The sequence below is a fragment of the Hyphococcus sp. genome (assembly GCF_965228385.1).
In the GTDB taxonomy this organism is placed as follows: domain Bacteria; phylum Pseudomonadota; class Alphaproteobacteria; order Caulobacterales; family Parvularculaceae; genus Hyphococcus.
On record NZ_OZ245810.1, the window covers coordinates 284,891 to 400,233 of the forward strand.

Genomic DNA, 115,343 nt, shown 5'->3' on the forward strand with positions numbered 1-115,343 from the left:
CATAGAGACACTTGTCCGCGCGCTCCACCAGGGATTCCACGGAGTCGTTTCCATCGAACTGCGCAACGCCGATTGACATGGTGACGACGCCAAGATCTTCGTTCGTCCGGCGTTTTTTCAGACGCCGGGACTGCACAGCCTCGCGAATTCTGTTGGCGAGCATTTTTGCGTTCTGCAAAGACGTATCCGGCAGGATAACGGCAAACTCTTCGCCGCCATAGCGCGCAACCAGATCCTGACCCTTGACATTATTGTTCATCACGTCAGCGACAAGGCGCAACACCTGATCGCCGGTCTGGTGCCCCCAGGTGTCGTTGAACAATTTAAAGCGGTCGATATCGCCAAGAAGAAGCGTCAGCGGCGCATCCGACTCGATCGCTTCTTCGATGTGGTCCAAAAGCGAGCGGTCGAACGTAGCCCGGTTCGCAACGCCGGTCAGCGCGTCGCGCATGGCTTCGGCCTGTATCGCCTCCACATCCCGCTGCAAGGCGCTGACCTCGCTGGCGGACTCTGCAAGGCGCGTTTCCAGAAGTTCGTTTTCCGCGCGCATGGACTTGGCGATTGTGACAATATTTTCGAGCAGCATTCCCACCGCCGGAACATCCGGCTGTGAATCAGAAAGCTGGTCGGAAATATCCGTCAGCGTCTGGCTGTGGCCTTGTGCGTTTTCGCCGGTTTGTTCAACGATATCGTAAAGATCTGAGACTTCGGCGTGAAACCGGGCCACCAGATCCATGACGTCGTTTGAGACTTCTGCATGCTGAATAAATTCTTTATAAAGCCTGTCGGCCTTGTCCTGAGAAAGCTTGCCGCTTTTGTCCATTGCCTGCTGCATGGCGTTTGAAAGGGCGGAATTGCCGCCTTCCACATGCGCGTACCACAATTCATAATTACGCGGCCCGCATGCAAGACCCGATTGCTTCAACGCGCCGAGCGCTATTTCTGCAAAACGGTGGGATGCTTCGAATTCTGTATTCATGTCGCCCTGCTCATATACGCGGAGGCGTGGCGCCTCCCCCTTTCGAGGAAGGCTAGGCGATCGTGGTAAAAGTTTGGCTAAATCACATCCGGCAATGCAGGGTTAATGCAATGGAAACCCTGATTGCCGGCAGGTTAATACGTCAGCAGCGTTCAACGGCGCGGGTGATAAAGGCCGGCACATGATCGCCAAGGCCGACAACAGGGTCGGGCGCGGATTCGCGGCGCCGTGACGCTTTTTTCTTGCCGTCGCTGCGTTTGCGCCGAGCAGGCTGAGCGTTGTCGGCGTCAGGCTGTTTATCCCTGGCCTGGGCGACATCGGGCTGGGCGACATCGGGCTGTTCATCAGAGGAGCCTACCCGCTTCGCGGTCTTGTCGTCGTCACGCTTCTTTTTTCTGCGAGCGCCTTTGTTGTCTTTGCGCTCGTCGCCTTTTCGCCGGCGCGTGTCATTAACCGGATTGGCGTCAAAGAACTCTGTAAAATCGAGCGTTTCGATTTCGCTCGCGCCGATCGTTTTCAAAATGGCGTCGTAATATTTGCCGTCAGCGCCCGTCACTAGCATCATCGCTGCGCCTTTGCGGCCCGCCCGGCCGGTGCGGCCGATGCGGTGCACATAGTCATCCGCATGGATCGGCACGTCGTAGTTGAAAACATGGCTGACTGCCGGAATATCAAGACCGCGCGCGGCGACATCCGAGGCGACAAGAAACTGGATTTCGTCATTGCGGAACTTGTCGAGCGTTTCCATACGGAATGCCTGCGCCAGATCGCCATGAATCGGACGCGCGTTAAATCCATGCTTTTGCAGGGACTTGGCGACGATATCGACCGTGGACTTGCGATTACAGAAGATGATGCCGTTTTTGACGTCTTCGCCGCGCAGAAGTTCACGCAATGCGTTGCGTTTCAACTTGTCGTCTTTCGCCGGCATTTTGACGATGCGTTGCGTAATGGTGTCGGCCGTTGTCGCCGGCTTGGCGACTTCGACGCGCACGGGATTATGCAGGAACTGGTCGGTAATACGCTGAATTTCGGCGGGCATGGTCGCTGAGAAAAACAGGGTCTGGCGTGTAATGGGCGTCAGTTTGAAGATTTTCTCAATGTCCGGAATAAAGCCCATATCTAGCATGCGGTCGGCTTCATCGACGACCATGACTTCAATGCCGTTCAGCAAAAGCCGTCCGCGCTCAAAATGGTCCAGAAGCCGGCCTGGCGTCGCGATCAGCACATCGACGCCGCGCGTCAGTTTGGCGTCCTGATCGCCGAAGGAAACGCCGCCGATCAGCAGCGCCATGGAGAGCTTGTGATTGATCCCGTATTTTTCGAAATTCTCTGAGACTTGCGCGGCCAGCTCGCGCGTCGGCGCCAGAACGAGGCTGCGCGGCATGCGCGCCTTGGCGCGGCCCTTGGCCAGCCTGTCGATCATCGGCAGCGTGAAACCCGCCGTTTTGCCGGTGCCGGTCTGGGCGATGCCAAGAACGTCGCGCCCTTCCAGCGCAGGCGGAATGGCTTCTTTTTGAATTGGGGTCGGGTTTTCGTAGCCGGCTTTGGATATAGCTTCGAGTAATTTCGGCGATAGGCCGAGGTCAGCGAATGACATTGAGTCTCCGTTTGAGTGTTGTTAGCCGGTCGCCGCGGTGGGGTCGCCAGCTTATGTCGCATCGGCGGGGGTTATCTCAACGCGCCGCTCTTCCGCCGTTTGGAAGCGATGCGTCATCGGGGCAAATGCGTTCCGGAAGAGGGAACCAAGCGAATGCGATAGAGCGACGGCGTCTTATCGTGGGGCCTTTAAACCGGGCCGATTGCGCGCGCTGCATTGCAGCATTTGCTGATCGTGAATTAGGTCGCTTGCCGGGCTGTGTCAACGACAGGGCCCGATTATGCCCGGTGAGAAGGCTGGTCTCCTCCCCGATTGTTGCCTAAAATCACCACATGTCGGTTCGGCGGGCGCATATCAGCGCAATTATTGCGCTTTCATCAATTGCCCACGCTCCGGCGCAGGCCGACAGCGGTTTTGCCGCCGGCGCCTGCGCATTCGATGGGCTTTCGCTTTATGGCGACGTGCAGGTGGTGGACAGCTTTCCGGATATCAGAGTGCAGATTGTTGAAAGCTTTCCGGATCTCAATGTGCAGATTGTCGAAAGTTTCCCGGACGAATGCGGGAAATGGAAATTCGTAGAGAGTTTTCCGGACATTAAAATTCAGTATGTTGAGAGTTTTCCCGATCTGAAAATCAAGATGGTTACTAGCTTTCCGGGGATTCCGTAGCCGTTTTGCAGGATGTCCGCCGCCGGAACGAACCAAAAAAACCGGTGTTAACCATGTAATCAACATGGAGGATACCGATGCGACAGAATACGAAACTCAAACTTTTTGCTTCAACCGTTATTGCTGCGCCCATGCTGTTTACGGCGGCGTTTGCACAGAATGCGGATGATCTGAACGCGCAGCAGCTGGAAGAATTTCGCAGCGAGGCTGGCGCAAGCGTTAGTAATGGCGACGTCAATGCAAATGCGTCGATGAATTACGATTCAACAGATCTCGATCCGCGCGGCGAAGGCGATATCGACGCGGAAGCGGATATTGATGCCGGCGCGGAAGCCGATCCAGACATGGAAGAGGCGATGGAAGACGCTGGCGACGCAGGTGAAGACGCCTGGGATGAAGCCGAAGACACGGCTGAAGACGCCTGGGACGCAACAGAAGACGCCGCGGAAGACGCCTGGGATGAAACCAAGGACGCCGCAGATGAAACCGGCGACTGGATGGAAGATACGGCTGACGACACCGGCGACGCGCTTGATGAAACCGGCGAGGATGTCGATGATTGGGCCGATGACGCAGGCGACGATATGGAAGACGCCGCTGACGATGCAGCCGACGATCTTGAAGACGCCGCTGACGACATGGACGACCCGAACGAATAACGTAATATTTCTTGACGTAAATTAAAACGCCGCGAGCCATATCCGGTTCGCGGCGTTTCATTTGGAATGGATCAGCCTTTTCTATTGAAAAAGCTCCAATGCGCCGCGCGCTTGTCAGCCATCGCGCGCATAATGCTGGTCTCTGCGGCGATTGTTGCCTAGAATCACCTCATGAATGACCCGTCGTTTTGGCGCTATCGCGTTAACAGCATTGCCAGCCTTGCCGGCCGCAGCGGAAGAGGGATGCGAAAGAGAAGGCTTCGCGTTTAACCGCTTTTTGCAGTAGAGCGCGTTCGATGCGGTCAACAGCAACGAAAGAAAGTTCCAAATGAAAATTGCATATTGTGTTGTCACGGCGCTGCTTTTAGCCGCGTGTTCCGCCACCGAACCGGACACTGATGCGGCGGGGCCGGCGGAAGCTTTCATGGCGCGTATCGCTGCACACTGCGGCGAGGCTTTTGAAGGGCGCATGGTTTCAGATGATGACGCAGATACCGATTTCGCCAGGGAAAGACTGGTCATGCATGTCAGGAAGTGTACTGACAACCAGATTCGTATTCCGTTTCATGTTGGCGATGACCGCTCGCGAACGTGGGTGATCTCCCGTACTGAAGAAGGGTTGCGGCTGAAGCATGATCATCGTCACGAAGACGGTTCGGAAGACGCCGTGACCCAATATGGCGGCGACAGCGCGATAGTGACTGAACAGCGCGTGGAATTTCCAGTTGATGATTATTCCGTTGCGCTTTTCAAACGTGAAGGGCTTACAGCCTCTGTCACGAATGTTTGGGCGATGGAGATCACAGAAACTGTTTTTGCGTATGAACTGTCGAGGGAAAACAGGTTTTTTCGTGTCGAGTTCGATTTGACGGCGCCGGTTCCCGCGCCGCCCGCCCCGTGGGGAGCTGACGAGGGGCTATAACGCCCCTCTGGCGCTTGAGGACTCATCGCGCGCATATAGCGCTTCGCGTTCCGCCTCGGGCATGCGCATGGCGTCAATTATCTGACGCTGGATTTTGAAGCGGTCGAGATCGGCGCCCTTCAACTGTTTGCCGGTGGCGATTTTAAGTTTCTGCGGGTTCACCGCTGTGCCGTTGAGATGCACTTCGTAATGAAGGTGCGGCCCGGTGGAGCGTCCCGTCGTCCCAACATACCCGATGATATCACCCTGACGCACGCGTTTGCCGGCGCGCATGCCGCGCGCAAACCCATTCAGATGCGCATACGCCGTTTTGTAGCCATTGGCGTGACGGATGCGGACATAATTGCCGAAACTGCCGTAGCGGTTGGCGCGTTCGACGATGCCGTCGCCGGCGGCCTTGATCGGCGTGCCGCGACTGGCGGCGAAATCAAGACCCTTATGCGCGCGCCGGTAGCCAAGAATGGGATGCCGGCGCGTTCCAAATCCGGAAGACAGCCGGGCGCCGTCGATCGGTGTTTTCATCAGCAGGCGTTTTGCGCCTTGTCCGGTGGCGTCGTAAAAATCCACCTGCGCGTCGCCGTCATCGGCAAACCGGTAATATCCCTTTTCCCGGGAACGGCCGCGCCATTTCAGCCGCGCATAAAGAATGTCCCCGGCGGAAACGAGCTTGCCCTGATCGTCATACTTAACTTCAAAGATGGCTTCGAACTCATCGCCGCCGAAAATTTCGCGCTGGAAATCGACGTCATAGGCGAAAGCGTCGGCGAGGTTGGCGATAACTTCATCAGGCGCGCCAACGGACTTCGCCGACATATAAAGACTGCCATGAATCCGTCCGGCGACGGACAATACGCGCGTTGTCAGCGGCACAGATTTTTTCTCCGCCGTCATTTCACCGTTGGGGCTGCGCCGTACGATGACGCGGTTTTCAACATCGGCGCGGTATTCCAGCCGTAAAAGAGCGGCCTGCTGGATTGATTCCGCCTGCGCCTGCTGGAAAAGCGTCTGGTTTGGCCAGCCGAGCGTCAGGGCGAACTCCTGTCCGGGCAAAAGGCGACGCAAATTATGATGGTTTCCGAAAGCGTAAGCAGCTGTGTTGGCGTCCTGTGCGCTGACGCCGACGCGCTTTAACGTATCCACGAAATTTTCACCGCGTGCGATCCGCACACGAACCTCTTCCGGGTCCGACGCCATATCCTTGACCAGCGTAAGTTGCGGCGTGACGTGGGTTAGCACCCGCCGCTCCATGTCAGCGGCGAAAAAGAAGGGCGCGGGGCCGTCTTCCTCGTCGGCGAGAAACGCGCCGCCAAGTTTCATGGGCCGCGTCGGCGAAGGGAGCGGGGCTGTTGCTGCGGCAAGTATTGTTGTTTCGGGCTTCAGCCGCGGCAAAAGACCGGTATTTTCCTCTTGTGCGGGGTCTATTGCGGTGAGCGAAGCGTTCATGACGGCCGTTGGTTTCAGGCTCGGCGTCAGGCCGTCTGCGGCGACGCTTTCGCCATTAAGCGGTGCGCGGTCGAGGACGGGCGTTGCGCGCGCGGCGCGCGATTGCGCAATCGCCTCGGCGACCGCATCCGGATCGGTATTGCGGCTTGGCGCCGCCGCCGTTTCGCTTAAGGAGAGCGCGGGCGCAAGGGCGACGCTCAGGGGCGTTTCGACAACGCCTTGCGGCGTCGATGTCGCGGAAAGCGTCAGAAACCCCGCGCCAAGCACCAGAACGCTCAATGCCGCAGCAAGGGCCGCTGGGCCGCGGCGCTTGCGCTCGATCGGGCAGAAGGGATCGCCCCCGCGTGTAAATGCTTGACCTGTTTGAACAAACTCTTCCGTCATACGCTCCGGATCGCCGCCTTGTCGCAGTGCGAAATCCGCTGGCGCGGTTCGCTGTTCTCTATACTCGCACGCCTCGCCAAACGCTGCAATTTTAGGCATGCTGACCTGGCCGCTTCGCTCATTAAACGAAAACGTCATTAATCAATAGAGAAAAGCGGCTGTGGCGTTTGAGGGATTAAAGTAACGATATGCGGGCGGCGCGCTTTCTTATTATCCTGATTGCGTTAGCGGCGGCGGCGGCCGCTGCGATATACGTATTCCGATTGCCGCTGGCGGGGGCCGCCATACGCGCGGCCATGGCCGGGGCGGGACTTGAAAACCCTGAAGCGCAGGTCTCGGCGTTAACAATTGACGGAGTGCGCCTTGAAAAAGTTTCCGCCTCAGCGCAGGGCCGCGAAACTGTTTCGCTCGACGCCGTTGAAGCGGATTATCGTTGGCGCGAACTGATTCTTGAGCGCCGCGTAAAAGCCTTGCGCGCCGGCCCTGGCTTCGTACGGCTACAAATAAGTGAAGACGGAACAGTGTCTGTCCCCGGTTTGCCTTCCGGCGGAGGCGGCGGCGCGCGTGACGGATTGCCGTTTGACTCTTTAAGCGTCGAGCAGGTGGCGCTGTTTGTGGATGCGCCTGATGGCGCGGCCGAAGGCGTTCTCAGTGCAGATTACAGTGTTGCAAACGGGGGTAATATCGAGGCCGCACTCGCCGCTGAAAGCCTTGCATGGAAAAACATGCGCTTCCAATCCGCCGAGCTGCGGGCGGTGATCGGACTGTCCGCAGACGGACAAGCGGAGCTTGCCGGGGGCTTTGACGGCGACATAATCCTGCCGGATGTGACAGCGCGGGGGATATCGCTTCAATGGACCGGCGAAGGCGCGTCATGGCGCGACGCCGCAACCGGCGTCTACGATGGTGTCAACGCAAGCGCGCGGATTGAATTCGACGCGCCAACGATACGCTTTGCCGACGCAACAACACCCGGCGTGATGAACCTCGCGCCGGTCGTGGCGGCGTTTGGCGGACAGATTGACGAAGCCGCTTTGCAAGGCGCGCTTGATCTTGCGTTCTCACCGCAGGAAATAGGATTGTCCATCGCGGCGGACCGTCCGCTTGTCTTGTCCACGCCGGAGGGGGCGGCCCTCTCGCTGACCGGCGGCGGCGCGCCGCTTTACAATTCGAATGACGGTCGGGAAAGCGCGTCGTTTCAGTTCACGCTGATTGGCGAGGGGGTCAACGCATCCGGCGGCGTCAACGCATCGCGCGACGGCGATTTTTTGCGTATGGCCGCGCCGGTGCGGATTGAAGATTACGCCTATGAAGACTTTTCCATTTCGGGAACGGCGATTGATTTTGCCGCCACGATGGAGGGCGACGCCTTATCCGCCGATCTCGACGTAAGGTCAGGGGTGGATAGCGCGCGCATAGGACGGTTAACCCTCAGTGACGCGCCGTTCGCCTCGTCGTTCAGAATTGAAGCCGATGTCGCCGCCAAAACCGCAAATGTCTACAACAAGGAACAATGCATTACGCTCGATCGCGCTCGCGCGCGTCTCGACGAATATAATGCAGATGCAACGCTCGGGCGAACGCAACTGTGCAACAATGAAGGCCCGCTGGCGGTTTTCACATGGTCCGGCGATACGGTCTGCACCCTGAACGGAGAAATCACCGCCGCCAGCGGACGGTTTCGCATGGGAGAGACGAGAGCCGCAGGCGCGCCGCCCGTCATAAGGTTTGCAGCGGTCTATAATCCGGCGAATAATACAACGACCATTGACGGCGACGTCAGCGAGGGAAGCCTCACAATCAACGAGGCGATAACGCTGTCCGCAATACGCGGCCGCTTTGATTTTTCACTGGACCAGGAACGTATGCGCGCAAACGGCGTTGTTGATCGCGTGCGCGTGGCGCAGGCGGGCGAAACACAACTGGCGGCGCCGGTCATCGCCAATGGCGACGTATCGCTTGATCGCGATAAAGTGTCTTTCGACTATGCGTTAAAGACGCCTTCCAATATGGCGCTGGGCGCAGGCGAGGGCGTGCATGATCTTGCGAGCGCGCGCGGCGATACAACGTTTTCTTTCGACGGATTGCGCTTTACGCCGAACGGGGTTCAGCCAAACGCGCTTGTGCCCGGCCTGAAAGGCATTGTGACGACAGCCGAAGGCGGCGTTGACGGCGAAGTGCGTTTTGGCTGGTCAAAGGAAGGCGTGACTTCCGGCGCGGACATTTCTTTGAACACTATTTCCTTTGGCGGGCCCACGAGAGCTGTTACGCGCACGATCGGTCTGAATGGCGCGATCGCGCTTACCGATTTAATGCCGGTCACGACTGACGGCGCCCAACAGATTACCATTGACGCGGTCGACCTCGACGCGCTGCAACTTGAGGACGGCGCGCTTTCCTTTGAATTTCCGGGCGACGATACGATTTATCTGGCGCGCGGCGAGTTTCCCTGGTTCGGCGGGACGCTTGGCGTCTATGAAGCGACTGCCTCGCTCAGCGGTGAAGCGCGCATACCGCTGCGGGCGGAAAATATCGATCTGAAAAAAATACTCGATTATGTGGATGTCGACGGTCTTTCCGGCGAAGGACTGATGACCGGCTCATTGCCGCTCGTGTTTGAGAACGGAAAAGCCCGAATCGAAGACGGGGTGTTGCAGTCCGTCGGCCCGGGCGTCGTACGCTATGCGGGCGCCGCCGGCGAGCAGGCCGCGCAAGCCGGCGATCAGGCGGAAATTGCATTCGATATACTGCGCGACCTGCAATATTCGGATTTGCAGGTGACAGTAAACGGCGCCCTCGACGGACGGCTTGAGTTCAACATGGTGTTTGAGGGCACCGGCGAAGTGTCGCTGGAAAACGCCGCCGGCCGTGTTCCCGTTAAATACCGTATCAATCTCGACGCGGCGCTCCTGGAATTGCTTCGGCAGGCAAATTTGACTACGGATATTCGCCTGCAGCTGGAACGCGCCCAATCAACCCGGGAATAAGGCGAAATTGGCGTATTCCCTTCGAAATTTCGCCTGTTTTTCGCCGCAAGCTTTGGCTAAAGTAAATTCAGTTCAGCGTATTTGTGTGATCATAGATATTGGAGGGGCGCCCCCATGCTCATCGACAATAAGATCAGGCTTGCCGCCCTCGCGCCTTTCGTCGCGGCGTCGCTAATGGCCTGCACGACTGTTAAGCTTGAAGGCGGCGAGAAGCCTATTGAGGTGAATCTCAATGTAAAAATCGATCAGGAAGTGCGCGTGAAACTCGACCGTGAAATCGAAGACCTGATCGCCGACAATCCGGATATCTTTTAACGGGGGAATGCGATGGAACATGTCATGAAAAAACAACTGCTTTGTGCTGCAGCCTTTATGCTGTCAGCGGCGGCTATGCCCGCCAGCGCCGCCAGCGCCGCCGTGGAGCGCGCAAAAGACCAGTGCGTGGTCGGCGAACAGGCGGACGGCTATATCGGCGTTGTTTCCGGCAAGTCCGCGGATAACGCGCTGCGCCGCGAAATCGCCGACATCAACCAGCAGCGCAAATCGGTTTACGCCGATCTGGCGCGCCGCAATGGCGTTACCATCGAGGTGACCGCCGCGCTGACAGCGGAGAAACTGATGAATCAGGCGACGTCCGGCCAGTGCATCCGCGATCAGTCCGGGACCTGGCGGCAAATTTAAATTTTTTTCTACCGCGCAAAAGAGGCGCGAATCGGAGATAAGAAACTCTATCGCAGCATAGAGTTTCTTTTTCCATGTCCGAAGCGCTTGATCTTACTCCTCCCGATAATGAAGACCCGGATGCGTTGACCCTGTCGGCGCTATTGTCGTCGCGTGTCTGCCACGATCTTATCAACCCGGTAGGCGCGCTCAGCTCCGGCCTCGAAGTGCTGGACGATCCGGCCATGGAAGGCGCCATGCGCGAGGCGGCGATGGATCTCGTCCGCTCCGGCGCGCAAAAAGCGGTGGCGCTTTTATCATATGCGCGTCTGGCTTACGGAGCGGCAGGCGGGTTCGGCGCCCAGATCAGCATCGATGACGCCAAGAAAGCGCTGACGGATTTATTCGCAATCACTAAGGCCGATTTGACGTGGAAAATCGGCGACGGTCTGGCTGCGAAAGAAAAGGTCAAGGTGCTTATGGTGCTGGCCTATGCGGCGGCGGATTGCGTGCCGCGCGGCGGCGAGGTTGTGATCGAAGGAGATATCGACAATTTCACGATTACCGCTTCCGGCAAGAAACTATTGCTCAATGACGACCTGGTGCGCGCCCTTGGCGGCGATACTACCGATCTGACCCCGAAAATGACGCCGGCGCATATCGCCTCGCAGCTGGTCAAACTGGCCGGCGGCGTCTTGCGCGTCAAACGGTCGGATGAAGCCGTGACGTTCAAGGCCTCGTTTTCCGAATGAACGCAAAAATCTTGGCGCTCGCGTTAACCAACAACTAACGCCCTGCATTGCACAATGTCCGCCTGTTGAAACATAGGACGGACTTCCATGACGGCCAGAAAATATTGCCTCGTTGTTGACGATTCAGAAGTGATCCGCGAGATCGCGGCGCGCATCGTGACCGAACTTGGGCTTGGCGCGGAAAGCGTTGAAGATGCAGCCTCGGCCATCGAACATTGCAGCGACAACCGGACGGACGTTGTGTTGCTGGACTGGGATCTGCCGGCAATGGGGGCGCTTGATTTCCTGCGCGGCGCGGCCGAGTTGAAAGAAGAGATGCGGCCCGAAATTATTCTGTGTGCAACGGAAAACGATCCGCAACAGTTTACCCTCGCTAAGGCCGCCGGCGCGCGTCATCACATTCTCAAGCCGTTCGACAAACAGTCGATCGCCGCCAAACTTTCGGAAATCGGTGTCGTTGAGGGCCATGCGCCCGACAGCGCCAAAGCCGCAGCCGGCGGCCGTCAAAGCTGAATACAGTCTGTAAAACTCCCTATCGGCGCCGCATTATCGCCAGTGCGCGCCCGGCAAAATAACGGGTAGCGAGCATAGCGCAAATCCGTCTAAGAGCAGGCTATGGGTCTTATTCAGCTTATCGTCCTGGCGATCATTCAGGGGATCACGGAATTCCTGCCGATTTCATCCTCAGCGCATCTGATTTTAGCGCCGCTGGCGGTGAAGGACTGGCAGGATCAGGGCCCGCTTATCGACATTGCCGCTCATGTCGGATCGCTCGGCGCGGTGCTGTTATATTTCCGAACCGAGACCGCGATGCTTTTTCGCGGCGGGATCGATACGCTGCGTTTCCACGCCAGCGAAGATCGCAAACTGTTCCTGTTCATTGCGGCGGCGACCATTCCGACACTAGCGCTGGCGGCTGTCTTTGTTCTTCTGGATTTAACCTCGGCGTTGCGCTCGCCTGTGGTGATTGGCTGGGTCAGCATTATTTTTGGCGGATTTTTGTGGCATGCGGACCGGGCGCCGGAACGTAAAGAAGGCCTCGACCTGATGACATGGCGCGACGCCATGACCATCGGCGTGGCGCAAATGTGCGCGCTTGTGCCGGGCGTCTCGCGCTCCGGCGTGACCATTACCATGGCGCGCTATCTGGGTTGGACGCGCCCCGAGGCGGCGCGGTTTTCCATGCTGCTGGCGATCCCCACAATCCTGGCGCTCGGCGGTTTCGCCGGCATCGAAATCGCCAGAGAGGGGGCTGACGCCAGTCCTGCTAGCGCCGCCATCGTGGCTGTGCTGTCATTCTTGTGCGCTTACGCCGCGATAGCCTTGCTGATGCGCTTGACCCGTAAAATCAGTTTTACCCCCTTTGTCATTTACCGTGTGATATTCGGCGTCTTGCTGCTGGTTTTCGGCGGCTCGCTGACGGCGTAATAAAGGCGGCGGTAATCGGATCGCCGCCGCAATGCCGCAAACTCGCCTTGGACTTTCCCCGGTTTGGCGGTATGCCGCGCCGGCAATGACCGGGATATGACCCATGACCGATTCACACTCGGAAACACTTGGTATCAGCGCTGAAGGCGTGCGCGCCGCCGCGGCGCGTTTACAAGGAAAAGCGGTCAGAACGCCGCTTCTGGAAAACGAGATTTTGAACCAGCGCGCCGGCGGGAGGATACTGATCAAGCCTGAAACGCTTCAGCGCTACGGGTCTTTCAAATTTCGCGGCGCCTATAACCGGATTTCGCAGTTGAGCGACGAAGAGCGGCGCAATGGCGTTCTCGCCTGGTCGTCGGGCAATCATGCGCAGGGCGTGGCGCTCGCGTCGAAACTGCTGGGCGCCAAAGCGACGATCATCATGCCTGAAGACGCGCCAGCGATTAAGGCGCAAAATGTTCGCGCTCTCGGCGCTGATATCATCACCTATGATCGCTATACGGAGGACCGTGAAGACATTGCGGCGAAAATCCTTCGCGATCGCGACATGGCTCTCGCGCCGTCATTCGACCACCCCCATATTGTGGAGGGACAGGGCACGCTGGCGCTGGAAGTCCATGAAGACGCTTCGGCGATGGATGTGTCGCTTGACGCTTTTGTCATCTGTTGCGGCGGCGGCGGGTTGACATCCGGCTGCGCCACGATTTTGGAATCGGTATCGCCCGGCACATCCGTCTGGATCGCGGAACCGGAAGGTTATGACGAAGCCTGGGCGTCGATCAAAGCCGGCGAGCGCCTGAAGGCGGATGTCTCAAAACCGACCATTTGCGACGCCATTGCGACGGCAAGCCCCGGCTGGCTGACTTTCCCGATTATGCAGCGTCTGGTGCGCGGCGGCGTCACCATCACGGAACAGGAAGTGCGCGAGGCGATGGTCTTCGCTTATCAACATTTAAAGCTGGTGGTAGAGCCCGGCGGCGCTGTGGCGCTGGCGGCGATCTTATCACAAAAATTTGATGCCGCGGGCAAGGTCACGGCCATCACCCTGTCTGGCGGTAATGTCGATCCGGCGCTGTTCGCCAAAATACTGCAAAATTGAATTAAACAGTAAATAAAACAATATCTTAGTGAAATCTGGCCAGCGTCGGCAGACTGGCGGGCGGACCCGCTCGATCTTGAAACGTTATAATATAGCAATATATGCTGTGTATAAGAAAATAAGGCTGATTTGTCATCAAACAGGCGGAAATCCGCCTCTACGTGTTTGTAAAGATAGATAGTCAGAAATCGTTCCGGCCGTTCACGCTTTGATAGCCAGTTTCCCTGCACAATTGTCTGAATGGCCGCGGACAAAAAATAAGGACAAGACTGAGAAATGACACTGATGAAAAATGGCGCGATAGCGATTGAAAACGGTCAGAAGCCGTTATCAGCGCGCGATTTTGCGGAGCTGGGCGGGCGCAAGCTTGTTTATATCCGGACAGTGGAAGCGCGCGATGTCATTGACGATCTTATCGACGATGACGGCGAACTTGCGATCGAAATTGATGACGGCGATATCTTGTATTCAGTCCACTCATCAAATGGAGAGCGGCTGGCGCTTGTCGGCGACCGTGAACTTGCGTTTGCAGCAGCGCGCCAGCATGAAATGAATCCCGTCAGCGTGCATTAGCAACGCAGGCTGATCGGTAAACTTTCAACAAGTGAAAATTCAGAGGCGGCGGTTTACGCCGCGTGATGTTTCTGATCCGCTGTAGCAATGGCGAAAAGCGCTTCGGATGAATCCGCGCCGCGCAAGGCTTCCCGTGCGTCTGCATCGCGAAACAGCCGGGACACTTTGGCCAAGGCTTTCAGATGTGCGGCTGTAGCATTCGCCGGCGCCAGCAACATGAACACCAGATCAACAGGCTGATCGTCCACCGCGTCAAACGTGACGGGCGTTTCAAGGCGCGCAAGCACGCCCACGATTTTCTGAAGGCCGTCGATCTTGCCGTGGGGCAGGGCGACGCCGTCGCCGACGCCCGTGGAGCCAAGCTGTTCACGTTCAAGAAGCGTCTGCAAGATGCCAGACGCCGAATGGTCGACAAGATCACTCGCTTTGTCCGCCAGCGCCTGTAACGCTTCGCGCTTGCACGTGACTCGCAAATTATGAATGACGCCTTTGTGGCTCAGGAGATCATTTAGTCCCATCATACTCACACAAACTCATTTCACCGGTAATTGTTCAATTCTAGAGCGCTGAACGTAAGATTACCTTAAATTGCCGTTCTGGCCCTGGTTTCAGTAATTTTGCGCGACCGAAGACCGGGCCCTGTAGCCTTAAGAGGCCGTGGGATCAACCCACCCAATATTGCCGTCCCGCCGGCGATAAACAATATTAATCCGGCCATGCGCGGCGTTTTTAAATACAATTGCAGGTTGTTCAGCCAGATCGAGCTGCATGACAGCGGCCCCTACAGTCATTTCGCGCAGCGTCGTCTGGGATTCGGCGACCACGACCGGGTTTGGCTCCTCGTCGGACCCATTGGCCTCTTCTTCCTCGCCATAGGGCTCAAGAAGGTAGTAGGAGGCGTTTTCGGCGGGCAATGGCTCTTTTGCCGAGGCGTGGTGGTTCTTCAGCCGGCGCTTGTAGCGGCGAATGCGCTTTTCAAGCTTTGCAAGGCATTCCTCAAAAGCCCCATAGGCGTCTCCTCCTTCGCCGTGGGCGGCCAGAAATACGCCCGAGGCCAGATGAGCGGTGACGTCGCATTCGATCAGGTGGCGCTCTTTTGAGAAGGTGACGGTGGCTTCCGCGCCCCTGTCGAAATATTTCTCGACGCTGTCGCTGATTTTATCCGTCACGTGGACCTGAAGCGCATCGCCGAGATCCATATTCTTGCCGCTGACCTGTATGTCCAATCGAACCTCCTGAAGATGGCGGCCGTCAAAGATCGCGCCGCTCTTATAGCCGATATTGGCGTTGGCCCGGGCGGAGTAAAGGGTTAGATCGCCGTTTGCAACATTGCCCTGCGACGTTGCACCGAAGACGGGATATTCAGCGTTTCCCGATATTTGGCGACCGTTCTGCGGGCGATATCGACGCCGTCCGAGCGCAAGATTTCCACAATTTTATCGTCCGAAAGGACACTGTCCTTGGTCTCTGTCTCGATAAGTTCGCGAATCCGGTGGCGCACCGCTTCGGCGGAATGCGCCTCTCCGCCCTGGGATGAGGCGATCGCCGCGGTGAAAAAATACTTCAGTTCGAAAAGGCCGCGCGGGGTCGCGATATATTTATTCGATGTAACGCGCGAGACGGTCGATTCGTGCATCTCGATCGCGTCGGCGACGACCTTGAGATTTAAGGGACGAAGATGTTTAACGCCGTAAGCCAGAAATGCGTCCTGCTGGCGAACGATTTCGCTCGACACTTTTAAGATTGTCTGCGCGCGCTGATGCAGGCTCTTCGCCAGCCAGTTGGCGCTGGCGAATTGTTCGCTGATATAGGTCTTATCTTTTTCATCTGCGCCGTTTACGGATGATATTTCGGCGTAATATCGCTGATTGACCAGAATGCGCGGCAGGGTTTCGCTGTTCAATTCGACTTTCCAGCCGCCGTCGGCTGATTTGGCGACAAAGACATCCGGCGCGATCGCCTGCACCGCGCCGCCGCCATAGGCGTAGCCCGGCTTGGGCGTAAGCGCGCGCACTTCGGCGATCATGTCGCGGACGTCTTCTTCATCGGCCCCGGTCGCCTTGAGCAGACCTTTAAGATCGTTTCTGGCGACCATTTCGATATTTTCAACGAAAGCCTGCATGGCGGGGTCAAAACGATCTGAGTCGATTAGTTGCAGTCTCAAACATTCCTTCAGATCGCGCGCGCCGACGCCGGACGGGTCGAAAGTGGTGATCATGGCGTGCGTTTTTTCAACATCGCCGATGTCCGCCCCTAGGCGTTCGGCCGCCTGCGATAGATCTTCGCGCAGATAACCGGCCTCATCGATCATGTCGATAATATAGGCGCCGATGAAAAGTTGCATCGGGTCCCGCGTCGCCACATGCAGTTGTTCGGTGAGGTGTTCACCAAGCGAGATTTCTTTTTTCAGATTGGCGCCGAATTCTTGCTCGTCGCCCTCGAGGCGCCGGCCTGAGGACGCGGACGCCCAGTCATTCGGCCGGTAGTCTGCGTAGGCGGCGTCGCTGCCTGAGGCGTTGGGATCGACGTCTTCATATTCGACGTCAAGCGCTTCGCGCGCTTCGCGGGCGCCGTTTTCATCACGGGCGTCGACCTCAGAGGTCTGCCGCGATTCCGGCGCATCGGTCTGACGCTCGCCGCGGCGCTCGGCCGGACCGTCCGCCGGCGATTCATCGCGCTCCAAAAACGGATTTTGCTCTAGCTGGTCTTCTACATATTCGGAAAGTTCCAGATTCGATAATTGCAGAAGCTTGATCGCTTGCTGCAATTGCGGCGTCATCACAAGCTGTTGCGATTGCCGGAGTTCGAGTTTCGGAGCTAACGCCACACTGCCCCCTTCTAAACCTCTCGTTACATCTGAAATCTGTCGCCGAGATAGACGCGCCTGACGTCTTTATCGCCGACAATATCGCCGGGCGCGCCCTCAAGCAGGACTTCGCCTTCGTGAATAATGTATGCGCGATCGATGATATCGAGTGTTTCGCGTACATTATGATCCGTAATCAGAACGCCGAGGCCGCGATCCTTCAAATGCGCCACGAGTTCGCGAATTTCCGCAATCGCCAGCGGGTCGATGCCTGCGAACGGCTCGTCCAGCAGCATGAATGAAGGCGCTGTCGCCAGCGCGCGTGCGATTTCGACGCGCCGCCGTTCGCCGCCGGACAGTGCGATCGCCGGGGCGCCGCGCAGATGCGTGATGTGAAATTCGTTTAAAAGATCATCAATGATCTTTTGCTGCTTGTCCTTGTTTTTTTCTACGAGTTCGACAACCGCGCGCAAATTCTGCTCTACCGAAAGACCGCGAAAAATCGAGGCTTCCTGCGGGAGATAGCCAACGCCGAGGCGCGCCCGCTGATACATGGGCAGGCCGGTGACATCGTGGCCGTCAATCGTGATGCGCCCGCGGTCGGCGGGAATAAGGCCTGTAATCATATAAAAACAGGTCGTCTTGCCGGCGCCGTTCGGGCCAAGCAGGCCGACCACTTCGCCGCGTTTGACGCTCATGGAAACGCCGCGGACAACGGGCCGGCGTTTAAACGATTTGCCGAGGTTTTCCGCCGAAAGGCTGCCGCCGCCCTCGACCACTTTGGGTCGCTGACGTCTGGGCGCCGCTTCGCTTTTCGCAGGGGTCGCCGGAATATTGCCTTGCGGTTCCATATTGTCGCTCATTAAGCGCATCTCTCTTTAATGTTCAGTGAAGGGGCGGCGTATTCGCTGATTTTGGCGTTAACCATTACGTTTGCTCATCATCGGACTGTGTGAAAAACAGCCCGCGGATCCGTTTTCCGGCCTCCGGGGTAAACAAAACCTTGCCCGTATCCACCCAGTAAGTGACTTTTCCGGCGGACAAAACCTGCTTGCCCTGCGTGACAATGACATCTTCTGTCATGGTGATGGTGCGGGCCTGATCGTTAAACACCGCGCGACCGCCAGTAAGGGCTTCTTTACCATTTGAATAGCGCACATCGCCAATCGCGGTGATGGTTTCAAACCCGCCATCGTCAAGCAGAACCGCTTCCAGCCGTTTGGTGGTCAAAATGCCTTCGCCCTGCACAACCCGGACATTGCCTGTCCAGGTGGCGAGATTGTCCTGGAATTCGGCCGTATCGCCGGTGATATCAATGGGCAGGTCGCTGTCGGCGACAAGCTGCGCTTCAGCCCCGGCGAGAACGCTGAAAGACAAGGCTGCGGCTATGGTTCTGAAAAAGTTTTTGATCATATTTAATTTCGTTGAGGCGTGTTGTTGATTTGAACGTCTTTCAAGGGCGGCGTTTCGTTGTTTTGCGCGGCTGGTTTTTCTTTTGATTTGGGATAAAGGCGCATACGCACATTGCCTTCAAGCACAACCCGTCCCTCATTGTTATACGCTTTCATGCGGTCGGCCTGCAGCGTTTCCCCGGCGGGACCCTCGCCGCCAATTCCGGCGTCGCTTGTAACGACTTCGTCGTCAATGGAAACCGTCGCGGACGCGGAACGGAAAATATACGTATCCGCGCCGACGTCATGTTCCAGCGTGACGTCGTCGTTCAATTCCAGGATTTTTGCATCCGAACGATAGACGCCGTTTTGCGCCGTTACGATATTCGTCTCGCCGGCGTCGCCCTGTACGGCTTTCGGATTTTCAAGCTGAACGACGTCTTTAACCTGAGGGTTCTGGATAGCGGCGGCGGCGGTGATTTCAAACGGCTTGCCTTTGGTGTCGATGCCTGAAAAACGCGGGCTCGCCATGCGCAGTTCTTCGGCTGTGGCGCGCACATCTTCGAAATCCTGCAAAAATGCTGAATCGTTTTCTTCCGACGTTGTGTTGAAAAAGAAAGCCGCGACCAGAACAAGGCCGAGGATCGGCAACCCTATGCGTAAACGGCGCACGAGCCGCGACCGGGCCGCCGCCTGCGAACCGGTTGTGCGCGCGCGCGTCGGCAAACTGTCAAGGGCGCGCCGGCTGACCGTTCCGCGTTCCGGCGCGGCGGCGTCCTGTTCGGTGGCGGCGGTGGTCATGCCAGGCGCTTCATCCCTTTGCGACTTAAGCGTTAGAGGCCGCAGACAATGTTGCGGCGAATTGCAGTTTATATAGTCGCGCGGGGCGGAAAGGGAAGCAAGAGGGCGCTTGTTTTAAGGGGTTGGAGCCCTCAGGAATGGGCGAAAATGTCGATTTCCGGCCAGCCTTCGAGATCAAGCGCCGCCCTTGACGGTAAAAAGCCGAAACACGCCTCCGCCAGCGCCATGCGGCCTTCGCGGGCGAGCATTTCGTCCAGTTTCGCTTTTAACGCGTGCAGGTGCAAAACATCGGACGCCGCGTATTCGATCTGGGCGGACGTCAGTTCGTCCGCGCCCCAGTCAGAGGACTGCTGTTGTTTGGACATATCCACGGCCAGCAATTCTCGCGAGAGGTCTTTCAGGCCGTGCCTGTCCGTATAGGTGCGGCAGAGTTTGGACGCGATTTTCGTGCAGTAAACGGGGGCCGTCTTGACGCCCAGCCAGTACTGGAATGCTGCGACGTCGAAACGGGCGAAATGAAAAATCTTTAAGACCTTCGGGTCGCCAAGCAGGGCTTTAAGACGCGGCGCATCATAGCTCTTGCGGTCAAGCTGCACGAGATGCGCGTCACCGTCGCCCGACGATAGCTGCACAACGCATAATGGATCGCGCTGCGGTATGAGGCCCATGGTCTCGCTGTCGACGGCGATGACGGTTCCAAGATCGAGGCTGTCCGGCAGGTCGCCCTGATGAAGATGGTTTGTCATGCGTTGTTCTTATGTGTCTGCAAGCGGAGAAGGTATATGCATTGTAAGGAAAATAGTGAAGGCGGCATTAAGCTGTTTTTCTTACAATAACGGAACCCGCCGAATAGCCGGCGCCAAATCCGCAGATCACGCCAATGTCGCCGGATGCGATACCGGCGCGGTGTTTGTGAAATGCGATGATCGAACCGGCGGACGATGTGTTCGCGTATTCATCCAGAACAACCGGCGCCTCTTCGCGCGTTGCCTCCCGCCCTAGCACGCGCCGTGAAATAAAATCGTTCATGGACAGGTTCGCCTGATGCAGCCAAAACCGTTTTACGGTTTCCGGCGCGATATCGAGATCGGCCAGATGATTTGAAATCAGTTCACTGACCATCGGCACGACTTCCTTGAAGACTTTCCGGCCTTCCTGAATAAACAGCTTATCTGTGAACGGATCGGATGGATCCTCGGCGCCGTCGCCGTCTTCGCGCTCGCAGCGGTTCAGAAAACCGAAATTATTGCGAATATTGTTGGAAAACTGTGTCTTCAAGCGCGTGCCGAGAATTTCCCAGCTTTCTCCTGCCGGCTCGCGGTCATTGCGTTCCAAAATCACCGCCGTGCACACGTCCCCAAAAATAAAATGGCTGTCGCGGTCGCGGAAATTCAGATGCGCCGAGCAGATTTCCGGATTGACCATCAAAATGCGGCGGGAGCCCGCGCGAATGAGACCTAGCCCTGTCTCAATGCCGAATGTCGCTGAGGCGCACGCGACATTCATGTCGAACGCGAAACCGCCAATGCCAAGCGCGTCCTGAATTTCAACGGCGATGGCGGGATAGGCCCGTTGAAGGTTCGATGCGGCGCAAATTACACCGTCTATATCCGCCGCTTTTACATCCGCGGCGCGCATCGCCTCGCGTGCGGCGTTCACAGCCATTTCTGCCAGAACGGAAAGCTCACTGTTGGGGCGCGGTTTGATGTGCGGCGCCATCCGGTCGATATCGAGTATGCCGTCCTTGTCGAGCACGTAACGCGATTTGATGCCTGATGCTTTTTCGATGAATTCGGCTGAAGATTTTTGCAGCGGTTGTATCTCGCCGGCGGAAATAGCGGCCTCATTGTCGGCGTTGAACTTTTCGACATATGCGTTGAAGGCCGTCACCAGCTCCGCGTTGGAAATCGAGTGTTGCGGGGTGAATAGCCCAGTGGCGGCAATGCGGACATCTGCAGAATGATCGGTCATAACGAGCCTTCAATTGAGTTTGGCGCAATTTGCGCTGTTCCCGGCGGGGGTGCAACCGCAAGACGCGTCATCTGGCGAGCTTCTGGACGTCTTTCCACCGGGGGCACGCCGTTTCATGGTCATTGACCATCCCGACCGCCTGCATGAAAGCGTAAACGATTACCGGTCCGCAGAATTTAAAGCCACGGCGTTTCAATTCCTTCGCCATGGCTTCGCTTTCGGGCGATTTCACCGCGTGATCTTTATAATTTCTGACCTTGTTGACGATGGGCCGGCCTTCGACGAAGTCCCACAAAAAGCCCGAAAACCCTTCCGGCGCCGTTTCCATGATCTGAAGATAGGCTTTTGCATTGCCGATGGTCGCGTCAATCTTGGTTTTTGAGCGGATGATGCCCGCATCGTTCATCAGCCGGTCGATTTTTCTCGGGGTATAGCGTGCGATTTTTGCCGGTTCAAATCCGTCAAACGCCTTTCTGAAATTGTCGCGCTTGTAGAGGATTGTCCGCCAGGAGAGCCCGGCCTGAAATCCGTCCAGAATAAGCTTTTCGAACAGCGCGCGATCATCATACTCCGGCGCGCCCCATTCTTCGTCATGGTACTGACGGTACACGGGGTCGTTTGCGGGCGCCCACAGGCAATGCATTTTCGCCGTCATATCGTCATACCAAATGCAAAAGCTTTAACAGCCAGATGATGAGAATGAGCGTTTGCACGATAAAAAATACAAACCGGATGGTGACAAACATGCGGCTGGTGGAGATCAAATGGACGATGGATTGCGCTACGCGTGCAACAAGAAAAACATACGCCAGGCCATTCGTCAGAGCAGTTTGATCTGTTGCAACGGCGTATAACAGGATCGCGAAGGCTGCTGGCAGGTATTCATAACAATTGGCGTGCGCGCGCGTCAGACGCTTGCCGAACTCGCCGATATCCTCGCCCGTTGGCGCAAATGAGTTGGCGGCGCGTTTGCCGGTCATCACAAGCGAGGTTCGGAATACGCCAAGGCTGAGCAACAATAACAACAGCCAGCCGACAAGCAGTAACAGCGTCGTTGCGGTGGGCGTCATGATCTCTCTCCAGTTTTTAAGCCGGGAGGAGACTAACCCTGTTCGAGATAATCGGGAACGCGCAATTGCACCGCCTGACCGCCGCATTCAATAGGGGTTTTCTCCGTTTTGGCTTTTCCCCAGCGGTCCATGCGGATCGAGGCGAGGGCGATATTGCCGGCGCGGCTCATGAGTTCGCCGAGTTTGGTTCCGCCTGCGGTGACGTCGCCGCCATTTTTCGCCGCTTCGCCTTCAAATTCGGCGATCAGCGTACGGCGGCGCGGCTCGCCCTTGCGCTTCATGCGGCTGGAGACCTCCTGGCCGACAAAACAACCCTTTTTGTAACTGACGGCGTTCAAGGCGTCGTAATTGACGTCCATGAGGAACATTGCGTCCGGGCCAAAGTCTTTGCCGAATTCGGGAACGCCATGGGCGATCCGGTTTTCATCGTAGCGCGTACTGGCATGCCCGGTGTTGTTGGGTGCGATCATGCGCCAGCCGAGCCCGTCGCAGCGTACGTCGCGATAGACATGCGCATTTTCCAAGCCTGCTGTTGATGGTTTGCTGTCTACAGCCAGAACGAAAAGCGTTTCGACGAGATCAATGCTGACTTTCGCCCGCAGCTTATACAGCGTCAGCCGTTTGAGGAGGCCGGGCGCATTGGCCTTGTCACAATCGACGAGGAGCGAGTCGTTTGCGTCGACCACAAAGAAATCCGCGATTATTTTTCCCTGCGGCGTCAACAGGGCGGAGAAGACGGCGGTCTCGGGCGCGAGGCGGTCGAGGTCCTGCGTGACAATTCCTTTCAGAAAATGCCGGGCGTCTTGGCCGGAAATGCTGATCACTGCGCGATCGGGTAACAAGGTGGGTTCGCTCATGACCCGGATGTAGTCGTCATTTCAGAAAATGAAAAGGCCGCCCGTCTGGACGGGCGCGCACCGCCCGGCGTAGAACGCGCTGATGGCGGATGTTGTGAAAAGTAAGGACGGACCCGACCGGCTCGTTATACGCCGGCCGGATGACTGGCATGTGCATTTGCGCGACGGCGCAATGCTGAGCGCGGTGGCGGATTATACGGCGCGTCAGTTTGCGCGGGCGATCATCATGCCCAATCTGGCCGAGCCCGTAACAACGGTGGAAGCGGCGCGCGCCTATCGCGAACGTATTTCGGAAGCAGTTTCGCACAGCGCTGCCTTTACGCCGCTCATGACCTGCTATCTGACGGACAACGCAGTCCCGTCTGAAATTGAGCGCGGGGTTCAGCAAGGCGTTTTTTCCGCCTGCAAGCTTTACCCCGCGAACGCCACGACCAATTCAAGTCACGGCGTGACGGATATTGAGAACATTTATTCTGTGCTGGAAACCATGCAGCGCATCGCCTTGCCGCTGCTCGTTCATGGCGAAGTCACCGACGCGGATATCGACATTTTCGATCGCGAAGCGGTTTTTATAGAGCGCGTGCTGTCGCCAACGATGAAAGCGTTTCCTGATCTAAAAATCGTTTTCGAACATATCACCACTGCGGACGCGGCCGATTTCGTCAGCGAAAGCGGCGAGAATATCGCCGCGACAATCACGCCGCACCATCTGGAGTTCAATCGCAATGCGATTTTCCAGGGGGGCGTCCGGCCGCATTTTTATTGCCTGCCCGTCGCGAAACGCGAACGCCATAGGCTTGCCTTGCGCAGCGCGGCGACGTCCGGTTCGCCGAAATTTTTTCTGGGCACGGACACCGCGCCTCACGCCGTCAGCGCGAAGGAATCCGCCTGCGGCTGCGCGGGTATCTTCAACGCTCCGTTTGCGCTTGAAAGTTACGTCAAGACTTTCGAAGAAGAAGGCGCGCTTGAAAAACTGGAAGGGTTTGCCTCCGAACACGGGCCCAGGTTTTACGGATTGCCGCTGAACGAAGACTATATCGCGCTCGAACGTACTGAAATCCGCGTGCCTGATACGCTCGAAACCGGATCTGAAAAGCTAGTCCCGTTTCATGCCGGTGCGACGCTCGCCTGGCGATATGCGGGCCTTGTGTCTGGCGGTTGAATGAAAACTCATAAAAAATTCAATCCATGCAAAAGGAAACACTGATGAAAAAGCTGTTATTGGCCGGCGTCGCGATGATGGTTTTAGGTTGCAGTAGTGAAAATGACGCTGAAACTGTTGCGCCTGATATATCGCGCGAGACCGCGAAGCAAACGCCCCCTGAGACTGACGACAGCATCAGGCGCGAAGCGGAGAGAGCCATGAGCGATCCCGATTTTTTTGATGGCGCGTGGAGCGAGGAAAAAGCCGCGCCGATTCTCGACAAGACCATGCGGCTGCATCTCGATTTCGCCGAAGCGCAGTTGACGGATGGAGAGCGCGCTGCAGTTAATGAGTTGCTCGCCGCCGGTGAGCGGCTGCACGCGCTATATCTTGAACAAAAACATGCTCAGGCCAGAAGGGCTGAAGCCGCTTTGCAGAATGCGCAAGGCCGTCAGCATCTGAAAGACCTTTTCTGGATCATGAAAGGGCCGGTCGCCACAACGCTCGAAAACAACAGAGAGGCGTTCCTGAACGTCGATACGGAGACGCCGGCGCGCAATGTTTATCCGGATAGCGCGACCCGTGAATCGCTGGACGAATTTCTCTCAGATAATCCTGAAAAGCGCGCCGCTATGTTGGATTTACGCGCGGTTGTACGCGAAGCGAGCGCCGAAAATATCGATGCGGCGCTGACGGCGCTTGATAACCATCCAGCACTGGACGTATTGCATCCGGGATTGCGGCAAAAAATTCAGAATGCCGAAGGCTATTTCGCGCTGCCTTATTCGCTGGCCTATGCCGACGACATTTTCTTTATACACGATCGCCTGATCGCCGCAGCCGATCACGTCGCGGCGGACGACATCGCCTTTGCGCGTTTCCTGCGCCTGCGCGCCGTGGATTTGTTGACGGACAATTATGACGGCGGCGACGCCGCGTGGGTGACGGGCGAGTTTACCGGTAATCTCAACGCGCAGATCGGCAGCTATGAGACTTACGATGACGCGCTTTATGGGGTGAAAAGTTTTTTCAGCCTCTCCCTGCTTCAACGCGATAAGGAAAAGAGCGATGAGCTTGCCGCCGCTATCGGTGATATCCAGGCCATCGAAGATGCGCTTCCCTATGAGGCGACAAAACAAGTGCGCAGCAATATTCCGGTTGGCGTTTACAATGTGGTTGCCGATTTCGGGCAGGCGCGGGGAACGAACACCGCGACCATACTGCCAAATGAAGGGCATCTGTCGCGACAATATGGCCGCACGATACTGATCCGCTCGAATATCTTACAGAACGAACAGATTTTTGCGGAAGCGCAAACGGCGTTTAACGCAGCGCTGGCCGAAGAGCATCACGGCGATCTTTTGCTGGAGGGGAATTTTTACCGCACGCTCTGGCATGAGGTGGGTCATTATCTTGGACCGGACCGGACTGAAGCGGGCGGCGATATCGACGCCGCGTTGCAAGACACGGCGGACCTTATCGAAGAAATGAAAGCCGATCTTGTCTCCCTTTTCGCGGCGCCGCGACTGCATGAGGCCGGCTACTACACGGACGATCAGCTACGCGCGATTTACGCCGGCGGTATCTTGCGCGTGTTGCAGAAAAACCGGCCGCGCCGCGATCAGGCCTATGGCACAATGCAGCTCATTCAGTGGAACTGGTTTCTGGATAAAGAGCTTTTGTCATTCGAAGACGGTGTGCTCGTCATCGATTACGCGCGCTATCCGGAAACGGTATTATCGCTTCTGGAGAAAATTATCGATCTGCAATATAGCGGCGATCGCAATGCGGCTGACGCATTTGTCGACGCATGGACGGACTGGGATGAAAATCTGCATGGGGCTATTGCGTCCGCCATGCGCGACGCTGAAGGCTCGCGCTACAGGCTCGTCACCTATAAGGCGCTTAATCGGTAACGCCGGTATTTTCCGCCTGAGGCTGGATAAGCAGGGGCCCTTGCTCGAAAGATTGTTCTTCCTCAAGCCCGGCGGTCAGGCGCCGGACGACGTCTTCGCCTTGCGCTGCTCTGGCGGCGGCGTAATCGCGCGCGCGCCTGTCGCATGAAGGAAAGCTGCGCTGTGCGCGGCGATAGCCTTCGTTGAATTGACTCACCAGCCTGGTGCGCACCTGCTCTTCGGGTTCTTCAAGGGAAATGAGCTGTTTCATCCGCTCGCGCCAGACATCCGCTTCATAACGCGGTTCGCAACTGCGCCGGATGTGATGCATTTCGCCGAACAGCGCGGAAAGCATGGTCAGGTCTCGCTGGCGCTCCATATAGGCGCCATATTCCTGTGCGGCGGCTGGTGTTGCGACAGGCGAGAGGCAAAGCGCGAGACAAAAGCCGGTGATGACAAAGCGATAATTCATGGCGTTCCTGATTCAGCGGAAATATAGCCGTATTGTGGCTATTTTTGAAAGAGTTCGCGTTTTTTAACCGCCTCTTCAACGGCGCGGCGGGTTGTATCCCAGGAAAGGCGTGCAAGCGCTTCTTCGAGGCCGACGAATTCCGCTTCCACGGCGTCGTCGCCGGCGCGCGGTTCGCCGGACACCCATTCCGCAACATAATCGATCAGAACTGTATGTGCGGGAAAGCCGGTATCGGCGGGCAGCGCTTCGAATACGTCAAGCAGGCCGAGGATTTCGATATTCAGCGAGGTTTCCTCGCGCACTTCACGCATCACGGCGTCGGTCAGGGTTTCGTTGTGCTCCAGCGCGCCGCCGGGAATCGACCAGTGTCCTTCAAACGGCGCTTTGCCGCGTTTGACGAGTAGAATGTCGTCTCCTTTAAAAACAACGGCGCCGACGCCGATAAAAATATTTCGCTGCTCACTCATGAATCGCGCTTATGTTGCATTGTATGTGTGGCCGTTATTACCTGAAATCACCGCCGGCGGAACTCGCCGCGCAGTTTAATGTGGATGTGCGGGATAATTTTCCGCCGCGCTATAACATCGCGCCGACCCAGCCCATCGCGATCATCAGACAGAATGCGCGTCGCAGGCCGGAATATGCGCTGGTGCGCTGGGGGTTTGTTCCCGAATGGAAGAAAACGCCGGAAACGCGGCCGTTAATCAATGCGCGCAGCGAGACGGCGGCGGAAAAGCCCACATTTAGAAATGCAATGAAGCGCCGGCGCTGTCTGATCCCGGCGGACGGGTTTTACGAATGGAAAGCGGCGGGCCGTGAAAAGCAGCCCTATGCAATACGCCGTGCTAAGGGATCGCTCTTTGCATTTGCTGGCCTGTGGGAGACCGCAATGGACCCCGGCGGCGGCGAAATGGACACGGCGGCGATCCTGACCACCGGCGCGGGAGAAGACCTGAAAGCTCTGCATCGCCGCGAGCCCGTGGTTATTCCGGCTGAGGATTATGCGCGCTGGCTCGAAACAGACGAGCGCGATATTGCGCAACTGGAAAGCCTGCTGGCGCCGGGTCCTGCGGGAAGCTGGGAGACATTCCCCGTCTCGAAAGATGTCGGCAATGTCCGCAATGACGGTCCGCGGCTTATTGAGCGGGTGCGGCTATCGTTGTTTGACTAGAGTAATCGACCTCACCCTGAGGCGCCCGAACGCAGATCGAACCTCGAAGGCTGGTCGGACATGACGAACACGCATCACACCTTTTAAGGCTCGCCCGGACTAGTCCGAGCGCGCATCTGAAAATGCGGGCCGCGTTTTTTAGAAATGCATCGTAGAGCTACTGGTCCGCCAGGGCTTTCCGGTGCGCTTTCGCTTCTTCCACGTAATGCGCCGCGCCCATCAGCGCCGCTTTGTCTTCGCCCTCTTTCAGGTCGCGGAACTTGCGCGCCGGCATGCCCGCCCACATCTCGCCGGCGGGCACGATTTTCTTCGGCGCCAGGAAAGCCCCGGCGGCGAGCATGGCGCCGGTTTTGACAAGCGAGCCGTCAAGCATGGTCGCGCACATCCCGACAAACCCGCCATCCTCGACCGTCGCGCCGTGCAGCATGCATTTATGGCCGACAAGTACGTTGTCTCCGATGATCGTCGGCACGCCGCCCATGGACGGCTCGTCCACATGAATGATCGTGCCGTCCTGGATATTCGATCCCTTGCCGATGACGATTTTATTCGAGTCGCCGCGTAAGACGCACCCGTACCAGATAGAGGCGTTTTCATGCACTTCGACATCGCCGCAGATAACGGCGCCCGGCGCGATGAAGGCGCTTTTGTGAATTTTCGGCGTCTTGCCGCCGATGGCGAAAATGAGGGGGTTCATGTGGCGAACGAATCCTTGCGTTTTTTGTCAATAGCAGGGCAAATGTTTATCGTCATATTTGTCGAGAGGCAAAATGTCGTCTGATCGGGCGTACTCAAAAGCTCGCCCGACTTCAGAGGTTCGAGAAAAGCTCCTTTCAACTTCAGCAAACTTTGCTGCGCTATTAAAGAGTTCTCCACGCACATGTTCGTGCTGCTGCATCGCCATCATTTCATGTAGGAGGTTTGCGGTCCCGTAAGTGCGAACTTTTCCGATGATGATTGCAATTCGTTCACGCTCCTCTTTTGATCCGCAAGCAAGATCAAGAACCTGCTTTGGTTTTTCCCCACGATACACAGCAAGTAGAAGTTTAACTGGTAAATTCCATTGCCGATCACGTGGAGAAACGCCACTAGCTTTAAGGCGGTCAACCTCGCTGATTGCCCACGCTTGAACGACGTCTTTTTCAGCCGATGCGATCAGGAGCGTTTCATTCGCGGTAGGGTTTGCCAGTATTTCATTTATATCAAGTGCGTCGTAGTTGCAGTTCGTCGGCGAATTTTTAATGAGACACGATGCAAAACTCTGCCGATCCCACCAATCGCCAAACTCAGTAGGGACGATTCTGTATTCGCCATAGCCGATGGCCCGGCTTACAGGAGACCAAAATCCGGGGCCGGCGCCTGGCCCGGTAACGCCTTCAACCCAAAGAATATGTTTGCCAAAAGCCTGTTTTACCAGCGCATATTCTTTGCGCTTGACGAAAAATGCGAGCGATGCACCCAACTCAGTCGGCGGTGGAGAGATTTGAGCGATGATCTGGCGAAATATCGGATCGGCTTCGGGATGGTCACCTTCTGACAACGCCCGTGCAGCGACACTTTTCACATCCTCTCGCGCGCGGGGCCGATCATAAAGAAGCGACACAAACGTATCCACTTCTTCCTCTTCGGTTCCTATGTTGACGTCTTCAAAGCTCCGATAGGCGAAGTCCGGATCGTTATAAACAGCGATCAACCATTGTGTAGGCTTGTCTGGATGAATTGTAAGAAGGTGGCGCATAGCATCTTCGCCAATTTTCTGCTCGAACTCCGCCGCACCTTCACTCATGCCGCGAAGAGCTAAGGCGCGCATCTCATCAAGTTGCACCATGCGATCCGGGTTTTTCTGAATTTCAAGGTAGGTTTCAATTGTTTTGCGCCAAAGGGAACCCGGACCAAAATTGTCTTCATTCATGCGTGAGAATGCATCTCCAGAAACTGCAAACTCATTTTTATCATTCTTTCGCAGCATCAGCACATAACTGTCGCCATGACGATAAGTTCCGCGGACGCAAGACCCCATGAAAGCCTCCCGGTTTGCTGAGCTAATGTCGTTTGGGTCACTCGGTATTGGCTTGCCAAAATGGCCGCTCTGATCGAAAACAGTTGCAGTAGGATTGCCCTTAAGTGCCGCAGTCACTTTAAAAACAATCTTGTCCCCAAATTCTGCCTTGGTTTTTCGAACGGCCTTACCGACGACGATCGCATCAGCAGAGTCAATCATTTCAAAATTCGACTGCAGAAAGACGCCTTCAATGAGCGAACATGCAGTCACGGGGGTGGTAACCACATAAAAAATGATGGAAAGTAACCCGAGTCTTTTCATATGACCATTTTCCTTGAAATTATGTAGTAATTTAATGTAGCAGACATCGGTATGTCTAACTGATTATTACCCCTTCACCGCATCGGGCTGATTGTCCGGATGCGCTTTTTCAAACGCCGGGTGCTTCTGGCAGCGCTCGTAAATCTCGTTCATTTTTGCAAAACCCGATACATCGACGCCGAAGCGGTTGGCGGCGAACATCTGCGGGATCAGAAAACAATCGGCAAGACCGGGCGTGTCGCCGATTGAATAATCGCCGGCCGTGCGGGCCAGCATTTTCTCCACCGCCGCCATGGCGCCGCCGGGCCAGGTGTTGAGCCATTGCTTCATGACCTCATCGTCGAAACCGCCTTCTGATTTCAGATATTGCTGTATACGGAGGTTCATGAAGGGCTGCGCTTCGCTGGCCAGCGTCAGCGCGATCGCGCGCGCGTTAGCGCGAGGCGCAGCCCCATGGGGCAGCAGCGACGGGTCCGGACGCGTCTCTTCCAGATATTCGAGGATGGCCAGCGACTGCGTCAGCACGGCGCCTTCATCGGTTTTGAGCGCTGGGACGAGCGCCAGGGGATTGCGCGCGAGGTGGGCGTCGCTCTTCTGTTCGCCCGCTAACAGATTTACAGGCTCGTATTCGTAATCGATATTTTTCAACGCCAGTGCGATGCGCACCCGATAGCTCGCGCTGGAGCGCCAATAGCCGAACAGTTTCATGCCGTTAAGTCTCCTTCGCCGGATCGCCGAAAACGCCGGTTGATTGCATTTAGTAACATATGTTACTAAATGCGCGTCTGAACCCCCGACATTTTAAGAGGCATAAACATGGCTGACCTTTTCGAAAACCCCATTGGCACTGACGGTTTTGAATTCGTTGAATATACGAGCGGTAATCCTGACGAGCTGGCGGCGCTCTTTGAAAAGCTGGGCTTTACCGCCGTCGGCAGACATCGCTCCAAGGATGTCGTTCATTATCGTCAGGGCGATATCAATTTTCTCCTGAACCGTGAACGTTCCGGCCAACCGGAAGTTTTTCGGGGCCAGCACGGCGCCGGCGCCAACGCCATGGCGTTTCGGGTTAAGGACGCCAGACACGCATTCGATGAAGCCGTCAAACGGGGCGCTAAGCCCATTGAAGCGAAAGCCGGCCCGATGGAGTTGAACATTCCGGGCATCGAAGGGATCGGCGGCCTCAATGTCTATCTCGTCGATCGGTACGGCGCACAGTCGATTTACGATATCGACTTTGAGCCCATTGAAGGAGCGGACCCAAAGAAAAACGACATGGGGCTCACCTATATTGATCACCTCACGCACAACCTTCATCGCGGCAACATGGACAAGTGGGCGGCGTACTACGAGGACATCTTCAATTTCCGCGAAATCCGCTATTTCGATATTGAGGGTAAACTTACCGGCCTTGTTTCCAAAGCCATGACGTCCCCTTGCGGTAAAATCCGCATTCCGTTGAATGAAAGTCAGGACGAAAAATCCCAGATTGAGGAGTTTCTCCAGCGCTATAATGGCGAGGGCATTCAGCACATCGCGCTCGGCGCGGGCGACATCTATGAGACGGTGGAAGCCTTGCGCAAGCGCGATGTGCCGTTTCAGGATACGCCCGATACATATTATGAAAAGGTGGAGGAACGCGTTGGCGATCACGGCGAGGATCTCGCGCGATTGCAGAAAAACAAGATCCTCATCGACGGCGCGCCCACACAAGGGCAGGGTCTGCTGTTGCAAATTTTTACGCAGGACGCCATCGGGCCGATCTTTTATGAAATCATTCAGCGCAAGGGGAACGAAGGCTTCGGCGAAGGCAACTTCAAGGCGCTGTTCGAATCGATCGAAGAAGATCAGATTCGCCGCGGCGTTTTGAAAGAAACGGCGTAAGCGCCGCGCCATGGCCGCCGGCCTTGCCTCGCAGAACTCCCGGCCCGGTAAAAACCGGGAGCTCGTCCTTGAGAATTTTGCACCCTATCGCATTGTCGCTCTCGGCCATGCGATCTCCGGCCGGCTGGCGCGCGCCTATGCGGATGAAAATATCACCATTCCGGAATGGCGCGTCCTCGCTGTAGTGGCGCAGGCGGAAAGACTTGCAGCGCGCGATGTGGTCAAACGCACGCCCATGGACAAGATGACAGTCAGCCGCGCGGTGGCGAGCCTGGAAGCGAAAAGTTTCGTTATACGCGCCGTGAGCGATACGGACCGGCGCGTATCAATGTTGTCTTTATCGCCGAATGGCCGGGCGCTGTTTGATCGCATCGCAGCACTGGCCCTAGAATTCGAAGACGCGCTGATGGCGTCGCTGGAACCGGAAGAAGCGGCACTGTTTCATTTGGTCCTGCAAAAGCTCGAAGAACGCGCGCACGGTATGAACGGCGACAGAACTTAAATCATATACTTGCTCGCCAGCGCCGGAGGATACAAACTTCGTTTATTCCCGTTAAAGCGGGAACTTGTGCATACTTTCTGGATTTCATTTTCCGGAAATAGCGGGGGTTAGTGAACGTTTTGGCTGCAAGATTTACAGTTTTGACAGCGGCGCTGTTTCTCGCCGCGTGTGTTTCTTTTCCCGACGCGCCGCGGGCTACCGCTACGCCGGTTATCGAGGACAATGCGCTCATCTCGATCGATGGAACGCGGCTAGGCCTTAGGCGCTGGGAGGCGGAAAGTCCCCGCGCGGTCATTGTCGCATTGCACGGCATGAATGATTATTCTCATGCATTTGATGGTCCCGGCGCATGGTGGGCTGGCGAGCGCCGGATTACGACCTACGCCATTGACCAACGCGGATTCGGCAAGTCGCCTGAGGTCGGGAGATGGCCAGGCGAGGATGCCTTGATCGTAGATCTGAGAGCCGGGCTGGCGGCGGCGCGGGCGAGGCATCCGGGCCTGCCTGTTTACGTCCTTGGTCATTCCATGGGCGCCGGCGTCGCCATGGCGGCGGAAGCGCAAAACCCGCTTGGCGCCGACGGCCTTATCCTTGCGGCGCCGGGCGTGTGGGGAGGGCCAGCTTTGCCGATCCCTTACCGGCTTGCGGCGAATATCGGTGCGGCGTTTGCGCCGGGTAAAACGCTCACAGGCGAGCGCGCAGACCGGCAGGCAACGGATAATATTCCCATCCTGCGCGAAATGGCGGCGGACCCGCTGATAATCAAAGAGACGCGTCTTGATGCGGTAGTCGGGGTCACGCGCGTGATGGGAACAGCATATAAAGGTGCGGATAACATCAATACGAATATTTTGTTTTTGATGGGTGAAAAGGATGAAATCATTCCGCTGAACGCGATGGAGAAAACCGCCATGCGCCTTTCTGGCGACGTAACCTACCGGCGCTACCCGAAAGGCTGGCATCTGTTGTTTCGCGATTTGCAGGCCGAAACGGTCTGGCGCCATGTCGCTGAATGGATAGAGCGTGAACAGGCGAGCGCGGCGGAATAGTGTTCCTGGCAATGCATGATAAAATTGCGTCATGACAGTAAAAGACTGGGATGCGCTTGCGGATGACTTCTCCGCCCGCGTTCTTGAAATCAGCGAATGCGATATTGACGGCGTTCTGCAAGCAACGGCGAAAAGGCTGGGCGGCGCACGAAAAATTGCGACCGATTTTGGTTGCGGCGCGGGCGCGTTGACGCGGCTGATCTCGCCGTATTTTAAAAGTGTCATTGGCGTGGATTTCGCGCCGAAACTCATTGAGGCCGCCCGTGCCCGCACTTCCGCAAAAAACATCGAATACGATGTCTGCGACTTGCAGGCGGCTCGCGCGAAGCGGTTCCCTTGCGATGTTGCATTCTGTGCAAATGTGCTCATCGGTGAAGATCTGCCGGCGCGCGAGCGCATCGCGCGTAATGTCGTCGCCAGCCTCAGGAAAGGCGGCTGGGCCGTCTTCATCGTCCCGTCGCTGGAAGCGGTGATGCGAGCCTATCAGGTGGCTCTGAACCTTCGTATCTCCAGTGGTGCGGAAGAGGCCGCAGCCGAACGCGAACTGGATGGCTGGGCGGCGGATGAAGTCGTTTCATTACCATGCGGCGTCATAAAAATGGGCGGCGTACAGACGAAACACTTCCTGGAGGATGAAATCGCCGAGTTCCTGACTCATCTGAAGTTGCGTGAGGTTGTGGTTAGCCGAATTTCCTATCCGTGGCGGGAAGCGCTGCCCGACGCGCCAGTGAAATTGAGAGCGGCGCCCCCCTGGGACTGGATGGCCCTCGGCCGGAAAATCTAAACGTTAGCCCGGAACATGACACGCGCCGCCGCCGCGCTTTTCAAAAAATTGCTGGTGATAGTCTTCCGCTTTCCACCATTTGCCCAGCGGTTCGATGATCGTGGCGATGGGTGCGTCAAACCGGCCTGACGCAGCAAGTTTGTCGCGCGAGGATTCAGCTTGTTCTTGCTGATCTTTATCCACGGTGAAAATTGCCGTCCGGTACTGGCTTCCAACATCCGGACCTTGCCGGTTGACCTGTGTGGGATTGTGGCAATTCCAGAAAATCTCCAGCAGTTCATCGTAAGAAACGACGGCCGGATCAAATTCGATGCGCACGGCTTCGGCGTGGCCCGTCGTCTTACGGCAAACCTCTTCGTATGTCGGTTCATCCTTGTGACCGCCTGTGTAACCGACCTCGGTTTCGATGACGCCATTGGTGTCCCGAAAGGTTTGCTCTACGCCCCAAAAGCATCCTGCGGCGAATATAGCGGTTTGTGTCATGGCTGTACTCCAGCGACGTTTCTTGATGCATGATAAAGGGCGCTCAAGAGCAAAGCGCAAGTCCCGATCACGCGGATGTGGTCTCGCCGATCCATTGCAGGAAGGCGGCGTTCGAGCCGCTTGCGCTGACCGGCAGAGCGGCGACGCATGGGACGTCGTCAGGGTGGAGTGCAAGAACCCGGTCGCGGGCTGCGTCCGCCTGGGCCGCTGTCGTCTTTACGATAAGCGGCGTTTCAAGTCCGAATTCTATTTCGCCGTTCCATTCATAGACGGAGCGCATTTCGGCGTGAATATTGACGCATGCAGCCAGTTTTTCCTCCACCAGCGCGCGGCCGATGCGGGCGGCCGTTTCGGAATTTGGCGTGGTGACGTAAAGAAAGACGGCTTGCGCAGTCATAAATGCATTCCTGTAGCGGGCCCGGTTGAAAGCCGCCTGTTGCGGGCGTGATCGCGCCGTCCTAGACCACACGTCGCGGAAAGGAGGCGCGCGCTCATGATGGCGTGCTTGAAAGGTCATGCGCAAGCTCGATTCAAAAAAAGCACTGGTATTATTTTCAGGCGGGCAGGATTCTTCAATCGCGCTCGCCTGGGCGCTTGAGCGATATGACAATGTGGAAACCATCGGCTTTGCCTATGGTCAGCGGCACGGCGTGGAACTGGAAGCGCGAAAAAACGTGCGCCGCGCCATGGCGGATACTTTCCCGCAATGGGGCGCGAAACTGGTCGCGGACACAATCGCGGATGCGCGCGGCCTAAAAGAGCTCGGCGAGACCGCTATGACCCATGAAACTGAAATCGCGCTAGCCGGCGACGGGCTTCCGACAACATTCGTACCGGGACGGAATCTTGTGTTTCTGACGCTCGCCGGCGGACTTGCCTATCGGCGAGGCGTTCGCGCGCTCGTCGCCGGCATGTGCGAGGCGGATTTTTCCGGCTATCCGGATTGCCGTGAAACCGCATTACAAGCGCAATTGCAGGCGCTGAGGCTGGGTATGAACGCCGATTTTTCGCTCGAAACGCCGCTGATGCATATCGACAAGGCGGAAAGCTGGCGATTGGCTGAAAGAATGGGCGGCGATAAACTTGTCTCGTTAATCAATGAGCACAGCCATACCTGTTATAAAGGCGTGCGCGAGACGCGCCATGATTGGGGCTATGGCTGCGGCGAATGCCCGGCGTGTGAATTGCGCGCCAAGGGTTGGGCGGCGTATCGCGCCGCGTGAGTGTAATGACATATTCGGTCAAGGAACTTTATTACACGTTGCAGGGCGAGGGCGCGCATACTGGCCGTCCGGCCGTGTTTTTACGTTTTACCGGCTGCAATTTATGGACGGGTTTGGAAAAGGACAGGGCAAAGGCCGTATGCACATTTTGCGATACGGATTTCGTAAAAACCGACGGCCCTGGCGGCGGTAAATTCAAGGATGCCTCCGCGCTTGCAGAGGCGGTCGCTGCCGCGTGGCCGGATGCTCACATGGGCGCGGCGCGGTATGTCGTTTGTACGGGCGGCGAACCGCTGTTGCAGCTTGATTCACCGCTCATTGAGGCACTTCACGATCGAGGGTTCGAAGTCGGTGTCGAGACCAATGGCACCATCGCCGCGCCGGCTGACATCGACTGGATTTGCGTCAGCCCAAAATCGACCGCGTCGCTAGAGCAACGCCAGGGAAATGAATTGAAGCTAGTATATCATCAAAGCGATGCGCCGCCTGAGGCGTTCTCAGGCCTCGCATTTGACTTTTTCTTTTTGCAGCCTATGGACGGGCCCGCGCGCGCGGCTCACACCGCCGCCGCCGTTGAATATTGCAAGAAACATCCGCAATGGCGTCTCAGCCTGCAAACGCACAAGCTGATCGGCATACCGTAACGGATTGAAAAAGAGGTCCGCTCATGCGCATCGTCAAGTCGATGAATTTCGACGCCGCGCACTATCTGGATAACGCCGTGGACGCGCGTCCCTATGCGCGGCTGCACGGTCATTCCTTTACTCTGGAAGTCGCGATCGAAGGCGAGGCGGACGCGGAAACAGGCTGGGTCGTCGATTTCGGTGATCTCGACGACGCCTTGAAAGACCTCCACGAAACGCTCGATCATCGTCTGTTGAACGAGATTGAGGGGCTTGAACGCCCGACTCTGGAAAACATCTGTCAGTGGGCGGCGGAAAAGCTGAAAGCCCGATTCCCGGGACTTGCGCAAGTGCGCGTATCACGCCCTTCAAACGGCGAGACCTGTATTTACGACGTCTGAACAGTCTCGACATTCGCTGCCGCGTCAGCCTTCATACGGGCAATCAAGTACTGTGCATCGCGGCAATAGCTGGCGGCGGCGCGGTCGGCGCGCCCCAAGGCGGTGTCAAGATGCGCCAGAATTTCATCGATTTCGTCAAAACCCGCGAAAGCATCCGCCGGCGGCGGCAAATCGAGCCCGTTTTCGCTCACATCAAGACGCACAGGCGAGACCGAGTAGCGCGTTCGCCCGCCCAGCATAACATCAATATGACGCTGGCCCTTGCCAATCAGAACCGCGGCGCGCGGATCAATTTTGTCCAGCGCCTCGTTGATAGAAAGGCGGAGTTCATCGTAACTCTCCGCCAAAAGCGCCCGCCCGCCAGCATCATCTGCGTCTTTGGCGGAAATCGTCACTTCACAAGCCTGTTCCAGAATATCGCGCACGCGGTCAATTGCGTATAACGCCGCTTCTATGGCGGTCAACGCCTCTCGCACCGGGTTTTCATCAATGCCCGGTGATGGTTTTTCAGCGCGCTGCTGTGCGTTGCGCAACGCCCGGTTCAGGCCCCCGGCGACGTCCAGCGCCGGCAATTCTTCATCGGGCTTTTCCGCCGGTTTCTTGCCGAGCCAGCCCGCCAGCGGACTACGCTTTCTTTTTCGCCCGCCCGGCGTCGCCGGACGAACATTTTGCACTTTGTTAATCGCAAACGCCACGCGTATTGCTCCCTCAAATATGTTCGTTGAAGGCAACGCTAACGCAGCGGATTTTCAACACAGTTAAACAAAAGATTAAATTTGAGCGAGTTGCGTCCGCGAACAGGTATGCTTGCTGAATCTTTAACGAGGCGGCTTCCGTGAAAGGAAATGCCCGCCTTCGATGGTCCATGCGGCGAGCAGCAACAGGGCGATAACGGCCAACCAGATATAAGAAGACGCAAGAGGCGCATCCTTAACGCTGTTGACGCGCTCAGCGCCGCGCGGGACAAGTCCCGCCCAGTTTTCACCCGCGCGCTCAACTGAGTTAGGGCGCACCAGCCTGATATCTGGAAGGTTTGTCGTTTCACGCTCGCGAAGCATGAAAACCCCGCCGCCGGAGCGTTCTGTCAATGGCTCCAATTGCAAACTGGTAGACACGACATTTTCAAATTCCGGGACCGTTTCAAGTCCTACGGAACCGATTGCGAATAAGTCTCCTGATGTGGCGCGATATAGCCCTCTTGGCGCATCATCAATGCGTGCGGCGAACTCACCGGGCGCCGTTTCCGACAGTTCGATTTCGCGTGTCTCGCCATCCGGCATTGTCAGTGCGACAGGCGAGACAGATTCTTCAACGGTGCGCCGTTCAATAATCAGGGATTGACCGTCAGCGCCAAGTGCGAGCGCTTCCTCCTCCAGTTCCGGCTCCTTCATGAGCCAGTGCGCAATTCTACGCAGAAGCTCTGCATGCGGTCCGCCGCCATCGAAACCGCGCGCCCACAGCCAGACATGATCCGAGAGAAAAAGACCGACCCGGCCGTCGCCGATCCGGTCGAGAATGAGCAGCGGTTCCGCATCCGGGCCGCTCATCAACGTCTGGCCGCGCGTTTGCAATACCGGCATCAATCGAATCCAGCGGCCCCAGATATCCTGATCGGGCAAATTGGCTGTGACCGGATGACGCTCGCCAAGCTCAGTGACTTCAGGACGAAACGTTTCCTCGATTGCGGCCCCGGAAGGTAGCGCTGGTAAAATGAAAGAAAGGTTGCGCCGACCAGCAAGGCTTAATGAACCGTTATATTCCGGTCCCGATGCAATCAGCACGGCGCCGCCATTATCGACAAACCGGGCGATGTTATCGAAGTGAAAAGACGAAAGCACGCCGCGATAAGCGTAACGGTCAAAAATCAGAAGATCGAATTCCTCAAGCTTGTCGATAAACAACTCATCCTGCGGGAAGGGAATGAGCGCCAGTTCATCGACCGGCGTGCCGTCATTTTTGTCGATAGGGCGCAAAATCGTAAAGTGGACAAGATCGACCGCAGCATCGGACTTCAGAAGGTTACGCCATACGCGTTCACCGGGATGCGGCTCGCCGGAGATCAGCAGGACGCGTAAGCGATCCCGTACGGCTGTAATAGGCAATACGGCGATATTATTACGCGTGGTCAGTTCGCCGCGACGCGTTTCCGCCTCAAGTTCGATAATCATGCGGCCAGGCCGGTTCAAGGGAACGTCAAATCCGGCTTCGGTTCCAACCGGAACGGGTTCGGAAATAATTTCTTCGCCGTCAATCCTGAGGGTGACCTGCGCGGTTTGCTGATCGCTCAGCAAGATCTCGCCCGCCCCCAGATCATCGACGCGAAAAGTGACGCGCACGGACTGGCGCACAATGCCGTATCGCGGTGCGTTGGTGAGCTCGATCTTACGATCCGATTCATCTTCATCGCCGGTCGTCATTAAATGAACAGGCGCTTCGGTGGCAGGAAAAATGTCTGCGTCCTGCGCATCTGCGGTCTGGCCGTCGGTGATGAAGAAAACACCGGCCAGCCGTTGTCTCGGTATATCGGCGAGCGCCTGGGACAACGCGCCCACGGACCGGGTTTCATCGGCGCCGCCATATCGGGAGATGACTGTCTCAAGGCCGTCGATATTTTCAAGGCGCGCTTCAAGTTCTGCAGCGGCGTCGAGCGAAACTGCATCGCGGCCGTCGAGCGACTGACTTGCGGATTCGTCCAGAAGGATGAGCGCAATATCGTTTAGCGGCGTTGTTTCCGCTTCGCGCCGTAAGGGGTTGGCAATGAGCAAAACGATCAGCGCTAATGCGATCGCCCTCGGCAATCCGCTTTTCCAGTTGCGCACAAGGCCCAACAGCATAAAAGCCGCCCCGGTGATCAGAACAGCGATCAACGCCCATTGCGGCAGCCATGGATCGAAAACGATATTCATTCGCCGAGCCGCTCCAGGAGGATCGGCGTATGCACCTGATCGGATTTATAGTTTCCGGTGAAAGCCACCATGACCATGTTGACGCCGCTGCGATAGGCGAATTCGCGTGCGCGCGGTCCGCCTGGTCCCATGGAACGCGCCGGGCGGCCAAAATTGTCAGAGGCCCACGCGCCCGCCCAGTCACGCCCGCCGATGATTACGGCGGTAACGCCGTCATTGGCGCCGCTGGTGTCCGCTTCCACCCAGACCGGATTGTTATTCATGCGTCCGGTCAACGACCTCAACAGATAAAACGAGCGCATAAGCACATGATCGTCGTCCACAGGCGCAAGCGCCGGAATATTCAGTTGTGACAAGATACGCTGCAGCGCTTCGCCTTCCGGCGTGGACCCGGCCCCTATAGAGCGCTCATCATCGCGTGTGTCGATTAAAAGTAGTCCGCCGAAGCGCATGAAGTTTTCTATATTCCCGAGAGCAGCATCAGTCGGGCTTTCCGCGCCGGCCGTGATCGGCCAGTACAGAAAAGAGTAGACGGAAAGATCATCCGTATTGAGATCAATCGAAGCGGGCGGGGCCGGCTCAATGGCCGTACGGCGCACAAGCTCCCGGCTAAGTGCGGCAAGCCCCTGTTCAGAAAGCTGATCGATCGCGGGATCGCCTGTTTCAACATAGGCGAGACGTGTTGAAAGCGCAGCGTCTGCGGCAACCGGGTCGATTTCCGGATCGAGTGGTTGAGCCATGGCGCTGTTGTCCGGCGCAAATACCGGCGCCAGCATGAGCGCGCCCGCTAGCGTCGCCATGCGGGTCCGTCGGAAAGAAATTTTTCCGCTCATGAACAGCGCCAACGCGCCATCAAGCAACAGCAGGAGCAGAGCTGCGACGATCAAGGGCGGCGCCAGCGAAACCGGCGGTTCTGCAGCGTAAGGCTGCATATTTACGCCCGGCAAAGAAATGGGTTCAAATGGTGTGTCGGCGTTGACCGCGTTTAACGCCAACGGCGTTTCCGGTGCGCCATAGAGACCGGGCCTGTAATCTGGCGACGGCGCTTGCGATAATTTATCCGCTGTCAGCGCCTGCGCCGAATCGCCGGGTCTGGTAAAACGGCCTTCGCCCGTGAGCAGTCGATAAGGCGCATAGCGCGTTTCAGTTTCGTCTGTCGCCGTCTCGGGGCCAAGTTCGGACAGAAATGTCAATCTCCGCAGCATTTCAATGAACAGACTGGAAATGGGAAGGTCCGACCACTCCGGCGTAGCTGTAACATGAAAAAGTGCAATCACGCCTTCTCCTTCCCGCATGCCGGTGACCAGCGGCGTTCCGTCCTCAAGGCGCGCCCATGTCCGGGCGGTGGTCTCTCCGCCGGGTTCAGCCAGCACCTGCCGGCGGACAACAACATCATCGGGCGGCGTCAGGCCTGCAAACGGCCCTTCTTGCGGTAAAGCATCCAGCTTTTGCGGCGTATCCCATGTGAGCGCGCCGCCGAAAGCCCGTCCGCCGCCGCGCAATGTAACCGGCGTCAATTGCGGCGTTCCGTCTTGAGATGCTTCAGCCAACACCGGCCCGGCGAAACGGATTAGCACGCCGCCGCGCTGAACCCAGCTTTGCAGCGCATTCGCTTCGCTGGCGCGCAGCCGGCCGACATCGTCAAGCATGATCACCGATGCGTCGGAATTCAAAATATCCGCAAGTTCCCCGTCTAGGAACGCCGCGTGTTGATCGAGCGCCTGGCGTACGTAATGAAAGCCGGACAATAAATTACTGCCGATGTTTTCGGATTCCGTCACAAGCCCGATGAGCGCCCGCCGGTCACGCGCGTCTGCCAGATAGACAGCGCCAGCGGATGCAGTATTTGCTATGCGCACCGTGGAAAGCTCGTTGCGCAGCGCCAGCGGCAAATCGATAACAGCCTCAGCGCGTGTTTCGCCCTCCGCGATTGCAAAATCCGCGCGGGCGAGTTCGCGGCCGTCTCGTGCTGTCGCAATCAGCGCCCCCTCATATTCTGGGCCCGCCTGCAAACGCTCGACCGCGACTACAGGATTGCTCGCCCCGCCTTCGCTTGGCCGCAAAATAAATTTCGGCGCGGCGCGATCATTGTAGACGGTAAGAGAGCCGCGTGAGGATAAATTTTCTACGAAGGCGGCGTCGCTTTCGCCCGCTGCGCCGTCAGAAAGCCAGCGAATTTCTGCGGCCGGAGCAGAAGTTAAAAAGGTGTCCAACTCCGACAATTTCGCTGTTGCAGATTGCCTGTCCGTCCTGAATGGCGACGCTTCCAGCGCATCAGCGGCGGCGCGCAACCCTTCTCCGGTCATGGGCTGAAGAACGGTTTGCGTGTCTTCGGGCGCCGTGACGATTAGAAACGCCTGGCGGTTTCCCTGATCGGCTTCTGCGGCGGCTTCGCGCATCGCATCGCGCCGAGCCGCCCATTGCTGCGCCGCGATCCAGCTATTGTCGATAACCAGAACTAAAGGTCCGGTTTGCGGTCCCCGCGCGGGTGCGTTCAGCACAGGCCCGGCAAGCGCAACTATGATCAACGCCATCAATAACAGACGCATCAACAACAGCCACCACGGCGTGCGGTCGGGCGTTTCTTCCGCTGACTGCAACTGGCGAAGTATGATAAACGCCGGGAAGCGCTCGCGTTTTGGCGAGGGCGGCGTCGCCCGCAAAAGCAGCCATATCAGCGGCAATGCAGCAAGCGCTGCAAGAATGAACGGCGATGTAAAGCTCAACGCGCTCAACATTTCACGTCATCCATTTTCGCATATCGCCAAGCGCTGTAAAAAGAGAAAGCAACGCCGCTTGAGGCGGCTTGTCTGTGCGATGAGCGATCACAATCCAGCCGGCTTTTCGGGCAATCTCCATCAAGTTTTCGCGATGTGCGGCAAAGGCGGACTTATATGCCTGCGCCACCGCGCCGGTCTGGCCGAAGATCATGCGGTCCCGGCTCTCCGGATCGCGAAATTCAATGCGTCCGTCAAAGGGAAAGGTCTCCTCCGCCGGATCGCAGATTTGCAGTAAAACGCCTTTTGCGCCCGCCCCGGCGAGGGATGCTACGGCGCGTTCAATCGCGTTTGGATCGGTAAAGAAATCGCTCGCCAGAACGATTCGCGCGCCAGCGGGTACATTTGTTACCGGCGGGGCGCTCGCCTGATCGATAAATTCGTCAATGTGAAGAGCTTCCAGCATGCGCTCAGGCGCTGTGCGTCCCTGAAACGGCCGGCGTTCTTCGCCAAGCAGCCCTATGCGTTCGCCAGCCTGCGCCATTAATATTGTCAGGGCGGTGATTAAAATATCCGCGCGGCGGCGTTTTGTGGGAATATTGCGGTCTGACGCATAATCCAAAGACCGGGACGGGTCGCGCCATAGATAGGCTGCAGCCGCTGCTTCCCATTCATTCTGACGGACATACAACCGGTCTGCAGCGCGGGCGGACTGGCGCCAGTCGATGGAAGATACTGCATCGCCAAATCCGTAAGGGCGGTGTTGCCAGAAAGTTTCACCGGGGCCGGCGCGCCTGCGTCCGTGCAAACCCGCAGACACCGACTGCGCAATCTTGTCCGCATCAAGCAGCATCGCCGGAAACAACGCGGCGGCGCGCTCCGCATCATGGCGGACAGCAAGCGTCGAATTCCTGGATGGCATTTTTGGGCGTTTTCCTTTCAAGAAGTGTTACGCCCCCGCGAGCAGTTCATCGATAAAGCTGTTTGTGTCTATTCCCTCTGAGCGGGCCGCAAAGTTCAACGCCATACGATGACGCAGCACCGGGCCTGCCAACCGTTTGACATCGTCAAGCGACGGCGCGTGACGTCCGTCAATCAGCGCCAGCGCGCGCGCCGCCAGCGAAAACGCCTGACTGGCGCGCGGCCCTGGTCCCCAGGCGACGAAATTCCTCACGCGTTCCGCCGCGCCGTCAACTGGTCGCGCGGCGCGCACAAGGTTCAAGATCATATCTACAATCTGTTCCCCAACCGGCATTTCGCGCACAAGCCGTTGCGCGGCGACCAGATCTTCGCGTGTCATTACCGCATCAACGTCTGGGCTATCAGCGGAAGTTGTTGCGGCAAGCATCCGGCGTTCCGCATCGATATCGGGATAATCGATGTCAATTTGCAAAAGAAACCGGTCCAGTTGCGCTTCCGGCAGGGGATAGGTGCCTTCCTGCTCAATTGGATTTTGTGTCGCGAGAACGTGAAACGGTTCGGGCAGGTCATGGCGCGCGCCGGCGACGGTGACATGATGTTCCTGCATGGCTTGCAGCAGCGCTGACTGTGTTCGGGGACTGGCGCGGTTAATCTCGTCCGCCATCAACAACTGACAGAAAACGGGCCCCGGAATGAACCTGAATTCGCGCGTGCCTTCCGCGCTTTCTTCCAGCACTTCAGACCCCAGGACGTCGCCAGGCATGAGGTCCGGCGTAAACTGAACGCGTTTTGCGGACAGGCCCATAATATCGGCGATGGATGTGACGAGCAGCGTTTTTGCAAGGCCCGGCGCGCCGACAAGCAACCCATGCCCCCCTGCGGCAAGTGTAGCAAGCGTCAGGTCGATGACTTCATCCTGGCCAAACACAATATTGCCAAGCGCAGAGCGGGCTCGCCCGAATTTCACCGAAATCTCATCAAATTTTCGTAACAGGTCCTGATCAGGTTGTGTTTCGTTCATTAAATTCACTCTACTGCTGGGGGCAAATCCTTCGAATCCAGGCCTTATTTTCAATAACATGGCTCAATGAAGGTTAAACAACCGCTTGGCAAGAAAAGGAAACGGATTGTCGAAAAAACTCTTGCCCCTTGCGGGGTTGAGGCCAATGTCTTTACGATATCGCCCTAGCGTGCTGCGGTGCGTTAATTGTGGGGCAATCGTTCAATCGCCGCTAATGCGGCTCGAACTCTTGGCCGTGAGGAATGTTAGGTTGCTTGCGGCGTTGGTAAAAGGGGACCTTTGTGTCTGAACACGAGTCAAAATTCACCGTCTGGGGCTTTATCAAGGGCTTCTTCAAGATCATCATCGGTTTTCTGCTGGTGCTGCAGGGGCTGATAGGCCTGGTGATTCTCATGCTGTTTGTGGGCGTCATCGTGAATGTCTCGAACGGCGTCGCGGGCAATAACGACTCGGTCTCAGTTTCCATTCCCGATGAAGCAGCGCTCGTATTGAACCCCAACGGCGTCCTCGTGGAAACCGCAGAAGAGGTCGATCCTTTTAATGTAATTGTCGAACAGGCGTACGGTATAGACGAGCCCTCGCAAATTTCCGTGCACGATATCGTTCGCGTGATCCGCAAGGCGAAAGAAGACAAGCGAATAAAAGGACTGGTGCTTGATCTTGGCAGCATGGGCGTATCGTCCAGCAGCGCCAGCAAGCTACATTACATCGCCGATGAGATCGCCAAATTTAAGGAAAGCGGCAAGAAAGTAATTGCTGTCGGTGACTTTTACTCGCAGGACCAGTATATGCTTGCGGCCGGCGCCGATGAAATCTACATGAATGATTTCGGTAATCTGATCATATACGGGTACGGATCGTACGGCACCTATCTCAAATCTTTTCTGGAAAAACTGAAAATCACGTCGCACGTCTTCCGTGTCGGCACGTTCAAGTCCGCAGTTGAACCGTTTCTTCGCGACGACATGTCCCCTGAAGCGAAAGAGGCGAATCTCGGCTATCTTGAAACGTTGTGGTCCGCATATATCGATAGGGTGGAAGGCGCGCGCGGACTTCCCTCGGGCGCGATCGAAAGTTACGCCAACAACATGAGCGCCGTCATGGCCGAAGCTGACGGCAGTTTTGCAGAAGCGGCCGTGCAGGCGGGTTTCGTCGACGAATTGAAATCGCGCGCTGCAATGAATGAGTATCTGAAACAGACTTTCGGCGCGAGCAAAGACGGCAAGTCATTTAAAAATGTCGGATTTCGCCGTTATCTCGCATCTGTTGAGCGCGACGCCGATGACGGCGACCCGAACATTGCGGTGATCACGGCGGCTGGCACCATTATTGATGGCGAAGCGCCGGCGGGCCGCGCCGCAGGCGGCGACACAGTCGCTGAACAGCTTAAAAAAGCGCGCCTCGACGATAAAGTCAAAGCGGTGGTTCTACGCATTGACAGCCCCGGCGGTTCGACTTTCGCTTCGGAAGTTATTCGTTCGGAAGTTCTGGCGATCAAGAAAGCCGGAAAACCTGTTGTCGCCTCCATGGGATCGCTTGCTGCATCGGGCGGATATTGGATTGCCTCGCCCGCCGATGAAATCTGGGCCGCTCCGACGACGATCACCGGTTCAATCGGCATATTCGGATATTTCAACACATTCGAAAATACCGCTGCTGAGCTTGGCGTGTTTGTGGACGGCGTCGGCACGACGTCTCTTTCGCCATTGCTGGCGACCGGTATCGGTCCTTTGCCGGAAAGCGCGAGCGCCATTATTCAGCAATCGATTGAAAGCGGCTATGACCGTTTCCTCTCAGTCGTGAATGAGGGGCGTAGTCTTGAAAAAGACTATGTGGACTCAGTGGGGCAGGGCCGTGTGTGGATTGGCGGGAAGGCGAAGGACTTACGGCTCGTCGACAATCTGGGCGATTATGACGACGCTATCGCCGCAGCCGCGCGTCTCGCAAAACTTGAAAAATACGATGTCGTAAAAATGAAAGAGCGCCGTACGCGATTCGAAATGCTGCTTGGCAATGTTTCGAGCAGGATGGTCGCCATGGCCGGTGGTGAAAAATCAAAGCGGGCGAACGGTGCGGTCGCGCGTATACTGAGCGAAGCGGAAAAGCAGGCGGCGTTTTTTGAAGATTTCAATGATCCGAACGCATCCTACGCCCGTTGTATCAGTTGCGAATAATGCATAGCTGAGCCTGACTGCTCCGAAGCATCTAACGGATGCAGCATTACAAAAAAGGGGCCGGCGCCGCATCACGCGGGCGCCGGTTTTTCTTGATGGCGGATTTGATACGATATGCGGCTCAACTTGAAGACGCAGCTTCGGGCTCGTTGCCGCCAGTTGATAAATGGAACCCTGAAATCAGCGGTGAAATCGACCTCGTCATCAAACGGGACGGAACCTGGATGCATGAAGGCGCGCCCATAAAACGCGCTCCCCTTGTTCGATTGTTTTCAACGGTTCTAAAGCGCGAAGGACAAAAATATTTTCTGGTCACCCCTGTCGAAAAGCTGGAGATCAGAGTTGAAGATGCGCCTTTTGTTGCAGTTTTGATGAAACAAGATAGCCAGGGCCCGGACCAGAATTTAACTTTTACCACCAATGTAGGCGACACAATCGGCGCCGGGCGAGACCACAGGCTTGAATTTCGCACCGATATGAATACCGGCGAAAGCGCGCCGTACCTGCATGTCCGAATGGGCCTTGACGCGCGCATCGCCCGCGCGGTGTTTTATGATCTTGTAGATTTGTGCGAAACGCGGACAATAGGCGGGGAAAAGCACTTTGGCGTTTATTCCGGCGGTGAATTTTTTTTCACTCGGACTGGCGGATGAAGTTATGCAAGACAGGAATCGAGCCTGAAATTGTCTTTTACATCGGCGAATTCAGACAGGTTGCGGGCGCGTATAGAAGCGAGCCTTGAGCATTCATCCGCCCAGCAGGTTCAAGATCTGTTTCGCGAGATCAACCCGCATCTTGTGGGCGACAAGCTTTTTGAAAATCGCTGGAGCGATAAGCGAAAGGACGCAGCGGTGCTTGTGCCGATTGTTTATCGCAAAGACGGGGCCCGCGTTATCTTGACAGTGCGCTCTCCCGATATGCCGTCTCACGCCGGGCAAATCAGTTTTCCGGGCGGTAAGAAACAAAAAGAAGACAACGGTCCCGTCGAAACCGCCTTGCGTGAAGCGCATGAAGAAGTGAACATCGCACCGGGTCTGGTCGATGTCATCGGAACCATGGGCGTGCACAAGGGCGGCCTCGGCTTTTCGGTCACGCCTGTCGTCGGCGTGGTCGATCCCGCTGCAGATTTGAAGCCTTGTCCGCGTGAGGTTGACGAAATCTTCGAGGTGCCGGTTGAATTCGTTTCTGATCTCGCAAACCACATCATCGAAGAGCGACGACATAAAGACGTGCCTTATAAAATGTTTGCGGCGATATATGGACCTTATCACATCTGGGGGCTGACAGCAGCGATCCTTCGTTCATTTGCGCAATTGCTGCAGGCGCATCCGGCGATGGAAGAATCAGGATCGTGAGTGCGGTCTCAACGCTATTACCATTGCCTGAAAGCGCGCGAGCGAATTTTGACTGGTTGAACAACGCGTCTTTAAAGCGGGTTATCGGCGCCCTGGAGACCGCCGAGGCGGGCGCTGCGCGTTTTGTCGGCGGATGCGTGCGCGACAGTCTGCTCGGCGTCGTCCCGAAAGATTTTGACATCGCAACACTGCTGGAGCCCGACGCAGCAATATCGGCGTTGAAACAACAGGGTTTGCGCGTTGCGCCAACCGGTTTGGCGCATGGCACGGTAACAGCGATCGTGGATCATCAGGGCGTAGAAATAACGACATTGCGCGCCGATGTCTCAACCGATGGAAGGCGCGCCACCGTCGCCTTCACGCGCAACTGGGAAACCGATGCGCAACGCCGGGATTTCACAATCAATGCAATTTATCTGACGCCTGACGGTAAGCTTTTTGATCCTGTTGGAGGCGTTCGCGACGCCGGGGAGAAACGCGTTCGGTTTATCGGCGACGCATCTCAAAGGATCAAAGAAGATTATTTGCGTATTCTGCGGTTTTTTCGGTTCACGGCGCGCTTTTGCGAAACGTTCGACGAAGAGGGGCTTGCCGCCTGCGCAGCGCTGAAAGACGGCCTTGATACTTTATCGGCAGAACGCGTTGGGGCTGAAACGATGGCTATTCTCGCTTTGCCGCGCGCAGCGATCGCCCTGAGCGCCATGCAGACGAGCGGCGTACTTGGAAAAATCTGGCCGGCGCAAGCTGACCTGAACGTCGCGGCAAAAATGAAAATGCTGGACCCATCGCTTACCGGTCCGGTCATGCTGGCGGGGCTCTATGGCGAAGCTGGTGACGGTATTGGCCGGCGTCTCAGACTTTCGAATGCGGAAAAGGCGGTACGCGCCACTGCGCTGAAGTCTGCTTCGCGGCTGATCTTACCGCTTACAGAGTCAACGCTGCGCGAACAGCTATATCGCTTTGGCAAAAACGCCGTTACAGATGGTGTTCTGCTTGCCGCCGCCCGCGGCCGGATAAACGAACCCGACTATAAAAAATTGCGACGGTTACTTGATAAAATCGAAACGCCAGTGTTCGAGATCTCGGGAAAGCACATTGTCAATGCCGGCGTGTCGCCTGGTCCCGCCGTGGCGGATATCCTGGCAACTGTGGAGGCGCGCTGGATCGATGAAAACTTTCCGGATGTGGCCCGCCAGAAGACAATTCTGGCGGATGTACTCAAATCGACTGGAAAACAGCCTTCCTGATAAGAACTGTTGACCTGTTTTGGGGTGACCATACCGGAAAGCAATCCACTTACTTCTAGCTGGTGAAGTTCCGTAAAAAAATGGTTATTTCGTCTGGTCAGGGGCGTGTGCGGCGATTTTCAGTCGAACCTGAATCATTCTCCCGGCGTCAAAACCTGTGTTTATGCGCCTATTATTTGACCCCGGGTCAAAGAGTCGATTTTATATAAAAAAATACACATCTGGGAGGATGAAAAACGATGATGGGATTAATGATGGACCGGCCGTTGCTGACGACCGAGATCCTCAAGCACGCCGTACGTAATTTCCGGAATACCGAAATCGTTACGCGTACTGTCGAAGGGCCTATACATCGTTATACGATCGCCGATTCTGCGAAACGAATCGCCCGGTTAGCGAACGCGCTTTCAGATCTTGGCGTAAAGAAAGGCGATCGCGTCGGCGTTATTGGCTGGAATACGTTTCGTCAGTTTGAACTTTATTATGCGGTTGGCGGTCTTGGCGCGATCTTGCATACAGTCAATCCGCGTCTTGGACCGGAAAACGCCGCTTTTGTGATTAATCACGCGGAAGATGCATTCCTCTTTTATGATACGACATTTAGCCCGCTTGTTGCGGCGCTGAAGCCTCATCTCAAAAGCGTTCGTTATTATTGCGCCTTGACGGATTCCGATCATGCCGAGCAGGCGGGCGAAGGCGTGGAGATTTACGAAGACATCATAAAAACCGGCGATGAAAATTTTGACTGGCCGGATTTCGATGAAAACACGGCGGTCGCCATGTGCTACACCTCGGGCACCACGGGCGATCCGAAAGGTGTTTTGTACTCGCATCGCGCACTCGTGCTGCAATCCTTCGCAGCTTGTCTGCCCACAGCGATGTCCTTGAAGGAAGGCGACACATTATTGCCGGTCGTTCCGATGTTTCATGTGAATGCGTGGAACACGCCTTATTCCAGCATGATGATCGGGATTAAACAGGTATTTCCAGGACCGCGTCTCGACGGCGAAGGACTCTATGAGCTGCTGGACTCTGAAAAAGTCACCTATTGCGCCGGCGTGCCGACTGTGTGGCTCGGGTTGCTGCAATATCTTGAGAAAACAGGCAAGGAATTGCCCTATCTCAGGATGGGCATGAGCGGCGGCTCGGCATTGCCTGAAGCGCTCATCCGCGGTTTTGCAAAATACGATGTCGAACTGCAACAGGGTTGGGGCATGACGGAAATGTCGCCGATTGGCACTGTCAACACGCTTCCGCCCTTTGTGCGTGCACTGCCTTTTGATGAACGTATCCCGTACCAGTTAAAGGCGGGGCGCGCTTTACCGTTCGTTGATATGCGAATTATCGGTCCGGACGGAAACAAGCTTCCCCATGACGGCGTATCTGACGGAAATCTTCAGGTCCGCGGCCCGTGGATAATCGATCAATACTTCAAAACAGACTCGCCGACGCTTACCCAGGATGGCTGGTTTGACACGGGCGATGTGGCGATTATCGATGAGGATGGTTTTCTGCAAATCACCGACCGGTCCAAGGATGTCATCAAAACCGGCGGAGAATGGGTGTCGTCTATCGATATTGAAAATGCGGCGCTTTCACATCCAGGGGTGGCGCAAGCCGGCGTCATCGGCGTTCATCACCCCAAATGGCAGGAACGCCCTTTATTGATCATCGTCAAAAAGGAAGGTCAGGATCCCACGGCGGAAGACATTCGGGAATTCGTAAAAACCAAACTCGATAAAATCGCTTGGCCCGACGCTGTTGAATTTGTTGATGAAATTCCACTGGGCGCCACCGGAAAGGTTCTGAAAACAGAACTTCGCAAAATCTTTAAGGGATATGAACTTTCCAGTTAAGGTTTTCGTCAAAATAATGGTGCCAGGAGAGGAATCACGCGCGGCAAATAGTCGTTTGAAATCAATCTCTTAAAAAATTCGTGTGGTTCCCAGATACCGACAAAAATACCGCCGATGCAAATTGCAGGGGCGGTATGAGTACCAAATACCAGATTTGGACTTGTACGGACGATGTAGCACATACCGTCGGCGAAACAAAGTGGCGGTTCTCTTCGACATTTGCTCATGAAATTCGAGGCGGGAAATTTCCAAGCCTCAAACGAAGCCTGGGCCGCTATCCTCGGACGCAAAGCTTCGAATATTTGCTTCGATATCTCTTCGAATTTACTTCGATGGCCCTTCGAACAAGCTTCGAATGACCTTCGAAGAGGCTTCGATGTCTCGTATAGGCTCGCTTATATGGTCGATATATCTCCGGATATATGCCCGGCGGCTTTCGGATATAAGTCGTATATAGACCAGGATAGCTGCGACTTGCCCTTACGGTTTTTGGAACTGAGATCAGCGAGTGCCAAGGGCGCGCATTTTTCCGCTTTATCTGCGCGGGAAGACCCTTGTAACAGACCCCTCTAGATACCCTTTTGACAGTGAACAAATACAGAAAACGACACCCTTTGGCCACCCCCAGAGATACTGTCGAGATACCACGGTAGATACCCCTTCAGAGTCAGGGTGCGGTCGCTGCATGCTCTTGCAGCCAAATCTGGGCATCTCTTCTCGTGATTAACGTACGCCTTCCAACTTTTACGATTTTTAGCCGCCCAGCCCTGATCTCTTCGTAGGCAAAACTTCGTGAAACGCTGTAAGCCTTGCAGAACGATTTTATGTCGTAGGCTTCGATTTCGACACTTTGAGACATCCAAAACTCTCCGCATGTACAGTAGCGGACGTTTGTAGATAATATGAGAGAGTCAGTCCAAATGTGAAAGGATCAATCGAGGCGCATTGAATTATTCATTTTCGCATTGTTATAAGGGCGTCTCCCCCCGTTTGTAGAGAGCTTTATCAATACAAATCGAAGAATCGCCACGGATTGGGACAATTGGCGAAATTGGAATGATTAGGACGTCAGGGGAATAATAGCGTCAACTCAATGTCAGCATGGTTGGCAAATGGCGACATAACGCTTTTTGTACCGATTTAGCCGCACCCAACCCCAGTGATCGGGGTTGGATTGAAATGTGTGCCGCAAACCGAAATGTGTTTAGATTGGCCAGTCAACTGCTTTAAACTTATCTAAGCAGACACGCGCATATTTAGGTTCAATCATATTGGCGTAGTCAATCATACCTTTTAGATGAGATTTCATTCCCCAAATTGAATCAAACCCACGTTCCGCAGCGTGCGAACTTGGTCCAAGCTTTTGTAGATAGTAAAGATGTTGCCTAATACGATCTCTGTATTCCTTCTGCAGTCGAGGCATTCCTCCGTCCACATTCAAGCCAAGAACGATTTTTTTGCTCCCTGGTGGAACTATGTTTGTTTTTCGAAACTGCGGCCTGAAACCTGATCTGGAAAGCACCCTATAGATTTCATTGACCACCTGACGGGCTTTTCTTCGGTCAAAGTCCTTCGAACGCGTGGACATGGCTAGGTCATCGCTATAGCGCGTGTAGGTAAGCTTGTATTTTGCTGCAATCCCGGTGATTTCATCATCACAATCTCGCATTATCAGATTTGAGAGCAAAGGACTGGTTGGCGCTCCCTGCGGGACGTAGCCCAACAGGTCAACGCTATAGTCAGCTATTTCAGCATTAGATTTGTGCACTCGCCATTGCTTGTATTGGCGGCGTGGACTTAACCACGCAGACCTAATCGTGCATAAACGAGCTAACTCAAAAGCTACAAGCGGCTGGTATCCGAGTTCCTTGAATACACGATAAACCTGTATCTCCGAAATTGACTCAAAGAAGTCGGCCACATCCACTTTAATTAGCCACTGTGCCCCGCAATGCTTTGCCGCACACTGATATGTTGAGTTTCCCTTCTTAAATGCTTGGCTAGCACTGTGAACAGGAACGCGCGCCAATATATGATCGTTTATCCAGCGCTGAACACGCATCAAATTGGGCGATGGCACCCTAATGAAGCGCTTCCCTCCAGACCTTTTGCGTATTGAGAAACTCCCATATGCGTCATGGTCGCCTCTATTGACATATGATCGAATGGTTTGAAATGCGACGCCCGTCCTCATTGAAAGATGGCTCAGGGACAATATTGACGGTAGCCCGTACACGGAATTTATAAGCGTTTCGCTTTGAGTGATTGCATTTTCAAGCAATTCGTCTGTACGGCCTTGCTTTTTGCCTTCGTCTTTGTAGCGTTGAGGGGACCACATATGATTACTCCGATGCGCCGCCGTAGGCGGCGGAGCGCTCTGCCGACCTGAGGCATACGTGGGCAAAAGGCAGAGTGCTCCGTCTCCTGCCAAGCCTAGGCTCTTCCAAAGGGATCAGGAAATCCTTACCCCAACAACCACTCAAATAGTGATTGCAACAACAACGACGTTGTTTGCTAGCACTAATCATTTGTGGCCCCTCAACTGTCGAGGGAAGTAGTAATCGGAACCTCGATCTTGAGCTTCCGGTCGTGCTTTCCTCGATTTTCTTGCGGCATCCAGCTCTGCCAATCCTCTAGGTGTTATTCTCCGCTGTGGCGAAATAAACTGCCACTGGATGCACTTTTCAATTAATCGTTCATACTCGTCCGTATTCATGCCGGTTGCGAAACACAAGGTTGAGCGCCTTCGCTTACCTTTGGCAATCAATGCCAGCACTGTCAGAATAATCTGACCTGCCGTCCCGCGTCTGAGCAGAGCACCAGAATGAGCCAACCTTGATTGCCCGACATCACTTAGAATCTGAATGGGGTCGCTACGCACTATTTCGGGCGGGAAAACCGATGCAACGTCTGACGAAACCACACGATTTGGGAACAGCCCAACCCAGCCACTCCCTTCAAAGTTTGGCTCCCAGAGAATGGCAGGGGTGTTGTTCGGGCACCCATGCTCAAATACAAGGGCTGCCATTCCTTCTTTATATCCCCACCACATATTCTTGCGTTTCTTGTTCGCAATACGTCCGTATTTCTCGCAGAGTTTTCGAATCTTCTCCTTTTTTTCTTCGCCCCAAAAGAAGGTACGAAATGTTGGCGCATCTCTATAAATGTGTACGAGAGGTTTGGATTTATGCCGAGATACAGAAGCGATCCCGTCTTCGGTTCCTGAATATGCAGCTACATGAAACTCAATCTGCTTTCCAGATAGCCATGACACAATCGTCGGCTCTATCCAAAAACTGGTCAAGAATTCACGAACTCTGTGGCCTGAGCCGATGAAGTCGTCAACGAATACTATCGCGTCGCACTTCTTTTCTCGAAGGAAGTCTATAGTAGGGTGATTTAGGTATTTATCGGGGTTGGATTTGCAGAGTTGCCGAATGGTATTTGCCACTCGAGCTTCACTTCCCTGATCAGACGATGATGAAAGGGCATTAACGGATTTTCCGTCTTCACTATTTACCTGTGAAAAAAAAGGGATGACACAATCCATAAGCCCAAACTTCGTCATTCGCTCATGGGTCTTAAGCTCACGCACGGCGTAGAAACCAATGGCCCCCGCAACTTCTGAGGCGATGCCTTCGAACTTGCTGACTAGATTTCGTTCAAATTCTGTATGCGAAACGAGGGTCAGGCTGTTGGCAACGGAAATGGCAATTTCCTGATCCAAAGGCTCAAATTGAGTCAGCCATTTCTTTCCTTGTTCAGTATGGGTCAGATACCTCGGATTGAAATCATCTGTCACGATCCGACCTTTGGCGTTAGGCGTTTTATATCCCACCCATTATCGCTTAACGCCTGCTCCTGCGCATCTGAGACATTCTCGCTGTGGATAGCCAGGCACAATAGATGGCGCGGTCTTGTTGTTGCCACGTACAGCAGCCGTGCAAACCTTACTTTTCTTACACCCGATATCGCACCGTGCTCGATTCCCGAAATATGATCAAGTAATTGCTCCAAATCGTTTTGATGGTTCTTTGTTTCGAGAACTAAGGTCGCATCATGAGTCTCACCCTTAATTGAATGAATAGTGCCGACCTCGATTTGCCTTCCGTTGGCGGCTATATACATATTCAAGATTGATGACTCTTCGCCTTCTGCAAGGGCCTGATCAGAGAAGCTGAGAAAACTGTTGGTATCTTCCGACGTGCTGGTGACGGCTAAAAGGGCTCGTAGTTTCGAAACCTGAGAACTCCATTCGGTTTCATCTGGTGGACCATTGAAAATCCAAGAAGTAATCAATGCACGGAATTCGTTATATCTTGCTACTTCAATTAGCCAGGATTTCAAACTGCTTGCAGTAAAATACCGAGCTGGATCATGCCGTGAATCAGTCGTTTGACTTATCCTAAGAAGATCGAGGACCCCTTGGACAAGAAATTTATATTGCTTTTGCGAATGTCTGTCACACCTCCGCCAATCACGACTAACAATCTCGAAAAGCGTTTGAGGTTTTGGCCCCTTTGGAGATCTGTTTTTATCAAACCCGTCCCAGTAGGCGCTAATATGTCCGCCTTCACCTTCGGTGGCTCCCACAGCTTTTACCGCAGCCCATTTCTCGTCGGGATCACACTGAGCGACAAGCTTGGAGAATTGCTCTATAACATCAACCTTTGTCAGATCATCAAAAATGAACACTGAGTGTGGGAGCGGCTCTTGCGGAACGTCTCGTGCAGTGATCACTCCAATTTGCCGAATGCTTAGTCCTTTTACCTTTGATGCAATATCTCGAGTAAATCTGTGTGTGTGGGAAACTACAGCTAAGCCTTCTTTGCTATTGAAGGATTGATTGGGCTCGCCGCCACCCATGTTGTCAAATATTGCCTGATCCGGGTCACCGAAGCGCTGCAACTTCACGTTATCATGTTGAAAAATAGAATTAATCAGTTCGTCCTGGAATTGCTGCGTATCTTGCATTTCATCCAAAATCACGATTGGAAATCGATTTCGGAGTGCCTCACTTAAGACTTTATTTTCAGCGATTGCTTGCTTCGCGAAATGGTACATTTCCGAGTAGAAGAATAGTCCTCGGTTTAACCGATTCCGAAAGACACGCTGTAAATCCTTATAGCTGTTTGATTGTGATGCGGATGTAAAGCCTGGAATATTTATCTCGCCGGTAACATGATCGATTTTCAAACTGAAAAGCGAGGCTCGCTTTTGTTCCAGATAGGTCAGAGTACCCCTTGCGGCTATGCCCCTCATATACCGTTCGCAAACATCATCATCTATTCGTGAAACGGGTAAGCCATTCGAACGGATATAAGGCAACCCCAGATATTTGTTTGTGAATTCTTGGATTGTGCCGATGAAATGGGGATACGAGGTAAGCTTAACACCTGAAGGATGGGCACCTAGTCGAGACAATATTTCATAGCATGCCACGTTCGTATGAGTGAGAACGCATAATCCCTGATGCTTGGCGTGCCACTCTTTGGCCAATATAACCAACTTGGAAGCTACTAATGTAGTTTTCCCGCTTCCAGGACAAGCTTGCATATCATTGAAAGACTGGAGAGCATTTCGGCGTACCACATCAAAGCTGAGATGTTTGTTTTCATCTTGCTCTTTTGCGTTGTTCTCACTGAGAAAGGCTTCTATCCGAGCATCCGAAATATCCAAATCTATATGGAGGTCAGGCACTAGTCTCCTCCTTCCGCTGTTGCCGTTTCAGTCGTATTCCCTTCTTCTTGATTGGTTTCGTTGTCGCTTGGGGCGTCAAGGTCGCTTGGAAATTCGCCAGTCACATGTTCCAAGCCATCTAGTATATAGCTTGGAAGCACCGATTTTAGGCTTTCTCTTTTTCCCTCGGAACCGTATTTCTGTCGCAGAATAGTATTCAAGGCGTAGGCAACATGAGTTTTGCCGCCACTTTTCGCCTCTATCATCGCATATATCTTTATCGCTCTTTCTTCTGGATCATCGGGAAGGTCTGCAAATCCGTCAGAAGTTCCATGAATCGCTTGATAAACTTCCTCGGCAAGCCCCGAGCGAATTAGACAATATTCGAAAGTCCATTCGTCAGAAGGACAGATCGATATGTTCTGCGTATCAGTCACTACTTCGGTGAAATTCTTCATGTTAACAGCCAGCCGTCTTAATCTTGCTTTCTTAAGATCAGGGTCGGTCCCTATATCATTATTGTCGGAATCCTTGCGAGGCAGCCAATAATGCTTGTTCTTGGCGTTGAGAGTCTTGAAGCCAATTTCTGGATGGAGCTCTTCATCCGCCTTAATAGGCCATAAATCTAAATCCCTAAGAACAGCAACTTTGACGGGGAGAACAGGATTTTCGCTATCAATTCTTCTCCTCCTCAAAAAGATTTTCGCGTACCGGGCATACGCCGTGTTGCCAACATTTACTACGCTGATACCATAATCCTCCAGCGGCCTGCCCAACAGTTTGGCGATTGCAGGCAGCAAAATATTTTCGCCGTCACCCTCAACAATCAAAACGCCCTTAGCAAAAAACAGATTGGATTTTGTGACATCAAGGAATTTCTCAAGGAATGTATAATCATCAGGCGACAATCCCGTTTCGCCTTTTCTCATAGAGAAGGCTTCTCCTCTGTTCATAACAATGATGTTCTCAAGAGGTGCCTTTGAGGCGAGATTTGGGCTATGTGTCGTTAGTATCGTTTGAAGTCCGCGATTACCTTTGGAGTAGGACTTGTCTCTTATAAACTTCAGGAACTTCATTTGCAGCTGCGGATGCAGATGCGCTTCCGGCTCCTCAATCAACAACAATGAAAACTCATTGCTCTCTTGCTCGAGCAGTAGAAGCTCGGTAGCCATAAAAAGAGCGTTGTTGTATCCCAGACCTTGCATAGGTCTTACTTCACCAAGGACCAGACTCAGCCGCTGTAAAATCTCTTGAAAAGATCGTTCCTTTTCGGTCTTGGTCATCGCATCAAATGCTTTGCTTCCCAGCATTTGTATGGCCAAATTGAAATCATCAGTTGCAAAAATCAGACCTTCAAAATTTGTGTTGATTTGGTCCCTACCTCTCTTAAGGCCCTCGTTTTCTTTTGCCTCTTGACTGGCTTGGATTAGCCCCTCCAGCAAAGCTTTAAAGTTCGAACTATCTCGCTTGAACTCCGTTGAGGAGGAAATAATCTGCGCTAATCTTGAGCCTCTTCCAGAAGAAAGTTCAGCTTCGGCGTCTCTTAGTGGTTTTAGGTAGGTGGCGGACAGGTAGTCACGGACATCGCGCTCTATAGACGGTCCTTCTGCATGCTGACCTGATCTAAATTCTGTCCGGATAAATGGGTTGCCCTTTCGAACAATGTCCGTTCTATGAGCGATTAGATTGACATATAGAACAGATTTGCGCGTCCCATCTTTGAGCTCTTCATGCGATAGGTGTTCAACAAAAACCGCAGCTTGCTCAGCTGTAATATCATCAATTTTAATTTGAATACTGAAGTCATCTGTATCGTCGTGAAAGTCAAAATCGGAGATTCTCGTCCATTCAGATGAGGTTGTATCTAGAGTCAGGCGGATTGCATCAATTAGGGCTGTCTTGCCAGAATTGTTTTCGCCAACAATAACATTCAATCCGGCATTCAACTTCAAATCCAATTGTCTGAAGAGTCTGAAATTGCGGACTTTGATTTTCTTTATGTGCAATCAGTATCCTCCCCAAATAGCTGTTTCTCGAAATCTAGAAGAGCGTTCATTGGTTCACCATAAAGCTGGTAAGGAATGGACTAATATAATTTTTGATATATGTGCTCATTTATTTGTGAGAATCGTACCAAAATTATAATTCAATGGAAGATTTGCACAAGTGCCGGGAACGCGAAGGGGGCGTGCTCACGCGCTAATGGCGTGGGCGCTACCCACGCGCAGTTTGCGGAACGCAAAATGACCAACCTAATTTAGGGAATTCGACTGAAGAGGTTTTGCCATCGGTGGAGGGCGAGTGTGAAGTTTTTTCCATTTCGTTATTGAATCCAATAAATTTCTTCGCATAGCGATTTTCAATAACCTTATATGCATGCCTTTTTTTCAGAAGGGGACTTCGTGCAGCAACGCTGGATCACATGTGAATTGATTAACGGCTTATGTCTGCTTTGAGTAGTTTTGTGACATTTTGATAAGTGCAGTCATGTTATCTCCGATACTTAATGAAAATCTCGACTCACAAACAACCTCTTTGCCTGCTGGCGCGGGTGCATGGCGGGAGTAGTTGTCGGCTTCTTTTTAAAGCGTGATGTTTGCCTGCTGTCGGGAACTTGTTTCTTGACTTCGTCGGCTGATGACCATGTCATGTCTAAGCGGTCTTCTTGCGCTTCGCTGAGTTCGTCGAACAAATAAGAATAGTCTTCGATCTGCTCTGAAATCACATGGATGACGCGGCCTTCGCGTTGGACCTTGCCGGTGATCTTGAGAAGACGCCCTTGCATCACTTGCGTTCGGTATTTTGCGAACGTCGTATTCCAAACGATGATGTTTGCAGAACCTGTTTCGTCTTCCAGCGTGATGAACACAACACCGCTGGCCGTGGCGGGCCTTTGCCGGGTGATGACGGCGCCCAGAACGGAAACTCGCCCGTTTTGCGGTATGTCTCGCAAGGCTACATTCCGTGTGATGTTTTCTCCGGCATAGTCGCGGACTAACCCGACCGGATGGGCTTTGAGCGATAGTCTCGTGCTGATGAAGTCTTCAAATACGTCCTCAGCATGGGACAATAGCGGCAAGGCTGTTTCTGTTAGAGGCTCGCTTAAGTCTGCGCTGTCAAACAGCGGCATCGGCTCGCCGTCATCGACGGCTTTCGCATGCCAGAGCGCATTGCGGCGGGAGGCGCCTAGAGAGGCGAAAGCGTCAGCCATAGCGAGCTTAACGATTGCGGCCTTGTTGAGCCCGGCGCGTCTTTTGAGCGAGGCGATATCGGCATAGCCATTGCCGCGCGCCGCATTGAGCCATTGTGCGTCTTCTTCTTTGAAGCCTTTTATCATGCGGAAGCCGAGGCGGACGGCGAGGCTGCCGGTTCCGTCAGGCTCCAAAGAGCAATCCCAGGTGCTGGCGTTGATATCGACGGGGCGGACTTCGACGCCGTGGCGGCGGGCGTCGCCGACAAGTTGGGCAGGCGCATAAAAGCCCATGGGCTGCGAATTTAGGATCGCGCAACAATAAACTTCCGGGTGATGATAGCGCAGCCACGCAGAAGCATAGACCAGCAAAGCGAATGATGCAGCGTGACTTTCGGGGAAGCCGTAACCGGAAAAGCCTTCGAGTTGTCGGAAACATCGTTCAGCGAAGTCAGCATCGTAGCCGCGTTCAATACAGCCGGAGATAAACCGTTCCTTGAAGTCAGAGACGCTTCCGACGCGCCTGAAGGCTCCAAGGGCGCGGCGCAAGCCGTCAGCTTCGCTCGGATCAAAACCGGCAGCGACCATGGCGATTTGCATCGCCTGTTCCTGAAAGAGCGGAACGCCCAACGTGCGCTTCAGCACCTCTTCCAGCTCTTTCGATGGATAAACGACTTTCTCTTCGCCGCGACGGCGGCGCAGATAGGGGTGAACCATATCTCCCTGAATCGGGCCGGGACGAATGATCGCCACTTCAATGACAAGATCATAGAAACATTGCGGGCGCATGCGCGGGAGGAAAGACATCTGCGCACGGCTTTCAACTTGGAATAGTCCCGTAGTGTCGCCTTGGCTTAGCTGCTCATAAATGCGCGGGTCTTCCTGCGGCAGCGTTGCAAGCTCGTAGCGAGTTCCTTTCCATTCTCGGATGAGTTCAAAAGCTTTGCGAATGCAGGTGAGCATGCCGAGAGAAAGAACATCGACTTTAAGCATGCCGAGTACGTCGATATCGTCCTTATCCCATTCAATGACGGTGCGGTCTTCCATGGCCGCGTTTTCGACGGGGACAAGTTCATCAAGCCGTCCCTTGGTGATGACGAAGCCGCCGACATGCTGAGATAAGTGACGCGGGAAACCGATAATCTCCTGAATAAGAGAAAGCGTTTGGCGAAGACGGAAGTCTTCAGCATTCAGGCCCGCCGCTTTGACGCGCTCATCTTTCAGCGCGCCTTCGGACCATCCCCAGACTTGGCCGGAAAGGGCTGTAATTGCATCATCGGAAAGGCCCATGGCGGTCCCGACTTCGCGGATCGCGGCCTTTGTTCGGAAGTGAATGACGGTGGCGCATATGCCTGCGCGATGACGGCCATATTTTTGGTAGATATGCTGAATGACTTCTTCGCGCCGCTCGTGTTCGAAGTCGACATCAATATCCGGCGGTTCGTTGCGCGCTTCAGAGACGAACCGTTCAAATACCATCGTGATGATGTCAGGGCCGATTGATGTAATGCCGAGGGCGTAACAGATGACGGAGTTTGCTGCAGAGCCGCGGCCCTGACATAAAATTTTCTGATCGCGAGCAAACTTCACAACGTCATGGACGGTCAGGAAATAGCGCGCATAGTCGAGCTTTTCGATAAGCCCGAGTTCGCGTGCGACCATGGCTTGCACATTAAGCGGCGTTCCATCCGGGTAACGCTCTTGCAATCCTTCTTCCGTCAACTCGCGAAGGCGCTGCAGCGGCGGTTTTCCATCTGCAATCTCTTCCGGGTATTCATATTTGAGTTCGGAAAGAGAAAAGAGACACTCGTTTTTGATAAGAAGCGTATTGGCGACGGCTTCAGGGTACGCCTTGAAGAGCTTGTGCATTTCAAACGGGCTCTTGAGGCGGCGCTCAGCGTTTAGCAGCGCTCGCTTTCCGATATTATCGATGATGCAGCGTTCGCGAATGCAAGTGAGCACGTCCGCCAGCGGTCGCCGCGAAGCTTTGTGCATCATCACATTGCCGGTGGCGATAAGGGGAAGACCGGTCTGTTTCGCGAACGCTGCGTGAGCTTCAAACCGTTCTTCGTCCTCACCGTCATAGGCGGGGCTGAGACCTAAAAAGACATGATCGCCAAATCGCGCTGATAGCTGTTTCAATGTTTCAGGCGAAACATTGAGCGCGATCAGATATGAGTCTTCGCACCATTCAAACACATCTTCAATGTGAAGCGTGCATTCGCCTTTGACAGTTCGGCGCTTGCCGAGCGTTAAAAGCCTGCAAAGAGCGCCATAGGCTTTTCGCGTCTTGGGATAGGCAAGCAGGTCTTGCCCATCTTCAAGAAGAAGGCGAACGCCGACGATATAGCGCATATCGTTATCAATCGCGGCGGCATGAGCGCGAACAATGCCCGCAAAACTGTTGGTATCAGTGACGGCTATCGCTGCAAGGCCGAGTTCAGCGGCGCGCTCTACCATTTCTTCGGGATGCGACGCGCCGGTCAAGAACGTAAAATTCGACGTGACGTTTAGTTCTGCATAGCTCATGGAAAGAGCCCCGCGACTTCCCAGCGATGGGGTTTCTCGCCCGGCTTTGTCGTAAGCCAGAGGCGCGGGCCTTCTTCGCAATCGATCTGCCAGTAGTCTTTAAGCTCATCGCTTTGCGGACCTTTCCACCATTCAGGCCCGATACGCTCAGGCCCTTTAAAGCGAGCGGCGGTGAATGTGCGCCCGCGCCATTCAAAGCGCTTGGGCGGGCGTCCGGGTTCTAAGATGGTTGCGTGCTCGCCTTCGTAGGCCATCAAAGGGCGTGACAGGCTCGCCTTCCATTGACCATCATCCTTGCACTGCACCGCTTCGACAAATCGGAAAGACCGGCGGGGCAGATGGCTTTCTAGCGGGCGCCAGCGCAAGACGCGGTCAAAGCCGAGTTGATTGCCAAGCGTCGCGACTAACTCGTCAAGCTGGTTTTGCTTTTCAGCGTCGGCAAAGCGCTTCTGCTTGGGTTCGAACGGTTCGGCTTTTGTAGCGGAAAGACGCATCACATCAATGCCGCAGCCTGCATCGATTTTGTCGAACTTCAGCACAAACTGCCGAATGATCTGTTTTGCTTCCTGCGTGGGCCTGGCAAGACCGATATCGATATGCATTTGCTGCTTGTCTGCGCGATAGATGCTAAGCCGCGCAGCACGCAGACCGAAAGCATGTTCCGATAATCGCTTGCAGACTTGATCTGTTAGGCGGTTTAAAGCTTCGCTCACATCATCGGTTAGGCCGATAGGATCGGGGAACGACATGCGGGCGGCGAAGATTGGCTGAGCTTTTGCGGGCGTGACCGGATCGGCGGCGCTGCCAAGGAGTTTTTCATAGGCGCGCAATAGTCCTAAGCCGAAACGCTTCATGAGGTCGGCGGACTTCAATGGGTAAAGGTCCCCGATGCGTTTGAGGCCAAGTCGCTTCAGTTCGAAGATGGTTTGGTCGCTTACAAAGAGCGCTTCAATGGGAAACTTCGCGAGGCGCTGTCTCGTTTCCCCGGCGGGAATAATCGTTTCGCCTTTAGCCCCATATCGCGCCGCAGCCATCGCCGCGCCTTTCGTATCCGCAACGCCAATGCGCGCTTCTACTTGTTTGTCTGCAAGCTCTTGAACGATGTAATCGGCCATCGCGCGCTCGCCGCCAAAGAGGTGGGCGCAGCCGGTAATATTCAGCAAGAGATTGTCTTTGCCCTCGCAGGCGCTCCAAGGCGTGAACTTGTTCGCCCATCGCTGCAGCGCTTTCAGGAAAGCTTCATCGCGCAAGGGTTCTTCGGCGACCGTTATGAGTTCCGGCGCCGCCGCTCTTGCCGTTGCGAGTGTCATGCCCGGCGCGAGCCCCAACCGCCGCGCATGTTTGTTCAGGCAGATGAGCCGAACAGCGTTCTTTTCTTCTGCAGTGACTGCGAACAGGCAGTCTTCAACCGGCAATCCGCTCCGGCCAAACCGGTTCACCGGCAGGCGCGGCATCCAGATGCAAAGAATTCGTTTCCCCAGAGACATTTAAAACCCAACTCCCGACAATCCCTTTCTTGTTTTTGTAAAGCGAGGCGTGAATGCGGAATTCCTCATGCGTTTCCGCGTAAGCTGGTTTGCAGTGCCATCGTGTTTCCGCAGCCGTGCTAGCGGCGGGGCGGTTGACGATGACGAGGCCGAGCGATTTTCCAGCGAGCGCCGCCAATTGCAGGCGGCGAAAGTTTGTAAGGCTTGGGCTTCTTTCCGCTGCGACGATGACAGTTGAAGCCGCGCCCGATCTCAATGCGGTTTCGGCTGACCAGAGAATGTCAGCCTCTAACGGTGAGAGCGCATGAAGTATGCGGTTAGGATCGCAGAAACGCGCCGCCGCTTCCGGCTGAAGGGCTGAAAGCCAATGCGGCGGGCCGCACAGAACGATCTCGCCTTCGCTAGCCATAAGGAAGGCGAACGCTGCCGCACTGGGCCCGCTAAGCTCATGGACGCGGGCCGAAGCCAGTTCGGGCAGCCCCGTATATGTTCTTGATTTGTTCACGTTGCGAGAATATCTGCACGGGGAGGCTGGCCCGTCAAGCTGGCCGCGTGATAGCCTTAAAATGCAAGGAGATTCAGCTATGTGCGGGCGCGGGGATCAGAGCCTAACTTGGAGCGACATCTGCGAATTGTCCGGAATTGTCGGCTCTCCGCCTACTACCAACCTTCAGCCGGTCTACAACATTGCCCCTACCACAACCGTCCATATCGTGCGCGAGAAGGACGGCGAGCGGATCATAGAAAAGGCGCGTTGGGGGTTGCTGCCGCGCTCGTGGAAGAAGCCCACAAAGGAATGGACCTATTCCACCTTCAATGCGCGGAGCGACAAGGTGAGAGAAAGCCGGACGTTTCGCGGCCCATGGAACGCCGGACAACGCTGCATCATTCCGATGAACTTTTACGAATGGAAGCGGCCTAAGGAGAAAGGCCAAGGACCGTTTCATATTTTCCCGACAAAAGAAGTCGCGTTTCGCATCGCGGGGCTATGGGAAGAGTGGACTGATCCGGACACCGGCGAAGTGAAAACAACCTGCACGGTCATCACCTGCGAGCCGAACGAAATCATGGCGGAACTTCACGACCGCATGCCGGTTATCCTTGGCGCCGACCAGTTAGACGCATGGTTTAACGCGCCGCCTGAAGAAGCCTATGAAATGTTAAAGCCATGCCCTTCAGATTGGATCACGGCGAACAAAGTTAGCGCTTATGTGAATAGTACGCGCAATCAGGGGCCGGACTGCATAAAACCTGAAGATGAATAGTTTTGAATTAGAGAACTTAATCTCTGTAGTTTTTTCTTCTTACTTTTTTTCTTGCCTGTGAAACATCGTTTGCGGATACTTCTTCGCCTAATAAGATTGATGCTAAGGCCGCTATTTCTTTATTAGGCGCGCGTTTCTCGGGGTTGTTGATTAGATCAAAAATTGTATTGATCGTGAACTTCTTAAGTGCAACAGCGCGTTCCGGCGCATCACTTGAAGATTGTGTCTGCAGTTCCGCGGCGCCTTCTTTCAAGCACGAAGCAAGCGAAATGAAGCCTTCACTTTCCGGATCGGGATTCCCAAAACAAATAGTATTTGTGCCAAAGCAGAGTCCTTTAAGATCAGGATCGTTCTCAACTTCGCCCGCGATGCTAATTAACTTTTCAGAAAGTGACGCGCGCCGCTTTTCTGCGGATACTTTTGATTCTTTCTCGGTTTCCCATTCGCTTGGAATTCTCGAAATATGCCTGAACGCGATGATGATATCTTTCTCATCCATGCCCAGGCGACGTAATTCAGTCACAACTTCGCTTGCGCGCGGATCATCGCGAAAGCGTTTGCTAAAAGACGCTATTTTCTCGTCTTCTATATCCGTTTCGAGAAATTCTAGGCTCTCTTCATTCATTACGAAGGCTCAAGTTTGTCCTGGCGTGGCGTTTCTCAAAGTATCTAGATAATCCGCCCAAGCCTGCATCATTTTAACCCGTTCATCCCAATATTGCGCGGCATGAGTATAGGCCCTGCGAACTTCGTTTGCTTCTTGATGCGCGAGTTGGCGTTCAATTGCGTCTGTGGACCATTTTCCCATTTCATTAAGGCGGGTCGCCGCCATGGCGCGGAAACCGTGAGCGGTCATTTGGCCTTTTGAATATCCCATACGGCGTAGCGCGCCAGTCAAGGTATTCTCCGACATTGGCCGGTGGTGCCTGCTGATGGTCGGAAAAAGATATGGACTCTTGGAGCTAATTGGGCGCACCGAGTCGATGATTGTGAGCGCCTGCTTGGAAAGCGGGATACGGTGGATGCGCCGCATTTTCATTTTCTCTGCGGGTATTTCCCAAACATTTTCCTTGAAATCGAACTCTTTCCATTCCGCGTGTCGAAGTTCGCCTGGCCGGACGAATGTTAAGGCGAGGAGTTGCAAAGCCAAGCGTGTCGTCAGGTGTCCGGAGTAATTATCGATTGTTCGAAGGAGGGCACTGATTTCATCTGGTTTCACAATCGTCGCATAGTGTTCACGCTTGGGTGTGGTAAGAGCGCCTCTTAAGTCTTGCGTCGGGTCACGCTCAGCGCGACCTGTTGCAATAGCTAGCCGGAAAACTTTCCCGCATTTGCTCCGGAGGCGGCGAGCAGTTTCGAAATTGCCCTTGGCTTCCACACTTCGCAACGCAGAAAGCACTTCTTGCGCTGTAATCTCATTGATTAAACTGTCGCCGAAAAATGGATATGCAAAATCAAAAACCCATTTCGTTTTATCAATCGTGACCTTGGCGCGGCCTTCCCGCGCCATTTTCTCAATGAGCTCTTCTGCTACATCGCGAAAAGTTTTTCCGGGTTTTGCGCCGGTTAGCCTTTCAATCTTGCGGGCATGGCTGGGGTCTATGCCATCGGCGATTTGGCGTCGCGCGTTCTCACGTTTAACACGGGCTTCCGCTAACGTAACTTCTGGATAAACGCCAAGCGCGAGCGTCTTGTGCTTATTGCGATAGCGGTAATCAAGACGCCAGTATTTCGCGCCGGTCGGTTTCACGTACAGATACATGCCAGCCCCGTCCGCGACCTTGTAGGGGCGCTCGCGCGGCTTGGCGTTTTTCACTTCCAACTGGGTAAGTTTCGACATCACTTGATCTCCAGTCTCATTCGAGACCTGAGCCATCCGCCGATACTCTTGTTAGCGGGTCTCACACCATGATGCGGCGCCAGTGTGGACGCTTCGGGCAGTGTGTTTCCCGTTTGAGTACCGTGACGGCGCTCGAGTACCGAACGAGGACTCGCTCCAGTTTGCTTTGAGGACTCACTCCGAAATACCCACAAAAGTACCTGCAAATTTGCGGGTATCTAATGGATTTGGATGGACGCCTCTGGACGGAGCGACCCCACAACATACTGAAATTATGATAGTTTTAGACGCGTTTGGATGTCAACGGATCGTCAAATGGTGCCCAGGAGAAGACTCGAACTTCCACGACCGTAAGGCCACTGGCACCTGAAGCCAGCGCGTCTACCAATTCCGCCACCTGGGCAGGTGAAGGACGGCTCGTTTAAGGGATGCGGGCGGGAATTGTCAATTCAGGAATGATTAAGCATCGCCAGCGGTGCGTGGCCGCAACCATCAATTATACTCCTCCATATTTTTGGCCGTATCCGTCGCAAGCGCGGCCAAAATTCGGAATTTGAAGGGTCTCGCGCCGCCCCCCACGATTGCCGGAGCGGGTGAATTGCGATAGGCCCCGTTTGCAGATTTATATATAGCGTGGCATGGCGCACGCGGAGGCATGAACGTGACTGGAAAGCTGGCGGTTATTTTTGGCGGGTCGGGATTTGTCGGACGCAATGTCGTGCGCGAGCTTGCCAAGCGCGGCTGGCGCGTGCGCGTCGCCGTTCGGCGCCCGCATCTGGCGCAATTTTTACGGCCTATGGGCGCGGTTGGGCAAATTCAGCTTAAGCAATGCAATCTACGGCACAGCCCTTCGGTGTCGGACGCTTTGCGCGGCGCCGATGCCGTGGTCAACCTTGTGGGTTTGTTACATCAGGCAGGACCGCAAACCTTTAGCGCCGTACAATATAACGGCGCAGCGACACTCGCCTCGCTCGCGAAAAAAGAAGGCGTAGAAAAATATGTGCATATGTCGGCGATTGGCGCCGACGCGCAGAGCGAAAGTCTTTATGCGCGCACGAAAGGCGAAGCGGAATTGAAAGTGCGCGAGGCTATACCGTCAGCCACTATTTTGCGGCCTTCCATTATTTTTGGACCGGAAGATTCTTTCTTCAATAAATTTGCAAGCGTTGCGGGCATGACGCCGGCGTTGCCGTTGATCGGTGGAGGAAAGACCAGATTTCAGCCTGTTTACGTAGATGATGTTGCTGACGCTATTTGCGAAGTCTTGACGCGTCCTGAAGCTGCTGGCAGGGTTTACGAAATAGGAGGCCCCCGGATTTATAGTTTCCGTGAGTTGATGGAGCTCATGCTGCGCGAGACCGGGCAAAAACGGTTACTATTGCCTGTGCCGTTTTTTATCGCATCACTGATTGGTTTTTTTGGTCAGGTCGTTGGCCGTTTGCCGTTTATAGAACCGGTTTTAACTGCTGATCAGGTGAAATTATTAAAGCGGGACAATATTGTAAACACAAACGAACACACGGGCGTGCTGGGCGATCTCGATATTGATCCGCATACAGTCGAAGCCGTGCTGCCGTCTTATATGGTGCGATACCGCAAATATGGGCAGTTCGCGGAACAAACGGCCTAAGTTTCGTATCCATCCGGATTTTGGCTTTGCCAGCGCCAGTGATCAGCGCACATATCTTCCAGTGATTTTTGTGCGCGCCAGTCCAGTAGATTTTCCGCTAATTCTGCATTTGCAAAAATTTCTGCGACGTCTCCGTCGCGCCGCGGCGCAAATGCATAGGGGATGTCCCGGTTCGAAGCGCGTTTGAAAGCGGCGACAGCCTCTAAAACGGAATAGCCGGCGCCTGTTCCAAGATTCATATCCAGCGCGCATCCATTTTCCTGTTGATCCAGATAGCGCAGCGCAGCGGCGTGGCCTTTGGCAAGATCGCAGACATGTATGTAATCGCGCACGCCCGTTCCGTCTTTGGTCGGATAATCATTACCGAAAATGTTGAGCATTTCCCGTTTGCCGACGGCGACCTGCGCAATATAGGGAAAAAGGTTGTTCGGGACGCCATTTGGATTCTCGCCGATCCGGCCTGATGGGTGAGCGCCGACAGGATTAAAATACCGCAGATTGATAATACGCCAGTGCGGGTCTGCCTCAGCGATATCCTTGAGCATGCACTCTATAAAGTATTTTGTGCGCCCATACGGATTGGTCGGGGAGGCGGCGCCCGTTTCAGCAACGGGGTTTTCATTTTCTTCTCCGTACACGGTCGCGGATGAAGAAAAGACCAGCATTTTTGCGCCAGCAGCTTCCAACGCTTCGGCCATCGTCAGGGCGGATCCCATATTAATGCGGTAATATCGTGCAGGTTCTGCGACGGATTCACCGACAGCCTTCAGGCCGGCTAGATGTATGCCGCCGGTGGGCTGAAATCGTTTCACAGTATCTACGATATTTTTTCTCTGCGACGGGTCGGCGAGGTCGGCTTGCAGTAAATCAACTTTGGCCCCGGCCAGTTCTTTTATACGGTTAATCGCTTCCGGATGAGAATTGGCGAAATTATCTATGATCAACAAAGATGCGCCGCCGGAAAGCAACTCTACGCAAACATGGCTGCCGATATATCCGGCGCCGCCGGCGACGATAATCCGCTGTTTTATCATACTCACAATAAATCTTCCCGTCCGCGTTTTTTCAATTCCTCTACCAGAGTGCGAACATCCTGTGCGCTGTCGCGATGTGCGACCAGAACGGCGTCGCCTGTGGCCACAATAATAAGATTTTCCACTCCGACGGCGCCGACCATCGGTCCGTCTGAACGAATACTGATATTCGTCGCATTCGATAAAAAGTGATCGTCCAGATTATCGCTTTTGACTTCGCTCCAGCTGCCGATATCGCTCCAGCCGGCTTTCACAGATGGTACAACGGCGGCCCTGTCAGTTTTCTCCATGATTGCATAGTCTATGGAAATGCTTTGACAGCGCCCAAACGCTGCTTCGTCCAGAAGACTTGCAGCACCGCCTGGCGCTGCGTTCATTAGAGCTTCTTTCGCTGCAACGGCTACGCCTGTAGCGTAACGTTCGAATTCATCAAGCATGATCTGTGGTTTGAACAAAAACAGTCCTGCATTCCAGAAAAACCCTCCCTGATCCAGATAGGCTTGCGCCATCGCCGCGTCTGGCTTTTCCCGGAAAGCGGCGACACGGCAAATTTTATCGCTGATCGCATCGCCCGATTGAATATAGCCATAACCGGTGTGAGGGCGGTCCGGCTCTATGCCAAAGGTAACGATGTATTCATGCGCAGCGCCGGCGCCCTGCAGAAGCGCTTGCTGAAAGGCTGCTGTATCGGCAACATGATGATCCGCAGGAGAAAGAAAGACGGCCGCCTCGGGGTTATTGCGTTTTGTCCACTCTGCAGCGATGGCGGCGACGGCGGCCGTATTGCGCGGGCAGGGTTCCAGAATAATTGCGGCCGGCGAAACACCGATTTCAATTAATTGGGCGGCTATGATTTCCTCGTGCATTTTACCGCCAATAATGAGAGGCGGCGAAAAATGGTCTCCATTATCTGCAAGTCTCAGAACGGTTTCCTGAAACAGGCTACGATCTGTAACAAGATTTAAAAACTGCTTTGGGCGCGCTTGACGAGACATCGGCCACAGACGCGTTCCTGATCCGCCGGACATAATAACAGGCTGAATTTTCACGATGCCCTCTCAGCCCTTAGGGCATTTTCTGTTTCGTCCAACGCTTCGAACAAATGATAAAGTATGCTTGAAGGAACGTCTTTTGAGACTGGCGCGCCGTTTTTATCAAACTCGTCAATCCACAATCCGGCAACGTCTGTTGCTAAATATGTCTTAAATATATCATCGATGAGCGCCGCCGCTCTCGTGAAAGCGTGTTCATCGCTTCCGGCGCCCTGAATGCAACACGCTTTCAAATACTCCGTTTGCGGCCAAAGTCTTTTGGAGGATCGGTAATGCGGATCTTCAATGTAGGCTTGATTATTTATGAAACTGTAGAAGTCGGGATCTTCGCCAAACTGGGCGGCTTTCATAAAGAGAGTTTCGCGCGCCACCGCATAATCGGCGCCTGAAATCGCTTCCCACTTTGATAGAAGCCAGACCCACTCTAGCATATGACCCGGCTCAATCACGCCGCGGCGATCGTCACGGCTGAAATCTTCTTTAAAAAATTCGATGATTACGCCTGAAACCGAATCGTAAAATCTGCTAAAGCCTTCACCGATTATTTTATCGGCCAGGCGGTAGAAGTCTTTGTCGTCTGTTGCTTTGTAAAGCGCCATAAAAGCTTCGAACAAATGCATGTGCGGATTTTGCCGCCTGGGTAATTGGTTTTGATCATTTTCCAGCCATCCGCCGTAAGGCGAAGCGAGCTCAGTTTGCATGAAATTGATCGTGTTTTTAGCAAGCTCTAGCGCACGCTCATCCTTTGCAGCTTTCCATCGCGACGCACAAGTCAGCAATAAAAAAGCCTGATCGTAAAGATCACGCTTGTCGTCGATAATCTCTCCATTGTCTCCGATTAGATGTACGCACCCCCGCGCGCCGAAATCCGGACACGCTTTCTGGAGGAAATGTTCAAACCCTTCCGCCGCCAGGTTTTCGGCCTCGCCATGCCAGCCCCGAAGGCCGACTTGCGAAAAGGTATGAATTTGCCGCGCCTGCGCGCGCACTCTTCGCGGCCTGTTGTCCAATGGCTCGCCGCGTAAATTCAGGGCTTCGAAAAATCCGCCGCGGATATGATCGTAACTGTTCTTTACCCAAAGCGGGAGCGCGCTTTCCTCAAACCAGCGCCGGAACCTTGTCTGTGATGATTGAAAACCGCTCATATCGCGCAGCGCTCTGATTTCTTCCCGCGCGAAACATTAATCAGCGTCGCCACATACAAAGCTTCACCCAGCATGCGTTTCAGGCGCGATGCAATTGGCTGCGCAAATTTGCTTTGTGAAATCATCATATGCGCAAGACTGTTGTTGGCCTTCCCCGGTAGAGTAGCTATTCGACAGTAACTGATTTCGCCAGATTGCGCGGCTGATCGACATCGGTGCCCTTTGTCGCCGCCGTGAAATAGGCAAGAAGTTGTATTGGGACAGCATAGACGATCGGCGCCAGCAGTGGATGTGTTTTTGGCGTTTCTATTGTCGCCCATACGCCACGCCCGGCTTTTTCGATCCCTTCCTTGCAGGAAATGAGAAGTGCTTTGCCGTCACGCGCCATGACTTCCTGCATATTGGATATTGTTTTTTCAAAATGTACGTCATGGGGCGCAATAACGGCTATGGGCAGGTTTTCATCTATCAGCGCGATCGGTCCATGTTTCAATTCGCCGGCGGCATAGCCTTCTGCGTGAATATATGAAATCTCTTTGAGCTTCAGCGCGCCTTCCAGCGCAATCGGGAAAGAAACGCCGCGGCCGATATAGAAAATACCGGGCGCCTTGGCGATATCACGGGCAATTTCTTCGATCTGGTCGCTCTGCTTAAGCGCTTCGGATACAAGCCTTGGTATTTCCAGGAGGCTATCGACCAGGAGGTGTTCCTCCGCTTCCGTTATAGTATTGCGCGCACGGCCTGCGGCAATGGCGATGCATGCCAGCGCCGCCAGTTGACAGGTAAACGCTTTAGTCGAGGCGACGCCGATTTCAGGACCCGCCGCCATTGGAAAAATGATATCCGCCTCCCTCGCAATCGAGGACTCCGCCACATTGACGACAGTTGCAATCTGTTGTCCGTGCGCACGCGCCTCGCGCAAAGCAGCCAGCGTATCCGCTGTCTCTCCAGACTGGGAAATGAAGAGCGCCCCGCCTTTATCAGTCCACGGAACATCACGGTAACGCAATTCGGATGCGATATCAATTTCTATTTGCAATCGCGCCCAGCGTTCAAACCAGTATTTCGCGACAAGTCCCGCAAAATAAGCTGTTCCGCAAGCGGAAATGGTCAACCGGTCGAGCGCAGCGAAGTCGAAGGCGCCGTCTGGCAAACGCACGGATTTGGTCGAGGGGTCTATATATCGCGAAATCGTATGAGCGATGACTTCCGGCTGTTCGTGGATTTCCTTCGCCATGAAATGGCGGTGCCCTTCCTTGTCAACGATGCCTTGCGACGCACTGGAAAGTATTTCAGCGCGCTCGACATCGGCGCCGGCCTCATTCCGGATGCTGATGGAGTTGCGGGTCAGTACCGCCCAGTCGCCTTCTTCAAGATAGGTAATACGGTTTGTAAAGGGCGCAAGCGCATATGCGTCCGACCCAATATACATTTCGTTCTCGCCGCGCCCAATGGCGAGCGGACTTCCTTTTCGTCCGCAAACCAGCAAGTCGTCGTCTCCTGAAAATAACGCGGCAAATGCAAAAGCGCCGCGCATCCGATCGATAGCTTTTTTAAAGGCTACAACCGGCGTGCAGTTTTCGGTTGCGAGATAATATGTGATCAGTTGCGGGCACACCTCGGCGTCGGTCTCGGATTCAAAGATAACGCCCTTGTTTTCCAACTCGCGCCGCAGTTCCGCATAATTTTCGATAATGCCGTTATGCACGACGGCAACCCGGTCTGTAGCATGGGGATGCGCGTTCGTTTCATTAGGCGCCCCATGGGTCGCCCAGCGCGTATGGCCGATGCCGGCGCGGCCAGGCAGCGGTTCGGCTTCCAGCGCAGCGCTCAGATTTTCGAGTTTGCCGGGGGCCCGCCGGCGATCCAGACGCCCTTGATGCAGCGTTGCGACGCCGGCCGAATCATATCCGCGATATTCAAGCCGCTTCAGCCCCGACAGGATCTGCGGTGCGGCGTCTTCTGAGCCAAGAATACCGATAATCCCACACATAAACCATTAACCTCTTTACTGCCGCCACTCACGCTTTTTAACGCTTGGCTGTAGCTGTACTAAAGCAAAAACGCGGCCGAAAAAGGCCTGAATTTGCGACTTTGCCGTCTTTCTGATCTTTTAGGGCTGTGGACTGGAGGCGGTTGGTCGTAGATATTTACTTTATGCGGGATTTTGATATGCCGCCCCACGGATGAAGGCTTCATTTGCAGCCAGGGCGCGCCTTCATGAGGAGTTTCTTTATCATGCCTATTCGACCTTTTCTGGCCGGCGCCGGCCTGACAGTTATCCTCGCGGCGAACGCCATAGCGGCTGATGACGATGCGCGCGGCGAACCGGTCACCTTTGGCTATATTGAGAATGTCGCCGTGGGCAATCTTGGCCTGGAGATGAAAGGCAAGCTCGATACCGGGGCAGACACCTCGTCCGTGCATGCCTACGATGTTGAGGTCTACAAGCGCGGCAAGCGCGATAACTGGGTCAAATTCCGCCTGATCGGCAAGGATGGCCGCGCCATTCGTTACGATCAGAACGTTATTCGTTTCGCCAACATCAAAACGAAAACCGGCGGGTCGATCCGCCGTCCGGTGATTCACCTTCCTGTCTGCGTTGGCGGGCGTATAGCCACGGCAGAAGTAAATCTCGCCGACAGAGGGGATTTTGAATACGATATCCTGATCGGCCGGGAATTCCTGTCAAACAGAATTCTCGTAGATTCCAGCCGCACTTTCATGGCTGAGGAAATTTGCGAACCCTTAGATGAAGATTAATTTCCGCCATGCGACGGTGCTTGGCGCTGTTTTGATTCTGGCTGGCTTGACCGTATTTTTTATCAAAGCCGCCGTGCTGGAATATCCGCTGGCGCCGGGTGCGCGCGCTGTCCTGTGGGACTATGAGCTTTATCTGGAGTTTGACGGAAGCAACCAGCCCGCCCGCATCGAGGCATATATACCCGCGGGTGATGTTGAACGCGCCTTCCCGCGCGAAGAATTTTACAATGGCTCTTTCGGGTTGAGCCTGACAAGTGAAGCGCAGACCCGCAATCGAAAAGCCGTTTGGACCTATCGATACCCGGCGGACCGCAAGGTGCTCCGCTATGGCGCGCAAACCATTGGCGAGACCTTGTCGACGCCTTTGCCCTTGGCGTTCCGCGAATCGGAACCGCAGATCACTCCGTTCGAAGCAGATCAGGTGAAACGTCAGGCGTTTATTGTCTGGTCCGGCAATCTTCGCCAGCGCTCCGCCGATGACCGGTCTTTTGCAGATCTGGCAATCAAGTCGACGTTCGACACGCGCGCGGAGAACGAACAATACGCCGATGAGGTTGAGGCTTTACTGGGCGAAAATTCCGGCACGGTCGGGCGCCTGCTGCTGGCCCAGCAACTATTGCAATCGCAAGGCGTGCCGGCGCGGATCGCCGGCGGCGTTTATTTGACCGATGATCGCAGACGCATGGAGGCGCGGCGGTGGCTGGAGTACCATATAGACGGCGAGGATTTCAGATATTTTCCCGATGGAGCGCCGGACCGGTTTTTTACAATCTGGTACGGACCGCGCCCGCTGGTGAACGCAATTGGCGTTGACAATCTGGACGTTCAGATTGCATTGCGATCGCGAGAAACAGCGCGCGCTTCCATCGCTGAAAATGCGCCGGGACGGATCGGCGATTTTGGCAGGGCGTTTGGCTTCAGCAGCCTGCCGCTGACAAGCCAGCTTGTGTACCAGGTGCTGATTACGATTCCCGTCGGCATCGCCATTCTTGTTTTCCTGCGCCAGTTTATCGGCTTCAAGACGCTCGGCACGTTCATGCCGGTGCTGATCGGCATCGCGTTCCGGGAGACGGCGCTGCTGAATGGCGTTATACTTTTTTCCTTGCTCGTGGCGCTCGGTTTATCTCTTCGCTTTTACCTCGAACGATTGCATCTTTTGCTGGTGCCGAGGCTTGCTGTCGTGCTGATATTTATTGTGATGGTTATGGCGGGCATCACGATTTTGATGACCGGCGCCAATCAATCTATCGGGCTTTCGATTTCGCTGTTTCCCATGGTGATTTTGACGATGACCATCGAGCGTATGTCGATCGTGTGGGAAGAAAGCTCCGCCGGCGAAGCGATAAAACAGGGATTAGGCAGCTTGGCCGTAGCCGCGATCACGTATCTCGCCATGACCAATTCGCATGTTGAATATCTCATGTACCGGTTTCCGGAATTGCTTCTGGTGCTGATGGGGTTGTGCGTATTGATGGGACGATATACGGGGCTTCGACTGTCCGAATTGTGGCGGTTCAGGGCGCTGGCGAGCTGAACAGATCATGCTGAAAACAGTACAGGCACTTAAGCGAAACGGCGTGATCGGTATTAACGAACGCAATGTCCGTTTCGTAAATTCGCTCAATTCGCGAAAGTTTCTGATCAGGGTAGACGATAAGGAGCTTACCAAGCAGATCGCTGCGCAGGCTGGTATTCCAACGCCCGAACTCTATGGCGTCATCAAAAATGCCCGCGACATGAAGCGTCTGCCGGAATTTATCGATCACCCCGACGGGTTTGTGATCAAACCGGCTATGGGATCGCAGGGTAAAGGCATCATTGTCGTTGACGGACCGCTGAAAGGCGGCTGGCGGCTTTCTTCCGGCCGCCGCATTGATCTGGAAGGCATGAAATATCAGATCAATAATATGATCTCCGGCATGTATTCTCTTGGCGGTCAGCCGGACAAGGCGCTGATTGAATACCGCGTTAAATTTGACGATGTTTTCGGACAAATTTCCTATAAAGGCGTTCCCGATATTCGCGTGATTGTGCTGAAGGGCGTGCCCGTATTCGCCATGCTTAGACTACCTACGGCGGAATCTGACGGTAAAGCCAATCTGCACAAAGGCGGCGTCGGGGTTGGGCTTGATATGGCGACAGGCGTTACCCGCCGGGCGATGCAATTTGATAAACTTATTGAAATTCATCCGGACACGGCGCACCCGTTGGAAAATATTCAGACGCCGTACTGGGATGACATTTTGCTGATGGCGGCGAAATCCTATGAAGTGACTGAGCTTGGATATCTCGGCGTCGATGTTGTTCTTGACCGTGAAAAAGGGCCGCTCTTGCTGGAATTAAATGCAAGACCCGGCATATCCATTCAGATCGCCAACCGGGTGGGCTTGCGATTTGTGCTGGATAAGGCTGAGACGCTGGGCCGGGAGGCGAAAACGCCCGAAGAGCGTGTCGAGATAGCAAAACGCCTAGCCTGAAACGGCCTTGATCATATCCGCCGCCTTTTCCGCAATCATGATTGTCGGCGCGTTAGTATTGCCCGAAATTAGAAACGGCATGATCGAAGCATCGATGACCCGCAGCCCTTCAACGCCTTTTACTTTCAGCGAAGTATCGACGACGGCGTTTTCATCTGTTCCCATGCGGCACGTGCCTACAGGATGATAAATCGTGTCGGAACGCGCACGGATATCGGCTTCCAGCGCCGCGTCATCCGCGGGTTCGTCAAGATAAAGCCGCTTGCCCCGAACCGATTTCATGGCCGGTGCGTCAAAAATCTTTTCGATAATACGCGCGCCTTTTTTCAATCGCTGCAGATCGTCGTCATCCGACAGAAAATTCGGATCGATTGCTGGCGGGGCCATCGGGTCGGGGGAGGCAAGTTGCACGGCGCCGCGCGATCTGGGCCTCAGGACGCAGACATGGCAGGAAATTCCGCCGCCAAAATGTTTTTTACGGCCATGGTCATCTACAAGTCCGGGAATAAAGTGGAGCTGGACGTCCGGTTGGGCCTCTGATGGGTCTGTTTTTACGAAACCGCCGCATTCTGCGAGATTTGTAGTGAAGGGGCCCGCGCGCTTTTTCCGATAAGCCGAAAGCGCGGGCAGGGCGCGCAAAGCCATACCAAAATGGAGACCGACAGCATCGGGCGATTTCGTTTTGTAAAGCGCCGTCCAATCGAGATGATCCTGCAAATTGCCGCCGACGTCAGGGCTGTCGACAACAATATCTATATTGTTTTCTTTCAAATGCCCTGCCGGGCCAATGCCGGAAAGCATTAAAAGCTGAGGTGATTGAAATGCTCCGGCGCAAAGAATGACTTCGTTTTGCGCTGAGACGGATTTAGGTTCGCCGTTTTGCATCACATGCACGCCTGTCGCGCGCTGTTGTTCAAATGTTATACGTTCGACAAAAGTATTTGTCAGTATCGTAACATTTTTGCGATCCGCAGCTGGATGCAAATACGCTTTCGCCGCAGAACACCGCTCGCCATCCCGTTGCGTCACCTGATAATAGCCGACCCCTTCTTGGTTTTCGCCGTTGAAATCATCATTTGCGAGAAACTGTAACTCTCCTGCTGCTTTCAGAAATACATCAGATAACGGATTTTTATATCGCAGGTCCGAGACGCTGAGCGGGCCGCCTATGCTGTGATGAGCGCCGGAACCGCGTGTGTTGTTCTCTGCTTTGAGAAAATACGGGAAGACATCATCCCAGGACCAGCCCGGCGCGCCATTCGCTGCCCAGTAATCGTAATCAGCTTTTGATCCGCGAATATAGATCATCGCGTTAATAGAGCTTGATCCGCCGAGCGTTCGTCCGCGCGGTTGGTGCCCTTGCCGATTGTTCAGGTGTTTTTGCGGAGTTGTTTCAAACCGCCAGTTCAACGGGCTTTTGTCGCCGAAAAATGCAAAACCGATTGGCGCACGGATAAGCGGGTTGGTGTCGGGACCACCCGCCTCAAGAATGCAGACACTTTTGTTTCTGTCTTCACTAAGTCGCGCCGCTAGCGTGCATCCGGCGGAACCGGCGCCGACGATTACATAATCAAACTCTCCGAGTGATGGGCGAGCGACGTTTTCGTTTGCCATGACCGTCTAAATAAATTTGCGCAGGAATGAGAGAACTTTACCGGTTTTTTCAGTATACGGCGGGTATAAAATGGAACCGCTTGTAAACCGGCTTTGGTAAAAAACTGGCTTCAAATGCGAAAATGTTTCAAAGCCGCGTTCGCCATGATAGGCCCCTATGCCGCTCTTTCCGACGCCGCCAAAGGGAAGGTTTTCCTGCGCGACATGCCAAAGCGTATCATTGACTGTAACGCCGCCGGAAACGGTCTTTTGCAACACCCGGTCGCGCGTCTGTTTGTTATCGCCGTACCAATAAAGCGCGAGCGGGCGGTCTCCGGCGTTTACATGTGCGATGGCGCTGTCTGCGGAAGCCGTTGAAAGGATCGGCAAAATCGGGCCGAATATCTCTTCCTTCATAACCTCCGCATCGCTTGGCGGATTAATCACGATCGTCAATGGAATTTTTCGCTGAGGATGCAATGCGTTTGATGAGCCAATTTCGATGATTCTCGCGCCGCGCTTTCGCGCATCATCCGCCAGCGATTTGAGCCGTGAAAAATGCCTGTCTGATATAATTGAAGTATAATCATCACTTGTATCGATCGCCGGAAACATTGAGCGCGCAGCGTCTGCGATTGCATCGGCCGTCTGGTCGAGCAATTGTTCCGGCGCCAAGACGTAATCGGGCGCTACACAGGTTTGTCCGGCATTCATCATCTTGCCATATGCGATCGATTTCGCCGCGGCGCCGATATCTGCGCTTTCATCAATGATTGCTGGCGATTTTCCGCCAAGTTCAAGCGTTACAGGGGTCAGATTATTCGCTGCCGCCTGCGCCACGCGTGCGCCGATCGATGTCGATCCTGTAAAGAGAAGATGATCGAAAGGCGTTTCCGTAAATGCTTGACCGACTTCGACGCCGCCGGTGACGACTGCGCACACGCCTTCGTCAAACTCAGATGCAATCGCTTGTTTCAGCGCCTCGCTTAATCTGGGCGTCAATTCGCTGGGTTTAATCAGGACGCTATTGCCCGCCGCCAATGCAGCGACGGTCGGCGCGAGCGCCAGTTGCAGCGGGTAATTCCAGGGAGAGATGACGCCGACGACACCTAATGGCTGTGGTTCGATGCGGCTCTTTGCCGGAAGCATATGGAGCGGCGTTGGTACGCCGCGCGGGCGCATCCAGTTTTGCAAATGTTTTTTAGCGAGCTTCGCCCCGGAAACCGTGACGACGATTTCGGCGATCACTGTTTCATAAAAAGAGCGATTGCCGAAATCGGCGTTGATCGCCTCAACAAATTTGGTTTCATTGTCTTCCGTCAGCCGAATCAGCCGGTTTAACCGGTCGATGCGCTCATCAAAGGAAGGATAGGGGCTGGCGGCGCAGGTTTCTTTTTGCAGCGCAAAGAGGCGCGCCAGATCTCTCGCGCCATCGGTATTTTCTATGTTTGGCGTATGCGCTGTGTCTGCGGGCATGGCCATTTCCTGTCTTTTTGCGGCGCGGGGGATTCTAGAACATGTGAACGCCAAGTCTACACTCTCTGGCGCCGCCTGCAGTCTGGCAAAGAGTAGCAGGGCGAATAAGGCAATACGTGCGATCTAACGCGTCGGGGCAACTTCCTGTCCTGGCGCGCGTTGACATTTTATCAGCGGCTGGCGACTTTTGAGAAGATCACGGCGTTGAGTATCTGTAATGAAATCAATTTATACTGAAAACGTCCTGCCTCATCTGCAAGAATGGCGGCAGGCTGGGGATGCAACAGCGCTGGTAACGCTGGCGCGCATTGAAGGCTCGTCTCCGCGTCCGCTTGGCAGCCAGATGGCCGTGAATGATCGCGGAGAGGCTGCGGGACTTATTACGGGCGGTTGCGCCGAAGCGGCGATCATTGCCGAGGCCCAAAAAGCCATAGCATCCGGCTCTAACCGCTGCGTTCGTTTTGGGGTCGGTTCGCCATATATGGACATCCGGCTGCCTTGCGGCTCAGGGATCGACGTTTTTTTTGACGTGACGATCAAAAACGAAACGATCAGCGAAATTTTAAAAGCGCAAGATGAACGGCGCGCCTGCGCGATCGCAATCGATCTCACTGAAAACCACGCTGCCTTGTGTCCGCCGCAAAATGAACACCCTGAAGATCGTTGCGTGAAAATCTATACGCCTCAGACGCGGCTTCTCATTGTCGGAAAGGGCGCCATCGTGCCTTTCGCCGCACAACTGGCCGCGCTTGCGGACATGGAGACACATATCTACTCGCCAGAAGAAGAAACGCTAGAGGCTTGTCTTCCCTATGGCGCTATCACGACCAGACTTTCGTCAGACCGTGAAGTATTCGGCCTTGACCTCGATGAGTGGACTGGCGTTGTCACTTTATTTCACGAGCATGAATGGGAGCTTTGTTTTCTTCAGCAGGCGGTATTATCGAAATGCTTTTATATCGGCGCGCTGGGCAGCCGGCGCACGCATGCTGACCGTCTCGTAATGTTGAAAGATCTGGGGCTACGTGAAGACCAACTTAAATTTATACGTGGTCCCGTCGGTCTCGATATCGGTGCAAAATCCCCCCCGGAAATTGCGTTCTCCATCATTGCCGAAATCATTGAAGCGCGGCGGGAAAAGTTGTGATCAGCGTTTCGAATTGCGCTGCTATTCTGGTCGCCGCCGGTCAGTCTTCCCGGTTTGGACAGGAGGACAAACTCCTGACAGAAATTGCAGGCGCGCCATTGCTCTTCTGGAGTTTGAAATCATTGCTGCATGCCGGATTGCCGCAAATCATTGTTGTTGCAGGCGAAAATCACGGCGCTGTACGCCCGCTCGTTGACGCCGGGCGCGCAAAAATAATCGTCAATCCTGATCCGGAAGCCGGCCTTGGGTCATCCATCGCAACCGGCGCCGGCGCCGTGAACGCCAGATCGGCGGCAGTCTTTATATGCCTTGGCGACATGCCGGCGCTTCCAGGCGGGATATTTTCGCAGCTTGCCAAAAGGTTGAACGAAGATCCGCAGATCGACGCTATTCGTCCCACGCATAATGGACGGCGCGGGCACCCTGTGCTTTTTCATACGCGAAATCTAGCGGCGCTGAAAGATCTTCATGGCGATAAAGGCGCGAGCAAGCTTTTCCATAGACATGGCTTCCATCTTGAGACGATGGCAACTGCGGGTGACGGCGTCCTTCAGGATGTAGATACGCCGGCGGATTTAAACCGTATCGCCCGGCGATTAAGCGAGCGGCATTAGGCGGGATTTTTTTGTCATTGAACATTTTAAAATTGATCATGCGTGCCTGAATTACGGTGAATATTCTCAATGAATTGCGATGTACTTCTTAAAACAACGACAATCTGATTGATGTATTGGGATTCCCGTTTGCCATATCAAGGGGGGATCGACAGTGCCCAAAACTGGACATTTTATACTCACATCATGGTTAAGCTGGGGGTTGATATGCGCGCTGTTCGTAGCATTACCATTTCATTCCAATGCATCGCAGTCAGGAATTGAAAATTGCGAAGACGTGACGCTTGCAGCCACTACAGGCGTTCCCATCCTGCAATCTTACTCTTTATACGGAAAGCTTTGTCATCCTGACGATGGTCCTTCTGATACAGTGCAAATCCTTGTACACGGTTATACATACGATCACCGCTACTGGTCGCTGCCGGATTTTGGCGAAGCGTATGATTACGTAAAATCAGCAAACGAGGCCGGCTTTTCCACGCTGGCCATAGATCGTATCGGTTCCGCCGGTGAAAGCTCGCGCCCGTTATCGGCTTTGGTCACGCTTCAAACTGGCGCGAACGCACTGCATGATGTTGTGTCAGCCGCGCGGAGCGGAGCGCTGCCGGGCGGGCCATATGAAAATGTAGTGACTGTCGGGCATTCTCTCGGCGCTGCGATCGCCTGGATTGAAGCTTCTGTTTACGATGATGTTGACGGAATTATTTCGACCGGCTTTGGGCATCCGGCCGGCGCGGTGCAGGATATTCTGATCAATACGGCGCCGGCCGTGCTCGATTCCCGGCTTCGGCCCTTGGTCGGCCTGGATATCGGCTATCTGACTACGGCGCCCGGAAGCCGCGATAGCGTGTTTTATAACGCAGAGACGCGCGAGGAGGGGATTATTGATTATGACGAAACAACAAAGGGTCTCGGAACGGCAAGCGAAATAGCGACGCTTTCCACTGCGGAGCTTGCGACGTTAAATATTTCCGTTCCGGTCCTCTTTGTTATTGGTCAGTATGATAATCTTTTCTGCCTTGGTGAAAGCATCGGCGGCTTTGTAAATTGTCAAAATGCGCAGACCGTATTCGCGTCGGAGAAGGCGTATTTTCCGTTAGTCGCTGATTTTGAAACATACGTGCTTTATGGCGCCGGGCATAACATTAATTTGCATCAAGGCGCTGAAAACTGGTTCGGAAAAGCCGCCGACTGGATGGCCCAACGCTTTGGGGCGGCGCACTAACGCCAGTGAAAATCCGCTTTGCGCGCGCAATCGCTGGCTTTTGACGCGGGCCCCAATAAAATCTTGATTTTGAGGCCAATAAAACCCATATATTCCACCGCGCCATGATTGAAGACCGTTTATTAGGCCTGTGACCCAAGCTTCTTATCCTCCTTCCAAACATCGGCAGCATTTTTCCAGTCTGGAAACGCCCAGACGCTAACGCCTGTATGAAAGGACTAAGAATGCCTACAGGAACCGTTAAATGGTACAATTCGCAAAAAGGTTACGGTTTTATAGCGCCTGATGAGGGCGGCAAGGACGTGTTCGTGCATGCGACCGCATTGGAAGCGGTTGGTATTCGCGAATTGGCGGACGGCCAAAAAGTTAGTTTTGAGTTGCAAGAGGACCGCGGCAAAACATCCGCAGGGCAACTAAAACTCGAAGACTGAACAAATTCATTACGCGCAGAGCGTCATTGGCGCTCTGCCGTTCACCATGCAGAGGCTTGATGAGCGCGGCGAATAACAATCTGTCTCCAAAAGGACGCCAAGCGGCGCGGGAACGCGCTGAGGCCGCCGCATTGGAAGAAGTTGCGGTTGAGGCTGATAAACAGCGCGAAAAAACCACCCGGCTACGCAATATGCGCCTTGCGAACAAAAAAGCCTCGGCGGCGCGCTTCCAGGCTTGGCAATCCCGGCAAAACCAGGATCCGGATTAATCATCGTACGCTTGCCTTTATTGAGGTAAACAGGAATCCAATAGCGAAATAAAACACAGCCACGTGTTTTTTCGTATCAAATCGCTTCCGGCATATATCCCGACATTGATTAGATAATTGCATATTGATCAGTTTGGCGGAATCCGATTTTGAAAGCTCGGAGCGTCATCAACCCTAGCAGGCAGCGTCTAAGATTGATGTCTTCAACCGTATTTGCGCCCCAGCTTTTAGGTATGAATTGAACAAACACCTATGACGAGGCCGCAGTTATTTTTCGACAAACGGTTCCGGGCTGGTGGAGCCGAGGGGAATCGAACCCCTGACCTCGTCATTGCGAACGACGCGCTCTCCCAACTGAGCTACGGCCCCAGTTACAACTGACGCATGGCGAATTTTTTTGGGAGAAGCGTCATAAGGCTTAGCAGCGCAGCCTGTCAATCTGCCCTGCCTGGCGGTTGTACCGGGACGTGCGTGGGGTAAATACTATGCGCCTTAAATCGCCTGGCTGAAAAGGATTGCGCCTATGTGGATGCTGCTGCTTGCCGCGCTGTTGTCATCGTCCAAGTCAGAAATTCCGCCGGATATCTGGGCATGTAAAAACGAGGTTGAGATCTGGTGTTCGACTGAAGGATGTTCAGCAAAGCCGACAGACGAAATGACTCCGATGTCGGTCACCGCCGCCCGAAACGGTGCTTTTTCCGTATGCGCCTATACGGGCTGCTGGGAAGGTGAGGCGGAAGTAAAGGAGGCGTCCGGAAGGCTATTATGGGTGGCGAATGACGTCCCGTTTTCCACCCGGCCGGATGGATTTCGCGCCGATGTTTCACTGCTGATTATTGAAAATGATATTGCCGGGTTTATTCGCGTCGGCTCAATAGCGACACCGCTATTATGCGTACGCCGTCCGGTTGATCAATAAGCGCCAGGCGCGGCATTCGGGCAAATGCTTGCATGGGACTGCGACTGGCCTTAAGTGCGAATATATCCGCCTGAAGGAGTGCTTCGCCTCATGATACCTATGCCGGTGTTTTCGCTGATCGACGCTATATTACAGCTCTATACGCTGATTGTGTTCGTCATGGTGATTATGTCATGGCTAATCGGGTTTAACGTAATTAATCGTCACAATCAGGTTGTGGATATGATCTGGCGCACGCTGATTGCGCTTACCGAGCCTGTGTTAGGACCGATTAGACGGACGCTGCCCTCACTTGGCGGTCTGGATATTTCGCCGCTGGTCTTGTTACTGGCTATATTTTTTCTAAGAGAAATGAATTGGTGGATCGCCGCACGCATCGGCATCCAGTAAATCTGGTCAGTACGGCGTCAGGACCGTTTTTTCGCCATTGCATCGAGTATCATCTCCCTTAAAAACCGTTGTTATTGCGGGAGCGCCAGTAAAGATGGAACTGCGCATTCCCGAATCGGATGAAACTCTTCCAGGCAAGGCGTGACCATGGCGATCATTGATGGAAAATCATTTGCGTTAGACCTGCGGGAGAAACTCGCCGGCGCCGTGTCGGCTGTAAAATCCCGGCATAACGTGCAGCCCGCGCTTGCCGTTGTTCTGGTCGGCGAAGATCCGGCAAGCCAAGTCTATGTACGAAACAAAGGCGTCGCCACAGAAAAGGCGGGTATGCGCTCGATTGAACATAAACTGCCCGCCGATACCGGCGAAGGTGCGGTCGTAGCGCTGGTGCGCGAGTTGAACGCAGATGAAAACGTCGACGGTATTTTGGTGCAGCTGCCGCTGCCGGATCATATTTCATCAGAGCGCGTGATAAATGAAATCCATCCGGACAAGGATGTGGATGGGCTCACCGAAACAAACGCCGGACGACTTTTGCTGGGCAAGGAGGGGCTTGTACCGTGTACGCCTCAAGGGTCTGTCATGCTGGTGAAATCCATTCGAGACTCGCTTTCCGGTCTTCACGCCGTGGTTGTCGGCCGCTCAATTCTGGTTGGTAAACCGCTTGCGATGCTGTTGCTGGCGGAAAACTGCACGGTAACAATCGCACATTCGCGCACGAAAGATCTGGCCGGCGTATGCCGTGAGGCGGATATTCTGTGCGCAGCTGTCGGGCGTGCGCGCATGATCAAAGGCGATTGGATAAAAAGCGGCGCGACTGTAATTGATGTGGGGATTAATCGCATTGAGGAAGACGGTAAAATGCGCCTCGTCGGGGATGTGGATTTTGACGAAGCGGCGCATCGCGCCGGCGCCATCACGCCGGTGCCGGGCGGCGTCGGCCCCATGACGATCGCGTGTCTCTTGCGCAATACGGTCATCGCCGCCGCACGCCGACGCCGGCTTGGCCCGGTGGATATTTAATTCTAAGGGCAGGGATTTTGTATGCGTCCGTGCAGCTCATTCACAGCGCTTTCCATTTCCTGCGTCCAGTTGATAGCCAGCGACTCAAATATTGTTTCGAGTTGCTCTGTTGTACGGGCCCCGAAAATGTTTGATGTGACGAACGGGCGCGTCGTGACGAATTGCATGGCGAAGGCGGCGGGCGAGACGCCAAAATCATTCGCCAGCGCCACATAGCCGCGTGTCGCTTCTTCAGCGGCGGGAGTCTCATACCGGTTCAGACGATCATACAGCGCTTTACGCGATCCTGCGGGCGCCGCGCCGTCAAGGTATTTCCCCGTGAGGACGCCTTGCGCAATCGGTGAATAGGCCAGGAGGCCGACTTTTTCTTCGAGAGCGATTTCAGCAAGGCCCGTTTCGAAGACGCGGTTCAGGAGATTGTATGCATTTTGAATGGAAACCACGCGCGGCGCTTTTTGTGATTCGCTGACGCGCAGAAAACGCATAACGCCATAGGGCGTTTCATTCGATAACCCAACATGCCGGATTTTACCTTCGGCGACGAGTTCTCCGAGCGTATCCAGGGTTTTTTCAATGGGCTCTCCGGTATCTTCATAATGAGTATAGCCGGTGCGTATCGCGCCGAATTTCTGAACGTCGCGATCAGGCCAATGGATTTGATATAAATCGATGTAATCGGTCTGCAGATTTTTGAGGCTGCGTTCGACGGCGAAGCGAATCTGATCGTGCGTGAGGCGAGTCTCAGCCGGCCCATCCCTCATATAGGCGGCCGGCGAACGGCCGCTTACTTTCGTGGCAAGGATGATTTTATCGCGATTGTTGCGTGCTTTCAGCCATCGGCCGATGATACGTTCAGATTCTCCTTGCGTTTCTGGTTTGGGCGGCACGGTATACATCTCCGCCGTGTCGAAAAAATTGATCCCGCGCTCAACACAAGCGTCCATTTGAGCGACCGCTGCGCTCTCCGCGATCTGGTCCCCATACATCATCGTTCCAAGGCACAGCGCCGGAACATCAAGATCGGTGTGGCCCAAGCGCCTTTTTTCCATTTTTCAGTCCATCATGCATTTCAGCGGAAAACTACGCTGCAACCGGAACACGTTGAATAAGCCCGGTCGAATACCCATCTCATAACAATATGTCTTGGAGAATGGGATGAAATCTTTACGAAAGACCAGAAACGCCTTCCTTGCGGCTGCCTCGGCGCTTGCCGCCACCGCTGCCTTGCATCCGGCGACGGCTGCTGATTTTGACGCAGTAGCGCATCCTGCGACCATAGAAATTCAGGCGGTTGATACAGGCGCTGCTGTTGCGGCTGATCACGGCGAAGAAAAGGCCGCGATCGGCGCGAAAAAATGGGCGCTCCTGGCGACTGCCGCCGGCGCGCTGGCGGCTCTGGTCAAACTGATCGGGGCGAATCGGGTTGCTAAAACTGTGACGGCGGGCGCAGCAAGCGCGGCGCGCGTGACGGCGAGGACGGCGTCCGGCGCTGCCCGGGTGATGGGGCGAACATTATCGTCCCCCTTGCGGTTTTTGATGGTGCTGTTCGGCTTGGCGCTGTTTGCGCTGACCGGTGTTGGCCTTTACGATATTGAATGGATTGGCGGATTACTGAGCGGTGCGGCCCTGGCGGGCGCCGGGCTTTTAGGTTTTATGAAGACGCGCCAGTTTTTTCAGCCGAAAGCAGTGAAAATTGTACGAAAAGCAGAAACCGAAAATTAACTAGTAAAAGCAGCATCTTGTGCAGTTTTTTGAAAGTATCGTCTCATTGTTGCCGTATTCGGTGGGCATAGTTTGGTTTCGTACACGACGCCCCATGCGAAAGCGTCTCCTGCTTTAGCCCCTCCGACGCGCTCTTCGCACGCACCCCCGTAAAACCCCGCCGGAAGGCGGGGTTTTTCGTTTGCACAAATTTTAGAACCTGGGGAACGATTTCGGAGCGCTTGTCATTGCGTAATTCCCGCGCATCACGATACCTGAAGACTATGAGCCGTATTTTTATCGCCCCCTCCATTTTGTCAGCCGATTTTGCCCGCCTGGGCGAAGAGGTGGCCGCTGTCGCGAAGGCCGGCGCCGATTATATCCATGTGGACGTAATGGACGGGCATTTTGTCCCCAATCTCACCATAGGGCCGATGGTGGTGAAGGCGATCCGGCCTTCAACCGATTTGCCGTTCGATGTTCATCTGATGATTTCGCCGGTCGATCCTTATATCGACGCCTTTGCAGAAGCGGGGGCGAATATCTTGACCGTACATCCCGAAGCCGGCGCGCATTTACACCGCACGATTCAGCGAATAAAGGCGGCTGGCGTCAAGGCGGGCGTATCTCTGAATCCCGCCTCTCCAGTAAGCCTTGTGGAGCCGGTTATTGAAGACATTGACCTCGTGCTCATCATGTCGGTGAACCCCGGTTTTGGCGGACAAAAATTTATTTCTTCGCAGCTCAAAAAAATAGAAACCGTACGCGCCTTGATCGATCAATCGGGCCGGGACATCAGGCTGGAGGTGGACGGCGGCGTGAATTCTGAAACCGCGCCGCAAGCAATTGCCGCCGGCGCCGATATGCTGGTCGCGGGTTCGGCGGTGTTTCACGGCGGGGCGCAGGCCTACGCGGATAACATCGCCGCATTGCGCAAGGGCGCGTAAGGGAGGCGACAGCATGACAGGGCGGGCCAAACCTTTGTCCCACTTTGCTTCGCGCAGGAAGCCTAAAGATGTAATTGCGCGTATGCGTAAAGCGTGGGGAGAAAGCCCTTTTTATCAGGCCCAGTTAAAAGGACCGGCGCCGGATCGATTGCTGTTCCAGCCTGTTGATCCGTATGCGCCGGATCAGCAATTGGCGCGCGCGCTATTACGTGGCAAGATTGCGCTTGGCGAAGAAACGATTGATTCAGAAGGAGAGCTGGATCGATTATGGGATTTGCCGAAAACAGGCGGCGCGCTGTTTTGCTATTTGCATGAATTTCGATGGCTGCGGCATCTCTCAGCCGCAGGCGAAGAGGGCCGACATTCCGCGCGGACTCTTATGGCTGCATGGCTCGACCGGAATGAACGCTGGTCGTCTGAAACGTGGGAGCCGTATCTGGCGTCTGAACGCCTTATGCTGCTTTGCGCCTATCATCCATTGCTGCTATCGGGTTCGGATGCGCTGTGGCGCAGCCGTGTACTCGCCTGCATGGCGCGTCAAACACGTCATCTCGCAAGAACAACCCACCGCGCTGAATCCGGATTTGACCGGTTGATGACAGCGCTTGGTCTGGGCGTTGCCGGATACAGCCTTCCGGGCTGCGAAGGTCCTGCGGAAAGAGGACTGGAGATGGCGCGGCGCGAACTGCGTATTCAATTGCGCCCGGACGGCGGCCATGTGAGCCGAAACCCCTCGCGGCAACTCAAACTTGCACTGCGCTTGCAATCCCTGACGAAGGCAATTGAAGCGCGCGGCTACCAGGCGCCGGGTTTCTTGCGTCACATCGTTCAGCGGGCGAGCGCCATGGCGGCGTTTTTTCGTTGCGCGGATGGCGGGCTCGCTGTTTTCAATGGCGGTTATGAAGACGACGCCAAAGCGATCATTGAAGTGCAAACCGGCTCGGGCGCGGATTTTGAGCCAGCCGACTTCGTTCGTCATTCAGGCTATCACAAGCTCACCGCCGCCCGGTCTCTTTTGCTGGCGGACACCGCGAATGATGCGAACGGCGCCAGCGCTTTTCAAAGCGGCGGTTCGTTGCATTTTTCCTCTGGTCGCTCGCGCATCATTGTGAATTGCGGCAATGGCGGTCATCTGGGCGGCAAGTGGCGAAAGGCGCTTGAGCAGCGCAGCGCGCATTCGGCGCTTTCTTTTGAAGCGGGCGCATCGGTCGCCTGGGGCGATGTGGTCCATCGACGGGCCGAAGACGCCACTGGCCAGCTCCTGGAATTTGAAAGACGCATTCTCGCAGGCGGATTTCAGGACGGGGTTTATCTGCGCAGGCTTTATCTCTCCGCCGGGGGCGCCGATTTACGCGGTGCGGAGCAGTTGAAAGAACTCGCCGCTGAGACGTTAGACGCCGCCATATGGCGTTTTCATCTCCATCCCGGGGTCAAAGCGTCGCTCGCTCGCGACAAGAAATCAGCGATTCTGCTATTGCCCAATAAAGAAGGCTGGCGGTTTAAATCAAACGGCGCAGTTTTATCGCTGGAAAAAAGCATCTATTGCGGCACGCTGGGCCCCGCGGCGGCGTCTGAACAAATTGTCATTTCCGGGCAAGCGCTGAGCCGCAAGGATTCCTCATCCATCTTGTTGAAATGGGCGTTGAAACGGCTTGACGGCGTTTCATGACGTGACTTTGGCGCACTCGCGCCGCCAAAGATCTTACGCTAAGCTTTTGCCGACGCAAAGGTTGGGACTGTCGGCATGCCGGGCATCATGAAACAGATTGGGCGGTTTTTCGCCGGCTCAAGAAATCCTGCTGCTGTCGCCACGCAGGTCGATCCCGCAGCTTTATTGCCGCGCGCGCCGCGAAAAATTGATCTTCGCGCAGCCCGCAAGCTTTTCGCCGGAAAAAGCATCATGGTCACAGGCGCCGGCGGTACAATCGGTTCTGAGCTGTGCCGTCAGATCATCCGATTCGAGCCGGCGCACCTTGCGCTTGTCGATAATGCGGAATTCGCGCTTTACCAGATCGACTTGGAGCTGAAAGAACAGGGACATCAGGACGCCATCTCCGCCGATCTGACAGATGTCTGCCGGGCCGAACATTTGCGCCGCGTTTTTGAGAAAACAGAACCGGACATCGTGGTTCACGCCGCGGCGTTCAAACATGTGCCAATCGTGGAGGAAAACCGATGCGCCGGCGCACTCACGAATGTTTCCGGCGCCAAGAATGTTTTTGATATGGCGATTGAATATGGCGCGGAATCCGTCGTGTTCATTTCGACGGACAAGGCCGTCAATCCAACAAGTTTTATGGGCGCAACGAAGCGTATCGCCGAACTTTACGCCCAAGCGCTCGATGTTGCGCAAAATGACACTCGGTTTGTCACCGTGCGGTTCGGCAATGTGCTGGGCTCAACGGGTTCAGTCGTACCGTTATTCAGGCGACAGATAGAAAATGGCGGTCCGCTGACTGTGACGCACCCGGATATTATCCGGTATTTTATGACGACGCCCGAAGCCGTGCAGCTCGTTCTTCTTGCCGCAAGCCTCGATAATGACGACGTGCCGGTGGTAACGCATGACGGGCGGGTCTTTGTGCTCGATATGGGCGACCCGGTGAAAATTCTCGATTTCGCCAAACGGATGATTGGCGCTTATGGCCTGACGCCCGGCAAGGATATTGAAATAAAATTTACCGGATTGCGGCCGGGCGAAAAGCTTTTTGAAGAGATTTTTCTCGACACCGACGCTCTACTGAAAACCGCTGCCGAGGGCGTTTTGCTGGCATCGCCGGCGATGATTGATTTACCGTTGCTAACGCCGCGGCTTTCAGACGTGATCGAAGCGGCGCGCGACGGCGAGCAGATAGAGCTTGACGAGGCGGTGCACCATCTTGTGCCGGAATTTACCGCCGAGAGCCCGGCGGCTACACACGCGCGCAATCAGCCGAATCGCTGAATTAAGTCTAAATCGCGACTTGTCCGGGCGACGGCCCGGCGGTATCCCGTCGCGCAGATGGACATAGGAATTTTAAAATGGTGGAACAATCGCGCGTTAACCGGGCGCTGATTTCTGTTTCGGACAAGTCCGGCATTGTCGATTTTGCTGCGCGCCTCGCAGCGGCGGATATAGAGTTGATCTCTACGGGTGGTACCGCGAAAGCGTTGCGAGAAGCGGGTCTTGCTGTAAGCGATGTCTCAGAGGTGACCGAGTTTCCCGAGATGATGGACGGGCGGATCAAGACGTTGCATCCGCGTATTCACGGCGGGCTTCTTGCGTTGCGCGATAATGCGGATCACCGGCAATCCATGAGTGATCACGCCATTGCCGGAATCGATTTGCTTGTCGTCAATCTGTACCCGTTTCAGGAAACCGTAGCAAAAGGCGCGGCTTTCGATGAATGTATAGAAAATATTGACATTGGCGGCCCGGCGATGATCCGCGCCGCGGCGAAAAATCATCTCTTTGTGGGCGTTGTGACGGACCCGGACGATTATGAAACCGTATTGAGCGAAATTGAACATGCGGGCGCGCTGCGGGAAGAAACAAAAAAGCGCCTGGCGGGTAAGGCTTTCGCCATGACAGCGGCATATGACAGCGCCATTTCATCCTGGTTCGCTAAACAAAACGAGGAGCCTTTTCCCAAAGATTACGCTTTGGCTGGCCGTCTTGCATCGACATTGCGTTATGGCGAAAACCCTCATCAGACGGCCGCCTTTTATAAAACAGGTTCTGCGCGGTTCGGCGTCGCCACGGCGAGGCAACTGCAGGGCAAAGAACTTTCCTACAATAATCTCAACGACACCGACGCCGCGTACGAGTTGATCGCGGAATTCGGTGAAGAAAAACCGGCGATCGCCATTATCAAACATGCAAACCCTTGCGGCGTTGCGACGGGTGAGACGCTTATAGCCGCGTATGAAGCGGCGTTGCGTTGCGACCCGGTTTCGGCGTTCGGCGGTATTGTCGCCCTGAACCAAACCCTGACCGGCGAAGTGGCCCGGAAAATCGTGGAGATTTTCACCGAAGTGGTGATTGCGCCAGCGATTGATGATGAAGCGGTGGAAATATTCTCCAGGAAAAAGAACCTGCGTCTGCTCGCCGCTGGCGGGTTGCCGGCCGCAGACGAGGGCGGGACGGTTTTCAAACCCATCGCAGGCGGCTTTTTACTGCAATCACGGGACGCCCATACGCTCCGTGATACGGATCTCAAGATCGTGACAAAGCGTCAGCCGTCGGCGCAAGAACTCGCCGACATGCGCTTTGCTTTCAAAGTGGCCAAACACGTAAAATCGAACGCTATCGTCTATGCGAAGAACGGCGCCACGGTGGGTGTTGGCGCCGGACAAATGAGCCGCCTCGATTCCAGCCGGATCGCCGCCAGAAAGGCGCAGGATGCGGCAGAGGCCTGCGGCGCATCTCAGCCACTGACACAAGATTGTGTTGTTGCGTCAGACGCGTTTTTTCCGTTTGCAGATGGGTTGCTTGCGGCGGCGGAGGCGGGCGCCACTGCGGTTATACAACCGGGCGGATCAATCCGCGACGAGGATGTTATCGCAGCTGCGGATGACGCCGGTCTCGCCATGGCGTTCACCGGCGTTCGCCATTTCAGACATTAAGGGTCCTAACCGCGGTCCGTCGCAGCCAGCAGCGCGTCCAGACTGCGGGTAAACAACGCAAATTTTCCGACGCTGACCGGACCGGTAAGATCGAGTTCGCCCGACGTCGCTTCAAATTCCGCGACAGCGCTGCTTGCGTTGTCGCGCCATTTATCGATGGCGCCCTGCGTCCATTTCGCAGGCGCTGACTTTGGTTCAGATTTCGAAAACTCGATAACGTGTGTTGTCAATTGGCGCTGGCGCGCGGTCAAATCTTCAATAATCTGGCGGATGGCGATCTTGTCGAAATGATCGGAGGGCGGTTCGCGCCGCGCCTTTTCGCGTACGGCGTCGATGTTGAACATGCGTCCGATGGCGAAGAAGACGCCGCCGACGCCTGGGTTCGACCATCCGGTTTCTGATGCAAGGTTGACGATGTCAAAAGCGAATTCGAGCGCGGGGATCGATGCGGCGTCGAGTGCAATTCCCTCTGGCGCGTCCTGTGCAATCCAGCGCTGGCGCCGGTCTTCAAGAGCGACCGCCGCATCTGGCGGCAATATATCGGGCAGGGCGGCTTTGAATTCAGCAACCGCATCCAGATATTGTCCGACTACAGACTTCAAACCGCGCTGAGTCAAATTCTCCCGCGCCGTGAGATCGCCCAACAAATGGAAAGTCTGTTCGCGCAACAATGACGAAGCTTCCAGATAAAGCTTTGTCTGCAATTGTGCAGGCACATTGTTGTCGAGCGCGTCCACGGCGGCGGCGAAATCATGAAGGTTATAGATCCGCCGAACCGCCTCATAGGCAAGAGCGACCGCCGCAAAGTCAACGCCGGCAGTATCTGCGGCGCGCTGCACGAAACCTACCCCGCATGTGTCGACCATCTCATTCGAAAGACGGGTTGCAATAATTTCACGGCGAAGTTGATGGCTGACGAGGGCGCGATTGTACTGGTGCAAGGCTTCCGGGAAATAACCGAACAGTTCCCGCTCGAACAGCGGATCGTCAGGCATATTCGAAGCGACGAGTTCGTCAAAAAGCCAAAGCTTGGCGTAAGCGAGAAGCACAGCGAGATCGGGCCGCGTGGGCCCAAGATTTTGCTGTCGCAACTGGCCGATCTGATCGAGGTCCGGAAGATATTCGATAGCGCGATCAAGACGTCCTTCACGCTCCAGCGTCGTCATGAAGCGGGCGTACACGTCAAGATCCGTAGCGGCGTTGACTTCCATCTGCGTAACGGCGCGGGTCTGGTCGTAATTATGACGCAAAACATGCTCAGCTACATCGTCAGTCATAGATGCAAGCAGCGGGTTACGCTCTTCCAGTTTCAACTCGCCATGCTCGACAGCGTTAGAAAGAAGAATTTTGATATTCACTTCGTGGTCGGAGGAATCAACGCCCGCGGAATTGTCGATTGCGTCCGTATTGATACGACCGCCATTGCGGGCGAATTCTATGCGCGCGCGTTGCGTGAGACCGAGATTGGCGCCTTCGCCGATTACCTGCGCGCGGATGTCATCGGCGTTAATACGCACCGCGTCGTTAGCCCGGTCGCCGACGCGCCAGTTTTCTTCCGCTTCGGCTTTGAAATATGTGCCAATGCCGCCAAGCCAGAACAGCTCAACCGGCGATTTCAAAATCGCCTGAATCAGTTCCGATGGGGTTATTTCTTTTTGATCAATATCTAGCGCTGTGCGGATTTCCGGCGTCAGCGCAATTGATTTGGCGTTGCGCGAAAAAACGCCGCCGCCCTTGGAAATAAGCTTATTGTCATAGTCCTGCCATGATGAGCGCGGCAGTTCGAAAAGACGTTTCCGCTCTTTATATGACTTAGCCGGATCGGGATCGGGATCGATAAAGATATCGCGGTGGTCGAAAGCCGCAACGAGCCGGATCTGTTCGGATAACAACATGCCGTTGCCGAACACGTCGCCGGACATATCGCCGACGCCGGCGACGGTGAAAGGTTCGGTCTGTATATCCTTCCCGGTTTCCCGGAAATGGCGTTTGACGGCTTCCCATGCGCCGCGCGCGGTGATGCCCATAACCTTGTGGTCGTATCCGGCCGAACCGCCGGACGCGAACGCATCGCCAAGCCAGAATCCGTATTCTTCAGAAATGCCGTTAGCCGTATCGGAGAAGGCCGCCGTGCCTTTGTCCGCCGCGACGACGAGATATGGGTCCGGATCGTCCCAGCGGACGATTTTCGCCGGCGTTTTCACATCGCCCTGTACGATATTGTCAGTCAGATCGAGAAGACCGCGAATAAATACTTTGTAGGCTTCGCGACCTTCCTCATAGATGGCGTTTCGGTCGCCGGTCGGCAATTGCTTTGGATAAAAGCCGCCTTTTGAGCCTGTCGGTACGATGACTGCGTTTTTCACGCGCTGCGCCTTGACCAGACCCAGCACTTCGGTTCGGAAATCTTCACGCCGGTCCGACCAGCGGAGCCCGCCGCGCGCGATGGGCCCGAACCGCAGATGTACGCCGTCGACCCGAGGGCCGGAAACGAAGATTTCGCGATAAGGTTTCGGTTCCGGCAGTTCGGCAATCTTGCTGCTGTCGACCTTGAAAGAAATATACGTCTTATATCCGCCGTCGATAGCGCGCTGATAATAGTTAGTGCGCGTGATCGCCGTGAAGAGAATGAGAAAGCGGCGGATAATGCGGTCTTCATCCAGGCTCGCTACATCATTCAAGGCGGTGATGACCGCCTTCCTGGCGCGCTTGGCGTCTTCCATACGCTGATCAGCGTCTTTCGGGCCGTCCGGATTAAAACGCGCATGAAAATAAGCGACGAGCAGTCTTGCAATGGACCTGTTTTTCGAAAGCGCTTCTTCTATATAAGTTTGCGAATAGGCAAAACCGGCCTGCATGTGATGGCGCGCCGCGCCGCGCAGCAGCCATGCCTCGCGCCAGTTGAGACCGGCGGTCAGGACAAGTTCATTGAAGCCGTCATCTTCAGTGCGGCCTTCAAGAACGGCAAGAATAGTTTCCTCGAATGTTTCCTTGACGTCATCCAGCGTAATTGGCTCGCCGCGTCCGTGCTCAGTATAAAAATCGTGAACCCAGAGAGCGTCTTCGCCATTTCCCCCGAAGGGCGCCACACGGTGGCTGGCCTCCTGAAGCACGCCGAGGCCGAGATATTCGATCGTCGGGATCAGCTTTGAGAGCGCCATAGGAGCGCCGCGCTTGTAAATCTTCAAGCGCACCGTCGCATCGCTGTCTCCCGCATCTCGGTAGGCGCGCACGACAATCGGATCTTCGCTCAGTTTTTCCAGCGCGGCGATGTCTTCAAGCGCTTCCGCCGCCGGTGTGGCTTCACGGTAGCCTGCGCTGAATGCACTTTCATACTTTTCGAATAAATTATCCGGAGCCGCGCCGCCATGCGCCTCCCGCATGGCGTCGAGCAAGCCGTCAGACCAGGTGCGGCAGATATCGCGAACCTGCCGCGTCAATTCCGTCAATCCAGGCCCTTCAGGCGCGCCGGGATTGATGCCGATTACGAAATGAATGCGAACGAGCGCGGCGTCGCCAAAGGAGGGCGAAAAAGACATGACCTGTCCTTCGAAAGCGTCAGCGAGAAGGTTGCCGACGCTTTCGCGCACATAGGAATTAAAGCGGTCGCGGGGAACGTAAACCAGCGCCGAAACGAAACGGTCGAACCTGTCGCGGCGCAGGAACAGTTTTACGCGCGGTCGTTTAAACAGGCGCAAAACGCCCAGGCATATCTCGGTCAGCGTATCGACATCGATTTGAAAAAGCTCGTCGCGAGGATAGCTTTCGAGAATATTGATCAGAGCTTTTTCATTATGCCCGCCGGGTGTGAACGCAGTGCGTTCAAGCACGTTATCGACTTTCGCTCGAATAAGCGGGATATCGGTGACGGGCCTGTTGTAGGCTTCGGCGGTAAAAAGGCCGACAAACAACTCTTCTCCGACAGGCGCGCCGTCCGGCGAGTAATTTTTTACTGCAACATAATCCATAAAAGCGCGGCGATGCGTCAGAGATTTTGAACTCGACTTGGCGATAATGATCGGTTCTTTAGAGTCGAGAAAAGCGGCGACGGCGGGAGACAGCTTTCCGTCCGGCTGAAAAGTGGACTTCAGCACAGCGCGTCCCGGCGCAGACAATATTCCGAGATCTTTATCCTGATCGGGTACGAGGTTTGGTACGCCGCTTTCATCCATATAGTTAAACCGGCGCACGCCTAGAAACGCAAAACGGTTATCCCACAGCCATTTCAGGAACTGCACGGCTTCTCGTTGCTCGTCAGCCTTCACGCCGGGCAGGCGAGAACGCTCAAGCTGGGCAATACATGTCGCAAGACGCGCGCGCATGGACTCCCAATCGGCGACGGCGATGGTGACGTCGCTTAGCACAGCCTCCATTTCTTTACGCAAGTCATCGACTTCGTTTTCCGAAACCGGCGGCTCCATTTCGATATGAATCATGGACTCGCGCACCGGCGCGCCGCCGGCGCCGCGTTTGCCTTTGGCGTCCCTCGAAACAGAGACAACTGCGTTTGAGAAAAAAGTGACAGCCTGACCGGAGTCCGCTAGCGCCGCGGATATCGAATCCACGAGAAACGGTTTGTCTTCGGTAACAATATCGAGAACCAGCCGGCTTTCCGTCCACTGTTTTCCTTTTTCAACGCGGAGCGCAATTTTGTTCTGCTCGGCTTTACGGGTCTGGCTGTGTTTCCAGGCTTCAGCAGCGCGTTCGAGTAATGACTGCGGTTCCGTCCAGATGTGGTCTTCGCCGGTAGCGTACATCACCAACTGTTCAACATAGCTCTTGAAAGCCGGCGCAGGCGCGCCCTCCGCGTCCAGATCGCCGACCTTCTTTTTTTGCGCCAGCGAGATAACCTGTTCGAGGATTTGTCCGTCTTCGTCGGTGAGAAAACCGTCAGCCATATCGCTTCCTTTGCGATTGTTTTAACCGCCCTCTTAACGCGAAGACTTTGAGAATGTCTAACGAAATAGAGGCCTCGCCGGATATTGCTTTGTTAAAATCTCGGCAAGGTCGAAAAACGCCTTAACGAAGTCCTGGCGGCTCGAAGTAAAGGCGGCTGCGAAGGCGAGGTGCTAAGCTTGCAGCGCCCGTGTTTCGTCACTGTGGGCGTCGTACCGATCGCTGTCCGTGCGGTCTAATTCCCGTCTTAGAAAACCGGTGCGCGGATATTGGCGGCTCGCCGATTTCTCAAGATAGCGATTGACGAAGATCAGCCCGGCTATGCCGAGGACCGCAGTCGCGACCGCCCCGGCGACAATTCCGGTTTCCTGAGCCCGCGCGCCGGCAAGGATAGTGAAGGCGACCGCTGGCGCGGCGATTGCTGCGGCTGCGAAAAAATGCGCTGCATGAAACAGCGCCGCTACGAAAGAGATCAGCAGCATCAGTGCAATAATCTGTATGGCGAGCCCGGCTGCAGCCCCCGCCGGGACAAGCAAAACCGGCGCGCAGGAAAAGGCGACGCCCAGAACGCATGAAGCAGACGTGTACGAGGCGCGCCAACGGAAGGGGTGCGCCGACAGGCGACCGCCGGAGCGAAACTCCGAGCGCATGCGGCGGCAGACCCATAATGAACAGAGCAAAATAGCGCCCCACGCCAGGGCGCGCGCGGGATAGTCCCGACCGGCGACGATAGCAAGATAGATGGAACCGCCGGCGATCATCGCCAGGCCCGGCGCGCTCCAACGCGACAGAACGTCAATCAGGTGCAGCCGTGCGCCGCGCGAAATCTGCGGCGAACGGCGTTTTTGACGCTGTATAGGCGCTTCGAGCGCCAATTCCTGAAGTTCGCGGACATTTCTTTCCTGCAGCGACGCGCTGGGCATAAATCGGCTGATCCTTTACTGGCGCCCATGGGAATATGGTTTCGTTAATCAACTGTTAACGAACACCGCAATGAAGCGATTTCCGCTCTGCGTCGAGACCGGATTGCAAAGAGTTATGGATTACTCTTCGTCTGGCGCATCGAGGGAGACCTCGATATTCACGCCGGTCTGGGCAAGGTCGCCTCTGAGGACAAGCGCATCGATATTTTTTGGATTGAGGGTCAGCGCCGCTACGACGTCATAAGCGGCGTCTTCGTATTTTGCGAGCGTGTATCGCCCGCGCCCGCGCAATACATAAGTCTGCGAACTGACGAAGCCCGCCGCCTCTGCTGTATCGACCGCGTCGATGACGTCCTGCCACCGTTCCTGCGCAGCGTAGACCTTGGCGGCCGTTAACTGCAGCTCGCCGGAATCGGGAACAAGAGCAAGGGCCTCGTCGAGCGCGTTTCCTGCAAGACTCGGCTCTTCGCCTTCAAGCCAGCTCAAGGCCGCCTGATCGTAAAGCCGTGCGCGAACATAATCGTCGCCAGCGTCATTTCGTCCTGCAATTTCTTCAAAACGCAAGGCGGCGAGTTTGGGAAAGCCGGCCTTGAGATCGGCTTGCGCCAGACAGTGGCGCGCTTCTGCGCCGCCGCCTTCTGAAACCCATTGCTGCGCGGCGATACGGCCAAGTTTGAGATCAGCGTCAACGAGCTGAACGCAATCGGCGTAGCGCGGAGACGTAACGGGCGCATCGCGCGATATACCGTCAGGCTCTTGCGCGGAAACAGCGGCCAGCGCCGCGAATATTTTAATATGCAACATGACCCGGACTTTACCCGTCTAATCACGCCAAAAAAGAGGCGGGAGAAAATTTATTCCGCCGCTTGCGGGCGAATAGCGGGTTTTGCTTCTCGATCCGCCTTGGTTTTGGCGCGGCGGCGCGACGGGGCCTTCTTTTTGGGCGGCGTTTTCTTTGCGGTTTTGGGAGAAGGCTTTTTGTCATCCGCGCCGGAGCTCGGCTTCTGCGCCTGCTGTTGGGCCAGACGGGCGGATTGTTCAGGTATAAAACACGTGACGGTTACGCCCGCGCCTTCGGTCGATTCCATTCTCACCCAGCCGTGATGGAGTTTTACAAAGCGTTCAACCAGGGCGAGCCCCAGGCCGGCGCCCGCGCTCGGGCCGCGGCTTTCAAATGCGTCAAAGGCTTTGGCCTGATCGGTGGGAGAAAGGCCGCGGCCGGAATCGCGAACCCATATTTTCACGGCCTCGCCGACGCGCGCTGCACCGAGCGTCACCTGGCCGCCGGCCCCAGTATAGGCGAAAGCGTTTGACAATAGGTTGAACAACACCTGTTTGATCCGGCGGTCATCGAGTTCCGTTTCGCCGATATCTTTCGGGCAGTCGACTTTCAACGAGACTTGGGTGTCTTCGGCTTTCAGCGCCGCAAATGTCGCCGCGCTTTCCAGAAGCTTGCGGATGTCTGTTTTCTTCAGTGCGAGTTCAAGTTGGCCAGCGTCGATAGCGGCGAGGTCGATAATATCGTTTATCAAATCCCGCAGATGATAGGAGGCGGAAAGAATGCTCGCGATATAATCTTTCTGACGATCGTTCAGTACGCCGAACATCTGGCCGTCCAGCATCTCGGAAAATCCGATAATAGTCGATAGCGGCGTTCTGAGTTGATAAGATACGTGATCGACGAATTTCGATTTCAGCCGGTCAGCGTTTTCAAGAATTGCATTGCGTTCCTTCAGTTCTTTCTCACGCTCTTTGGAATCGGTAATATCGAGGAAATGCGCGAGCGTTGCGCCGTCAGGAAGCGGCTCGGTGCCAATGGCGAGCGAACGACCGTCAACCAGTCTGATTTCGCGCGCGCTTAATGGCTGGCGATCCTGATAAGCCTTTGAAGCGATGCAGCGGCGCAGAGCGTCAAATGCGTCATCCGCCTCTTTTGTCGATTTTTGTAAATGATCGATAATCACGTCGATATGCGGCCTTGAATCTACAAGCCGCGCATCGAGGCGCCAGAGCTTCTGAAATGCTTTGTTATAAAGCTTGAGCGCGCCGTCGCCGGCGAAAACTGCGACGCCTTCCGTAAGATTGTTTAGCGTCGCTTTCTGGACGTTGATCTGTGTATTGAATTGCGCCTCGAGTGAGACTTTTTCCGTTATGTCTTCAAAGGCGAGCATCACGCCGCCAAGCGGATGACGCTGCCGCGCCACATGAAGCGTGCGTGCGTCCGGCAGATGCCAGACCTCATCAGGCGCGCCGCCAAGGCGTTCAGCGCCGGGCTCGGACAAGCCTTCCGTGTAAAGAGCGAGCTGTTTTTCCTTCCAGGCCTCGTAATCGGAAGGTTCGGGCAACCGCCCCAATACGCGCAACTGGTCAAGAATTTCACCGTGATAAACGCGGCCCGATAGATCAGCCTCGTCCAGCGTCCATAGCTCCCGGAATGCGCGGTTATAATAGATCAGGTTCTGACTAGCGCCGAATATCGCCACAGCGGTGTGAATTTGATCGAGCGTTCGCTGGTTCGCTTCAATCTGCTGTTTCAGATCGGATTTCGCTTTATCCTGTTCGCTGACGTCGATGGCGACGCCGCCAAGCGCCGCGTCGCCAGACCCATGAAGCGGAGTTTCGACAATACGGAAAACGCGCCGGTCGCCGCGGGAATTGATTACCGCGCGGCCTTCATTGGCCTTGCGATCGCCTGCGGCGGCGGCGGCGATTTTCTTGATCGAATTATCAAGTTCGATTTGCTGTTTGATGACATCAGCGACATTCGCCGCTTCGACTATGTCGGCGTAGGCGCGGTTCACCCAGACAAGCTCCAGTTCCGCATTGCGCCGCCAGGCCGGAATCGGTGAGCGCTCAAGCAGCGCCAGCGCGCCATGCAGATCCGTGGCGCGTTCACGGAATGCGCCGATGACCGCGCCGTCCTCGGCCATGCGCACCGCCGGATCGGTGATCCACAAAGCGACCTGACCGCCGGCGACGCGTCCATCGACCTCGATCGTGCGCCCGTCCGCGGTGACGACATTGCCAGAGAAAGCAACGCCATGATCGCGCAGATTTTTGATTTTTTCACGAAGGCTTTGCGGTTCGTCCGCCTCATCGTCCTGCAGATGCAACGCGCCAAGAGCGTTCAAAAGACGATCCACCGGCGCGGTTTTGGCTTCCTTTTCGTCTTTAGAAAATGACAACAACGACGCCAGCGCCGCAGGACCGCCGAGAATTTTCGGCGAACCCCAGCCGCTCTCAAGGCTTTCCGTGTCGTCTTCCCAGACTAGAACAAGACCGGGATGCGCGGAAAGAACCGAATCCGATTTTTCAAGACGCGCTTCCATTTCGGCCAGTTTTTCCGACCAATGGAGCGACTGGTTTCGCGTCGCCGCCGATACTCGCAGCGCCCAGACGACAGCGGCGACGGCAAGCCCTACAGCGCCCGCCGCGCCGGCAAGCAGTGGATCTATCGCTTGAGCGGAACCCGGCAAACCGGCCGCAAAAGCGCTCGCGGGCGCCAGCGCCGCAGCGCCGCCCAGCGCTGTTCCCGCCATGAGTTTTTTCGCCCAGTTTGTCATGCCGCCGTTCTTGATCTCTATACTCAGCCCGGAACCACCTAACCTATGCAGATTCGCAATATTTTGCGCCTGTTCCACGCTAACGCCCAATATGTACTGTGTTCGCGCAGCGCTTCTAGGGTGAATATCGTGAATTGAGACGCTGACCGCATGAAGTTTTCAACAGGTTGGAGGGGCGATATCTTCCCTAACTCACTCCACAAGCTGGAAATTGAAGACCTCCACCAGACCATATCGCATTGCCTGACGCCCGGCTTCGCCTGATGGCGGATATTTCCATTTGGCGACAGCGTTTCTGATCGGCCGGTCAAAACAGCGATCCGGCGACTGCGTGATACGCGCGTTTACAACATTACCTTCAGGCGTGACGTCAAATTCCACGATAACGACGCCCTCGGCGCCTTTCGAGCGGCAACCTTCGGGGTAGGTTGGCGTAACCCTGATAGAAGGGCCGGCAAACCGGCTCCCGCCGCCCGGCGGCGTACGCTCGATCGTTACAGGCGCGGGGTCTACGCGCACGCCATTGGGCGTCCGACTGCTTTTTGGAAATTCCAGTTCTGTCTCCGGCAACTTCTCGGGCAGGGTTTCACGCGGCGGTTTGGGTTTTTCTATCCCATCCGGCGGCTGTTCGGCGGTGATTTTGATTTTCAATGCGGGTGTAGGCTCTGGATATCCTTCATGGCGGTTTTTGATCATTTCAGCCATCATGAAAAAAAGACCGGCGGTAATCATGGCCGCAGCAGGCATCCCAACAATCCAACGAAACAATAACATAGCGCATTCCTTTCATGCTCTGGCTCAGCTTGAGCCGTGCAGCCCGGAATGGCGCTGATACTCATTACAATAGAGCACGCCCCCGTGCTACATAAGTCGCACATTAGCGTATTGCGACATATGTAGCAAGTCTAAATGAAGAAAATGCGCCAGGTTTCGCAAGGCGCATTTTCAGATTTCTTACGAGCGGAAGCGGCTAGTAACGGTAATGGTCAGACTTGTAAGGGCCATCGACCGGCACGCCGATATAATCGGCTTGTTCATTGGAAAGTGTCGACAGATTTGCGCCGACTTTGTCCAGATGCAAGGCCGCTACTTTTTCATCGAGATGTTTGGGCAGAACGTAAACCTCATTCTTATACTCGTCGCCTTTGGTCCATAGCTCGATCTGCGCCAGCGTCTGGTTTGTGAAGGATGCGGACATCACGAAAGACGGGTGTCCCGTGGCGTTGCCCAGATTTAACAGCCGGCCCTGAGACAACAGCAGCATCCGGTTGCCGTCGGGGAAAGTGATCATGTCCACCTGATCCTTGACGTTCGCCCATTTGAAGTTTTTGAGGCCATCGACCTGAATTTCATTATCGAAATGACCGATATTGCCGACGATCGCCATGTCTTTCAGCGACTTCATATGATCGACTGTAAGCACGTCTTTGTTGCCGGTCGCCGTGATGACAATGTCGGCGCGCGGGGCGCCCTGTTCCATCGTAACGACTTCATACCCGTCCATCGCCGCCTGCAAAGCGCAAATGGGATCGATTTCAGTCACCAGGACGCGCGCGCCAGCGCCGCGCAGTGACGCTGCGCTGCCCTTGCCGACATCGCCATAACCGGCCACGAGCGCTACCTTGCCGGCCATCATCACATCGGTGCCGCGGCGAATGCCGTCGACCAGTGATTCTTTACAACCGTATTTATTGTCGAATTTCGATTTTGTGACGCTGTCGTTGACATTAATCGCGGGGAAGGGAAGCGTGCCCTTTTTCTGGCGCTGATAAAGACGCAACACGCCAGTCGTGGTCTCTTCGGTGACGCCTTTAATGTTGGCCTTGACCGTCGAATACCAGTTCGGCTGTTTCGCGAGGCGGCGCTTGATTGTCGCAAACAGCGCAGTCTCTTCTTCATTGGCCGGATTATCGAGCAGCGACGGGTCTTTCTCCGCATCGGCGCCAAGAAGTATTAGCAAAGTCGCATCGCCGCCGTCGTCAAGAATCATATTCGCCGTTTCACCATTCGGCCATTCAAAGATTTTGTCGGCGAGGTCCCAGTATTCTTCAAGGCTCTCGCCTTTGAATGCGAATACCGGCGTTCCCGCAGCGGCGATAGCGGCGGCGGCGTGGTCTTGCGTCGAATAAATGTTGCACGACGCCCAGCGAACTTCCGCGCCCAGCGCCTGAAGCGTTTCGATGAGGACCGCGGTCTGGATCGTCATGTGCAAAGATCCTGCGATCCGCGCGTCCTTCAATGGCTGGGCGGCCCCGAATTCCTCTCGTGTCGCCATTAGGCCCGGCATTTCGGTTTCCGCGATTTCAATTTCGCGTCGGCCGTAATCGGCGAGGCTTATATCCTTGACGAAATAGTCTTGTTTTGCGGGGGCATTCATGGGGCGAACCTCTTAGTCTGAATATGATTGAAGCGGCGTATAACAGGGGCGCAGGACGGCGCCAAGGGGCATATAAAGATTTCTTTATATGGTGGTCCAAAGGCCGGAACTTGCGGGTTTGTATAGTGTTGGCCGGAGAGAACTGCGTATTTTTATTCCGGGGCGGAAAGATCAGGGAGAGACTGCCATGAATACGAATTTATCGCTCATCGCTGCGGCAGGTTTCGGGACAATCGCCATGACCGCCGCATGCGGCACCAGTTACGATAACCGAGACGGGCCCCGCATGGCGGAGCCTGATCCGCGCATCGGTGAGGAGGTCAGCTCAATTTGTTTTCAAAATTCAATAAATGGCTGGCGCGCCATAGAAGGGGAGGACGATGTCGTTCTGCTCGAGCGCGGCGTCAATAACTGGTATCGCGTAGAACTGGCCGGCGCTTGCGATTCGCGATTGTTCCGTTCCGCGCTTTCCATTGGCATTGACAGCAGTCCCGCGGGAAGCTGCGTGCGCCGCGGCGACGTCATCATTGTCGAGGATACGCCGGGATTTAGTCGGCGTTGCACCATCACCGAAATCAATGAGTGGGATGAAGACGCTCTGGTGGAACGCGACGAAGCAAACGCCATGAATGGGGATAGTTACTGATTTTCCTGATTCAGGATCGCTTTTAGCCCCTCCTTGTACGTCGGATAGGTTAAGGTAAACGCAAGCGCGTCTTTAATACGCCGATTGGAGACGCGCTTATTGTCCGCATAAAAACTTTTCGCCATCTCTGAAATGTGTGCTTCTTCCAGCAAGACAAGCGGCGGGGGCGCGACGCCCAAAAGCTTGCATGCATATTCGACGATATCTTGCGGCGGCGCGGGTTCATTGTCGGAAAGGTTGTATAGATCGTGTGCGCGCGGTCCGGTTAAGCTCGCATCCAGTGCGGCGGCAATATCTTCCACATGCATGCGGGAAAAAACCTGGCCTTTTTTGTAGATGCGTTTCGCTTTTCCGGCGCGGACGGAGTTGATCGCGGAACGCCCCGGCCCATAGATGCCGGGCAGACGAAAAATCGTCAGCGGCAGGCTGTGCTTTTCGGCTAGCAAGCGCCAATCGTTTTCGCTTTTGATACGGCGGCGCGCGCGCGCCGTCGTTGCTTTTAATGCGCTTTTTTCATCAACCCACGCGCCATCATGGTCGCCGTAAACGCCGTTTGTTGAAAGGTATCCGATCCAGTTCAGCGTATTCGCATTCGTTGCGAGCGACGCAGCGAGCGCGTCAAAAGCGGGACAGCCATTTTCATCCGGCGGCGTCGATATCAACACAGCGCTAACGTCTTCCAGCCGTTGCAGGTCAAACGCGCCGCCGTTCCAAATTATAGCTTCAACGTCTTGTTCACGAAGCTGTTTGGCTTTTTCACGGCTGCGGGTCGTACCGGCGATCTTCCAGCCCTGTGATTTCAGTTTCTGGCTGAAAAACCGGGCGGTATAGCCGTAACCCATACACAGCAGTTTGTTTTTATCCATTTTATTGCGCGTCCGGGATTTGTGAGTTGCGCGAACCTTTCCGGCCGCGCGGCGTTCTCTAGGCGGCAGTAATGAAAAGGAATACCATGGCTAATACAAACACAAAACCGGGCAAGCCGGCGCCAGACCTGTCCGTCAGCACTCAAAGCGGCGAGTGGCGCTTGCAAAAACAGACGCCGGAGACATTCACGCTTGTCGTTTTTTATCGCGGGCTTCATTGCCCGTTATGTAAAAAGCAGCTGGAAGAATTAAACGGCAAAATTGGAGAATTTTCTCAAAGGGGCGTGCAGGTCATAGCGATTTCAATGGATGACGAGGATCGCTATAAAAAGACTGTTGACGAGTGGAATGTGCCAGACTTGGTGATTGGCTATAATCTGAATGAAGCAACCGCGCGAAATTGGGGACTTTTTCTGTCCGGCGCCATTTCGGACCAGGAACCCTCATTATTCAGCGAACCGGGGCTGTTTTTTGTGGACAGCGACGGCGCGCTTTATTCGGCCGCAGTGCAATCAAATCCATTCGCCAGGCCGCGCATGGACGACGTTCTCAAAGCCATCGATATTATAAAGGAAAAAGACTATCCGCCGCGCGGCGTAGTCGGCTGAGAGGCTGGACATCAAAACCTTTCGGCGACAAACTGCGACGCCTTATGCGGCTGTTTGTCGGTTTGGAAGTTCCCGAAATTGTCGCCGACGCGCTTGGCGTTTTACAGTCGGGCGTTGACGGCGCGCGCTGGCGTCCGGAAGAAAATTTTCATTTAACGCTGGCGTTTATCGGAGAGACTGACCGGCACGGTTTCGAGGCCGCTATTGAGGCGCTCTCGACAATTGATGCGCCGTCCTTCGAAATTCGTCTGTCAGGCATTGGATTTTTCGGCGACAAGCAGCCGCGCTCGCTATGGGCCGGCGTAGAGGCTTCGCCTGAGCTTAATCATTTACAGGCGAAAACAGAGCAGGCTTTGCGGCAGGCGAATTTCAATTTAGAAAAAAGAAAATTCAAACCGCATGTGACCCTGGCGTATCTTCGCGGCGTAAGCCAGCATACGGTTATGCAATATTGTTCTGCGCACGGCCTCTTTTCCTGCGGGCCGTTTCCCATTGACGCGTTTCACCTTTATTCCTCTCAACTGGGAAAGAGCGCCAGTGTGTACAACATTGAAGCAAGTTACGCGCTTTCGTCATCAAGGTGATCGAGAAAACCTTCCGCGCCGTCCTCGATGAGGTCGAGCACGCGCTCAAACCCGTCGCCGGCGCCATAATACGGATCAGGCGTTTCGCGTGTCTCGCCTTGTGAAAAATCCAGAAATAAACGTATATCGCAAGTGCGGTTCGGCGGCGCCGCCTCAAGCAGATTAGACATGTTCGACAGATCCATTGGCAGCAAATAATCGAATTCGTAAAAATCCGAGAACTCGACCTGGCGCGCGCGCTGGTAGGAAATGTCATAGCCGCGGCGGGCCGCGGCCTCTATCATTCTGCCGTCGGGCGGGTCGCCTGCATGCCATCCGCCGGTGCCAGCAGAATCGATCGTCAGTTTCATACCGCGTTCGCGCGACTTGGCGCGTAAAACGCCTTCCGCCGCAGGGGAGCGGCAAATATTGCCGAGACATACAAAAAGGACTTTTGTCATTTCAAACGCCCACAGGCTATAGGTTGTAAAACAAGGCTTGTTAAACGCGGGCCATCGTCAAAGGGATTTAGCGCTCGCGCCGCGTCATATGCAAACTGGAGAAAAGCTTTGACAATATCTATTTCAACCGCCGTCATTCCCGCAGTCAACAACATGTTTGAAACGCTCGAGCACCTCATCGACAAGGCTTCGGCGCATTGCAAAGAGAGCGCCGTTGAGGAGAGCGTATATCTTGGCTGGCGTCTCGCGCCGGATATGTTGCCGTTAATGACTCAATTCCGTTTTGCAACGGAAATACCGGCGCGTGGACTTTCGCGGTTAGCCGGCGCCGAGATACCGGTATTTGAAGACAATGAGGCGTCATTCACGGACTTGCGCGCGCGGATCGCCAGGGCGCGTTCGATCATCGCCGATCTCGAGGCTTTGGCGATAGACGACCACCCGCAAGCGGATATTACGGTTCCCATGGGGCCGGAGCGAACAATAACCATGAAGCGCGGAGCCTTTGTGCACGAGTGGATCATGCCCAATCTCTATTTTCATGTAACGACTGCTTATTTAATATTGCGCCATTTGGGAATTGAAATCGGCAAACGCGACTATCTGGTGGGTCTGGCGCGCCACTTTAAAGTGTAAGATATGGGTCTAGGTACAGCGTTTATGGAGAGTACGCATCAATAAACCATCCAGCGAAAAAACCGATAAGCGCACGCAGTGGGCGGAAGACCGTACGGACTGGGCTGAAGACCGCACCATGCTCGCCAATGAGCGAACCTATGCGGGATGGATGCGCACAGGACTGGCCTCGGCAGGTCTCGGATTAGGGTTCAATGCAATTTTTCGAGCAACAGAACCAACGTGGCTCGCAAAAGTGGTAGCGAGCGTTTTCATCGCGCTCAGCATGTTCATTTTCTGGAGCGCCTGGCGCCAGGCGGCAAAAATTCGCGGGCGGCTCGATTCGCACAAATCATCGCCGCTTCCAAAGAGCCGTCTAGGCTTTATGACAGGGTTCTTCATTTTTGGATCGTTTTCGCTCGGCGTCGTATTATGGATTTTATAAGCCCGGACAGCTGCAAAAACATTGTCATCCTGACCGGCTCCGGCATATCGGCGGAATCGGGTATGGCCACATTCCGCGACAAGGACGGCGTCTGGTCAAAATACGACTACCGCGAAGTGGCGACACCTGAAGGATTTGCCGCTAATCCGGCTTTGGTGCATGAATTTTACAATGCTCGCCGCCGGTCGCTTTTCGAGATTGAACCCAACCCAGCGCACAGGGCGCTCGCCGAGCTGGAGACCGGGCTTGCGGCGCGTGGCGGCAAGCTTACGCTCATTACACAGAACGTGGATGATCTGCATGAACGCGGCGGCATGCAAAATATATTGCACATGCATGGTGAATTGCTGAAAGCGGTATGTAACGCTTGCGGCGAAATACATGACTGGCGCGATGATCTCTCTGTCGAGCATGTCTGCCGGAAGTGCGAGCGGTCGGGCGCCATGCGGCCTTACGTTGTCTGGTTTGGAGAAATCCCGCGCTATATGGATGAAGCGGCTGAAGCGATCGACAGCGCGGACTTGTTTGTTTCCGTCGGTACTTCCGGCTCGGTATACCCTGCGGCGGGATTTGTCGCGGAAGCACGGGCGGCGGGCGCGCCGGCGATGGAACTGAATCTCGAGCCTTCTGAAAACGCGTTCTTGTTCACGGACAGCCGCTACGGTCCGGCGACTGAAATCGTGCCGGCGTGGGCTTCAGATTTTTTGCAGGCGATCGGCTGATTTTCGACGAAACGCCTAACAAATCGTACGAACGTGCAGGATGGCGCTATGCGTGTTGCGCAATGGCTGCAACGCTATTGCCTTATGAATGTGGTTTGTCCTTGCGAGACTTGTAACAGGCCGTAAGAAGCCCTTACGCTACGCCCAAAGATTCGGTCGAGGGGCTTATTCATGAATAAAATTGTTAGAGCATTGACGGCGATGGCGCTTGCCGCCGCGCCGGCCGCCGGCAGCGCCGTCGCACAGGAGACGGATAAAGACGACAAAGAAGAAAAGTGGGACGTTTCCGCGCCGCCAATGCCGACGCGTAATGTCTCGATTGATGTCGAGGAAGGCACATGGATGAGCCTTGACGTCAGCCCGGACGGGCGGACAATCGTCTTTGATCTCCTCGGCGATATTTATGTCATACCGGCGTCCGGCGGCGACGCGCGCGCCATAGCCAGCGGCATGGCGTGGGATATGCAGCCGCGTTTTTCTCCGGATGGATCGAAAATTGCGTTTACTTCAGACCGCGGCGGCGGCGACAATATCTGGATCATGAATGCGGATGGTTCGGACAAACGCCAGGTCACAAGCGAAGATTTCCGGCTTTTAAATAATCCCACATGGTCCCCGGACGGACAATACATCGCCGCGCGAAAACATTTTACAACGCAAAGGTCTCTCGGGACTGGTGAAATCTGGTTATATCATATTTCCGGCGGCGACGGCGTACAGCTGGTGGAGCGCCCCAGCGAGACTCATCAGAAAGAACTTGGCGAACCGATGTTTTCGCCGGATGGAAATTATATCTATTATTCACAGAATATTTCACCGGGTTCGACGTTTATATATGCGCAGGATTCGAACACCGATCTTTTCAATATAAAACGCTATGAACTCGCGACCGGCGAAATCGAAACGGCCGTTTCCGGTTTCGGCGGCTCTGTCCGGCCCGCGCCGTCGCCGGATGGGCGGTATATGGCGTTTGTGCGCCGGGAACGGGCGAAATCGAAACTTTATCTGAAAGATCTGCGTTCGGGTATTGAGCGTAAAATCTACGATGATCTGGATCAGGATGTTCAGGAGGTTTGGGCGGTTCACGGCGCCTATCCGAATATGGACTGGACGCCGGATTCCAGGTCCATTGTTTTCTGGGCGGGCGGAAAAATCCGTCGCCTGTCTATCGCTTCCGGAAACGCCGAAATCGTGCCTTTCCGCGTTGCTGACACGCGCGCGGTGGTCGATGCGCCCCGGCCGGACATCGCTGTGGCGCCGGATCGTCTCGAAACGTCCATGCCGCGCTTCGCCAGCGTATCGCCGGATGGGGACCGGGTTGTTTTTGAATCACTTGGCCGCCTTTATGTGAAATCCTTGCCGGGCGGAACGCCGCGGCGGCTGACGAATGAGCGCGACGCTTTTGAATTTTTCCCGTCCTGGTCCCGAGACGGGCGGCGCATCGTTTACGTTTCATGGTCGGATGAAAATCTTGGCGCCATTCGCACTGTAAACGCCGGCGGCGGTTCAGGGCGCGCCGTGACGGACGAACCGGGCCATTATCGCCGCCCGCGTTTTTCACCGGACGGCCGCATGATCGTTTTTGAAAAAGGCGAGGGCGGTTTCATCACCGACGGAAACTGGTCGGAAGCGCCGGGCGTTTATCGCATTCCGGCTACCGGCGGCGACATGACGCGCGTTTCGGGAGACGGCTTCGCACCGCATTTCGGCGTGAGCAATGAGCGCGTTTTCATGACAGTGTATGACGACGTCAAAGGCTCGCTTGTTAGCGTCAATCTCGAAGGCGAGGTCAAGCGTACGCACGCTGCAGGCGATATGGTGACGGAATACCAGGTGGCGCCCGACGGGGCGCATGTCGCTTTTGCTGAAAACTACAGCGCTTATGTGATGCCTTTGACGCCGGGCCCGCAAGAGACCGGGGCAGGCCGCAAAGCGTCGGCGTTGCCGGTGGTAAAAGCGAGCGGCGACGGCGCGACTTATATGAACTGGTCCGGCGAGACGTTGAACTGGACACTCGGTCCGACGCTGTTGGCGGCGAGTCTCGACGACATACTGCCGAGCGCTCCGAAACCTGAAAGCGACGGTGAAGACGACGAGGATGCGCAAGGGTTTGAGCCGCCGGAAAATGGCGCCGACCTTTCAATCAATTTCGACGCTGCGAAACCCTCCGGCGCCGTGGCGCTTGTCGGCGCGCGCATTATCACCATGGCGGAGGAAGACGGCGGGATTATCGAGAATGGCGTAGTGCTTATAGAAGACAACCGCATCGCCGCGATTGGCTCAACGGCGTCCATGACATATCCGGCGTCAACGCCGCAGGTCGATCTTTCCGGAAAGACTATAATACCGGGTATAATCGATGCGCACGCGCATGGACCTCAGGGTGCGGATGACATAATCCCGCAACAGAACTGGCATACGATGGCGCATCTCGCCTTTGGCGTCACGACGGTGCATGATCCGTCAAACGCCGCGAGCCATATTTTCGCCGCTTCAGAATATCAGCGGGCCGGCGAAATACTCGGGCCGCGCATGTTTTCGACAGGCGAGATCGTGTACGGCGCGAAATCACCGAATGTTTTTGCGGCGATAGACAGCGCCGATGATGCGACGGCGCATGTCAGGCGCCTTAAAAAACAGGGCGCGCATTCGATCAAGAACTACAATCAGCCAAGACGGGACCAGCGCCAGCAGGTTGTTGCAGCTGCGCTCGAAGAGGACATGCTTGTGGTGCCGGAGGGCGGGTCGCTGTTTCACATGGATATGTCGCTCATTGCAGACGGCAACAGTTCAATCGAACATAATCTTCCGCAATCGATGCTGTACGAAGATGTATTGAGTTTTTACAGCGCGACAAAGGCCGCGTACACGCCGACGCTTGTGGTGACGTTTGGCGGTCTGGGCGGCGATCCGTATTGGCGCCAGGAGACGGATGTGTGGCTGCACCCGCTTTTATCGAAGCACGCGCCGCCGCGAATCTTACAGGCCTCGTCCGTGCGCCGTCAAACAGCGCCGGAAGACGACTATTTCGATCAGGTCAGCGCCGCAACGGCCAAGCTTCTTGCGGATCGCGGCGTCATGGTCTCGATCGGCGCCCATGGTCAGGAAGAAGGTCTGGCGTCACACTGGGAAATGTGGTCGTTCGTGCGCGGCGGGATGAGTCCCTTGCAAGCACTACAAGCGGCGACCATCGTTCCGGCGACACATTTGGGATTTGCAAATGATATTGGCTCGCTTGAGCCCGGCAAGCTTGCGGATCTCGTGGTCCTCAATGCAAATCCTTTGGATGATATTCAACATTCTGACGACGTCAGTCATGTCATGCTGAACGGGCGGCTTTATAACGCCGAGACGCTGAACGAAGAGGTGACCGGCGAATACAAGCGCGCGCCTTACTGGTGGGAATGATGAACCGCGCCCCAGATATCAATCATCGTGTTATTACCACCGCCAAATTGAGATTGGACAAGCCAATGAGCCGAAAGTTTATCGCCGCCGTTTGCACACTGGCGATGGCGTCATGCGCGCCTGACGAAACCAGAGACGTGCAAAGCCTTTCTGATAATCCTCCCGCCCGGGATAGCGCTGCTTTTTCCTATCAGGCTGAAGGGTGGATGGCGGGCGCGTTGCCTGAAATCGCAGCGGCGCTACAATCCGGCGAATTGTCGGCGGAAGAGGTAACGGCCGCTTATATCGAGCGTATCAACGCTGTGGACTGGGCGGGGCCGGAACTGCAAAGCGTGCTGGCGCTCAATCCCAATGCGCTGGATGATGCGCGCGCGCTCGATGCGCGCCGGGAAGCGGGCGAAACGCTCGGTCCGTTGCATGGCGTGCCCATTTTATTAAAGGACAATATTGAATCGCGCGATCCCATGGCGACGACGGCGGGCGCCCTTGCATTGAGACAGAACATTACCGAACGGGACTCGCCGCTGGTCGAAGGGCTGCGCAGCGCTGGCGCAGTGATCCTCGGCAAGACGAATTTAAGTCAGTGGGCGAACTTTCGTTCCAACGATTCCATGAGCGGCTGGTCGGCGCTGGGCGGACAGGTCAAAAACCCGCACATGCTGGATCGCAACCCTTGCGGATCGAGTTCCGGTTCCGGCGCGGCTGTGGCCGCTTCGCTTGCGGCGGGGGCAGTCGGTACGGAAACCAACGGCTCGATTATCTGCCCGTCCAATGTGAATGGCGTTGTCGGTTTTAAACCGACGGTAGGGCTTGTGTCTCAACAATATATTGTGCCGATTTCCTCTTCGCAGGATACGGCGGGCCCGATGACGAAAACCGTGACGGGGGCGGCGATGATGTTAAACGCCATGGCGCAGCAAAGCGGGACCGGGGAAGAGGCGACAGATTACGCCGCAGCGTTAGACGCCAATGCGCTGGAAGGCGCGCGCATCGGCGTATTGCGTTTCGCAGAAGGTTCGAACGCGGACATCATCACGCACTTCAACGCGGCGATCGACGAGATGAAATCAGCCGGGGCCGAAATTGTCGAGATCGAGGAATTCGATCCGGCTGCCGAAGATTTCTGGGGTAAATCCAGAAGCGTTCTTGATTACGAATTCAAGGCGACTATCAACGAATATCTCGGCGACGCCGCGCCTGCGGTGACGACGCGCAATCTCGATGATCTCATCGCATTTAATGAAGAAAATGCTGACATTGAACTGGCGCTTTTTGACCAGAGCATCTTTATAGGCGCCAACGAAAAGGCCGGATTGGACGATCCTGAATATTTATCTGCGCGCGATGAGGTTCAGGCCGCGGCCGGACGCGACGGCATAGATGCTTTGCTGGGAGATAATAACGTCGATTTCCTCATTTCTCCCTCGGGACCCGTGGCCCCCCGGGTCGATCCTGTGAACGGCGACGTGTGGCCGAGCTGGGCAGGCGCCGGTTATCTTGCCGCTATCGCCGGCTATCCTCATATTACTGTGCCGATGGGAACAGTGCATGGCGTACCGGTCGGCATCTCCATGATGGGCGCGAAAGATCAGGACGCCGCAGTTCTCTCCTACGGATA

At 55.1% G+C, this 115,343-nt stretch carries 102 protein-coding genes and 2 tRNA genes (2 of these 104 running past the window's edge); 52 read left to right on the forward strand and 52 right to left on the reverse strand.

Going from position 1 to position 115,343, the window contains the following annotated elements:
* Positions 1-979, reverse strand: the 5' portion of a protein-coding gene (locus tag ACQK2Q_RS01305) for a GGDEF domain-containing protein (protein ID WP_425407955.1). It extends 86 nt beyond the left edge of the window; the window shows 979 of its 1,065 coding nt (coding positions 1-979); it begins with the start codon at positions 977-979; the stop codon falls past the left edge of the window.
* A 142-nt stretch (positions 980-1,121) separates the two neighbouring features.
* Entirely contained in the window at positions 1,122-2,579 is a 1,458-nt protein-coding gene (locus ACQK2Q_RS01310) for a DEAD/DEAH box helicase (RefSeq protein WP_425407956.1), read from the reverse strand.
* 332 nt (positions 2,580-2,911) lie between these two features.
* On the opposite strand from ACQK2Q_RS01310, the gene ACQK2Q_RS01315 reads away from it, so the two are divergent.
* The 3 genes from ACQK2Q_RS01315 to ACQK2Q_RS01325 all read left to right on the forward strand — a co-directional run bounded on the left by ACQK2Q_RS01315 (position 2,912) and on the right by ACQK2Q_RS01325 (position 4,828).
* The gene (locus ACQK2Q_RS01315) at positions 2,912-3,247 is read left to right on the forward strand and encodes a hypothetical protein (protein WP_425407957.1); all 336 of its coding nucleotides are present in this window, start codon (positions 2,912-2,914) and stop codon (positions 3,245-3,247) included.
* A gap of 77 nt (positions 3,248-3,324) precedes the next feature.
* Entirely contained in the window at positions 3,325-3,906 is a 582-nt protein-coding gene (locus ACQK2Q_RS01320; RefSeq protein WP_425407958.1) for a hypothetical protein, read from the forward strand.
* Positions 3,907-4,234: 328 nt separating this feature from the next.
* Positions 4,235-4,828 (forward strand): hypothetical protein, encoded by a 594-nt coding sequence (locus ACQK2Q_RS01325; RefSeq protein WP_425407959.1) that lies wholly within the window; start codon positions 4,235-4,237, stop codon positions 4,826-4,828.
* Here ACQK2Q_RS01325 and ACQK2Q_RS01330 read toward each other — a convergent pair.
* On the reverse strand, positions 4,823-6,754 hold the full coding sequence (locus tag ACQK2Q_RS01330) for a peptidoglycan DD-metalloendopeptidase family protein (protein WP_425407960.1): 1,932 nt from the start codon (positions 6,752-6,754) through the stop codon (positions 4,823-4,825). The genes ACQK2Q_RS01325 and ACQK2Q_RS01330 overlap by 6 nt on opposite strands.
* A gap of 89 nt (positions 6,755-6,843) precedes the next feature.
* Between ACQK2Q_RS01330 and ACQK2Q_RS01335 the strand changes: the two genes are divergently transcribed.
* The 8 genes from ACQK2Q_RS01335 to ACQK2Q_RS01370 all read left to right on the forward strand — a co-directional run bounded on the left by ACQK2Q_RS01335 (position 6,844) and on the right by ACQK2Q_RS01370 (position 14,154).
* The gene (locus ACQK2Q_RS01335; protein WP_425407961.1) at positions 6,844-9,642 is read left to right on the forward strand and encodes an intermembrane phospholipid transport protein YdbH family protein; all 2,799 of its coding nucleotides are present in this window, start codon (positions 6,844-6,846) and stop codon (positions 9,640-9,642) included.
* A gap of 114 nt (positions 9,643-9,756) precedes the next feature.
* A complete protein-coding gene (locus tag ACQK2Q_RS01340) occupies positions 9,757-9,957 on the forward strand; it encodes a YnbE family lipoprotein (protein WP_425407962.1) in 201 nt (66 codons plus the stop codon).
* Between the two features lie 24 nt (positions 9,958-9,981).
* A complete protein-coding gene (locus ACQK2Q_RS01345) occupies positions 9,982-10,323 on the forward strand; it encodes a YdbL family protein (protein ID WP_425407963.1) in 342 nt (113 codons plus the stop codon).
* Positions 10,324-10,397: 74 nt separating this feature from the next.
* Positions 10,398-11,054, forward strand: coding sequence for a histidine phosphotransferase family protein (locus ACQK2Q_RS01350; protein WP_425407964.1), 657 nt, complete (start codon positions 10,398-10,400; stop codon positions 11,052-11,054).
* A gap of 87 nt (positions 11,055-11,141) precedes the next feature.
* Positions 11,142-11,567 (forward strand): response regulator, encoded by a 426-nt coding sequence (locus ACQK2Q_RS01355; protein ID WP_425407965.1) that lies wholly within the window; start codon positions 11,142-11,144, stop codon positions 11,565-11,567.
* A 102-nt stretch (positions 11,568-11,669) separates the two neighbouring features.
* Positions 11,670-12,482 (forward strand): undecaprenyl-diphosphate phosphatase, encoded by an 813-nt coding sequence (locus ACQK2Q_RS01360; RefSeq protein ID WP_425407966.1) that lies wholly within the window; start codon positions 11,670-11,672, stop codon positions 12,480-12,482.
* Between the two features lie 103 nt (positions 12,483-12,585).
* Positions 12,586-13,581 carry a threonine ammonia-lyase gene (locus ACQK2Q_RS01365; protein WP_425407967.1) on the forward strand — a complete coding sequence of 332 codons (996 nt, stop codon included), beginning with the start codon at positions 12,586-12,588 and terminating at the stop codon, positions 13,579-13,581.
* Between the two features lie 276 nt (positions 13,582-13,857).
* Positions 13,858-14,154, forward strand: coding sequence for a DUF1150 family protein (locus tag ACQK2Q_RS01370; protein ID WP_425407968.1), 297 nt, complete (start codon positions 13,858-13,860; stop codon positions 14,152-14,154).
* Between the two features lie 53 nt (positions 14,155-14,207).
* Here the strand turns inward: ACQK2Q_RS01370 and ACQK2Q_RS01375 are convergent, their stop codons facing one another.
* From ACQK2Q_RS01375 to ACQK2Q_RS01425, 11 genes are all read right to left on the reverse strand, one after another.
* On the reverse strand, positions 14,208-14,672 hold the full coding sequence (locus tag ACQK2Q_RS01375; RefSeq protein WP_425411100.1) for a PTS sugar transporter subunit IIA: 465 nt from the start codon (positions 14,670-14,672) through the stop codon (positions 14,208-14,210).
* A gap of 129 nt (positions 14,673-14,801) precedes the next feature.
* Positions 14,802-15,380 carry a ribosome hibernation-promoting factor, HPF/YfiA family gene (gene hpf, locus ACQK2Q_RS01380; protein ID WP_425407969.1) on the reverse strand — a complete coding sequence of 193 codons (579 nt, stop codon included), beginning with the start codon at positions 15,378-15,380 and terminating at the stop codon, positions 14,802-14,804.
* Between the two features lie 83 nt (positions 15,381-15,463).
* On the reverse strand, positions 15,464-16,981 hold the full coding sequence (gene rpoN, locus ACQK2Q_RS01385; RefSeq protein ID WP_425407970.1) for an RNA polymerase factor sigma-54: 1,518 nt from the start codon (positions 16,979-16,981) through the stop codon (positions 15,464-15,466).
* 23 nt (positions 16,982-17,004) lie between these two features.
* The gene (gene lptB, locus ACQK2Q_RS01390) at positions 17,005-17,823 is read right to left on the reverse strand and encodes an LPS export ABC transporter ATP-binding protein (protein ID WP_425407971.1); all 819 of its coding nucleotides are present in this window, start codon (positions 17,821-17,823) and stop codon (positions 17,005-17,007) included.
* Positions 17,824-17,887: 64 nt separating this feature from the next.
* Positions 17,888-18,373 (reverse strand): LptA/OstA family protein, encoded by a 486-nt coding sequence (locus tag ACQK2Q_RS01395; RefSeq protein WP_425407972.1) that lies wholly within the window; start codon positions 18,371-18,373, stop codon positions 17,888-17,890.
* 2 nt (positions 18,374-18,375) lie between these two features.
* The gene (gene lptC, locus ACQK2Q_RS01400; RefSeq protein ID WP_425407973.1) at positions 18,376-19,152 is read right to left on the reverse strand and encodes an LPS export ABC transporter periplasmic protein LptC; all 777 of its coding nucleotides are present in this window, start codon (positions 19,150-19,152) and stop codon (positions 18,376-18,378) included.
* 131 nt (positions 19,153-19,283) lie between these two features.
* Positions 19,284-19,898 (reverse strand): ribonuclease D, encoded by a 615-nt coding sequence (locus tag ACQK2Q_RS01405; RefSeq protein ID WP_425407974.1) that lies wholly within the window; start codon positions 19,896-19,898, stop codon positions 19,284-19,286.
* 67 nt (positions 19,899-19,965) lie between these two features.
* Entirely contained in the window at positions 19,966-21,123 is a 1,158-nt protein-coding gene (locus tag ACQK2Q_RS01410) for a beta-ketoacyl-ACP synthase III (protein WP_425407975.1), read from the reverse strand.
* A gap of 67 nt (positions 21,124-21,190) precedes the next feature.
* Positions 21,191-21,778: a DNA-3-methyladenine glycosylase I gene (locus ACQK2Q_RS01415; protein ID WP_425407976.1), complete on the reverse strand. Its 588-nt coding sequence runs from the start codon at positions 21,776-21,778 to the stop codon at positions 21,191-21,193.
* A gap of 4 nt (positions 21,779-21,782) precedes the next feature.
* Positions 21,783-22,193, reverse strand: coding sequence for an MAPEG family protein (locus tag ACQK2Q_RS01420; protein WP_425407977.1), 411 nt, complete (start codon positions 22,191-22,193; stop codon positions 21,783-21,785).
* A gap of 32 nt (positions 22,194-22,225) precedes the next feature.
* Positions 22,226-23,050, reverse strand: coding sequence for a YgfZ/GcvT domain-containing protein (locus ACQK2Q_RS01425; RefSeq protein WP_425407978.1), 825 nt, complete (start codon positions 23,048-23,050; stop codon positions 22,226-22,228).
* A gap of 82 nt (positions 23,051-23,132) precedes the next feature.
* Between ACQK2Q_RS01425 and pyrC the strand changes: the two genes are divergently transcribed.
* Together pyrC and ACQK2Q_RS01435 are read left to right on the forward strand one after the other, a co-directional pair.
* Positions 23,133-24,212 (forward strand): dihydroorotase, encoded by a 1,080-nt coding sequence (gene pyrC / locus ACQK2Q_RS01430; RefSeq protein ID WP_425407979.1) that lies wholly within the window; start codon positions 23,133-23,135, stop codon positions 24,210-24,212.
* A gap of 44 nt (positions 24,213-24,256) precedes the next feature.
* Complete coding sequence (locus ACQK2Q_RS01435; protein WP_425407980.1) at positions 24,257-26,110, forward strand: NUDIX hydrolase; 1,854 nt, start codon at positions 24,257-24,259, stop codon at positions 26,108-26,110.
* Here ACQK2Q_RS01435 and ACQK2Q_RS01440 read toward each other — a convergent pair.
* Both ACQK2Q_RS01440 and ACQK2Q_RS01445 read right to left on the reverse strand, forming a co-directional pair.
* Positions 26,100-26,561: a TIGR02301 family protein gene (locus ACQK2Q_RS01440; RefSeq protein WP_425407981.1), complete on the reverse strand. Its 462-nt coding sequence runs from the start codon at positions 26,559-26,561 to the stop codon at positions 26,100-26,102. The genes ACQK2Q_RS01435 and ACQK2Q_RS01440 overlap by 11 nt on opposite strands.
* Before the next feature lie 38 nt (positions 26,562-26,599).
* Positions 26,600-27,028 (reverse strand): NUDIX hydrolase, encoded by a 429-nt coding sequence (locus ACQK2Q_RS01445; protein WP_425407982.1) that lies wholly within the window; start codon positions 27,026-27,028, stop codon positions 26,600-26,602.
* Positions 27,029-27,039: 11 nt separating this feature from the next.
* Here ACQK2Q_RS01445 and ACQK2Q_RS01450 point away from each other — a divergent pair, with 11 nt between their 5' ends.
* Positions 27,040-27,732, forward strand: a complete 693-nt coding sequence (locus ACQK2Q_RS01450) for an SOS response-associated peptidase (protein WP_425407983.1) — start codon at positions 27,040-27,042, stop codon at positions 27,730-27,732.
* 157 nt (positions 27,733-27,889) lie between these two features.
* On the opposite strand, the gene ACQK2Q_RS01455 is transcribed toward ACQK2Q_RS01450, so the two are convergent.
* The 3 genes from ACQK2Q_RS01455 to maiA form a co-directional block, all read right to left on the reverse strand.
* The gene (locus ACQK2Q_RS01455; RefSeq protein WP_425407984.1) at positions 27,890-28,429 is read right to left on the reverse strand and encodes a gamma carbonic anhydrase family protein; all 540 of its coding nucleotides are present in this window, start codon (positions 28,427-28,429) and stop codon (positions 27,890-27,892) included.
* Positions 28,430-28,456: 27 nt separating this feature from the next.
* Positions 28,457-30,055, reverse strand: coding sequence for a hypothetical protein (locus ACQK2Q_RS01460; RefSeq protein ID WP_425407985.1), 1,599 nt, complete (start codon positions 30,053-30,055; stop codon positions 28,457-28,459).
* 66 nt (positions 30,056-30,121) lie between these two features.
* On the reverse strand, positions 30,122-30,763 hold the full coding sequence (gene maiA / locus ACQK2Q_RS01465; protein ID WP_425407986.1) for a maleylacetoacetate isomerase: 642 nt from the start codon (positions 30,761-30,763) through the stop codon (positions 30,122-30,124).
* Between the two features lie 108 nt (positions 30,764-30,871).
* Between maiA and hppD the strand changes: the two genes are divergently transcribed.
* The 4 genes from hppD (at position 30,872) to ACQK2Q_RS01485 (ending at position 34,274) form a co-directional block, all read left to right on the forward strand.
* Positions 30,872-31,939 carry a 4-hydroxyphenylpyruvate dioxygenase gene (hppD, locus tag ACQK2Q_RS01470; RefSeq protein WP_425407987.1) on the forward strand — a complete coding sequence of 356 codons (1,068 nt, stop codon included), beginning with the start codon at positions 30,872-30,874 and terminating at the stop codon, positions 31,937-31,939.
* Positions 31,940-31,949: 10 nt separating this feature from the next.
* Complete coding sequence (locus tag ACQK2Q_RS01475) at positions 31,950-32,441, forward strand: MarR family winged helix-turn-helix transcriptional regulator (RefSeq protein ID WP_425407988.1); 492 nt, start codon at positions 31,950-31,952, stop codon at positions 32,439-32,441.
* Positions 32,442-32,551: 110 nt separating this feature from the next.
* Positions 32,552-33,490: an alpha/beta fold hydrolase gene (locus tag ACQK2Q_RS01480; RefSeq protein WP_425407989.1), complete on the forward strand. Its 939-nt coding sequence runs from the start codon at positions 32,552-32,554 to the stop codon at positions 33,488-33,490.
* A gap of 31 nt (positions 33,491-33,521) precedes the next feature.
* Positions 33,522-34,274: a class I SAM-dependent methyltransferase gene (locus ACQK2Q_RS01485; RefSeq protein ID WP_425407990.1), complete on the forward strand. Its 753-nt coding sequence runs from the start codon at positions 33,522-33,524 to the stop codon at positions 34,272-34,274.
* Positions 34,275-34,277: 3 nt separating this feature from the next.
* Here the strand turns inward: ACQK2Q_RS01485 and msrA are convergent, their stop codons facing one another.
* Both msrA and cutA read right to left on the reverse strand, forming a co-directional pair.
* Positions 34,278-34,757 carry a peptide-methionine (S)-S-oxide reductase MsrA gene (gene msrA, locus ACQK2Q_RS01490; protein WP_425407991.1) on the reverse strand — a complete coding sequence of 160 codons (480 nt, stop codon included), beginning with the start codon at positions 34,755-34,757 and terminating at the stop codon, positions 34,278-34,280.
* Positions 34,758-34,824: 67 nt separating this feature from the next.
* The gene (gene cutA / locus ACQK2Q_RS01495) at positions 34,825-35,154 is read right to left on the reverse strand and encodes a divalent-cation tolerance protein CutA (RefSeq protein ID WP_425407992.1); all 330 of its coding nucleotides are present in this window, start codon (positions 35,152-35,154) and stop codon (positions 34,825-34,827) included.
* Between the two features lie 118 nt (positions 35,155-35,272).
* Here cutA and queC point away from each other — a divergent pair, with 118 nt between their 5' ends.
* From queC to queD, 3 genes are read left to right on the forward strand one after another with little or no spacing between them, the layout of a single operon-like run.
* Positions 35,273-35,980, forward strand: a complete 708-nt coding sequence (gene queC / locus ACQK2Q_RS01500; protein WP_425407993.1) for a 7-cyano-7-deazaguanine synthase QueC — start codon at positions 35,273-35,275, stop codon at positions 35,978-35,980.
* Positions 35,981-35,985: 5 nt separating this feature from the next.
* Positions 35,986-36,624: a 7-carboxy-7-deazaguanine synthase gene (queE, locus tag ACQK2Q_RS01505; protein ID WP_425411101.1), complete on the forward strand. Its 639-nt coding sequence runs from the start codon at positions 35,986-35,988 to the stop codon at positions 36,622-36,624.
* A 23-nt stretch (positions 36,625-36,647) separates the two neighbouring features.
* Positions 36,648-37,004: a 6-carboxytetrahydropterin synthase QueD gene (gene queD, locus ACQK2Q_RS01510; protein ID WP_425407994.1), complete on the forward strand. Its 357-nt coding sequence runs from the start codon at positions 36,648-36,650 to the stop codon at positions 37,002-37,004.
* Here the strand turns inward: queD and ACQK2Q_RS01515 are convergent.
* From ACQK2Q_RS01515 to ACQK2Q_RS01535, 5 genes are all read right to left on the reverse strand, one after another.
* Complete coding sequence (locus ACQK2Q_RS01515; RefSeq protein ID WP_425407995.1) at positions 36,992-37,699, reverse strand: hypothetical protein; 708 nt, start codon at positions 37,697-37,699, stop codon at positions 36,992-36,994. The genes queD and ACQK2Q_RS01515 overlap by 13 nt on opposite strands.
* A 123-nt stretch (positions 37,700-37,822) precedes the next feature.
* Positions 37,823-39,910 carry a hypothetical protein gene (locus tag ACQK2Q_RS01520; RefSeq protein WP_425407996.1) on the reverse strand — a complete coding sequence of 696 codons (2,088 nt, stop codon included), beginning with the start codon at positions 39,908-39,910 and terminating at the stop codon, positions 37,823-37,825.
* The gene (locus tag ACQK2Q_RS01525) at positions 39,907-42,648 is read right to left on the reverse strand and encodes a DUF4159 domain-containing protein (RefSeq protein ID WP_425407997.1); all 2,742 of its coding nucleotides are present in this window, start codon (positions 42,646-42,648) and stop codon (positions 39,907-39,909) included. The genes ACQK2Q_RS01520 and ACQK2Q_RS01525 overlap by 4 nt, the downstream gene beginning before the upstream one ends.
* Before the next feature lies 1 nt (position 42,649).
* Positions 42,650-43,549 (reverse strand): DUF58 domain-containing protein, encoded by a 900-nt coding sequence (locus tag ACQK2Q_RS01530; RefSeq protein ID WP_425407998.1) that lies wholly within the window; start codon positions 43,547-43,549, stop codon positions 42,650-42,652.
* Between the two features lie 27 nt (positions 43,550-43,576).
* Complete coding sequence (locus tag ACQK2Q_RS01535) at positions 43,577-44,569, reverse strand: AAA family ATPase (RefSeq protein ID WP_425407999.1); 993 nt, start codon at positions 44,567-44,569, stop codon at positions 43,577-43,579.
* Between the two features lie 281 nt (positions 44,570-44,850).
* Between ACQK2Q_RS01535 and sppA the strand changes: the two genes are divergently transcribed.
* The 5 genes from sppA (at position 44,851) to ACQK2Q_RS01560 (ending at position 51,201) form a co-directional block, all read left to right on the forward strand.
* Positions 44,851-46,743, forward strand: a complete 1,893-nt coding sequence (sppA, locus tag ACQK2Q_RS01540; RefSeq protein ID WP_425408000.1) for a signal peptide peptidase SppA — start codon at positions 44,851-44,853, stop codon at positions 46,741-46,743.
* A gap of 95 nt (positions 46,744-46,838) precedes the next feature.
* On the forward strand, positions 46,839-47,396 hold the full coding sequence (locus tag ACQK2Q_RS01545) for a DUF1285 domain-containing protein (protein ID WP_425411102.1): 558 nt from the start codon (positions 46,839-46,841) through the stop codon (positions 47,394-47,396).
* A 30-nt stretch (positions 47,397-47,426) separates the two neighbouring features.
* Positions 47,427-48,098: a CoA pyrophosphatase gene (locus ACQK2Q_RS01550; protein WP_425408001.1), complete on the forward strand. Its 672-nt coding sequence runs from the start codon at positions 47,427-47,429 to the stop codon at positions 48,096-48,098.
* Entirely contained in the window at positions 48,095-49,345 is a 1,251-nt protein-coding gene (locus tag ACQK2Q_RS01555) for a CCA tRNA nucleotidyltransferase (RefSeq protein ID WP_425408002.1), read from the forward strand. Before ACQK2Q_RS01550 ends, ACQK2Q_RS01555 begins: the two co-directional genes overlap by 4 nt.
* A gap of 239 nt (positions 49,346-49,584) precedes the next feature.
* Positions 49,585-51,201, forward strand: coding sequence for a long-chain fatty acid--CoA ligase (locus ACQK2Q_RS01560; RefSeq protein ID WP_425408003.1), 1,617 nt, complete (start codon positions 49,585-49,587; stop codon positions 51,199-51,201).
* 1,204 nt (positions 51,202-52,405) lie between these two features.
* Here the strand turns inward: ACQK2Q_RS01560 and ACQK2Q_RS01565 are convergent.
* From ACQK2Q_RS01565 to ACQK2Q_RS01595, 7 genes are all read right to left on the reverse strand, one after another.
* The gene (locus ACQK2Q_RS01565) at positions 52,406-53,539 is read right to left on the reverse strand and encodes a reverse transcriptase family protein (RefSeq protein ID WP_425408004.1); all 1,134 of its coding nucleotides are present in this window, start codon (positions 53,537-53,539) and stop codon (positions 52,406-52,408) included.
* A 186-nt stretch (positions 53,540-53,725) separates the two neighbouring features.
* Entirely contained in the window at positions 53,726-55,003 is a 1,278-nt protein-coding gene (locus tag ACQK2Q_RS01570; protein WP_425408005.1) for a phosphoribosyltransferase-like protein, read from the reverse strand.
* Positions 55,000-56,901: a UvrD-helicase domain-containing protein gene (locus ACQK2Q_RS01575; protein WP_425408006.1), complete on the reverse strand. Its 1,902-nt coding sequence runs from the start codon at positions 56,899-56,901 to the stop codon at positions 55,000-55,002. Before ACQK2Q_RS01575 ends, ACQK2Q_RS01570 begins: the two co-directional genes overlap by 4 nt.
* A complete protein-coding gene (locus ACQK2Q_RS01580; protein WP_425408007.1) occupies positions 56,901-58,886 on the reverse strand; it encodes an ATP-dependent nuclease in 1,986 nt (661 codons plus the stop codon). The genes ACQK2Q_RS01575 and ACQK2Q_RS01580 overlap by 1 nt, the downstream gene beginning before the upstream one ends.
* Before the next feature lie 497 nt (positions 58,887-59,383).
* Positions 59,384-62,599, reverse strand: a complete 3,216-nt coding sequence (locus ACQK2Q_RS01585) for an error-prone DNA polymerase (protein ID WP_425408008.1) — start codon at positions 62,597-62,599, stop codon at positions 59,384-59,386.
* On the reverse strand, positions 62,596-64,086 hold the full coding sequence (locus ACQK2Q_RS01590) for a Y-family DNA polymerase (RefSeq protein ID WP_425408009.1): 1,491 nt from the start codon (positions 64,084-64,086) through the stop codon (positions 62,596-62,598). The genes ACQK2Q_RS01585 and ACQK2Q_RS01590 overlap by 4 nt, the downstream gene beginning before the upstream one ends.
* Complete coding sequence (locus tag ACQK2Q_RS01595; RefSeq protein ID WP_425408010.1) at positions 64,004-64,591, reverse strand: ImuA family protein; 588 nt, start codon at positions 64,589-64,591, stop codon at positions 64,004-64,006. Before ACQK2Q_RS01595 ends, ACQK2Q_RS01590 begins: the two co-directional genes overlap by 83 nt.
* Before the next feature lie 79 nt (positions 64,592-64,670).
* On the opposite strand from ACQK2Q_RS01595, the gene ACQK2Q_RS01600 reads away from it, so the two are divergent.
* Positions 64,671-65,351, forward strand: a complete 681-nt coding sequence (locus tag ACQK2Q_RS01600) for an SOS response-associated peptidase (RefSeq protein WP_425408011.1) — start codon at positions 64,671-64,673, stop codon at positions 65,349-65,351.
* A 16-nt stretch (positions 65,352-65,367) separates the two neighbouring features.
* On the opposite strand, the gene ACQK2Q_RS01605 is transcribed toward ACQK2Q_RS01600, so the two are convergent.
* The 3 genes from ACQK2Q_RS01605 to ACQK2Q_RS01615 form a co-directional block, all read right to left on the reverse strand.
* A complete protein-coding gene (locus ACQK2Q_RS01605; RefSeq protein ID WP_425408012.1) occupies positions 65,368-65,976 on the reverse strand; it encodes a hypothetical protein in 609 nt (202 codons plus the stop codon).
* A gap of 9 nt (positions 65,977-65,985) precedes the next feature.
* On the reverse strand, positions 65,986-67,191 hold the full coding sequence (locus ACQK2Q_RS01610) for a tyrosine-type recombinase/integrase (RefSeq protein ID WP_425408013.1): 1,206 nt from the start codon (positions 67,189-67,191) through the stop codon (positions 65,986-65,988).
* A gap of 316 nt (positions 67,192-67,507) precedes the next feature.
* Positions 67,508-67,594: transfer RNA gene (locus tag ACQK2Q_RS01615), tRNA-Leu, on the reverse strand.
* A 252-nt stretch (positions 67,595-67,846) separates the two neighbouring features.
* On the opposite strand from ACQK2Q_RS01615, the gene ACQK2Q_RS01620 reads away from it, so the two are divergent.
* Positions 67,847-68,821: a complex I NDUFA9 subunit family protein gene (locus ACQK2Q_RS01620; RefSeq protein ID WP_425408014.1), complete on the forward strand. Its 975-nt coding sequence runs from the start codon at positions 67,847-67,849 to the stop codon at positions 68,819-68,821.
* On the opposite strand, the gene galE is transcribed toward ACQK2Q_RS01620, so the two are convergent.
* The 4 genes from galE to glmS form a co-directional block, all read right to left on the reverse strand.
* Positions 68,818-69,855: a UDP-glucose 4-epimerase GalE gene (gene galE / locus ACQK2Q_RS01625; protein WP_425411103.1), complete on the reverse strand. Its 1,038-nt coding sequence runs from the start codon at positions 69,853-69,855 to the stop codon at positions 68,818-68,820. The genes ACQK2Q_RS01620 and galE overlap by 4 nt on opposite strands.
* A gap of 2 nt (positions 69,856-69,857) precedes the next feature.
* A complete protein-coding gene (locus tag ACQK2Q_RS01630; protein ID WP_425411104.1) occupies positions 69,858-70,883 on the reverse strand; it encodes a mannose-1-phosphate guanylyltransferase in 1,026 nt (341 codons plus the stop codon).
* Between the two features lie 17 nt (positions 70,884-70,900).
* The gene (locus ACQK2Q_RS01635; protein ID WP_425408015.1) at positions 70,901-72,052 is read right to left on the reverse strand and encodes an AGE family epimerase/isomerase; all 1,152 of its coding nucleotides are present in this window, start codon (positions 72,050-72,052) and stop codon (positions 70,901-70,903) included.
* Positions 72,053-72,218: 166 nt separating this feature from the next.
* Complete coding sequence (gene glmS, locus ACQK2Q_RS01640) at positions 72,219-74,045, reverse strand: glutamine--fructose-6-phosphate transaminase (isomerizing) (RefSeq protein ID WP_425408016.1); 1,827 nt, start codon at positions 74,043-74,045, stop codon at positions 72,219-72,221.
* 245 nt (positions 74,046-74,290) lie between these two features.
* Here glmS and ACQK2Q_RS01645 point away from each other — a divergent pair, with 245 nt between their 5' ends.
* Genes ACQK2Q_RS01645 through ACQK2Q_RS01655 form a run of 3 tightly spaced genes read left to right on the forward strand, consistent with a single transcriptional unit; the run spans position 74,291 to position 77,292 of the window.
* A complete protein-coding gene (locus ACQK2Q_RS01645; RefSeq protein WP_425408017.1) occupies positions 74,291-74,815 on the forward strand; it encodes an ATP-dependent zinc protease in 525 nt (174 codons plus the stop codon).
* Positions 74,805-76,349, forward strand: coding sequence for a UUP1 family membrane protein (locus ACQK2Q_RS01650; protein ID WP_425408018.1), 1,545 nt, complete (start codon positions 74,805-74,807; stop codon positions 76,347-76,349). The genes ACQK2Q_RS01645 and ACQK2Q_RS01650 overlap by 11 nt, the downstream gene beginning before the upstream one ends.
* A 7-nt stretch (positions 76,350-76,356) precedes the next feature.
* A complete protein-coding gene (locus tag ACQK2Q_RS01655; RefSeq protein WP_425408019.1) occupies positions 76,357-77,292 on the forward strand; it encodes an alpha-L-glutamate ligase-like protein in 936 nt (311 codons plus the stop codon).
* Here the strand turns inward: ACQK2Q_RS01655 and ACQK2Q_RS01660 are convergent.
* Entirely contained in the window at positions 77,284-78,906 is a 1,623-nt protein-coding gene (locus tag ACQK2Q_RS01660) for a GMC family oxidoreductase (protein ID WP_425408020.1), read from the reverse strand. The two genes, ACQK2Q_RS01655 and ACQK2Q_RS01660, sit on opposite strands and share 9 nt — an antisense overlap.
* Before the next feature lie 6 nt (positions 78,907-78,912).
* Positions 78,913-80,361, reverse strand: a complete 1,449-nt coding sequence (locus ACQK2Q_RS01665; protein WP_425408021.1) for a coniferyl aldehyde dehydrogenase — start codon at positions 80,359-80,361, stop codon at positions 78,913-78,915.
* 217 nt (positions 80,362-80,578) lie between these two features.
* On the opposite strand from ACQK2Q_RS01665, the gene ACQK2Q_RS01670 reads away from it, so the two are divergent.
* From ACQK2Q_RS01670 to ACQK2Q_RS01690, 5 genes are all read left to right on the forward strand, one after another.
* Positions 80,579-81,508 (forward strand): XdhC family protein, encoded by a 930-nt coding sequence (locus tag ACQK2Q_RS01670; RefSeq protein ID WP_425408022.1) that lies wholly within the window; start codon positions 80,579-80,581, stop codon positions 81,506-81,508.
* The gene (locus ACQK2Q_RS01675; protein WP_425408023.1) at positions 81,505-82,122 is read left to right on the forward strand and encodes a nucleotidyltransferase family protein; all 618 of its coding nucleotides are present in this window, start codon (positions 81,505-81,507) and stop codon (positions 82,120-82,122) included. Before ACQK2Q_RS01670 ends, ACQK2Q_RS01675 begins: the two co-directional genes overlap by 4 nt.
* A gap of 154 nt (positions 82,123-82,276) precedes the next feature.
* Positions 82,277-83,347, forward strand: a complete 1,071-nt coding sequence (locus tag ACQK2Q_RS01680; protein WP_425408024.1) for an alpha/beta hydrolase — start codon at positions 82,277-82,279, stop codon at positions 83,345-83,347.
* A 224-nt stretch (positions 83,348-83,571) separates the two neighbouring features.
* On the forward strand, positions 83,572-83,778 hold the full coding sequence (locus ACQK2Q_RS01685; RefSeq protein WP_425408025.1) for a cold-shock protein: 207 nt from the start codon (positions 83,572-83,574) through the stop codon (positions 83,776-83,778).
* A gap of 59 nt (positions 83,779-83,837) precedes the next feature.
* On the forward strand, positions 83,838-84,047 hold the full coding sequence (locus ACQK2Q_RS01690) for a hypothetical protein (RefSeq protein ID WP_425408026.1): 210 nt from the start codon (positions 83,838-83,840) through the stop codon (positions 84,045-84,047).
* A gap of 293 nt (positions 84,048-84,340) precedes the next feature.
* Here ACQK2Q_RS01690 and ACQK2Q_RS01695 read toward each other — a convergent pair.
* Positions 84,341-84,416 (reverse strand) — tRNA-Ala (locus tag ACQK2Q_RS01695).
* Between the two features lie 154 nt (positions 84,417-84,570).
* Between ACQK2Q_RS01695 and ACQK2Q_RS01700 the strand changes: the two genes are divergently transcribed.
* The 3 genes from ACQK2Q_RS01700 to folD all read left to right on the forward strand — a co-directional run bounded on the left by ACQK2Q_RS01700 (position 84,571) and on the right by folD (position 86,379).
* The gene (locus ACQK2Q_RS01700; protein WP_425408027.1) at positions 84,571-84,966 is read left to right on the forward strand and encodes a hypothetical protein; all 396 of its coding nucleotides are present in this window, start codon (positions 84,571-84,573) and stop codon (positions 84,964-84,966) included.
* Positions 84,967-85,056: 90 nt separating this feature from the next.
* A complete protein-coding gene (locus ACQK2Q_RS01705; protein WP_425408028.1) occupies positions 85,057-85,356 on the forward strand; it encodes a YggT family protein in 300 nt (99 codons plus the stop codon).
* A gap of 141 nt (positions 85,357-85,497) precedes the next feature.
* Positions 85,498-86,379, forward strand: coding sequence for a bifunctional methylenetetrahydrofolate dehydrogenase/methenyltetrahydrofolate cyclohydrolase FolD (gene folD, locus ACQK2Q_RS01710; RefSeq protein ID WP_425408029.1), 882 nt, complete (start codon positions 85,498-85,500; stop codon positions 86,377-86,379).
* A gap of 2 nt (positions 86,380-86,381) precedes the next feature.
* Here folD and ACQK2Q_RS01715 read toward each other — a convergent pair whose 3' ends face one another.
* Positions 86,382-87,428 carry an aldo/keto reductase gene (locus ACQK2Q_RS01715; RefSeq protein ID WP_425408030.1) on the reverse strand — a complete coding sequence of 349 codons (1,047 nt, stop codon included), beginning with the start codon at positions 87,426-87,428 and terminating at the stop codon, positions 86,382-86,384.
* Between the two features lie 106 nt (positions 87,429-87,534).
* Here ACQK2Q_RS01715 and ACQK2Q_RS01720 point away from each other — a divergent pair, with 106 nt between their 5' ends.
* The 5 genes from ACQK2Q_RS01720 to purH all read left to right on the forward strand — a co-directional run bounded on the left by ACQK2Q_RS01720 (position 87,535) and on the right by purH (position 93,632).
* Positions 87,535-88,101, forward strand: a complete 567-nt coding sequence (locus tag ACQK2Q_RS01720; RefSeq protein ID WP_425408031.1) for a hypothetical protein — start codon at positions 87,535-87,537, stop codon at positions 88,099-88,101.
* Between the two features lie 263 nt (positions 88,102-88,364).
* Complete coding sequence (rpe, locus tag ACQK2Q_RS01725; protein ID WP_425408032.1) at positions 88,365-89,027, forward strand: ribulose-phosphate 3-epimerase; 663 nt, start codon at positions 88,365-88,367, stop codon at positions 89,025-89,027.
* Between the two features lie 82 nt (positions 89,028-89,109).
* Complete coding sequence (locus ACQK2Q_RS01730) at positions 89,110-90,696, forward strand: heparinase II/III family protein (RefSeq protein WP_425408033.1); 1,587 nt, start codon at positions 89,110-89,112, stop codon at positions 90,694-90,696.
* Between the two features lie 87 nt (positions 90,697-90,783).
* The gene (locus ACQK2Q_RS01735) at positions 90,784-91,971 is read left to right on the forward strand and encodes a UDP-N-acetylglucosamine 4,6-dehydratase family protein (RefSeq protein ID WP_425408034.1); all 1,188 of its coding nucleotides are present in this window, start codon (positions 90,784-90,786) and stop codon (positions 91,969-91,971) included.
* A gap of 77 nt (positions 91,972-92,048) precedes the next feature.
* Positions 92,049-93,632, forward strand: coding sequence for a bifunctional phosphoribosylaminoimidazolecarboxamide formyltransferase/IMP cyclohydrolase (gene purH / locus ACQK2Q_RS01740; protein ID WP_425408035.1), 1,584 nt, complete (start codon positions 92,049-92,051; stop codon positions 93,630-93,632).
* Positions 93,633-93,637: 5 nt separating this feature from the next.
* Here purH and ACQK2Q_RS01745 read toward each other — a convergent pair whose 3' ends face one another.
* The 6 genes from ACQK2Q_RS01745 to ahcY all read right to left on the reverse strand — a co-directional run bounded on the left by ACQK2Q_RS01745 (position 93,638) and on the right by ahcY (position 105,391).
* On the reverse strand, positions 93,638-98,530 hold the full coding sequence (locus ACQK2Q_RS01745; protein WP_425408036.1) for an NAD-glutamate dehydrogenase: 4,893 nt from the start codon (positions 98,528-98,530) through the stop codon (positions 93,638-93,640).
* Positions 98,531-98,701: 171 nt separating this feature from the next.
* The gene (locus tag ACQK2Q_RS01750; protein WP_425408037.1) at positions 98,702-99,451 is read right to left on the reverse strand and encodes a hypothetical protein; all 750 of its coding nucleotides are present in this window, start codon (positions 99,449-99,451) and stop codon (positions 98,702-98,704) included.
* A gap of 120 nt (positions 99,452-99,571) precedes the next feature.
* Positions 99,572-100,255 carry a hypothetical protein gene (locus ACQK2Q_RS01755; protein ID WP_425408038.1) on the reverse strand — a complete coding sequence of 228 codons (684 nt, stop codon included), beginning with the start codon at positions 100,253-100,255 and terminating at the stop codon, positions 99,572-99,574.
* A 50-nt stretch (positions 100,256-100,305) separates the two neighbouring features.
* Positions 100,306-103,014: a PAS-domain containing protein gene (locus ACQK2Q_RS01760; RefSeq protein ID WP_425408039.1), complete on the reverse strand. Its 2,709-nt coding sequence runs from the start codon at positions 103,012-103,014 to the stop codon at positions 100,306-100,308.
* Between the two features lie 192 nt (positions 103,015-103,206).
* The gene (locus ACQK2Q_RS01765; protein ID WP_425408040.1) at positions 103,207-103,788 is read right to left on the reverse strand and encodes a TonB family protein; all 582 of its coding nucleotides are present in this window, start codon (positions 103,786-103,788) and stop codon (positions 103,207-103,209) included.
* A gap of 196 nt (positions 103,789-103,984) precedes the next feature.
* The gene (ahcY, locus tag ACQK2Q_RS01770; RefSeq protein WP_425408041.1) at positions 103,985-105,391 is read right to left on the reverse strand and encodes an adenosylhomocysteinase; all 1,407 of its coding nucleotides are present in this window, start codon (positions 105,389-105,391) and stop codon (positions 103,985-103,987) included.
* A gap of 187 nt (positions 105,392-105,578) precedes the next feature.
* Here ahcY and ACQK2Q_RS01775 point away from each other — a divergent pair, with 187 nt between their 5' ends.
* A complete protein-coding gene (locus ACQK2Q_RS01775) occupies positions 105,579-106,037 on the forward strand; it encodes a DUF6491 family protein (RefSeq protein ID WP_425408042.1) in 459 nt (152 codons plus the stop codon).
* On the opposite strand, the gene ACQK2Q_RS01780 is transcribed toward ACQK2Q_RS01775, so the two are convergent.
* Complete coding sequence (locus tag ACQK2Q_RS01780; RefSeq protein ID WP_425408043.1) at positions 106,031-106,903, reverse strand: SDR family oxidoreductase; 873 nt, start codon at positions 106,901-106,903, stop codon at positions 106,031-106,033. The genes ACQK2Q_RS01775 and ACQK2Q_RS01780 overlap by 7 nt on opposite strands.
* An 86-nt stretch (positions 106,904-106,989) precedes the next feature.
* Between ACQK2Q_RS01780 and ACQK2Q_RS01785 the strand changes: the two genes are divergently transcribed.
* Both ACQK2Q_RS01785 and thpR read left to right on the forward strand, forming a co-directional pair.
* Positions 106,990-107,511 (forward strand): redoxin domain-containing protein, encoded by a 522-nt coding sequence (locus ACQK2Q_RS01785; protein WP_425408044.1) that lies wholly within the window; start codon positions 106,990-106,992, stop codon positions 107,509-107,511.
* Positions 107,512-107,555: 44 nt separating this feature from the next.
* Positions 107,556-108,095, forward strand: coding sequence for an RNA 2',3'-cyclic phosphodiesterase (gene thpR / locus ACQK2Q_RS01790; RefSeq protein WP_425408045.1), 540 nt, complete (start codon positions 107,556-107,558; stop codon positions 108,093-108,095).
* Here the strand turns inward: thpR and ACQK2Q_RS01795 are convergent.
* Positions 108,071-108,535 (reverse strand): low molecular weight protein-tyrosine-phosphatase, encoded by a 465-nt coding sequence (locus ACQK2Q_RS01795; RefSeq protein WP_425408046.1) that lies wholly within the window; start codon positions 108,533-108,535, stop codon positions 108,071-108,073. The two genes, thpR and ACQK2Q_RS01795, sit on opposite strands and share 25 nt — an antisense overlap.
* Before the next feature lie 108 nt (positions 108,536-108,643).
* Here ACQK2Q_RS01795 and ACQK2Q_RS01800 point away from each other — a divergent pair, with 108 nt between their 5' ends.
* The 5 genes from ACQK2Q_RS01800 to ACQK2Q_RS01820 all read left to right on the forward strand — a co-directional run.
* A complete protein-coding gene (locus tag ACQK2Q_RS01800) occupies positions 108,644-109,171 on the forward strand; it encodes a DUF1993 domain-containing protein (protein ID WP_425408047.1) in 528 nt (175 codons plus the stop codon).
* A 118-nt stretch (positions 109,172-109,289) separates the two neighbouring features.
* Positions 109,290-109,595, forward strand: coding sequence for a YidH family protein (locus tag ACQK2Q_RS01805; protein ID WP_425408048.1), 306 nt, complete (start codon positions 109,290-109,292; stop codon positions 109,593-109,595).
* On the forward strand, positions 109,583-110,317 hold the full coding sequence (locus ACQK2Q_RS01810; RefSeq protein ID WP_425408049.1) for an NAD-dependent deacylase: 735 nt from the start codon (positions 109,583-109,585) through the stop codon (positions 110,315-110,317). Before ACQK2Q_RS01805 ends, ACQK2Q_RS01810 begins: the two co-directional genes overlap by 13 nt.
* A 171-nt stretch (positions 110,318-110,488) precedes the next feature.
* On the forward strand, positions 110,489-113,725 hold the full coding sequence (locus tag ACQK2Q_RS01815; protein ID WP_425408050.1) for an amidohydrolase family protein: 3,237 nt from the start codon (positions 110,489-110,491) through the stop codon (positions 113,723-113,725).
* Between the two features lie 65 nt (positions 113,726-113,790).
* Positions 113,791-115,343, forward strand: the 5' portion of a protein-coding gene (locus ACQK2Q_RS01820) for an amidase (RefSeq protein WP_425408051.1). Its footprint extends 103 nt past the window's final position; 1,553 of the gene's 1,656 nt are visible here — the first part of the coding sequence; its start codon is at positions 113,791-113,793; its stop codon lies off the right edge, out of view.

Bases quoted from the DNA above. Each gene is read 5' to 3' on its own strand.
- ACQK2Q_RS01310 (WP_425407956.1), bottom strand. From the start codon at position 2,579: ATGTCATTCGCTGACCTCGGCCTATCGCCGAAATTACTCGAAGCTATA.
- ACQK2Q_RS01315 (WP_425407957.1), top strand. From the start codon at position 2,912: ATGTCGGTTCGGCGGGCGCATATCAGCGCAATTATTGCGCTTTCATCA.
- ACQK2Q_RS01320 (WP_425407958.1), top strand. From the start codon at position 3,325: ATGCGACAGAATACGAAACTCAAACTTTTTGCTTCAACCGTTATTGCT.
- ACQK2Q_RS01325 (WP_425407959.1), top strand. From the start codon at position 4,235: ATGAAAATTGCATATTGTGTTGTCACGGCGCTGCTTTTAGCCGCGTGT.
- ACQK2Q_RS01330 (WP_425407960.1), bottom strand. From the start codon at position 6,754: ATGCCTAAAATTGCAGCGTTTGGCGAGGCGTGCGAGTATAGAGAACAG.
- ACQK2Q_RS01335 (WP_425407961.1), top strand. From the start codon at position 6,844: ATGCGGGCGGCGCGCTTTCTTATTATCCTGATTGCGTTAGCGGCGGCG.
- ACQK2Q_RS01340 (WP_425407962.1), top strand. From the start codon at position 9,757: ATGCTCATCGACAATAAGATCAGGCTTGCCGCCCTCGCGCCTTTCGTC.
- ACQK2Q_RS01345 (WP_425407963.1), top strand. From the start codon at position 9,982: ATGAAAAAACAACTGCTTTGTGCTGCAGCCTTTATGCTGTCAGCGGCG.
- ACQK2Q_RS01350 (WP_425407964.1), top strand. From the start codon at position 10,398: ATGTCCGAAGCGCTTGATCTTACTCCTCCCGATAATGAAGACCCGGAT.
- ACQK2Q_RS01355 (WP_425407965.1), top strand. From the start codon at position 11,142: ATGACGGCCAGAAAATATTGCCTCGTTGTTGACGATTCAGAAGTGATC.
- ACQK2Q_RS01360 (WP_425407966.1), top strand. From the start codon at position 11,670: ATGGGTCTTATTCAGCTTATCGTCCTGGCGATCATTCAGGGGATCACG.
- ACQK2Q_RS01365 (WP_425407967.1), top strand. From the start codon at position 12,586: ATGACCGATTCACACTCGGAAACACTTGGTATCAGCGCTGAAGGCGTG.
- ACQK2Q_RS01370 (WP_425407968.1), top strand. From the start codon at position 13,858: ATGACACTGATGAAAAATGGCGCGATAGCGATTGAAAACGGTCAGAAG.
- ACQK2Q_RS01375 (WP_425411100.1), bottom strand. From the start codon at position 14,672: ATGGGACTAAATGATCTCCTGAGCCACAAAGGCGTCATTCATAATTTG.
- lptB (WP_425407971.1), bottom strand. From the start codon at position 17,823: ATGAGCGACAATATGGAACCGCAAGGCAATATTCCGGCGACCCCTGCG.
- ACQK2Q_RS01395 (WP_425407972.1), bottom strand. From the start codon at position 18,373: ATGATCAAAAACTTTTTCAGAACCATAGCCGCAGCCTTGTCTTTCAGC.
- lptC (WP_425407973.1), bottom strand. From the start codon at position 19,152: ATGACCACCGCCGCCACCGAACAGGACGCCGCCGCGCCGGAACGCGGA.
- ACQK2Q_RS01405 (WP_425407974.1), bottom strand. From the start codon at position 19,898: ATGACAAACCATCTTCATCAGGGCGACCTGCCGGACAGCCTCGATCTT.
- ACQK2Q_RS01410 (WP_425407975.1), bottom strand. From the start codon at position 21,123: ATGACCGATCATTCTGCAGATGTCCGCATTGCCGCCACTGGGCTATTC.
- ACQK2Q_RS01415 (WP_425407976.1), bottom strand. From the start codon at position 21,778: ATGACGGCGAAAATGCATTGCCTGTGGGCGCCCGCAAACGACCCCGTG.
- ACQK2Q_RS01420 (WP_425407977.1), bottom strand. From the start codon at position 22,193: ATGACGCCCACCGCAACGACGCTGTTACTGCTTGTCGGCTGGCTGTTG.
- ACQK2Q_RS01425 (WP_425407978.1), bottom strand. From the start codon at position 23,050: ATGAGCGAACCCACCTTGTTACCCGATCGCGCAGTGATCAGCATTTCC.
- pyrC (WP_425407979.1), top strand. From the start codon at position 23,133: ATGGCGGATGTTGTGAAAAGTAAGGACGGACCCGACCGGCTCGTTATA.
- ACQK2Q_RS01435 (WP_425407980.1), top strand. From the start codon at position 24,257: ATGAAAAAGCTGTTATTGGCCGGCGTCGCGATGATGGTTTTAGGTTGC.
- ACQK2Q_RS01440 (WP_425407981.1), bottom strand. From the start codon at position 26,561: ATGAATTATCGCTTTGTCATCACCGGCTTTTGTCTCGCGCTTTGCCTC.
- ACQK2Q_RS01445 (WP_425407982.1), bottom strand. From the start codon at position 27,028: ATGAGTGAGCAGCGAAATATTTTTATCGGCGTCGGCGCCGTTGTTTTT.
- ACQK2Q_RS01450 (WP_425407983.1), top strand. From the start codon at position 27,040: ATGTTGCATTGTATGTGTGGCCGTTATTACCTGAAATCACCGCCGGCG.
- ACQK2Q_RS01455 (WP_425407984.1), bottom strand. From the start codon at position 28,429: ATGAACCCCCTCATTTTCGCCATCGGCGGCAAGACGCCGAAAATTCAC.
- ACQK2Q_RS01460 (WP_425407985.1), bottom strand. From the start codon at position 30,055: ATGAAAAGACTCGGGTTACTTTCCATCATTTTTTATGTGGTTACCACC.
- maiA (WP_425407986.1), bottom strand. From the start codon at position 30,763: ATGAAACTGTTCGGCTATTGGCGCTCCAGCGCGAGCTATCGGGTGCGC.
- hppD (WP_425407987.1), top strand. From the start codon at position 30,872: ATGGCTGACCTTTTCGAAAACCCCATTGGCACTGACGGTTTTGAATTC.
- ACQK2Q_RS01475 (WP_425407988.1), top strand. From the start codon at position 31,950: ATGGCCGCCGGCCTTGCCTCGCAGAACTCCCGGCCCGGTAAAAACCGG.
- ACQK2Q_RS01485 (WP_425407990.1), top strand. From the start codon at position 33,522: ATGACAGTAAAAGACTGGGATGCGCTTGCGGATGACTTCTCCGCCCGC.
- msrA (WP_425407991.1), bottom strand. From the start codon at position 34,757: ATGACACAAACCGCTATATTCGCCGCAGGATGCTTTTGGGGCGTAGAG.
- cutA (WP_425407992.1), bottom strand. From the start codon at position 35,154: ATGACTGCGCAAGCCGTCTTTCTTTACGTCACCACGCCAAATTCCGAA.
- queC (WP_425407993.1), top strand. From the start codon at position 35,273: ATGCGCAAGCTCGATTCAAAAAAAGCACTGGTATTATTTTCAGGCGGG.
- queE (WP_425411101.1), top strand. From the start codon at position 35,986: ATGACATATTCGGTCAAGGAACTTTATTACACGTTGCAGGGCGAGGGC.
- queD (WP_425407994.1), top strand. From the start codon at position 36,648: ATGCGCATCGTCAAGTCGATGAATTTCGACGCCGCGCACTATCTGGAT.
- ACQK2Q_RS01520 (WP_425407996.1), bottom strand. From the start codon at position 39,910: ATGAATATCGTTTTCGATCCATGGCTGCCGCAATGGGCGTTGATCGCT.
- ACQK2Q_RS01525 (WP_425407997.1), bottom strand. From the start codon at position 42,648: ATGTTGAGCGCGTTGAGCTTTACATCGCCGTTCATTCTTGCAGCGCTT.
- ACQK2Q_RS01530 (WP_425407998.1), bottom strand. From the start codon at position 43,549: ATGCCATCCAGGAATTCGACGCTTGCTGTCCGCCATGATGCGGAGCGC.
- ACQK2Q_RS01535 (WP_425407999.1), bottom strand. From the start codon at position 44,569: ATGAACGAAACACAACCTGATCAGGACCTGTTACGAAAATTTGATGAG.
- ACQK2Q_RS01545 (WP_425411102.1), top strand. From the start codon at position 46,839: ATGGCGGATTTGATACGATATGCGGCTCAACTTGAAGACGCAGCTTCG.
- ACQK2Q_RS01560 (WP_425408003.1), top strand. From the start codon at position 49,585: ATGATGGGATTAATGATGGACCGGCCGTTGCTGACGACCGAGATCCTC.
- ACQK2Q_RS01565 (WP_425408004.1), bottom strand. From the start codon at position 53,539: ATGTGGTCCCCTCAACGCTACAAAGACGAAGGCAAAAAGCAAGGCCGT.
- ACQK2Q_RS01585 (WP_425408008.1), bottom strand. From the start codon at position 62,599: ATGAGCTATGCAGAACTAAACGTCACGTCGAATTTTACGTTCTTGACC.
- ACQK2Q_RS01590 (WP_425408009.1), bottom strand. From the start codon at position 64,086: ATGTCTCTGGGGAAACGAATTCTTTGCATCTGGATGCCGCGCCTGCCG.
- ACQK2Q_RS01600 (WP_425408011.1), top strand. From the start codon at position 64,671: ATGTGCGGGCGCGGGGATCAGAGCCTAACTTGGAGCGACATCTGCGAA.
- ACQK2Q_RS01605 (WP_425408012.1), bottom strand. From the start codon at position 65,976: ATGAATGAAGAGAGCCTAGAATTTCTCGAAACGGATATAGAAGACGAG.
- ACQK2Q_RS01610 (WP_425408013.1), bottom strand. From the start codon at position 67,191: ATGTCGAAACTTACCCAGTTGGAAGTGAAAAACGCCAAGCCGCGCGAG.
- ACQK2Q_RS01620 (WP_425408014.1), top strand. From the start codon at position 67,847: ATGAACGTGACTGGAAAGCTGGCGGTTATTTTTGGCGGGTCGGGATTT.
- galE (WP_425411103.1), bottom strand. From the start codon at position 69,855: ATGATAAAACAGCGGATTATCGTCGCCGGCGGCGCCGGATATATCGGC.
- ACQK2Q_RS01630 (WP_425411104.1), bottom strand. From the start codon at position 70,883: ATGTCCGGCGGATCAGGAACGCGTCTGTGGCCGATGTCTCGTCAAGCG.
- ACQK2Q_RS01635 (WP_425408015.1), bottom strand. From the start codon at position 72,052: ATGAGCGGTTTTCAATCATCACAGACAAGGTTCCGGCGCTGGTTTGAG.
- glmS (WP_425408016.1), bottom strand. From the start codon at position 74,045: ATGTGTGGGATTATCGGTATTCTTGGCTCAGAAGACGCCGCACCGCAG.
- ACQK2Q_RS01645 (WP_425408017.1), top strand. From the start codon at position 74,291: ATGCCTATTCGACCTTTTCTGGCCGGCGCCGGCCTGACAGTTATCCTC.
- ACQK2Q_RS01650 (WP_425408018.1), top strand. From the start codon at position 74,805: ATGAAGATTAATTTCCGCCATGCGACGGTGCTTGGCGCTGTTTTGATT.
- ACQK2Q_RS01655 (WP_425408019.1), top strand. From the start codon at position 76,357: ATGCTGAAAACAGTACAGGCACTTAAGCGAAACGGCGTGATCGGTATT.
- ACQK2Q_RS01660 (WP_425408020.1), bottom strand. From the start codon at position 78,906: ATGGCAAACGAAAACGTCGCTCGCCCATCACTCGGAGAGTTTGATTAT.
- ACQK2Q_RS01665 (WP_425408021.1), bottom strand. From the start codon at position 80,361: ATGCCCGCAGACACAGCGCATACGCCAAACATAGAAAATACCGATGGC.
- ACQK2Q_RS01670 (WP_425408022.1), top strand. From the start codon at position 80,579: ATGAAATCAATTTATACTGAAAACGTCCTGCCTCATCTGCAAGAATGG.
- ACQK2Q_RS01685 (WP_425408025.1), top strand. From the start codon at position 83,572: ATGCCTACAGGAACCGTTAAATGGTACAATTCGCAAAAAGGTTACGGT.
- ACQK2Q_RS01690 (WP_425408026.1), top strand. From the start codon at position 83,838: ATGAGCGCGGCGAATAACAATCTGTCTCCAAAAGGACGCCAAGCGGCG.
- ACQK2Q_RS01700 (WP_425408027.1), top strand. From the start codon at position 84,571: ATGTGGATGCTGCTGCTTGCCGCGCTGTTGTCATCGTCCAAGTCAGAA.
- ACQK2Q_RS01705 (WP_425408028.1), top strand. From the start codon at position 85,057: ATGATACCTATGCCGGTGTTTTCGCTGATCGACGCTATATTACAGCTC.
- ACQK2Q_RS01715 (WP_425408030.1), bottom strand. From the start codon at position 87,428: ATGGAAAAAAGGCGCTTGGGCCACACCGATCTTGATGTTCCGGCGCTG.
- ACQK2Q_RS01720 (WP_425408031.1), top strand. From the start codon at position 87,535: ATGAAATCTTTACGAAAGACCAGAAACGCCTTCCTTGCGGCTGCCTCG.
- rpe (WP_425408032.1), top strand. From the start codon at position 88,365: ATGAGCCGTATTTTTATCGCCCCCTCCATTTTGTCAGCCGATTTTGCC.
- ACQK2Q_RS01730 (WP_425408033.1), top strand. From the start codon at position 89,110: ATGCGTAAAGCGTGGGGAGAAAGCCCTTTTTATCAGGCCCAGTTAAAA.
- ACQK2Q_RS01735 (WP_425408034.1), top strand. From the start codon at position 90,784: ATGAAACAGATTGGGCGGTTTTTCGCCGGCTCAAGAAATCCTGCTGCT.
- purH (WP_425408035.1), top strand. From the start codon at position 92,049: ATGGTGGAACAATCGCGCGTTAACCGGGCGCTGATTTCTGTTTCGGAC.
- ACQK2Q_RS01745 (WP_425408036.1), bottom strand. From the start codon at position 98,530: ATGGCTGACGGTTTTCTCACCGACGAAGACGGACAAATCCTCGAACAG.
- ACQK2Q_RS01750 (WP_425408037.1), bottom strand. From the start codon at position 99,451: ATGCCCAGCGCGTCGCTGCAGGAAAGAAATGTCCGCGAACTTCAGGAA.
- ACQK2Q_RS01755 (WP_425408038.1), bottom strand. From the start codon at position 100,255: ATGTTGCATATTAAAATATTCGCGGCGCTGGCCGCTGTTTCCGCGCAA.
- ACQK2Q_RS01760 (WP_425408039.1), bottom strand. From the start codon at position 103,014: ATGACAAACTGGGCGAAAAAACTCATGGCGGGAACAGCGCTGGGCGGC.
- ACQK2Q_RS01765 (WP_425408040.1), bottom strand. From the start codon at position 103,788: ATGTTATTGTTTCGTTGGATTGTTGGGATGCCTGCTGCGGCCATGATT.
- ahcY (WP_425408041.1), bottom strand. From the start codon at position 105,391: ATGAATGCCCCCGCAAAACAAGACTATTTCGTCAAGGATATAAGCCTC.
- ACQK2Q_RS01775 (WP_425408042.1), top strand. From the start codon at position 105,579: ATGAATACGAATTTATCGCTCATCGCTGCGGCAGGTTTCGGGACAATC.
- ACQK2Q_RS01780 (WP_425408043.1), bottom strand. From the start codon at position 106,903: ATGGATAAAAACAAACTGCTGTGTATGGGTTACGGCTATACCGCCCGG.
- ACQK2Q_RS01785 (WP_425408044.1), top strand. From the start codon at position 106,990: ATGGCTAATACAAACACAAAACCGGGCAAGCCGGCGCCAGACCTGTCC.
- thpR (WP_425408045.1), top strand. From the start codon at position 107,556: ATGCGGCTGTTTGTCGGTTTGGAAGTTCCCGAAATTGTCGCCGACGCG.
- ACQK2Q_RS01795 (WP_425408046.1), bottom strand. From the start codon at position 108,535: ATGACAAAAGTCCTTTTTGTATGTCTCGGCAATATTTGCCGCTCCCCT.
- ACQK2Q_RS01805 (WP_425408048.1), top strand. From the start codon at position 109,290: ATGCTCGCCAATGAGCGAACCTATGCGGGATGGATGCGCACAGGACTG.
- ACQK2Q_RS01810 (WP_425408049.1), top strand. From the start codon at position 109,583: ATGGATTTTATAAGCCCGGACAGCTGCAAAAACATTGTCATCCTGACC.
- ACQK2Q_RS01815 (WP_425408050.1), top strand. From the start codon at position 110,489: ATGAATAAAATTGTTAGAGCATTGACGGCGATGGCGCTTGCCGCCGCG.